A 114,682-nucleotide genomic window follows, 5' to 3' on the forward strand; every position below is an offset into this window, starting at 1 on the left:
GCCTGTTCGTTACGGCCCTGGTGGAAGGGCATCGACTCGGCCTCTTCGACCAGCGCCTGGCCGATCCCGGCGACGTTCCCGTGGCCGAAGACGCCCCAGGTGGCGGCGATCAGCCGCTGCCGGGCCCCGTCGCGCTCCGTGTACTGGGCGGCGAGGAAGCGGACGAGCGCCTGGGCGACGGTCAGCCGGATGGTCATGCGTATCCCTCCGTGTGGTCCGGGTGGAAGGAGATCTTCCACTCCCGCTCCGCTCCGGGGCCCGCCATGACGTTGAGGTAGTAGAGGTCGTGACCCGGCTGGGCGATCGACGGCCCGTGCCAGCCGTCCGGTACGAGGACGGCGTCGCCGTCCCTGACCTCGGCGAGGAGCTCGGCGCCGCCGGGTCTGGAGGGCGAGATCCGCTGGTAGGCGAGGCCGTGCGGGCCGGCGATCTCGTAGTAGTAGATCTCCTCCAGGACGGATTCGGCGCCCGGGCGGTGCTCGTCGTGCTTGTGCGGCGGGTAGGAGGACCAGTTGCCGCCGGGGGTGACGACCTCGACGGCGATCAGCCGGTCGCAGTCGAAGCCGTGTCCGTCATCGCCTCCGGCGGGGGCGGCCGCGGCGAAGTTCCGCACCTGGCGGGTGCGGTTGCCGCTGCCCCGTGTCTCGACGGGAACCTCCGGCGCGGGGCCGTAGCGGGCGGGGAGTCGTCGCTCGCACTTCGCTCCTGCCAAAGCGAAGCGGCCTCCCGCGCCGGAGGCGATCTGGGCGTGGGTGTCGCGCGGTACGTAGGCGAAGTCGGTCACTCCCGCGAACACGCTGTCGCGGCCCAGGAGTTCGATTACTTCGCCGTCGACGCGCACGCTACAGGCACCGGCGAGGGGAAGCACGACCCATTCGGAATCCCCGCTCTCGAAGAGGTGGATCTCGCCCGGTCCGAGGGCGAGGACCCGGAGGGCGGAATGCTCCCAGCCGGCCGTGCCGGGGTCGATGCGGAGCGCGTAGGGCCCCCGGGCGGTGGACCCGGCGGGCAGGTGGAGACGCTCGGGGCGAGCGAGGGCGGGGTTCATGACCGGATCCCTACCCCTTCTCCGGGATCGTTCCCGTGCCCGCCGCGAGCGCCTCGGCGATCTCCTCCGCGTACGGCATGGAGGACGAGCAGGCGAGGCGGCCCGCGACGATCGCGCCGGCGGCGTTGGCGTGGCGCAGGGTCCGTTCCAGGTCGTGGCCGGCGAGGAGGCCGTGGACGAGCGCCCCGCCGAACGCGTCGCCCGCGCCCAGCCCGTTGACGACCTCCACCGGCAGCGGCGGCACCTCGACGGCGGTGCCGTCGGCGGCGAGCGCGAGGACGCCCTCGGGGCCCCGCTTGACGACGGCCAGCCGGACCGCGCCGGTGGCGAGCAGGGCGCGGGCGGCGGCGTACGGCTCGCGCTCCCCCGTCGCGACCTCGCACTCGTCGAGGTTGCCGACGGCGACGGTCGCGTGGCGCAGGGCCTCGGCGTAGTACGGGCGGGCCTCGGCCGGGTCCGTCCAGAACGCGGGCCGCCAGTCCAGATCGAGGACGGTCACCTCCCGGCCGGCCCGGGCGCGCAGCGCCTCCAGGGTGGCGGAGCGGCTCGGTTCGGCGCACAGGCCGGTGCCGGTCACCCAGAGGACCCGGGCGGCGCGGATCGCGTCGAGGTCGAGCTCGTGGGGGTGGATCTCCAGGTCGGGGGCCTTGGGGCGGCGGTAGAAGTAGAGCGGGAAGTCGTCGGGCGGGAAGAGCTCGCAGAAGGTGACGGGGGTCGGGTAGGCGGCGACCTCGGTCACCCAGCGGTCGTCCACGCCGAAGCCCTTGAGGTCGCGGTGGAGGGCGGCGCCGAAGGGGTCGGCCCCGGTGCGGGAGACGAGCGCGGTACGGCGGCCGAGGCGGGCTGCGGCGACGGCGACGTTGGCCGGGGAGCCGCCCAGGAACCTGCGATACGTCTCGACGTGGTCGAGCCCGACGCCGCTCTGGAGCGGGTACAGGTCCACGCCGAGGCGCCCCATGGTGATCAGGTCGTACGGCTCCGTCTCCACGCGCCACCTTTCGCCTCCGGCCCCGCTCCCAGGTCTAGTCGTCCGCCCGAAGGCGTGTCAACGACATGTCCGGACATTCGGACGCCCCGCCCGCTTGACGCTGCTCTCGGGCCCCGGCCAAGGTGGCTGGCATGACGAAGCCGCCGAAGCCGTCGTTGTCGTTGCCGTCGTTGCCCCCGCCGCCGTCGCGTCCGTCCCGTATCCGTATCGGCTCCGCCCCGGACTCCTGGGGGGTGTGGTTCCCCGACGATCCCCGGCAGGTGCCGTGGCAGCGCTTCCTCGACGAGGTGTCCGGCGCGGGGTACGAGTGGATCGAGCTGGGACCGTACGGCTATCTGCCCACGGATCCCGCGGTCCTCGCGGAGGAGACCGCGCGGCGCGGGCTGCGGGTCTCGGCGGGGACGGTCTTCACCGGGCTGCACCACGGTCCTGCCGTCTGGGACCGCACCTGGGCGCATGTCGCCGAGAACGCGGCGCTCGCCCAGGCCGTGGGCGCCGGCCATCTCGTCGTCATCCCGTCCTTCTGGCGGGACGACAAGACGGGCGAGGTCCTGGAGGAGCGCACGCTGACCGCCGGGCAGTGGCGGGATCTGACCCGTCTGACGGAGCGCCTGGGGCGGGAGGTGCGGGAGCGGTACGGGCTGCGGCTCGTCGTGCATCCGCACGCCGACACCCATCTCGACGGCGAGGAGAGCGTGACGCGCTTCCTCGACGCCACCGACCCGGAGGCCGTCGCGCTCTGCCTGGACACCGGGCACTACGCGTACGCGGGAGGGGACAGCGTCAAGCTGATCGAGAGCTACGGGGAGCGGATCGGCTACCTCCACCTCAAGCAGGTCGACCCGGAGGTGCTGGCCCGGGTGGTGGCCGAGGAGGTGCCGTTCGGCCCGGCGGTGGCGCGGGGCGTGATGTGCGAGCCGCCGTCCGGGGTGCCGGCCCTGGAGCCGGTGCTCGCCGCGGCGCAGGCCCTGGACGTGGACCTGTTCGCGATCGTCGAGCAGGACATGTACCCGTGCGAGCCGGACACTCCGTACCCGATCGCGCTGCGCACCCGGCGCTTCCTGCGTTCCTGCGGCGTGTGACCGGCGCATACCTGTCTGACCAGGGGTGACGCACGCGGACACACCGCCGTCCTTGCGCGTGTGTGTGCGTCACTTCCGTCACACAAGTCCCCTTGGCGTCACGCATGTCTCCGTTACGCGGGTTTTCCGTCACAGGCGCTCGACAGCCGTTCTCCTCCTGTCGGCGGGGGTCGTTCACCGGGCAGAGGCTCAGTGATCACCATCGCCCGCCCGCAGCGCCCCCGAACGGCACCCCCTGCCGCCGCTGCGCGGTGCGCAGGGAGGTACCAGGCATGACGGACCGAAGGCTCTGGTCGTACAAGGACATCGCCGCGCACATCCGGGTCCAGCCGGACACGGTGCGCTCCTACCGGAAGCACGGCCTCCTGCCTCCGCCCGACCAGGTCGAGTCGGGCAAGCCCTACTGGTACGCGGACACGATCCGCGTCTGGGTCGCCGGCCGCCCCGGCAACCGGGCCCGCCGCGACTGACCGTCGCCCGCGCTCCCCCGTCGGACGAGGACGCCGGGCCCCGGAACACTCCGGGGCCCGGCGTCCTGGCGTACGGGGTCGGGGTTCACGTACGGGCGGGGGTACTCTCCCGCCGCTCCTCGGCCGCCTCGGTGGCGGCCTCGGTGGCCGGCTCCGTGCCGACCGGGGACGGCAGCGGCCCCGGCCCGTCCGACTCGCTGACGCCGAAGCGGTCGTGGAAGCGGCGCAGCGGCGCCGGCGCCCACCAGGTGAGGCGGCCGGTCAGCTTCATCACGGAGGGGACGAGGAGGCTGCGGACCACCATCGCGTCCATGAGGACGGCGAGGGCGACGCCGAGGCCGAGCATCTTGGTGTTGGTGACCCGGGAGGTGCCGATGGCGACCATGACGACGGCGAGGATCACGGCGGCCGCGGTGATCAGGCCGCCGGTCCTGCGCAGGCCGAAGCGGACGGAGTGCTCGTGGTCCCCGGTGGCGTCGTACTCCTCCTTGACGCGGGAGAGCAGGAAGACGCCGTAGTCCATGGAGAGTCCGAAGGCCACGCAGAACATGAGCACGGGCAGGGTGGTCTCGATGTCCCCGGTGGCGGTGAAGCCGAGGAGTCCGGCGAGGTGGCCCTCCTGGAAGACCCAGACGACCGCGCCGAACATCGCCGTGAGGCTGAGGGCGTTGAGGACGACGGCCTGGACGGGGATGATCACGCTGCCGGTGAGCAGGAAGACGAGGAGCAGGGTGGCGAGGACGACGATCGCCGCCGCCCAGGGCAGTCGCTCGCCTAGGGCGTCCTTGGAGTCGACGAGGACGGCGGCCTGTCCGGTGACGGAGGTATCGAAGGGGGCGGGTGCGGCCCGCAGTTCGCCCACGACCCGCTGGGCGCCGGCGCCGACGGTCTCCCCTTCGGGTACGACGGTGAAGTAGGCGTGGCCGGCCGCCGCGCCCGCGGTCACGGGGCCGTCGGCGCGTTCGACGCCGTCGAGGGCCGCGATCCGCTCGCGGTAGGCCGCGTACTGGGAGGGGGTGGCGGGGCCCTCGGCGAGGACGGTGAGCCCGCCGCCGGGGTTGCCGGGGAAGCCCTCGCGCAGCTGGTCCTGGACGACCCGGGAGGAGGCGGTGACGGGGAGCTGGCGGTCGTCGGCGGTGCCGAACTTGACGCCGAGGAAGGGCAGTCCGAGGAGGACGAGCCCGGCCGCGGTGGCGACGGCGAAGACCGGCGCCCTGCGCATCACGAGGTCGGCGGCCCTGGCCCAGCCGGCCCCGGAGGTGTCCTCGCGGGCCGGGCGGCCGCGCCGGAGGAGGCGCCGCAGGTCCAGGGCGTTGACCCGGTCGCCGAGCAGCACGAGGGCCGCCGGGAGCAGGGTGAGCGCGGCGGTCGCGGCGAGGACGACGACCGCGATGCCGGCGTAGGCGAAGGAGCGCAGGAAGTACTGCGGGAAGACGAGCATCGCGGAGAGCGAGACGGCGACGGTCAGCGCGGAGAACAGCACGGTCCGCCCCGCCGTGCGCAGGGTCGTACGGACGGCGGTGTACGTGTCGGCGCCGGCCGCGAGCTCCTCGCGGTACCGGCGGACGACGAACAGGGCGTAGTCGATGGCGAGTCCGAGGCCGAGCGCGGTCGTCAGGTTCTGCGCGAAGACCGAGACGTCCGTGAACTCCGTGATGCCCCGCAGGACGGCGTTGGTGCCGAGGATGGCGACGATGCCGACGCCGAGCGGCAGCAGGGCGGCGACGGCGCTGCCGAAGACCATGACGAGCAGCACGAGGGTGAGGGGCAGGGCGATGAGCTCGGCCCGCAGCAGGTCCTCCTGGATGACCACCTGCATCTCGTGGCGTACGGCGAGGCCGCCGCCGAGGGTGACCTCGACGGGGCCGTGCGTGCCCCGGTACTCGGGGGCGATCCGGTCGAGGATGGCGGCGGCGTCCTTCTCCTCGCCGGCGATCCGGGCGGCGATCACCGCCTGGCGGCCGTCCTCGGAGCGGAGGGCGGGCGAGCCGGTGGACCAGTAGGAGCCGACTCCGTCGACGCCCGGCTCGGCGTCGAGCCGCTCGGCGAGCTTCCGGGCCTCGGCGGCGGCGGCCGGGGCGTCGACCCCGGCGGCTCCGGCGGCTCCGGCGTCGACGAGCAGGAGCAGGTTGGGCTGGGAGCCGGGGAACTCCCGGGCCAGTGCCTCGGTCGCGTACGTGGACTCGGCGGCCGGGTCCTCCCAGCCGCCGCTGCCCATCCGGTCGGCCACCCCGCCGCCCGCCAGGACGGCGAGGGCGGTGATCACGAGCGCCACGAGGAGCGTGAGACGCGGCCGGGCGGTGACGAACCGCGTCCACCCGCCGCCCGTACCCCCGGAGGGCCGACCCCCGGAGACCCGGCCGCCGGACGCCCGGCCCCCGTCCGGCGTTGATTTCTTGACTTCGGCCATGACCCGGTGTCCCCTTCACCTGACCCCTGTGCACGCTTCCCGGCAGGTCACAGGGGTCGCCCATTGCCATAGAATGACAAACACGAGTGATCACTCGCGTTACCCAAGAATGCGAGCGACCTCTCGTGTTTGTCAATCGCGTCGAGGAGGGCCGGGCTCAGTCATGTCCGAGGAACCGAAGCCGCGCCGCCGCCAGGCGCGGGGCGAGCGTCGTATCGCGCAGCTGCTCCAGGCGGCCGCGAACGTCTTCTGCGCGAACGGATACACGGCGGCCAGCACCAACGCGATCGCCCGCGAGGCGCACGTCTCGCCCGGCACGCTCTACCAGTACTTCCCGAACAAGGAGGCGATCGCCGTCGAGCTCGGCGGCCGTCTCATGCACGAGATGCGCGAGGCCCACGGCCAGGCCTTCACTCCGGAGAACCTCGCCCTGCCGCTGCCCGAGCTGCTCGACGCGGTCGTCGACCCGCTGATCGAGTTCAACTGCGCCAACCCGGCCTTCCTCGCCCTGATGCACGGCTCCGAGGTCCCCGGCCGGATAGCCGAGGAGCACGACGCGCTGCACGCCTCGCTGATCGACCGCGTCCGGCTCCTGATCTCCCACTACCTCCCGGACAGCCCGCCCGAGGAGTGCGTCCGGGTCGCCGACATGACCTTCGCGATCTTCAAGAGCGGCCTCACGCTGATCCTCGCCGCCCCCGAGGGTGCCGAGCGGGCCGCCGTGATCGTCGAGCTGAAGCGGGCCCTCCTGCGCTATCTCGACCCCGTCATCGGCACCGGCACCTGCGTCGGCCCCGGCCCCCACTCCGCGCTCACCACGCCTCGGACCCCCTGACCGCCTCGGACGGCAGCGCCTTCTCCCCCGCCCGCGCCCGCAGTTTCAGCGCGAGCAGCGGGAAGACGAGGACCGACACCATGCCGGCCCCGACGAGCGCCGCCGCGTCGCCCGCCGTCAGCTCGTGGTCGTCCACGCCGATGGTCGTGATCGCGACGACGAGCGGCAGCGCCGTGGAGCCGTAGAGGACGAGCCCGCCCCGGTCCTTGCGGTCGAGGTCGCGCGGGGCGAGGAACCAGATCGGCCCGCCGCGCACGACCAGGAACAGCGCCAGGAAGACCGGCAGCAGGATCAGGGTCCGGCCGCCGGAGAGCAGCGAGTCCAGGTCGAACTCGATCCCGGTGACGACGAAGAACACCGGGACGAGGAAGCCGAATCCGACGCCCTCGACCTTCTCCAGGATCTCCGGGCCCGCCTGGGGCGCGGCCCCGGTCAGCACGAGCCGGGTGATGAGCCCGGCCGCGAAGGCGCCGAGCAGCACGTCGAGGCCGAGGGCCTGCGAGGCCCCCAGCATGAGGGCGAGCAGCAGGAAGACGAACCGGACGGCGAACTGGCCGCTGCTGTGCAGGGTCTTGGCGATGATCCGGGAGAACCACGGCGGGCGCGGGCGCAGCGCCCAGAAGACGGCGGCGGCCGTGAGCGCGGCGAAGACGGCGAGGAGCACGGTCGACTCGGCCGCGGCGCGTCCGCTGAGCAGCAGCGCCATCGCGATGATGGGGCCGAACTCGCCCACCGCGCCGAAGGCCATGACGACGGAGCCGAACCGGCCGTGGAGCTCGCCCGCGTCCCGCAGGACGGGCAGCACGGTGCCGAGCGCGGTGCTGGTCAGCGCCACTCCGATGAAGACGCCCTTGGCATAGCCGCCGCCCAGCAGGATCCCGGTGCCGAGGCCGAGGGCGAGGGCGGCGACCCAGGCCCAGACCGCGCGCTTGAGGGTGTCGCCACGGACCTTGCCGAACTCGATCTCGTACCCCGCGAGGAAGATCAGCATGGTGAGCCCGAGCTCCGAGAGCGCGTCGATGACCTCGTCGGGGTGGGCCCAGCCCAGGACGTCGGGGCCGATGACGATGCCGAGCAGGATCTCGAAGATGACGAGGGGGACGGGGAGCTTGCGCCCCACCGCATAGGCGAGCAGCGGCGCCAGGACGGCGATCACCATGATCAGGATGAGCGTGCTCCCCGAATGCGACATAAGGGGTATTTACCATAAGCTCCGCTCAGATGTCCGCCCCGTGCAGGGACTTGGAGGTCTCCGTCGTGCACGAGTACCCACCCACCACACAGACACCTCCGCCCCCCTCGGCCCCGCCGACCCCGCAGCCGCGCCCCGGATTGTGGAAGCGCTGCCTGTGGGGCGGCCTGGCGCTGTGGGTCCTGACGGCGGTCGTCACGTACGCCACCGAGAACACCACCCTGCTCCCCACCCTCATCCTGCTCGGCAGCTTCCTCGTCCCCGCGGTCTTCGTGCTCTGGGCGTACGAGCGGCACGGCCAGGACTTCGGTGTGCCGGTGATCCTGGGGTGCTTCCTCACCGGCGGCATCCTCGGCGTGCTCGGGGCCTCGGTCATGGAGTACTACCTGCTCCACCCCTCCCTGTGGATGTTCCTGGGCGTCGGACTGATCGAGGAGGCGGTGAAGCTGGCGGCGCTGATGTTCGTCGTGCGCCGCTACCCGCAGCTGCGGGGCATCCGCGCCGGACTCGTCCTCGGCGGCTCGGTCGGCTTCGGCTTCGCCGCCTTCGAGAGCGCCGGGTACGCCTTCAACGCCGCCGTCACGATGGACGGCATCGACCTGCGCTCGCTCCTGGAGACCGAGATCCTGCGCGGGATCCTCGCCCCCTTCGGGCACGGCCTGTGGACGGCGATCGCCGGCGCGGTCCTGCTCGCCTTCCGCCGCCCCGACGGCCGGTTCCGCTTCGCCGGGCCCGTCATCGGCACCTACCTCGGCGTCGCGGTACTGCACGCGCTGTGGGACTCGATGCACGGCATCGCGCTCTGGCTGGTGGTCCGGATGACCGCCACCGACCTCGACCGTTCACTCTTCGCCCAGGGGTACCTCCCGGAACCCACCTCCCAGCAGGAGCACCTCTTCACCCTCTTCTCGGTGGGCGGGCTCGTCCTGGTGACCCTGGCCGGCCTCGCCTGGCTGCGCTCGCTCGCGCGGCGCGAGCCCCCCGGTGGTGGAATTCATACCCCCTAGGGGTATAAGCTCGGTTCTGTACGACTCTGAACCCCCGAAGGAGAACGCCATGACCGCTGAGACGAAGACCGAACTCACCACCGTCTACCAGGTCAAGGGCATGACCTGCGGCCACTGCGAAGGTGCCGTCTCCAGCGAGATCTCCGAGCTCCCCGGCGTCTCCTCCGTCACGGCCGTCGCCTCCACCGGCCAGGTCACCGTCGTCTCCGACGCCCCGCTCGACGAGGCCGCCGTGCGCGCCGCCGTGGACGAGGCCGGCTACGAGCTGGTCTGACCCACCCCCGCAGCCGACGTCTCGCAGGGCCGTACCGTTACCGGGGTACGGCCCTGCTCCCCTTTGGAACCGCACATGACCTCCACGCCCACCGACGCCCCCGCCCTCGCCTCCGGGGCTCCCGTCACCGTCACCGAGCTGACGATCGGCGGGATGACCTGCGCCTCCTGCGCGGCCCGCGTCGAGAAGAAGCTCAACCGCATGGACGGCGTGACGGCCACCGTCAACTACGCCACCGAGAAGGCGCGGATCGAGCACCCGCCGGAGGTCGGGGCCGACGCGCTGATCGCCACCGTGGTGAAGACCGGCTACACCGCCGAGGAACCCCCGCCACCGGAGCCCGAACCGAGCCCCGCGCACGAGGCGCCGGAGGACCCCGAGCTCGCCTCCCTCCGGCAGCGGCTGACCGTCTCCGCCGTCCTCGCCGCGCCCGTGATCCTGCTCGCCATGGTCCCGGCGCTCCAGTTCGACAACTGGCAGTGGCTCTCGCTCACCCTGGCCTCCCCCGTCGTCGTCTGGGGCGGACTCCCCTTCCACCGGGCCGCCTGGACCAACCTCCGGCACGGCGCCGCCACCATGGACACCCTCGTCTCGGTCGGCACCCTCGCCGCCTACGGCTGGTCGCTCTGGGCACTCTTCCTCGGCGACGCGGGCATGCCCGGGATGCGCCACGACTTCGACCTCACCGTGGACCGCGCCCACGGCACCTCCACCATCTACCTGGAGGTCGCGGCCGGAGTCGTCACCTTCATCCTCCTCGGCCGCTACCTGGAGGCCCGCGCCAAGCGGAAGGCGGGCGCCGCGCTACGGGCCCTGATGGAGCTCGGCGCCAAGGACGTGGCCGTCCTGCGCGGGACCACGGAGGTACGGATCCCGGTCGCGGAGCTGCGGGCCGGCGACCTCTTCGTCGTACGCCCCGGGGAGAAGATCGCCACCGACGGCACCGTCACCGAGGGCGCGTCCGCCGTCGACGCCTCCCTGCTCACCGGCGAGTCGATGCCGCTGGACGTCACCGAGGGCTCCGAGGTGACCGGCGGCTGCGTCAACGTCTCCGGCCGGCTCCTCGTCCGGGCCGGTTCCGTCGGCGCCGACACCCGGCTCGCCCGGATGGCGAAGCTCGTCGAGGACGCCCAGAACGGCAAGGCCGAGGTGCAGCGGCTCGCCGACCGGATCTCCGCCGTCTTCGTCCCCGTGGTGCTCCTCATCGCCCTCGGCACCCTCGTCACCTGGCTCCTGCTGACGGACGACCCGACCGCCTCGTTCACCGCCGCCGTCGCCGTCCTGATCATCGCCTGCCCCTGCGCCCTGGGCCTCGCGACGCCGACCGCGCTCATGGTCGGCACCGGCCGCGGCGCCCAGCTCGGCATCCTGATCAAGGGCCCCGAGGTCCTGGAGTCCACCCGCCGCGTCGACACCGTCGTCCTCGACAAGACGGGGACGGTGACCACGGGCCGGATGCGGCTGACCGGCGTCCGCGTGTACGGAGGCAGGTACGGCACCGAGGCCACCGACGAGACCGAGCTGCTGCGGCTCGCGGGCGCCCTGGAGCACTCCTCCGAGCACCCGGTCGCCCGCGCGGTCGCGGCGGCCGCCGCCGAGCGGTGCGGAGAGCTCCCCGTACCGAAGGCCTTCGAGAACGTCCCCGGGCTCGGGGTGCGCGGCTCCGTCGACGGCCGGCTGGTCCTCGTCGGACGCGCCGCCCTCCTCGCCGCGGAGGGCGTCGAGGTGCCCGGGGCCCCCGAGCCCGGCGCCGTCCACGTCGCCTGGGACGGAGTCGCCCGGGGCACCCTCACCGTCGCCGACACCGTCAAGGACACCAGCGCCGAGGCGGTCGCCCTGCTGCGCGGCCTGGGCCTGCGGCCGGTACTGCTCACCGGGGACCACCGGGCGGTCGCCGAGGCCGTGGCGGCGGAGGTCGGCATCGACGAGGTCGTCGCCGACGTGCTGCCCGAGGAGAAGGCCGGGGTGATCCGGCGGCTCCAGGAGGAGGGCCGGACGGTCGCGATGGTCGGCGACGGGGTCAACGACGCCGCCGCCCTGGCCACGGCGGACCTCGGCCTGGCGATGGGCACGGGCACGGACGCGGCGATCGAAGCGAGCGATCTGACCCTGGTACGGGGGGACCTGCGGGTCGCGGCGGACGCCATCCGGCTCTCCCGCCGGACCCTCGCGACGATCAAGGGCAACCTCGCCTGGGCCTTCGGCTACAACGTGGCGGCGCTGCCGCTGGCCGCGGCCGGACTCCTCAACCCGATGATCGCCGGCCTCGCGATGGCCTTTTCGTCCGTCTTCGTCGTATCCAACAGTCTGCGGCTGCGCCGGTTCACGTGAATTCACCTCCACGTGACGCACAGGACCTTCACAAAGAGATCCAGATCACAGATATTGGGGGGTAACCATCTGGGCTGTTCGCGAGTCTAAGTGGGCGATGCCGAGAACGTCTTGGGGGACGTTCATGGGATGTCTTGGGGGACGTCCCTAGGCAAGCGTTGGCCGGGGGACGTGCACCGGGGAGCTTTGAGCGGCCCTCCCGTACGGACCCCGGCAGACCGCCGCTCTGCCCGACCCGCGCAGCGACTGCTGACGCAGGCAGACGCCCGGCCCGGATCCCGTGGGGGGAATCCGCACCGGGAAAACGGGAAGCGCCCCGACCGTCGACCCGTGGGGGGATCGGCGGCGGGGCGCTTCTCTGTACTTCTTGAGGCTCGGTTCGCCTCCGGGGCGCTCCAGTCGGTGTCGAGAGGGCGATCGTGCTCGGCCCTCCTACGTCGGGCCCTCCGCGCTCCCCCAAGCTCTCGACTTCGCTCGAGCAGGGAGGTACCCCCCTGCCCTCTCGACACCGACGCGCCCCTTCGGCTCACTCGCCGAGGTCACGTCAGGTCCGGCGAAGGACTAGCGGGCCTCGACCGGGACGAAGTCGCGGAGGACCTCGCCCGTGTAGATCTGGCGCGGGCGGCCGATGCGGGAACCCGGCTCCTTGATCATCTCGTGCCACTGGGCGATCCAGCCCGGCAGACGGCCGATCGCGAAGAGCACGGTGAACATCTCGGTCGGGAAGCCCATGGCGCGGTAGATCAGGCCCGTGTAGAAGTCCACGTTCGGGTAGAGGTTGCGCGAGACGAAGTACTCGTCGGAGAGCGCGTGCTCCTCCAGCTTGAGCGCGATGTCCAGCAGCGCGTCGTCCTTGCCGAGCGCCGAGAGGACATCGTGCGCCGCCGCCTTGATGATCTTGGCGCGGGGGTCGAAGGACTTGTACACCCGGTGGCCGAAGCCCATCAGGCGGACGCCGTCCTCCTTGTTCTTCACCTTGCGGATGAAGGCGTCGACATCGCCACCGTTGGCCTGGATGCCTTCCAGCATCTCCAGGACCGACTGGTTGGCGCCACCGTGCAGCGGGCCCCACAGGGCCGAGATGCCGGCGGAGATCGAGGCGAACATGTTCGCCTGCGAGGAGCCGACCAGACGCACGGTGGAGGTCGAACAGTTCTGCTCGTGGTCCGCGTGCAGGATCAGCAACTTGTCGAGCGCGGCGACGACGACCGGGTCGAGGTCGTACTCCTGCGCCGGGACCGAGAAGGTCATGCGCAGGAAGTTCTCGACGTAGCCGAGGTCGTTGCGCGGGTAGACGAAGGGGTGGCCGATCGACTTCTTGTACGCGTACGCCGCGATCGTCGGCAGCTTGGCGAGCAGCCGGATCGTGGAGAGGTGGCGCTGCTTCTCGTCGAACGGGTTGTGGCTGTCCTGGTAGAAGGTGGACAGCGCGGAGACCACCGACGACAGCATCGCCATCGGGTGGGCGTCCCGCGGGAAACCGCGGAAGAAGTTCTTGACGTCCTCGTGGACCAGCGTGTGCTGCGTGATCTCGTTCTTGAAGGTCGACAGCTCGTCGACCTTGGGAAGCTCACCGTTGATCAGCAGGTACGCCACCTCAAGGAAGGTGGAGCGCTCGGCCAGCTGCTCGATGGGGTAGCCGCGGTACCGCAGAATCCCCTGCTCACCATCGAGGTAGGTGATCGCGGATTTATAGGCGGCGGTGTTGCCGTATCCGCTGTCCAGGGTGACCAGACCGGTCTGGGCTCGGAGTTTCCCGATGTCGAAGCCCATGTCGCCGACGGTGCTCTCGACCACCGGGTAGGTGTATTCACCGTCCGCGTACCGCAGTACTACAGAGTTGTCGCTCACGTCATCCCTCACCGACGTAGTGCCTCTTCTTCGAGGTGCCCTGACTGTCTCTACCATCCCCCATTTGGCTCAGGAGAGTGCACTCGGGGTCGACCATTGGGCCAATCGGCGGCACTCAGTGCCGCCAACCTTCATATCCTGCCCCCTTCGCCCCGGTTCCGGTAGTCCTCCGTGATCTTTCACACGAGGGCGCCACCTGTGAGCCGATGGGCCAGTGCGGTAAAGCGCCTGCCCGCCGAGACCGTACGGACCGCCTGGGCGATCGCCCGACGGGAGCCGACCAGGACGACGAGCTTCTTGGCGCGGGTCACCGCCGTGTACAGCAGGTTCCTCTGCAGCATCATCCAGGCACTCATCGTGACCGGGATCACCACCGCCGGATACTCACTGCCCTGCGAACGGTGGATGGTGACCGCGTACGCGTGGGCGAGTTCGTCCAGCTCGTCGAAGTCGTACGGCACCTCCTCATCCTCGTCCGTCCGCACCGTGAGCCGCTGCTCGACGGCGTCCAAGGCGGTGACGACGCCGACCGTGCCGTTGAAGACCCCGTTGGTTCCCTTGTCGTAGTTGTTGCGGATCTGGGTGACCTTGTCGCCGACCCGGAAGACCCGGCCGCCGAACCGCTTCTCCGGCAGGTCGGGGCGGGCCGGGGTGATCGCCTGCTGGAGCAGTCCGTTGAGCGAGCCGGCACCCGCCGGACCCCGGTGCATGGGGGCCAGGACCTGGACGTCCCGGCGCGGGTCGAGGCCGAACTTGGCCGGAATCCGCCGGGCCGCGACGTCCACGGCGACCCGGGCGGCGTCCTCCGTCTCCTCCTCGACGAAGAGGAAGAAGTCCGGCAGGCCCTGCGTGAGGGGCGGGGTCCCGGCGTTGATCCGGTGCGCGTTGGTGACCACCCCGGACTGCTGGGCCTGACGGAAGATCCGGGTCAGCCGCACGGCGGGTACGGGGCTGCCGGGGGCCAGCAGATCGCCGAGGACCTCGCCGGCGCCGACCGAGGGAAGCTGGTCCACGTCCCCCACGAGGAGCAGATGGGCACCGGGTGCCACCGCCTTGACCAGCTTGTTCGCCAGGAGCAGGTCGAGCATGGAGGCCTCGTCGACCACGACCAGGTCGGCGTCGAGCGGCCGGTCCCGGTCGTAGGCCGCGTCCCCGCCCGGCTTGAGCTCCAGGAGCCGGTGGACGGTGGAGGCCTCGGCGCCGGTCAGCTCGGCGAGCCGCTTGGCGGCCCGCCCGGTGGGCGCGGCGAGCACCACCTTGGCCCGCTTGGCGCGGGCCAGCTCCACGATCGAGCGGACCGTGAAGGACTTGCCGCAGCCCGGGCCGCCCGTCAGGACCGCGACCTTGCGGGTCAGGGCGAGCCGCACCGCCTCCTCCTGCTCCGGCGCGAGGGTGGCCCCGGTGCGATCGGCGAGCCAGGCCAGCGCCTTGTCCCAGGCCACGTCCCGGAAGGCGGGCATCCGGTCCTCGTCGGTCCGCAGCAGCCGGCCGAGCTGCCCGGCCAGCGACAGCTCGGCACGGTGGAAGGGGACCAGGTAGACAGCGGTGACCGGCGCGCCCTCGGGGCCGGGCACCGACTCCCGTACGACCCCCTCGGGGTCCTCCGCGAGCTCGGCCAGGCACTCGATGACGAGCCCCGTGTCGACCTGGAGGAGCTTGACCGCGTCGGCGATCAGCCGCTCCTCGGGCAGGAAGCAGTGGCCCTGGTCGGTGGACTGCGACAGGGCGTACTGGAGGCCGGCCTTCACCCGGTCCGGGCTGTCGTGCGGGATGCCGACGGCCTGGGCGATGCGGTCGGCGGTGAGGAAGCCGATGCCCCAGACGTCGGCGGCGAGCCGGTAGGGCTGGTTCCGCACGACGGAGATGGAGGCGTCCCCGTACTTCTTGTAGATGCGCACGGCGATGGAGGTGGAGACGCCGACGCCCTGGAGGAAGACCATCACCTCCTTGATCGCCTTCTGCTCCTCCCAGGCCGCCGTGATGTTCCCGGTGCGCTTGGGGCCCAGGCCCGGGACCTCGATCAGCCGCGCGGGGGACTCTTCGAGGATGTCGAGGGTGTCCAGGCCGAAGTGCTGCGTGATGCGGTCGGCGAAGACGGGGCCGATGCCCTTGACCAGGCCGGAGCCGAGATAGCGGCGGATGCCCTGGATCGTGGCGGGCAGGACCGTCGTGTAGTTGTCGACGGTGAACTGTTTGCCGTACTGCGGGTGGGAGCCCCAGCGCCCCTCCATCCGCAGCGACTCCCCCGGCTGCGCGCCGAGCAGCGAACCGACCACGGTGAGCAGGTCCCCGGCCCCGCGCCCGGTGTCGACCCGGGCGACCGTGTACCCGCTCTCCTCGTTGGCATAGGTGATCCGCTCCAGGACCCCAGTCACTTCACAAACACCCTGGCGGCTGCCTTGCTGCGACTCAACTCCCCTACCGGGCATGCCCCACCTGGCTTCCTACGTCTCCGATGCCAGGGAGGCTATCGCCCGCCACCGACAGAGGAGATCCTGTTCCGTGAGCGCTCGCCCTGTGAGTAGGGTCCGCCCATGCCTGCCAACCAAGAGCTCATCCACGGCCGCACGGTCGTCACCCAAGAGGTCCGCTACATGACTTCCGAGCAGATGAGGCTCGGCGGCATCTCCACACGTGATGTGCTGCAAATGGGCTGGCACATGATCGACCCGTTCCAGACCGACCCGCCCGCCTGTGACATCAAGGGCTGCACCTACGTGGACCCTGAGACAGCCTCGTTCCACAAAGGGCTGGCATGGGCCACACACCGGGTGTCCACCTCACGGGGACTGTTCAGGAAGCGGAAGGCCTACCTCTCGTGCCCCGACCATGTCGACACGGTCAAAGCCGCGCTCGTCTTCGGGCACAGCGGCGACCCCGCCTGAACCCTTGAGTGGTCCAGATCACATTGATTTGGTGAGGTGGGGTCCGCTCCAGAACCCCTTCGAGCACTGCCGACCCCGGCCCGCGATCTTCGTTGGACATGCCCCGAAGGTAGCGAAGACCTCGGACAGTTCGGACACCGCCTGTGGAAACCCTTCAGGATTCCCGCTGTTCCAGCCGTGCCCCACGGCTGTCCGCGACCCGCTTCACGTCCCGCAGGGACTCGCTGAGCCGACTGGCGAGGTAGTGCAGCTCGCTCTCGGTCACCCGCCGGTCCGCGAGCAGCTCGGCGGCATGGCCGAGGAGTCCGCCGGCCATTCCGAGCTGGATGCCCTCGATGTCGTCGGCGAGCCGTGACACCCGGCCCGACCCGTCGCCCAGCAGATAACAGGGACGGCCTCCCTCCCCGGTCCAGGGCAGCAGCCGTCCGGCGGTCACGACGCCGCCCCGACGGGGAGGGCCGGCAGCGTACGGATGTCCACGCTCGGTCCCACGATCCGCAAGGCGCGCCGGGCGACCGTCCGCCGCTCGTCGGCGAGGAGGTACGGACGCACCAGCGGGCTGTCCTCGCCTCGCGGCGGACGGCTTCCGATGTGGTGCGCGGTCGGTCCTCCGACGTAGGCGCAGGAGTACGGGTACGTGGGGCGGTACGCGGCCTGCCGCGAGCGCGGGTTCCGCCGCCACCGGGAGGGGAGGAACCACGCGAACGCCCCTCGGAGACGGGAGAGATGAGATGTCATGACAACCTGCCTTCTTTCGTCGCGCTATGTGGCGATCTCCTCACAGAGTGGGGTCGGGGCTGGCTACGCTTCCAGTACCGGGAGCTTGACAGGACACTCGTCAGGTTGGGGAGTTGGCCGCATGGAGCAGCGTCGAAAGCCGCGCACACCGCGCCAGAAGTACGGGGAGGAGTTGAGGCTGCGGCGGATCGCGGCCGGCCTCACTCAGGAGGAGCTGGGCGACCAAGTCGTGTGTTCGCCCACGCTGATCAGCCACTTCGAGGCCGGGAGACGGCTTCCGAAACCCGATGACGCGCGGCGGATCGACCGGGCGCTGGGGACGGGCGGGTTCTTCGAACGGTGGCTGGAGGACCTGGAGTCCAAGTACGCCGACCACTTCGCGGCTGCCGCCGAGCTGGAACTACAGGCCACGACGATCGAGCAGTTCGCCCTGTCGCTGGTTCCCGGCGTGCTCCAGACCCCTGAGTACGCGCGCGCTCTGTTCCGGGCGTACCGGCCGAACCACACGGCGGAGGAACTTGACGAGGCCGTTGTCATCCGAACAAGGCGTGCCCGACTTCTCGACGGGCCGACGCATCCTGTCGTCTGGACACTGCTCGACGAGGCCGTGCTTCGGCGCGAGGTCGGGGGACGGCAGGTGATGGCTGAACAGCTTCACAGGATCGCCGACTTGGCCGAGGCGGGACGGATCCGACTGCACGTGCTGCCGAACAGCGCCGGTGCTCACGCGCTCCAGCAGAGTCTGCTCACCCTCATGAGCTTCGAGGACGCCGCCCCGGTCGCCTACGTAGAAGCATTCCTCACGGGCAACCTGATGGATGATCCCTCCCTGGTGAACGTCAGTCGCACGGCCTACGCTCTGGCTCTGAGCGATGCGCTGTCGCGACAGGAGTCACTGGCCCTCGTGAGGGCAGCAGCAGAGGAATACGCACATGGTCCACAGTGAGCACACCGTGTCCGACTCGTCCTCCCTCACCGGGTGGTACAAGTCCAGCTACAGCGGCGGCGATCAGGGCGAGTGCCTTGAGCTGGCCCGTGGTCACGTCGGCGTGCCCGTCCGCGACAGCAAGGCCGTGACCGGCCCCGCTGTCGTCTTCTCGGCCGACGGTTGGTCCGCCTTTGTCGCCGCCGTCAAGGACGGCCGCTTCTCCGGCTGACCCCTTCCGGGTCCCCGGCCCGGAAGGCAGCGGTGAGAGGGTCACGCCCGGCTCAAGAACCCTTCCCGTAGCTCCGGGTCGCGCAGGAGGGTCAGTACGTCCTCCTCACCCGCGAAGAGCGCCTCGGCTGCAGCGTGCTCGGACTGGTGGAACATCGCGACGATCACGTCGACGAGCGGGCGGTCCCAGGAGACCCGGACGATCTCCCGTGCCTTGTCGTGCTGCCCCTTGTCCGTGACGTGACGCCAGTGCAACAGGGCTCCGTGCGCCGTCACGTACGCGTCCACCCGTCCCTTGACCAGGACGGGTCTGCTGTTCAGCCCGAACACATCGATGCACGCCTGGCCCTGAGGCGTCCTCGCCTGGTACTCCCCGAGGGGCAGAACGAGGCGCAGGTGGTCCAGCGGGTCCAGCAGGGTCGGGTCGACGAGAAGCGGGGCGCCGTCGGCGTCGAGGGGGAACCGACTCCCCTTCCGGCCGCTGTTGCAGTACGAGCAGGAGAGGAGATGGTTGAGCCAGTCGAAGGTACGCAGCGGGGTGCGGTGCTTCGGATCGAAGTGGTCGATGTCGGTGCCCTCGCTGTCCCCGCAGTACATGCAGCGTGCGTGGCCGGGCGCCATCTCGGTGAGGGCGGCGAGGAGCGCGGGGCGGACGGTCCGCCGGCCGGCCCAGAGGTTCTTGGCCTTGTCTTTCCGGGCCTGCTCCGTCGCCTGTGCCGCTATCTCCTTGGTGTACTTCCCCAGCAGCGTCGTCGTCTCCTGTGGCAGATCGACGCGCGAAAGCCGGATCATTCCGCCCCACCGGCCTCGAACTCCTGCGAAATTCGCCGGAGTCGGGCCGACATCTCGTCGAGACGGGCCGACGGCGAGCTCGTGAGCAGACTCTTCAGCTCCTTGTAGCGGGCGAGGGTGTCCTGCGACGCGTCGCCGTCGTACACGCGCCCCTCAATCTCCACGAACTCGGCGCGGAGCAGCTCGGCCCGTTCGGAATACGGGGTGTCCAGGCCGAACAGCTCCGAGAGGACGGCGTCGTCGCCGCTGCCGAAGACCACCCGCTCGTACAGGTCCTTCGACACGACCTCCGGGGCGGCGTCCTCGTCGACGCCGGGGAGGCGGATCAGGCCGCCGGGGTCGGCGGCCTGGCAGATGTACGGGCTGTGCGTGGTGACGATGAACTGGATGTTCGGGAAGTGCGAGGTCAGCCACGGGCCGATGCGGCGCTGCCAGGTGATGTGAAGGTGGGCGTCGATCTCGTCGATGATCACGACTCCGGGCACGCGGAGCAGCCGAGGCCCCTCGTCGTCCTTGACGAACACCGCGTCACCGAACGCGTCGTGGATCTGCTTGAGCAGGTCGACGACGAGGGAGGCGACGGTACGGAAGCCGTCGCTCATCTCCCGCAGGGGGAAGCGCTGTCCGTCGCGGGTGACCCAGAGCCCTTCGGAGTCCACGTCGTCCACGCGGTATCCGTCCGGCAGGAGTCCGTCGCCCAGGACGGACAGGGCCGCGCGCTTCAGGGCCTCGGCGCCTTCCTTGCCCTCCAGCGCGCGCAGGTGCTGCTCGATCAGCCAGGCGACGCCCTCGGCGAGGGAGGCGTCCTCGTGGAAGAGGCTGGCCTGGCGTGCGACCGGGCCGGAGGCCAGCATCAGTCGCTGCACGTCTCCGGAACCGCCCGCCATGCGCCGGAACGGCCCGTACGCGGCACAGAACCAGCCCGCCGGGTTGTCTGCCCAGGGGCCGCGCCTGGCCGGACTGGCACTGGTCGCCCGCGCCTTTCCGTATCGGATCTCGTCCAATGCGGGCTGCGCGCCCCGGCGGTGGCCGCTCGCCTCGCCCGGAGCGGTCCACCTGACTCCCGTCCAGAACTCGTCAACGGTCCTTCCGCCGGCGCTGAACCTGTCGAAGGTCCTGTCGCGCACGACCTCGGCCTCGGCGCTGCCGAACTCAGTGCCCCGCGCGATCCAGTTCTCGAAGCCCTGGACGAGTCCGCGCGCCGCCACCGGCCCGCTCAGCGCCAGCGCGAGCGCGCGCAGCAACGTCGTCTTGCCCGATCCGTTGCGGCCCGCGAGCACCGTCCAGCCGGCATGACCGCCGTCGGGCCGGGTCAGCGTCAGATCGACCGTGCGGGGACCGTGGAACGACTTGATGTTCTCGATGTGGATCCTGCTGACGTACATGGGAGTCGTTGTCCGTTCGCTCGGTCCTGAGGGCGGAACCAGGGCAGGGGACGACCTGCCGACCCGGATGGCCGATTCTACGGAAGGCGGTACGGCCTACCTGTACCCGTGCGTCCGCGTCGGGTGCGGGTGCCGTCCCGCCCGGAGTCGCTCACGTTCTCGACATGCCGACGCACAACGGCCGTCATAGCGTTGTCCGCATGAGTGACGGATCTTTCCAGGACGACGTGCTGAGCGAGCTCGGGGACGACCGGCTCCAGGAGATCGCCGGGCTGGTCGGCACCGACGACACCGGGGCGCGGGAGCTCGTGGGCAGTTCGGTCGCGGAGCTCTCCGGGGAGCTGCGGCAGGCGGCGGCCGAGCCGAGCAGCGCGGACGAGGTGCGGGCCGCCGTCGACGAGGTGGCCTCGGCCGAGCCGCCGCTCCAGGGCGTCGCCACGCTCGGCGGTCTGGCCGCCGGTGGCCTGATGGCCGGCGTGCTCGCCAAGCTGGCCCGGCCGGCGGCGAACGCGGTCGCCAAGCGCACCGGTCTCCCGCCGGCCACGGTCGACCGCGCCGTCGACATCCTGGTCCCGGTGGTCATCGCCGCCCTCACCAAGCGCGCCGCCACGAAGAAGGGCGGCGGCCTGGGCGACCTCCTGGGCGGCGGTACGCAGCCGAAGAAGTAACCCCACCGGGCCGGGGCCCCGCGCCCCGCGGGGACCACGGCCGCCCGGCCCCGCACGGCCGGGCGGCCTCGCCGCGGCCCCGCCGCACCGGGGCCGGGCAGCTTCTCAGACCGCCAGGAAGCGTTCCAGGGTCTCCTCCAGGACCTCCACGCCGTCCCGCGCCCACAGCTCGTCGTTGAAGAGCTCCACCTCGACCGGGCCGGTGTAGCCGGCCTTCTCGACCAGGTCCGCCCAGGCCCGGAGGTCGATCACGCCCGTGCCCAGCTGGCCCCGGCCGTTGAGGACGCCGGCCGGGAGCGGGGTGGTCCAGTCGGCGAGCTGGAAGGAGTGGATCCGCCCTGCCGCGCCCGCGCGTTCCACCGCCGCCGGGGCGCGGTCGTCCCACCAGAGGTGGTACGTGTCGACCGTGACGCCCACCTGGTCGGCCGGGAACCGCTCCGCGATGTCCAGGGCCTGGTCGAGGGTGGAGACGGCGCAGCGGTCGGAGGCGTACATCGGGTGCAGCGGCTCGATGGCGAGCCGGACGCCCCGCTCCCCCGCGTACGGGGCGAGGGCGCCGATGGCCTCGGCGATGCGGGCCCGGGCGGAGGGCAGGTCGGGGCAGGCGGGGGTGAGGCCGCCGGAGACCAGGACGAGGGTGTCGGTGCCGAGCGTGACGGCCTCGTCGATCGCCGCGCGGTTGTCCTCCTCCCATCCGTCGGCGGTGAAGAAGCCGCCCCGGCAGAGGGTGGTGACGGTCAGGCCCGCGTCCCGTACGAGGTCGGCGGCGGCCTCGGTTCCGTACTCCTGGACGGGGGCGCGCCACAGGCCCACGCCGGGGATGCCGAGGCGGACGCAGTGGGAGACCAGTTCGGGCAGGGTCAGCTGCTTGACGGTCATCTGGTTGACGCTGAAGCGGTCGAGGTTCACCGGGGTACTCCGTGGACCGTGAGCAGGGATCGCATCCGGGCCTCGGCGAGGGCCGGGTCGGGGAACAGGCCGAGTCCGTCGGCGAGTTCGTAGGCCCGGGCGAGGTGCGGGAGCGAGCGGGCGGACTGGAGGCCGCCGACCATCGTGAAGTGGTCCTGGTGGCCGGCGAGCCAGGCGAGGAGGACGACGCCCGTCTTGTAGTAGCGCGTCGGGGCCTCGAAGAGGTGCCGGGAGAGCTCGACGGTCGGGTCGAGGATCGCGCGGAAGCCCTCGACGTCGCCGGTGTCGAGGGTCAGGACCGCCTCGGCCGCGAGCGGGGCGAGGGGGTCGAAGATGCCCAGCAGGGCGTGGCTGAAGCCCTGTTCGTCACCCGCGATCAGCTCCGGGTAGTGGAAGTCGTCGCCCGTGTAGCAGCGGACGCCGTCCGGGAGGCGGCGGCGCAGCTCGACCTCGCGGCGGGCGTCGAGGAGGGAGACCTTGATGCCGTCGACCTTGTCGGGGTGGGCGGCGATGACCTCCAGGAAGGTCTCGGTCGCGGCGTCGAGGTCGCTGGAGCCCCAGTACCCGTCGAGTGCCGGGTCGAACATGGGGCCGAGCCAGTGCAGGATCACGGGCTCGCTCGCCTGGCGGAGCAGATGGCCGTACGTGTCGAGGTAGTCGTCCGGGGTCTCGGCCGCCGCGGCGAGGGCCCGGGAGGCCATGAGGATCGCCTGGGAGCCGGTCTCCTCGACGAGGGCGAGCTGCTCCTCGTACGCCTTGCGGACCGTCGCGAGATCGGCGGGGCCGGTGAGCTGGTCGGTGCCGACGCCGCAGGCGATGAGGCCGCCGACGGCCTTCGCCTCGGCGGCGGAGCGGCGGATCAGTTCGGCGGCCCCGTCCCAGTCGAGGCCCATCCCGCGCTGGGCGGTGTCCATGGCCTCGGCGACCCCGAGGCCGTGGGCCCAGAGGTGGCGGCGGAAGGCGAGGGTGGCGTCCCAGTCGACGGCGGCGGGCGAGTCGGGCGAGGTGTCGGCGTACGGGTCGGCGACGACGTGCGCGGCGGAGAAGACCGTACGGGAGGTCGGCGCGGCACCGGCGAGGGGGAGGGCGGCGGGGCGGGGGGCGGTGCGGGGCTCGTACGCCCGGACGCCGCCGCCCGTCTGCGGGAGGCGGATCACAGGGAGACCTCCGGGACGTCGAGGCGACGGCCCTCGGCGGCCGACTTCAGGCCCAGCTCGGCGAGTTGCACGCCGCGCGCGCCCGCGAGCAGGTCCCAGTGGTACGGCTCGCCGAGCGTGACGTGCCGCAGGAAGAGCTCCCACTGCGCCTTGAAGCCGTTGTTGAACTCGGCGTTGTCGGGGACCTCCTGCCACTGGTCGCGGAAGGACTCGGTGACCGGGATGTCGGGGTTCCACACGGGCTTCGGGGTGGCCGAGCGGTGCTGGACGCGGCAGCCGCGCAGTCCGGCGACGGCGGAGCCGTGGGTCCCGTCCACCTGGAACTCGACGAGCTCGTCGCGGTTGACGCGGACCGTCCAGGAGGAGTTGATCTGGGCGATCGCGCCGCCCTCCAGCCGGAAGATGCCGTACGCGGCGTCGTCGGCGGTGGCCTCGTAGGGCTTGCCCTGCTCGTCCCAGCGGCGCGGGACGTGGGTGGCGACGTGCGCGGTGACGGAGGTGACCCGGCCGAAGAGCTCGTGGAGCACGTACTCCCAGTGCGGGAACATGTCGACGACGATGCCGCCGCCGTCCTCCGCGCGGTAGTTCCAGCTCGGGCGCTGGGCGTCCTGCCAGTCGCCCTCGAAGACCCAGTAGCCGAACTCGCCGCGCACGGACAGGATCTCGCCGAAGAAGCCGCCGTCGATGAGCCGCTTGAGCTTGAGCAGGCCCGGCAGGAACAGCTTGTCCTGGACGACGCCGTGCTTGATGCCCTTCTCCGAGGCGAGCCTCGCCAGTTCCAGGGCGCCGGCGAGGTCGGCGGCGGTGGGCTTCTCGGTGTAGATGTGCTTGCCGGCCGCGATGGCCTTGGTGAGCGCGTCGACGCGGGCGGAGGTGACCTGGGCGTCGAAGTAGATGTCGATGCTGTCGTCGGCGAGGACGGCGTCGAGGTCGGTGGACCACTCGGTGAGGCCGTGGCGCTCGGCGAGCGCGCGCAGGGCGGGCTCGCGGCGGCCGACGAGGACGGGCTCGGGCCAGAGGGTCTCGCCGTTGCCCAGGTCGAGGCCGCCCTGTTCGCGCAGGGCGAGGATCGAGCGGACGAGGTGCTGGCGGTAGCCCATGCGCCCCGTGACACCGTTCATGGCGATGCGGACTGTCCTGCGTGTCACGAAATCTTCCTCTCCCCGGCAATTCCGCGCCTCGATAGAAAGCGCTTTCTGTCTGGGAGGAAGCTAACCTGCCGACATCACGCCGGACAAGGGCCTCGGAGGTACGCACACGATGACCGTCACCCTGGCGGACGTGGCCGCCCGCGCCCGGGTCTCCCCCGCGACCGTCTCCCGCGTCCTGAACGGCAACTACCCGGTCGCCGCCTCGACCCGCGAACGGGTGCTGCGGGCCGTGGACGAACTGGACTACGTCCTCAACGGCCCCGCCAGCTCGCTGGCCGCCGCCACGTCCGACCTGGTCGGCGTGCTGGTCAACGACATCGCCGACCCGTTCTTCGGGATCATGGCGAGCGCGGCGCAGAGCGCGATCGGGGAGGGTGCGTCGGGGCGGGCCGGGGGCGAGAAGCTCGCCGTCGTCTGCAACACGGGCGGCTCCCCCGCGCGCGAACTGACCTACCTCACGCTGCTCCAGCGGCAGCGGGCCGCGGCCGTGATCCTCATGGGCGGCTCGCTGGAGGACCCCGGGCACCTGGCGGCGACGGCGGGCAAGCTGGCCAAGCTGGCGGAGGCGGGGACCCGGGTGGTGCTGTGCGGGCGCCCGCCGGTGCCCGGCGACGCGAACACGGCGGCCCTCGTCTTCGACAACCGCACCGGCGCGCGGCGCCTGACCGAGCACCTGCTGGAGCTCGGCCACCGGCGCATCGGGTACGTGGCGGGGCCGGCCGACCGGACGACGACCCGGCACCGGCTCGAAGGCCACCGGGCGGCGCTCGCGGCGGCGGGGATCGCCGAGGGGCCGACGGTCCACGGCCCGTACGACCGCCGGTCCGGCTACGAGGCGACCGCCGAGCTCCTCACCCGCGACCCGGACCTCACGGCGGTCGTCGCCGCCAACGACACGGTCGCGCTCGGCGTCTGCGCGGCACTGCGGGAACGGGGCCTGTCCATCCCCGGCGACGTCTCGGTGGCGGGCTTCGACGACCTGCCCTTCTCGGTCGACGCGGTCCCGGCCCTCACGACCGTACGACTGCCGCTGCACGAGGCGGGGGTCAGGGCGGGCCGCCTGGCGATGGGCGCGGAGGAGCCTCCGGCGGGGGGTTCGGTGACGGTCCCGGGGGAACTGCTGCTCAGGGGATCGACGGCCCGGCCGCGGGGGTAGCGGGGCGCTATCGTGGTGACGAACGGCACACGGAGGATCGCATGGCGACCATACTGATGGACCTTCCCAGCGCCTGGGACGCCCTGGACGGCGTCAACCTGCCTCGCGGCTACCACGTCGAGATCACGGACGGGAAGATCATCATGACGCCGCAGGGCGAGAGCCGGTCGGACATCCTTCTGGAGGCCGCGCCTCAGATCAAGAAGCAGCTCGCCGGGCAGGGCAAGCTGCTGACGGACGTCATGATCGACTTCCCGTCGCACCTCTACGGATACGCCCCTGACCTGACCGTCGTCGCACCCGGCTCCGAGCGGAACAGCCGTGGCCGCTTCGAGTGGCACAGCCTTGAGGCCGTCATCGAGGTCGTCTCGAAGAGCACACGGGACAACGACTTCACGAAGAAGTTCCGGATGTACGCCGAGTGCGCCATCCCGGTCTACGTGATCATCGACCCGTCGGACGACACCTGCACCATCCACAGCAACCCCACCCGCACCGGCGTCTACGTGGACCAGGAGCAGATCGCCTTTGGCGAGGACCTGCTCCTCTCCCTCGAAGGGCGGGAGATCGTCGTGAAGACGGACGGGTTCCCGCGTTCCGAAGGCTGATCTACTTCTCCGGCGTCAGGCCCGTCGCCGTCAGGACCGCGTCCACCGTCTCCTCGACCGTCTGGTGCGCGTTGTCGATCCAGACGCCCTCGCCGGAGAGTTCCTCGCGCATGGCCTCGTCCAGGAAGGCCCAGTTGGTCGTGAGCTTCTTGTGCCGGGCGTTGTTGCGTTCCCAGGCCTTCTCGGGGCCGGGGGCCAGGATCACCACGTGGAGCGGGACCGCCTTGGCCTGGGCGCGGTAGAAGTCCAGGTGGGAGCGGCGTACGACGACGTCGTCGAGGACCGGCAGGAAGCCGGCCGAGGCGAAACTGTCCGCGAGGAGGCAGGCGTTGCGGGCGCGCAGCAGGATCTGGCGGTCGGCCTCCGGGTCTCCGTCCGGGGTGGGCCAGTGGCAGCCCTGGACGATCAGCTCCTGGAGGTCGTCGACCTCGATGTGCGCGGAGCGGGCGAAGCGGGCCGCGAGGGCCGCCGCGACGGTCGACTTGCCGCTGCCGGGGATGCCGGCGAGCAGGACGGCGCCCGAGGCGGGCTCGGGGGCGTCGACGGCGATGTGCTCGAAGGTCATGCCGGCCTTTCCTCGCTGGTGGGACGCGACGACGATACGTTCACGGGCTCGCGGGACGCCAGGGAATTCCCCGGCGGTACGGGCGCGGGAGCCGGACGGCCGCCCGGCGCCAGGGACGTGAGCGCAACTCCCCCGACGAGCAGCGCCGCCGCGCACCAGCGGAGCGGGCTGACGCCCTCGCCGAGGAACAGGGCGGCCGAGGACATGCCGAAGACGGGGACGAGGAGCGAGAAGGGCGCGACGGACGAGGCGGGATAGCGGCGGAGCAGCCATCCCCAGGCGCCGAAGCCGAAGACGGTCGTGATCCAGGCGACGTAGACGATGACGCCGACGCCCGTCCAGTCGAGTCCGCGCAGGGCCGCGAGGTCGCGCTCCGGGCCCTCCAGGAGGAGGGAGAGGGCGAGCAGCGGCAGGACGGGCACGGTGCTGACCCAGACCATGAAGTTGAGGGCGTCGGGCGGGGAGGCCTTGCGGGTCAGGACGTTGGAGACGCCCCAGCAGGCCGCCGCCGCGACCACCAGGGCGAAGCCCGTGAGCGCCCCCGCCGTACCCCCGTCGAACGCACCCTCGTCGACGGCCGCCACGCCGATGCCCGCGAGGGCGACGGCCATGCCCGCCACCTTGCGACGGCCGGGGCGTTCACCGAGGGCGGCGAAGGCGAAGAGGGCGGTGAAGACCGCCTGGATCTGGAGGACGAGGGAGGAGAGCCCGGCCGGGGCGCCGAGGTCCATGCCGGTGAAGAGCAGCCCGAACTTGGCCACGCCCAGGACGAGTCCGACGCCGACGATCCACTTCCAGGCCACGGTGGGGCGGCCCACCAGGAAGACGGCCGGCAGGGCGGCGGCGAGGAACCGGAGGGCGGAGAAGAGCAGCGGCGGGAAGTGGTCGAGGCCGATCTCGATGACGACGAAGTTGACGCCCCAGACGGCCGCGACGAGGGCGGCGAGGGCGAGGTGGGCCGGGGCGATGCGGGTGGCGGCGGAGGGGGCGGGGCTCATGGTGTCGAGCATGCGGCCGGCGATCGTGTAGCACCAGCACGGATTCCTTCATGATGGGATGAAGCAACTCTTCATCCTCCTCGCCCTCGACGGGAGCCCTCCGTGCTGGACCTCGGCCGTCTGCGCGCCCTCCACGCCGTCGCCGTCCACGGCAGTGTCGGCGCCGCCGCCACCGCCCTCGGCTACACCCCGTCCGCGGTCTCGCAGCAGATCGCGAAGCTGGAGCGCGAGACCCGTACGACCCTGCTCGAACGCAGTGGCCGTGGTATCCGGCTCACCGACGAGGCCCTGCAACTCGCGGACACCGCACAGAAGTTGCTGGCCCTCGTGGAGGAGGCGGAGGTACGGATCGAGGAGCGGCGCGGGCTGCCGTCCGGGCGGCTGACCATCGGCTGCTTCGCGAGTGCGGCGCGTGGCCTGATGCCCCGGGCGCTCGCGGAGCTGGCCCGGTGCCACCCCGACCTCGACGCCCGCCTGTCGGAGGTGGACCCGCACCTCTCGATCGATCTGGTCGCGCGGGGCATGATCGATCTGGCCGTGGTGCACGACTGGGACATCGCCCCGCTGGCGACGCCGCCGGGTGTCGAGCGGGCGGCGGTCGGCGACGACCTGTGCGACGTCCTGGTCCACCGGGACCACCCGCTGGCGGTACGGGAGTCGGTGCGCCGGGAGGAGTTGACGGCCGAGCGGTGGATCTCGCAGCCGCCGGGGACGGTCTGCCACACGTGGCTGACCCGGACGCTGCGGGCGACGGGGTCCGAGCCGCTGATCGTCCATCAGGCGGAGGAGAACCACACCCAGGTCGCCCTGGTGGCGGCCGGTCTGGGCATCGCGCTCGCCCCTCGACTCGGCCGCGGAGAGCTGCCGCCGGAGGTGACGCCGGTCCGTCTCGACCCGGTGCCGACACGTCGGCTGCACGCCATGTGGAGGACGGGGGCGGCGCGGCGCCCGGCGATCCGGGAGGCCGTCCGTACGCTCCAGGAGCTCTGGCCCGAGGTCGCTTCCGCAGGTCATTCCTGCGCGGGTCCTTGACCTGGCAGTTACTTTCGGGCTATCCGTGTCCCCTTGGAAGTTTCCTTCAATCTCGCACGGCCGGAAGGAGCATCAGTGCACCACCGCGCCCCCGCCCCGTCCCCCTCCGCGTCCTCCTCCCCCTCCCCCGCCCCGTCCCCCTCCCGACGCACCCTTCTCACGATGACCGCCGCAGCCGCCGCGGCCGCCGTCACGGGGGTCACCGCCCCCGTCGCCCACGCGGAGACCGACGACCGGAAGCTCCAGCGGATCATCGACGGGATGTCCCTGGAGGAGAAGGTCGGCCAGCTCTTCGTCATGCGGGTGTACGGCCACTCCGCGACCGCCCCCGACCAGGCCGACGTCGACGCCAACCTCAAGGAGATCGGCGTCCGCACCGCCGCCGAGCTGGTCGCGCGCTACCGCGTGGGCGGTGTCATCTACTTCTCCTGGGCCCACAACACCCGTGACCCGCACCAGATCGCCGAGCTCTCCAACGGCATCCAGCAGGCCGCTCTCGCCCAGCCGAACCCGATCCCCCTGCTGATCTCCACCGACCAGGAGCACGGCATCGTCTGCCGCGTCGGCGAGCCCGCCACCCTGGTGCCCGGGGCGATGGCCCTCGGCGCGGGCGGTTCGCACGCGGACGCCCGTAAGGCCGCCCAGATCGCGGGCGCCGAGCTCGCCGCCGTCGGCATCCGGCAGAACTACGCCCCGGTCGCGGACGTCAACGTCAACGCCGCCAACCCGGTCATCGGCGTCCGCTCCTTCGGCTCCGACCCGCAGGCGGTCGCCGGCCTGGTCGCCGCGCAGGTCAAGGGGTACCAGCGGGCCGGGGTCGCGGCCACCTCCAAGCACTTCCCGGGGCACGGCGACACCGCCGTCGACAGCCACTACGGGCTGCCGACGATCACCCACACCCGGGCCCAGTGGGCCGAGCTCGACGCCCCGCCCTTCGAGTCGGCGATCGCCGCCGGCATCGACTCGATCATGACCGCGCACATCGTGGTGCCCGCGCTCGACCCCAGCGAGGACCCGGCGACCCTCTCCCGGCCCATCCTCACCGGCATCCTGCGCGAGCGGCTCGGCTACGACGGCGTGGTGGTCACCGACGCCCTCGGCATGGAGGGCGTGCGCACCAAGTACGGCGACGAACGCGTCCCGGTCCTCGCGCTCAAGGCCGGGGTGGACCAGCTCCTCAACCCGCCGAAGCTCGACGTGGCCTGGAACGCGGTCCTGAAGGCGGTCAAGGACGGCGAGCTGACGGAGAGCCGGCTCGACGAATCGATCCTGCGGATCCTGCGGCTCAAGGCGAAGCTGGGGCTCCTCCGGCAGCCGTACGTGACCCGGGCGGGCGTCGACCGGGTGGTCGGCACCGCGGCGCACCTCGCCCACGCCGACCGGATCGCCGAGCGGACCACGACCCTGCTCCTCAACGAGGACGGTTTCCTGCCGCTGAGCCCCACCGGCCACGGCAGGGTCCTCGTCGTCGGCGCCGACCCCGCCTCGCCGTCCGGCACCACCGGGCCGCCCACCACCACCCTCGCGACGGCGCTCGGGGAGCTCGGCTTCACCGCGACCGCGCTCTCCACCGGGATCACCCCGACGGCGGCCAGGATCGAGGAGGCGGTGGCGGCGGCGGCCGGCCAGGACGTGGTCGTCGTGGGCACGTACAACGTCACCGCGACCAGCCCGCAGCGCACGCTCGTCGCGCGGCTCGTCGCGACCGGCGTGCCCGTCGTGACGATCGCGATCCGCAACCCGTACGACATCGCCAGGATCGACGGCCAGCGGGCGACCCTCGCCTCCTACTCCTGGACCGACGTCGAACTCCGGGCCGCCGTCCGGGTCCTGGCCGGCCGCGCCCGTCCGCAGGGGCGGCTGCCCGTCCCGGTGCAGAGCGCGGACGACGCGTCCCTGGTGCTGTACCCGGTCGGGCACGGCCTGTCGTACCGCTAGGGGGACGAGGAGAGGGACGGACACAGGTGTGCCCGGTGGTCCTCGGAGGACCACCGGGCACACCCGCGCGGAACGGCGGAGGTTACGGGCGCAGCCCGTGCTCCCGCGTCACGTCCTCGTCGACCGCCTTGTCGAGGCGGGCGTCGAAGCGGGCCAGCGGCTGCGCCGCCTGGACGGCCGGGGCGGAGACGCCGGCCCAGGCCAGGATGCGGGCGGTGGCGTTCTCACGCTCGGCGTCGACGAGCCCGGCGACGTTCGCGCCGTGGTTCGCGCCCGGCGCCGTGTAGACGTAGCTGTCGCGCGCGCCCTTGCCGAGGTGGAACGGCTCGGCGCCCCACGGGTCGTTGCCGCCGTAGACGAAGAGCATCTGGTTCGCGTTCCGGCGGACCCAGTTGTCGACGTCCCGCATGGCCTGCGGCTGGAACTTCATCGGGATCGAGCTCGGCACGAAGTTACGGGCCGGCTGGTAGCCGTAGCGGCTCAGGCCCGCGAGGTGCGGCTGCTGGATGGTGGGCGAGCCGAGCTGGGTGGCCGCCTGGTAGTAGTACGGCGTGTAGTAGTCCAGGCCCTGGTCGGTGTAGGCGGCCCAGCCGGAGTAGGCGTCGATCGTCTCGTAGACGGTGTCGTCGCTCGCGGTCGCCGCGTCCGGGATCTGGTCGCAGACGTCCTCGCCGTAGTACTGCCAGAAGCCCCAGACGAAGTCGAGGACGACGGCCTCGTAGGCCTTGTCGACGGTGCCGACCGTGTTGAAGGTCGCGCCGTCGGCGTCGGACTTCTCCTTGAACTTCTTCTGCAGCGAGTCGCGGCGGACGAGGGCCTCGCGCTGCATGTTGTTCAGGCGGTCGCGGCACTCCTTGGTGCCGACGTTCGCGAAGAACCGGTCGTAGGCCGAGTCCTCCTTGTTCACGACGTCGTTCGGGGCGACGTACGCGACGACACCGTCCATGTCACGCGGGTAGAAGCGCTCGTAGTAGGTGGCGGTCATGCCGCCCTTCGAGCCGCCGGTGGAGAGCCAGTTCTCGCCGTAGATCTTCTTCAGGGCGGTGAAGATCCGGTGCTGGTCGCTGGCCGCCTGCCAGATGTCGAGCTTGGACCAGTCGGCGGGCTGCGGACGGGACGGCGTGAAGAAGCGGTACTCCATGGAGACCTGGTTGCCGTCGATGATCCGGGTCGGCTCGGCGCGACTGGGGGTGGTGCTCAGCCCGTAGCCGCTGGTGCGGAAGACGGTGGGGCGGCTCGTGTCCTTGTGGAGGACCGAGAGCCGCTGCTTGAAGGTGCCCGCCCACGGGCGGTGGTGGTCGATCGGCTGGACGTACTCCAGGACGAAGTAGCGGTAGCCGGCGTAGGGCTTCTCCTCGATCAGGCTCATCCCGGGGATCGCCAGGATGCGGTCCTTGATATCCGCGCTCTGAGCGTCCGCGCTCTGCGAGTCGGCGACGGACGTGGCGTCGGTCTCCGTGTCCGCGGCGGTAGCCACGCCCGTGGAGCCGACGGTGCCTATGAGCACCGAAAGCGACACCAGCCATCTGAGCGACTTGCGCATTCGTCCTCCCCTTGGTTCACAACGGTGTCGTGAACCTAGCGGGGGGAACGTGTGGACCGCCAGACCCAGTTGCTCCTTACCGTTGGACTTTCCTGTGCATCAGCAGAGGAAGCGGGACGTCAGCACAGGACCCAGCCCGTGGACTTGCCCTGTCCGGCCACCGAACCGTAGGCGCGGACGCAGCGGTTGAGGGCGTGGACGGTGACGGGACCGGCCTGCCGGCCGAACCGGCCGGCCTTCACCGCGGGACGGCCGCCGCGCGGCTGGAGGGAGACGGTCATCGGACGGGCGGCGCCGGGCCGCTTGGCGACGGTGACGGCGCAGGCGTAGTGCCGGGTCCGGTAGAGGCGCAGCTCGCCGGTGGCGAAGCGGTAGGTCTTGGTCGGGCGGCCCTGGCAGACGGAGGCGGCGTCGGCGGTGGCGCCGCCCGGGCCGGGCCAGGGGGTCAGGAGCAGGGCGAGGGCGGCGAGGAACGGGACGAGGGCGCGCGCGAGCAGCCGCCGGTGGCGGCGGCGTGGTGCGTGCGGCGTGTCCGTCGGCATGTCCGTGGCCATGCGGTCCCCTCCCGAGCGAGTCGCCATGCGAACGTACAGGCGTACGGACGTACGGAGATTCATGCGTACGGGCGTACGACGCGCCAGCCGCCGGAATGGTTGCTTCCGGGAGTCTGCGGCGACCTACGCGAACGTCGTGAGGACGAACAGCAGGAAGGCGGCCTCGGCACCGGGCCGGGTCCACAGCGCCGCCCGGCGGACGTCGGCGCGGGAGGTGCTCACACCCGCTCGGGCTCCGCCTCCGCCTCCCCGACGAACGTGTTCCACAGAGACGCGTACCTGCCGCCCAGGGCGAGCAGCTCGTCGTGGGTGCCGTCCTCCACGACCCGGCCGTGGTCCATCACGACCACCCGGTCGGCGCGCGCCGCCGTGGTCAGGCGGTGGGCGACGACGAGGGTCGTCCGGCGGCCCGCGAGCCGGTCGGTGGCCTGGTTGACCTGCGCCTCGGTGGCGAGGTCCAGGGCCGCCGTGGCCTCGTCGAGGAGCAGGACGTCCGGGTCGACGAGCTCGGCGCGGGCGAGCGCGATGAGCTGGCGCTGACCGGCCGACAGGTTCCGCCCGCGCTCGGCGACCTCGTGGAGGTAGCCGCCGTCGAGCGTGGCGATCATGTCGTGCGCGCCGACCGCGCGGGCCGCCGCCTCGACCTCGGCGTCGCTCGCCTCGGGGCGGCCGTACGCGATGGCGTCACGGACCGTCCCGGCGAAGAGGTACGCCTCCTGGGGGACGACCCCGAGCCGGTGGCGGTACGCGGTGAGGTCGAGCTCCCGCAGGTCGGTGCCGTCGGCGGTGACCCGGCCGCCCGTCGGGTCGTAGAACCGCGCGACCAGCTTGACCAGGGTCGACTTGCCCGCGCCGGTCTCGCCGACGAAGGCGACGGTCTGCCCGGCCGGGATGCGCAGGTCGATGCCGCTGAGGGCCGTGTCCTCCCCGTCGCGGACGTCGGCGCCGTACGCGAACGACACGTCCTCGAAGGCGATCTCGCCGCGCAGCGACCGCACGTCCCGGGGCACGTCGGCGGCGGCCGTCGACGTCGGCTCCTGGAGCAGCTCCTGCATCCGCTTCAGCGAGACCGCGGCCTGCTGGTACCCGTCGAAGACCTGGGAGAGCTGCTGCACGGGGGCGAAGAACAGGTCGATGTAGAGGAGGTACGCGACGAGGGCGCCGGTGGTGAGGGTGCCGGCCTCGATGCGGTTCGCGCCGACGATCATGACGGCCGCGGCGGCCACCGAGGAGAGCATGGTGACGAAGGGGAAGTAGATCGAGATCAGCCACTGGCCGCGGACGCGCGCCTCGCGGTACTCGCCACTGCGCTCGGCGAACCGGTCCGCGCCCGAGCGCTCGCGGCGGAAGGCCTGCACGATCCGCAGCCCGGCGACGGACTCCTGGAGGTCGGCGTTGACGACGCTGATCCGCTCGCGCGCCAGCTCGTACGCCTTCACGCTCGACCGGCGGAAGTAGTAGGTGGCGACGGCGAGGACGGGCAGGGTCGCGAAGACCACCAGGGCCAGCTGGAGGTCGAGCACGAGCAGCGCGACCATGATCCCGAAGAAGGTCACGACCGAGACGAAGGCGGTGACGAGACCCGTCTGAAGGAAGGTGGACAGGGCGTCCACGTCCGTGGTCATCCGGGTCATGATCCGGCCGGTGAGCTCGCGCTCGTAGTAGTCCAGGCCGAGCCGCTGGAGCTGGGCGAAGATCTTCAGGCGCAGGGCGTAGAGGACCCGCTCGCCGGTACGGCCCGTCATCCGGGTCTCGGCGGTCTGCGCGACCCACTGGACGAGCACGGTGACCAGGGCCAGCGCGGAGGCCGCCCAGACGGCGCCGATCGCGAGCCGGTTCACGCCCTCGTCGATGCCGTGCCGGATCAGGACCGGCAGCAGCAGGCCTGCGCCCGCGTCGAGCGCGACCAGGCCGAGGCTGATGAGCAGCGGGGCACCGAAGCCGCGGAGCAGACGGCGCAGCCCGTACGTGTCCTCGGGCGAGACCGCGCGGGCCTCGTCGATGCCGGGGGTGTCGTTCGCGGGCGGCAGGGCCTCGACGGCGGCGAGCAGTTCGGGGGTGGCCCCGGGCTCGGGGCTCTCCTCGGCGGCGCTCGCGTCCCGTACCCACAGGGTCGGGGTGATGCCCCGCTCGGCGTCGAACTCGGCGTCGAGCTCGGCCCGCAGCGTCGCGTCCTCGGGGAGCTCGGCCGGGGTCACGTGGCCGGGCGAGACGGCGCCCAGCTCGTCGGGGTCGGTGAGGAGGCGCCGGTAGAGCGCGGAGCGCTCCTCCAGCTCCTCGTGGGTGCCGATGTCGGAGAGCCGCCCGCCGTCGAGGACGGCGATGCGGTCGGCGAGGCCGAGGGTGGAGCGGCGGTGGGCGATGAGCAGGGTCGTACGGCCCGCCATGACCGACTTCAGGGCCTCGTGGATCTCGTGCTCGACCTTGGCGTCGACGGCGGAGGTCGCGTCGTCGAGGAGGAGGAGCCGGGGGTCGGTGAGGATCGCGCGGGCGAGCGCGACGCGCTGGCGCTGGCCGCCGGAGAGGGTGAGGCCGTGCTCGCCGACCTTGGTGTCGTACCCCTCGGGCAGCTCGGCGATGAACCGGTCGGCCTGGGCGGCGCGGGCGGCGGTCTCGATCTGCTCCTGGGTGGCGTCGGGGGCGCCGTACGCGATGTTCGCGCGGACCGTGTCGGAGAAGAGGAAGGAGTCCTCGGGGACGAGCCCGATCGCGGCGCGCAGCGAGTCGAGGGTGAGCTCGCGGACGTCGTGGCCGCCGACGAGGACGGCGCCGTGCGTGACGTCGTAGAAGCGCGGCAGGAGGAGGGAGACGGTCGACTTGCCGGAGCCGGAGGAGCCGACGACGGCGACGGTCTCGCCTGAGCGGATCTCCAGGGAGAAACCGTCGAGGACGGGGCGTCCGTCCTGGTAGGAGAAGCTCACCTCGTCGAACTCGACGGTCGCCGGGGCGTCGGCCGGGAGCTCCTTCGTCCCGTCCTGGATGACCGGCTCGGTGTCGACGAGGTCGAGGACCCGCTCGACGCCCGCGCGGGCCTGCTGGCCGACGGTGAGGACCATCGCGAGCATTCGGACCGGGCCGACGAGGGAGGCCAGGTAGGCGGAGAAGGCGACGAAGGTGCCGAGGGTGATCTGGCCCCGGTAGGCGAGCCAGCCGCCGAGGGCGAGGACCGCGACCTGGCCGAGGGCGGGCACGGCCTGGAGGGCGGGGGTGTACTTCGAGTTCAGCCGGATCGTCCGCAGTCGGCCGGCGAAGAGCTTCCGCCCGGCCTCGCGGATCTTGCCGGTCTCCTGGTCCTCCTGGCCGAAGCCCTTGACGACCCGGACGCCGGTCACGGCCCCGTCGACGACCCCGGCGACGGCGGCGGCCTGCTGCTGCGCGTGCCAGGTGGCCGGGTGGAGACGGGTGCGGCTGCGCTTGGCGATGAACCAGAGGGCGGGGGCGACGGCGAGCGCGACGAGGGTGAGCGGGATCGAGAGCCAGGCCATGACGGCCAGCGAGATGACGAAGAGCAGGATGTTCCCGATCGTCATCGGGAGCATGAAGAGAAGACCTTGGATGAGTTGCAGGTCGCTCGTGGCCCGCCCCACGACCTGCCCGGTGGACAGCTCGTCCTGCCGCCGCCCGTCGAGCCGGGTGATCGTCCCGTACATGTCGTTGCGGAGGTCGTGCTGGACGTCGAGGGCGAGGCGGCCGCCGTAGTAGCGGCGTACGTAGGTGAGGACGTACACGAGGACGGCGGCGCCGATGAGGAGCCCGGTCCAGACGCCGAGGTCCCGGGTCTTCGTCCCGATGACGTCGTCGATGATCACCTTGGTGACGAGCGGCACGAGGGCGAGGACGGCCATGCCGACGAGTGACGACCCGAGCGCGAGCACCACGTTGGTCTTGTACCGCCAGGCGTACCCGGTGAGCCTGCGCGCCCAGCCCTGCTGATTCTCCCCGACCGCCGCCACGAGTGGCCTCCCGTTCGTCCTGCTCTACCGGAAGGCCCAACACGGGCGACGTGCGATTTCATCCCGCCGCAACAATTCCGGCCCGGGGTCACGGGGCGCCGGGCCGGAGAGGGATGGTGGCCGGAAGGGGCCGGAGAGAAGGGAAGGGACTAGAAGGGACCGGACAGGGTCACGGAGATGCCGTTGCCGGTGTCCGTGACGACCACGTTGCTCCACACCAGGGTCATCGGAGGACTGCACTTGGGCTGGAAGTTGGCGGTGACGGTCACGGAGAAGTTGGCCTTGCCGTTCTGGACGGGGAAGGTGCCGCCGCCACCGGTGGCCTGCTTGTTGCCGGCGTCGGGGTTGTTGCCACCGCGGTTGATGCACTGGGCGTCGGCGGTGACGGAGATGTTCACGGACTGCTGGTTCCCCAGGCCGGCCTCCTTGCCCTTGACCGTCAGGCTGCTGCCCGAGGTGGTCACGGTCGGAGTGCCGACGAAGTGCGCGCTCACGGCTCCGGCGCTCGGGGCGAGGAAGCCCACGATGCCGAGTGCCACGGAGGCGGGCACGAGGAGGAAGGAATGGCGTCGCATGAGGTTTCACCTCGGAAAGGTGACGGAATGGAGTCACGTGGAATGCGCCACTTTCCGCGAACTACCACAGATGTCCACAGAATATGCCCGCGCGAGGCGGTCAACAAGGGGCAAAGGGCCACCGTCGGTCACGGTGCGTAGCGGACGGCCGGGTGGCCCCTCCCCCGTCAGAGGTGCGTCGGTTCGAACATCCGCAGGAGGGCCGGGAGGACCACCACCGACGGGCCGGGGGTGGCGAGGGCCTTCGCGAGGTCGGCGGCGAGGGTCTCCGGGGTCGTACCGGTCGCCGGGACGCCGAAGGACTCGGCGAGGGCGACGAAGTCCGGGCGGGTGAGCTCGGTGCCGGTGGTCTCGCCGAAGGCGTCCGTCATGTACTCGCGGAGGATGCCGTAGCCGCCGTCGTCGACGATCAGCCAGGTCACGTCCAGGTCGTACTGCCGCGCCGTGGCCAGCTCCGCGATCGAGTACATCGCGCCGCCGTCGCCGGAGACCGCGAGGACCGGCTGGGACGGGTCCGCGACGGCCGCGCCGAGGGCGGCGGGGAAGGCGTAGCCGAGGCCGCCGGCGCCCTGCGCGGAGTGCATGGTGTTGGGGTGCCGGGCGTCGAAGGCCGACCACGCCCAGTACGCGAGGATCGTCATGTCCCAGAAGCTCGGGGCGCGGTCCGGGAGCGCCTCGCGCACCGCGGCGACGATCCGCTGCTCAAGTCCGAGGTCCTGGGCCGCGATCCGGTCCCGCACCTTGGTGAGGACGGCCGAGACCCGCTCGGGGGCGGTCGTGTCCCGGCGCTCGTCGACCGTCTCCAGGAGCGCCTGCAGGGCGAGGCGGGCGTCCGCGTGGATGCCGAGTGCCGGGTGGTTGGACTCCAGCTTGCCCGCGTCGGCCTCGATCTGGATCACCCGGCCGCGCGGGGCGAACGTGTGGTAGTTCGAGGAGAGTTCGCCGAGGCCCGAGCCGACGACGAGGAGGACGTCGGCGTCCTCCAGGAAGTCGGTGGTGTGCCGGTCCTCCAGCCAGGACTGGAGCGAGAGCGGGTGGGTCCAGGGGAAGGCGCCCTTGCCGCCGAAGGTGGTGACGACGGGCGCGTCGATCCGCTCGGCGAGCGCCCGGAGCTTGCCGGAGGCGTCGGAGCGTACGACTCCGCCGCCCGCGATGATCGCGGGCCGGGCGGCCTTCGCCAGCAGGTCGGCGGCGACCGCGGTGAGTTCGGGGCGCGGGGCGGCCTCCTCGGGCGTCGCGTCCATGGCGGTGACCACCGGCAGGCTCGTCCCGGCGAGGAGCACGTCCTGCGGGATCTCGACCCAGACGGGGCCGTGCGGCGCGGTGAGCGCCGACTCCCAGGCCGCCGCGATCGCGGACGGGATCTGGGACTGCGTACGGGCCGTGTGGACGGACTTCACGACGTCCCGGAAGGAGGCCTGCTGGTCGCGGAGCTCGTGGAGGTAGCCGTGCCGGCCGCCGCCGAGCCCGGCGACGGGGATCTGACTGCCGATCGCGAGGACCGGCGCGGACGCGGCGGCCGCCTCCTGGAGCGCGGCGAGCGACATGAGCGCGCCGGGGCCGGTGGAGAGCAGCAGCGGGGCGGCCTCGCCGGTGATCCGGCCGTACGCGTCGGCGGCGAAGCCCGCGTTGTTCTCGACGCGCAGCCCGACGTACCGCAGGGAGGAACGGCGCAGCGCGTCGAACATGCCGAGGGCGTGCTGGCCGGGCAGGCCGAAGACGGTGGTCGCGCCGAGCCCGGCGAGCGTCTCGACGACGAGGTCGCCACCGATCCGCCCGGGGGGCGGGTTCAGGGCGGCCTCGGTCTGCGCCGGCGTGGGGCGCAGGACCAGGTCGTGGTCGTGGGTCATGAACAGGTCCCCTTGGGCGTGGCTCGGTGGGCGGGTGCGGCCCGGTGGGTGGGTTGTGCCCACCCGTTCCGCCCCGGCGGAACGGGTGGGCACAACCCACCGGGGTCAGTTTGCCGTGCGGCTCGCGGCGATCTGGCGGGACATGATCGTCGTCAGCTCGTACGCCGTGTGCGAGGCGGCGACGGCGGTGATCTCGGCGTGGTCGTAGGCCGGGGCGACCTCGACGACGTCGGCGGAGACCAGGTTGCAGGAGGAGAGGCCGCGCAGGATCTCCAGGAGCTCGCGGGAGGTCATGCCGCCGGCCTCGGGGGTGCCGGTGCCGGGCGCGTGTGCCGGGTCGAGGCAGTCGATGTCGATGGAGATGTACAGCGGGCGGTCGCCGATGCGCTGGCGCAGCTGGTCGGCGACCTCGTCGGCGCCGCGGCGGTAGATGTCGGCCGAGGTGACGATGCCGAAGCCCATCTTCTCGTCGTCGGTCAGGTCCTGCTTGCCGTAGAGCGGGCCGCGGGTGCCGACGTGGGAGAGCGCCTCGGTGTCGAGGATGCCCTCCTCGACGGCCCGGCGGAACGGGGTGCCGTGGGTGTACTCGGCGCCGAAGTACGTGTCCCAGGTGTCGAGGTGCGCGTCGAAGTGGAGCAGGGCGACGGGGCCGTGCTTCTTGGCGACGGAGCGCAGCAGCGGCAGGGCGATGGTGTGGTCGCCGCCGAGGGTCATCATGCGGGCGCCGGAGCCGAGCAGGTCGTCCGCCGCGGCCTCGATCGTCTCGACGGCCTCGTTGATGTTGAACGGGTTGGCGGCGATGTCACCGGCGTCCGCGACCTGGGCGAGGGCGAACGGGGAGGCGTCCTGCGCCGGGTTGTAGGGGCGCAGGAGGCGGGAGGCCTCGCGGATCGCGTTGCCGCCGAAGCGGGCGCCGGGGCGGTAGGAGACGCCGCTGTCGAAGGGGACGCCGACCACGGCGACGTCGGCGGTGCCGACCTCGTCGAGCCGCGGCAGCCGCGCGAACGTCGCGGGACCGGCGTACCGCGGGATGCGGGACGAGTCGATCGGGCCGCGCGGGGTGTTCGTGTCGCTGCTGCTCATGGTCGGGTCCTCCTGAGGTGGATCGGTCGGGGTCCGCCCGTGGCCCCGGTGCTCTCGACAGTAGGTGGCCGGAGACCACCGTTGAAGTGTACGTTTCCTCCACTGTTCGGCACGGGGGTGTACGAAGGGTCCATCGCCGTGTCCGTACCGGAGGCCACCTCCACCCCTCCCGCGCCGCCGGTCCCGCTCGCCGCGCTGCTCGCCCGCAAGGAGCTGGGCCTGCGCCTCCTGGCGGGCCCGGACGACGTCTCCCTCCACTGGGTGCACACCTCGGAGATGGCCGACCCGTACCCGTACCTCCTCGGTGGTGAGCTGCTGATGACGGCGGGCGTCCAGCTCACCGACCCGGCGCGGTACGTCGAGCGGGTGGTGGAGGCGGGGGCGGCGGCGCTCGGCTTCGGCGTGACGCCGGTGTACGACACGGTCCCGGAGGAGCTCGTCGAGGCGTGCGCGCTCCACGGTCTCCCGCTGGTCGAGGTGCCGCCGCGGACCCCGTTCACGGCGGTGGCGCGGGCGCTGTGGCGGCTGATGGCGGAGGCCCGGCTGCACGAGCTGCGCCGGGTGACGGAGGCCCAGCAGGCCCTGGCGACGGCCGCGGCCCGGCCGTCCCCGGTCCCGGCGGTGCTCGGCGCGCTGGCGTCCCGGCTCGGCGGGCGGGCGGTGCTGTTCGGGGCGGACGGTACGGAGTCGGCGGCGGCCGGCCGGGAGGTCCCGGCGGAGGCGGCGCGGGCGCTGCGCGAGCTCGTGGGGGTCCTCGTCCCCGGGGGCCCGGCCTCGGCGAGCGGGGACGGCGGCGGGCGGCGGCTCGCCGCGTACGCGCTGGGCGGCGGGGACGGTCTGGCGCTCGGGGTGGCGACGGAGCGGCGCGGGCCCGGCGACCACACGATCGCGGGCGTCGCGGTGGTCCTGCTCTCGCTCCTGACGGCCCCGCACCGGGGCGCGGACGCGACGGTACGGGACGGGTCCCTGGTCCGGCTGCTCCTGGGCGCGGCCCCTGCGGAGGTCGCGGAGGCGCTGGGCGCGGGCCCGTGGACCGTGGTCCACGCACGCGGCGGCGACGGCACCCCGTTCGCGGCGGCGGCACTGGCGGCGGCGCTCGGCACACCGCTGGTGGACACGGGCGCGGGGACGAGCTCAGGAACGGGCGCGGGGGCGGGCGCGACGGACGCCGGGGCGGCGGCCGCACCCGGGGCCGGCCGGACCGTACGGCTCCTCCTGCCCGCCTCCGCGCCCGCCCCGGAGCCCCGGTCCGGGTGGACGCTCGGGGTCTCCGCCCCCGCCGACGCCCGGGAGCTCGCCGCGGCCGACACCGGCGCGGCCCGGGCCCTGCGGCGCGCGGAGGCGTCCCGTACTCCCCTGGCCCGGCATCGCCCCGCCGGTTTCGCGGGGCTCGTGGACCCGGCGGAGGCCGCCGCGTACGCCCGCACCCTCCTCGCCCCGCTCGCCGAACCGCTCACCGAGACCCTGCGCGTCTGGCTCTCCCTGCACGGCAGCTGGGACCGGACGGCGGCGGCGATGGACATCCACCGCAACACCGTCCGGCAGCGGATCGCCCGCTGCGCCCGGCTCCTGGACCGGGACCTGGACGACCCGGACGTCCGGATGGAGCTGTGGTTCGCCCTCGGCACGGTGTAGCCCGGAACCGGATCCGTGGGCACGACAGCGGCGCGCCCAGGTTCCGGCCTCGCCGCTGCGGAGCCGTGGTCAGCCCTTGGGGGAGCCCCCGGGTCAGTAGAGCTTGTTGACGGCGGTCTTCGTCGTCGTGCGGAAGGCGGTCAGCGGGGCGTCCTTGAAGTCGCCCATCTGACCCCAGCGGACGAGGGTGACGGTGCGGCCGTCGCGGCCGACGGAGAAGAGGTGGATGTCGGTGATGCCGATCTGCGGGTCGGCGGTGTCCAGGCTGTAGACCCAGGCGCCCTCCTCGACGGCGAGCTTCCCGTGGGAGGCGCTGACGGCGTGCAGGCCCGGGTTCTGCCGCTCCAGCAGGGGCCCGCAGCCGGCGAGGGCCTTGCGGAGGGTGTCGACCAGCTTCACGGCGTCGGCCTCGGTGCGGGCGACGGTGGTGATCTGGACGCCGTTGGTGTCGAGCTCGGTGCTGAACTCGCGGTAGCGGGTGTTCTGCGCCGGGATCTTGTACGGGGCGCAGAGGGCGCCGCCGTTCTCCGGGATGCCGGTGAAGACCTGGGTGGCGGTCCACGGCGTCGACGACGGCGGCATCTGGGAGGCGGCGAGGAAGGCGGGCTGGACAGCGGCCTGCGCCGGGGCGGTGGCGAGGGCGGCGAGGCCCAGGGCGGCAGCGGCGGTGGCGGCGCATGCGGTACGGAGCTTGTTCATGGTGGTGGATCCCCCGTCGGGTCGTTCGGTCAGTGCTTCCACCAGCGTCGGGCCCCCGCCCGCCCCGGGCAACGGCGACGCGCCCTCCACCCGTCCCGGAACCATCCCACCCCCGCTGACGTGCAAGGACATGAAGCGTGGGACGCAGGGTCGAGGGGGATGGAATGCCGAAGGACGCCGCCGTCGAGGAGTTCGCGCGGCTCGTGCGCGCGCTGAAGGCGCGGGACGGGCGCAGTTACGAGGCGCTGGGCCGGCGCCTGAGCGTCAGCGCGTCCACCCTCCACCGCTACTGCTCGGGCGCGACCGTCCCGGAGGAGTTCGCCGTGGTCGACCGCCTCGCCCTGCTGTGCGGGGCGGACGAGGAGCAGCGGCGGGCCCTGGAGATGGCCTGGAGCCGCGCGGACCGCACCCGTCGCCCTCCGGTGCCGGAGCCCGACGCGGAGCCCGAGCCCGATGCGGTGCCGGAGCCCGGCCCGGAACCGAAGCCGGCGCCGGAGCCCGAGCCGGCGCCGGAGCCCGAGCCGGCCCCGGAGCCCGCGTCCGAGCCGGCCCCGGAGCCCGCGTCCGAGCCCGAGCTGGAACCCGTGCACGCGCGCGTGCCGGGCCTCCCGTCCGAGCGGCGGAGGCGCCGGTGGGGGTGGGTGGGCGTGGTCGGCGGGGCGCTGGCGGTCGTGGGGACGGTGACGCTCGGAGCCGTACTCCTGCCCGGGAAGACCCGGGAGCGGGCCGCCGAACCACCGGCGCCGCTGACGTGGACGGTCGCCTCGGACCTCTGGAAGAACGGGTGCGGGCACACCTACCTCGTGGAGCGGACGCCCTCTCCCCCGCCGGAGGCGGCCGACGCGCGGAGCTGGGCGGCGGCGCAGGGGGCCGTGGACGGCGGGGAGACGCTGGTGCGGGTGTCGGTGCAGGGGAAGGGCGCGGCGGCGGTGGTACTCCAGGCGCTGCACGTGCGGGTGGTGGAGCGGGGCGCGCCGCTGCCGTGGGCGGCGTACCGGATGGACGACGGGTGCGGCGGGGCGGTGACGCCGCGCCGTTTCGAGGTGGACCTGGACCGGCCGCGGCCGGTGGCGCGGGCGCTGGACGGGTACGACGCCTCCGGGGAGGAGGGCCGGACGCTCCCGGCGGTCTCCTTCCCGTACGCGGTCAGCGCCGCCGAGCCGGAGGAGCTGCTGGTCTCGGCGGGGGCGGCGGGGTGCGACTGCCGCTGGTACCTGGAGCTGGAGTGGAGCTCGGAGGGGCGCCGGGGCACGGTCCGGATCGGGGACGAGGACGGCGTGCCCTTTCGGACGAGCGGGGCGAAGGGGCGGCCCGTGTACGGGTACGACTCCGTGGGGCGGGCCTGGATCACAGGCGAGGAGTCTGGACAGGGTGGGTGACCGGTGGGTAACTTCGTTGAAGACAGACTGAGCAAGCGCTTAGACAACTGGGCCCGCCCGCACACCGGAGGAGACGCACCGTGCGCCGTACCGTATTCAACGAGGACCACGAGGCGTTCCGGGAGACCATCCGCGCCTTCATCGAGGCCGAGGTCGTCCCCGTCTACGACGAGTGGTTCGCGGCGGGCCAGGCGCCCCGCGAGTTCTACGACAAGCTCGGTGAGCTGGGCATCTTCGGCATCAACGTGCCCGAGGAGTTCGGCGGCGCCGGTCTGGACACCCACAAGTTCGAGGCCGTCCTGTACGAGGAGACCTCGCGCGCGGGCGTGGCCTTCGGCGGCTCCGGCGTGCACGTGCTGCTCGCCCTCCCCTACATCAAGATGCTCTCCACCGACGAGCAGAAGAAGCGCTACCTGCCGAAGTTCGTCACCGGCGAGGAGATGTGGGCGCTGGCGATGACCGAGCCGGGCACCGGCTCCGACGTCGCGGGCATGAAGACCACCGCCAAGCTCTCCGAGGACGGCACGCACTACGTCCTCAACGGCTCGAAGACCTTCATCACCGGTGGCGTGCACGCCGACCGCGTGATCGTCTGCGCCCGTACGTCCGCCCCCTCGGCCGAGGACCGCCGCTTCGGCATCTCCCTCTTCGCCGTGGACACCAAGTCCGAGGGCTACTCCATCGGCCGCAAGCTGGACAAGCTGGGCCTGCGCACCTCCGACACGGCCGAGCTGGCCTTCGTCGACGTCAAGGTCCCGGTCGAGGACCTGCTCGGCGAGGAGAACAAGGGCTTCCACTACCTCGGTCAGAACCTGCCGTCCGAGCGCTGGGGCATCGCCTTCGGCGCCTACGCGCAGGCCAAGGCCGCGATCCGGTTCGCCCAGGAGTACGTCACGGACCGCACGGTCTTCGGCAAGACGGTCGCCTCCTTCCAGAACACCAAGTTCGAGCTGGCCGCCTGCCAGGCCGAGGTGGACGCGGCCGAGGCCGTCGCCGACCGCGCCCTGGAGGCCCTGGACGCGGGCGAGCTCTCCCCGGCCGAGGCCGCGAGCGCCAAGCTCTTCTGCACCGAGGTCGCCCACCGCGTGATCGACCGCTGCCTCCAGCTGCACGGCGGCTACGGCTACATGAACGAGTACCCGATCGCCCGCCTGTACGCGGACAACCGCGTCAACCGCATCTACGGCGGCACCAGCGAGGTCATGAAGACGATCATCGCGAAGTCGATGGGCCTGTAGTCCAGGTGCCCGAAACGCACGACCCCCTTGATGCCCTGCTCGATCTGCTCGACCTGGAGCAGATCGAGCGGGACATCTTCCGGGGACAGTCCCGCTCCGCCGTCGTGCCCCGCGTCTTCGGCGGCCAGGTGGCCGCCCAGGCGCTGCTCGCGGCGGGCCGGACCGTACCGGACGACCGGCTCGCACACTCCCTGCACGCGTACTTCCTGCGCCCCGGGGACCCGGGCGCGCCGATCGTCTACACGGTCGACCGGATCCGCGACGGCCGCTCCTTCACCACCCGCCGGGTCGTCGCCGTCCAGCACGGGCAGCCGATCTTCCACCTCTCCGCCTCCTTCCAGGCGTACGAGGAGGGGCTCGACCACCAGGCGGACATGCCGGCCGCGCCGGACCCGGAGTCGCTGCCGACGGCCGCCGAGATGCTCCCCCGGCACCTGCCGGCGGAGGTCGCGAACCGGCTGGTCGAGGCGCGGGCCGCGGTGGACCTGCGGTACGCCGAGACCCCGCCGTGGGGCTCCGTCGGGGAGCCGCGCGAACCGCGCTCGCAGGTGTGGTTCCGTACGAACGGCAAACTGGCCGACGACCCCCTGCTGCACGTCTGCCTGGCGACCTACGTCTCCGACATGACGCTGCTCGACTCCGTCCTGCTCGCGCACGGGCGGGGCGGCTGGGCCGTCGGGGACGTCGTCGGGGCCTCCCTCGACCACGCGATGTGGTTCCACCGGCCCTTCCGGGCCGACGAATGGCTCCTGTACGACCAGGAGTCCCCCTCCGCCTCCGGCGGACGCGGCCTCGGCCAGGCCCGGATCTGGACGCGGGACGGGAAGCTGGCGATCTCCGTCATCCAGGAGGGTGTCGTTCGCGTCCCGCGCTGATGATCGGACATACCGTCCGATCATGGCGGAGAACGGCGAAAGCACCTTCACGGTGATCGTGGCGGCGGCGGCGAACCTCGGGATCGCCGTCGCCAAGGCCGTCGCGGGTGTCATCAGCGGGTCCAGCGCGATGCTGTCGGAGGCCGCGCACTCGGTCGCCGACACCGTCACCGAGGTCATGCTGCTCACCGCGCTCAAACGGAGCGAGAAGCCGGCCGACGAGGACCATCCCGTCGGATACGCGGGCGAGCGGTACGTGTGGGCGATGCTGGCGGCCGTCGCGACCTTCGTCGGCGGTGCGGTCTTCTCGATCTACGACGGCATCCACACCCTCGTCCACGGCGAGGAGCTGGGCGACCCGCTCGTCTCGTACATCGTCCTCGGGGTCTCGTTCCTCCTGGAGGGCTACTCCCTGCGGACCGGCGTCAAGCAGGTCCAGGCCGAGGCGGAACGGATGAAGGCCCCTCTCACCCGCTACCTGCGGTTCACCGCCGACACCACCGTCAAGGCCGTGGTCATGGAGGACTCCGCCGCCCTGGCCGGACTGATGCTGGCGGCCGGCGGCCTCCTCGGCGCCCAGATCACCGGCTCCGGCGTCTGGGACGGCGTCGCCTCGATCCTCATCGGCTTCCTGCTCGTGTACGTGGCCTGGGTGCTCGGCCGCTCCAACGCCGAACTCCTCATCGGCCGCCCCCTGCCCCGGTACATGCGGGACGAGGTCCGCGAGGAGCTGCTCACCGTCCCGCACATCGTGGACGTCATGGACCTCACCACCCTCATCCAGGGCCCCTCGGAGGTCCTGGTCGCCGCGAAGGTCGACTTCCGGGACGTGGCCTCGGCGGAGCAGGTCGAGTGGGCCTGCGAGGACGCCGAGGCCCAGCTCCGCGAGCGCTTCCCGGCGATCCGCCGGGTCTACCTGGACCCGACGCCGGGCCTGGACCAGCACCGGACCCAGCGTCGGGAGAAGCCGCAGGACCCGGCCTAGGCGACGCTGTTGAACTTGGCGCCCTCGCCCGCGTACAGGGTGGTCGCCTGGGCCGCGAACGGGGTCGTCGTCGAACCGGTCGCGCGGTAGACGGCCGCGCCGTTCGGGCCGTAGGCGATCAGGTCCGGGCGGCCGTCGCCGGTGACGTCGCCGCCGCCCACGAGGTGGGTGAAGCCGTTCCAGCCGGCGCCGATCCTGACCCGGGTGGTGAAGTTGCCCGCGCCGTTGCCCTGGTAGAGCCAGAGGACGCCCGCGGCGTCGCGGGCGACGAGGTCGCCGGCCGCGCCGCCGGCGACGTTGCCGACGGCCGTGATCTGGTGGTAGCCCTGCCAGCCGGCGCCGACCCGGGTGCGTCCGGTGAAGGGGGCGGACCAGCTGCCGGTGCCCTTGTAGAGCCACAGGACGCCGGAGGTGTCGGTGGCCAGGAGGTCGGAGCGGCCGTCGCCGGTGACGTCGCTGCCGGCGGCGAGCTTGTTGTAGATCTGCCAGCCGGGGCCGATCCTGATGCGGGTCGCGAAGGTGCCGTCGCCCTTGCCCAGGTACGACCAGAGGACGCCCGCGCCGTCGCGGGCGAGGAGATCGCCCGCCGGGGCGCCCGCGAGGTTCCCCGCGGCCTCGATCTGGTTGTACACCTGCCAGCCGGCGCCGAGCCTCGTCCGCTTGGCGGTGGTGACCTTGCCGCCCGACGGCCAGTCGAAGAGGTCGTCCCGCCACAGCACGCCGGCGGCGTCCCGCGCGAGGACGTCCGTCGAGCCGTTGTCGTTGTAGTCGTGCGGGTTGGCCTGGCGCGAGACCTGGAAGCCGCCCGAGGCGGTCGCCGGGCCGCCGACGCCGTCGGTGGGGGTGGCGGTGACGCTCCAGGTGTAGCCGCCGTTCGGGGCGCTGACGCCGTCCAGCACGCCGTCCCAGGTGAAGGTGAAGGGACTGTCGGCGGAGGCGGGTTGCGGCAGGCTCCGGGTGAGCTTCCTGCCGGTGGCCGCGTGCGTGAGCGTGAGCGCCACGGTGGCGTTCCCCCGGGACAGGGTCCACGCCATCGGGACCGTGCTGCCCGGCTTCTCCAGGCTCACCGCGGTGGGGACGTTCGACGCGGTGATCTCGACGGCCCTGATCAGGCCCGTGTCGGCCACGAGCGTGGCGCTCGGGGCGCCGTCGGCGCCCTCCCGGATCCGGAACAGCCCGTCGGCCGCGGCCGTCGCGCCCCGCACGAGCATGCTGCCGTCCGGCGCGTGGGCCACGCTGGAGTAGTCCTCCAGGAGCTTGTACGGCACGGCGGTGGGGACGCTGAGGTCGAGGGCGTACAGCGGGCTCCGCGACTCGTCGGCCGCCTGGCCCGGAATCCCGTACAGCAGCGTGTCCCCGGTGATGCCGGCGATGACGGCGCCGCTCATGGCGCCGGTCATGGGCAGTCGCCTGGTGAACGGCCCGCTCACGACGAACTCGACGGCCCCGGCCTTGTTCTCGACCCACGCCCTGTAGTCGGCGGTGAGGGCGCCCGAGGAGTCCTGGTTCCACGTGCCGGCGCCCCACCTGCCCTCCCAGTCGATGACCGTGCCGCTGCCGACGCTCGTGAGCGCCCCCCAGGTGTCGGTCCGGGGGCCCGTGTGCGTGTGCACCCGCTCACTGCCCAGGACCAGCAGGTTGCGCCCCGTGGAGGCGACGACCTTGTAGTCCAGGCCGTAGAAGCTGGACGTGAGCTTCGTCTTCTTGGTGATGCCGTTGACCCGGGCGAGCGACCACAGTTCGTGGTAGTCCCCGGTGGTCGGGACGCGTACGTAGAGGTTGTCGGCGACCACGCCGACGAGCTTCGCCCCGGGCTTGAACTCGGACATGATGTCGAAGTACGTGGACCAGGTGGAGCCCGCCTTCATGTCCCGTATGAAGACCGAGCTGCCGCCGTTGCTGGTCACGACGAAGTCCGAGTTGCTGTCGTGGCCCATGGTGCCCGTGTTGATCGGCGTCACCGAGCCGTCGGCGTACGTGTGCCACTCCAGGACGGTGTTGCCGGCGTCGTCCTTCCGGGACGTGAGGTAGCCGGTGTCGCCGGTGCCGGCGATCTCGGCGTCCACGGGCAGGTTCGCCTCGGCGGCCGCGGCGGCGGCCGGCGTGGAGACGGGCGCGGCCACGGCCCCGGGGGAGGCCAGGACGCCGGCACCGGCCGTCACGGCCAGAACGGTGGCGACGGCGGCGACGAGACGGCGACGGGTGGTGCGTGCGGAAGCCAAGGAAGTCCCTCCTGATGCGGCGAGCGGTACGCGCACGGCGACGCGTACCGCTCGATCAGACATGCGAAGAGGGTTGATGGTTGTGCGAGTTGATCGTGTTTCCGCCGAGGGGGACGAGCGTCAGGACAGGCCCGCCGCGTCCAGCGTGTAGGCCGTCATCGGCTCGTAGAAGCGGGGGTCGACGACGTGGTCGTCGAGCGGGATCGTGACCTGCATCGTGCCCTCGGCCTCGCCGATGAAGAGGGCGGGGTCGTTGCAGTCCGCGTACCCGACGGAGTCGATGCCCCGCTGGCCCGCGCGCCCGGCCCAGCCGTGGTCCGCGATCACCAGGTCGGGGCGCCCGTCCTCGCCGAGCGCGTCGAGGATCGCGTTCATCGGCTCCGGGGAGTGGGTGTGCCAGAGGGAGGCGCCGCGCTCGAAGACGGCGACGTCGGCGAACTGCACGACGTACCCCTCGTCGGCGATCAGCCCGCCGGGGATGCGGACGATGTCGCAGCCCTGGGCGCGCAGCGCGGCGGCGACCCGGCTGTGGACGTCGATGAGCGCGCCGGGGTGACCGGTCGCGAAGAGGACCCGCTCCTTGCCGGCGGCGGCCTTGCGCAGCCGGGCGGCCATCCGGTCGAGTCCGTCGACGGTCAGCTCGGGGTCGATGGTGTCCTGGCCGGTCCGGTGGGCCGGGTCGTCGACGACACCGCAGCGCTCGGCCATGACGGCGAGGACGTCCTGCTCGTCGACCCAGCGGTCGCCGAGCTCCAGGCCGAGCCAGTAGTGCCGGTCGCCGTTGGCGAGCTTTCTGTAGTGGGAGAGGTTGTTGTCGCGCGGTGTGGCGACGTCTCCCGCGATCCGGGTGCGGACGAGGTGCTCGACAAGGGCGGGGCGGCTGAGTATCGGCATGGGGGTCATTCTGCCGGGCGCCCGGCAGCACCTCGCGCCCATGTGGGCAAATCGTCCCGCAGGGCCGGGGGTCCCCGGACGAGGTCCGGGGGAGGGTGGGCACCTGGGACGGGACCCCTGCGGGTGCCTCCGCTCCCCTGGCCCGACACCCCGGGGGTCAGCCGCGGAGGGCCCCGAACGCCCCGTGCGCCAAGCGCCGCAGCAGCTCCTCCATGGACTGGCGGCCGAGCTCCGCCAGGTGCGGGGTCGAGTTCAGCAGGCCGAAGACCGCGTGCACCGCCGTCCGCGCCTCTCCCTCGGAGGAGTCCGGGTACAGCTCGCGCACGACCGGCACCCACAGCTCGACGTACTGGCGCTGGAGCTGCCGTACCCGCTTGCGGTCCGCGTCCTTGAGCCGGTCGAGCTCCCGGTCGTGCAGCGTGATCAGCGGCCGGTCGTCGAGGGCGAAGTCGATGTGCCCGTCGACGAGGGAGGCGAGTACGGCCTCGGCGTCGCCGCTGGTCTCGCCGATCCGGATCCGGCCGCCGGTGAGGAGCCGATCGCTGATCCCGACGAGGAGCTCGGCGAGCATCGCGTCCTTGCCGGGGAAGTGACGGTAGAGCCCGGGGCCGCTGATTCCGACGGCCGCTCCTATCTCGTCCACGCCCACCCCGTGGAAGCCGCGCTCGGCGAAGAGACGGGCGGCCTCCTTGAGGATCTGCTCGCGTCGCGTCGGGGCGTCGGTCCTGGCGCTGGTGGTCATGGATTCGATTCTAGACAACCCGGTTAGCGATCGTTAACCTGAACGACATACGTTAACGCTCATTAACCGAGCAAGGGAGCTCGAGGGATGCAGCAGGCACCTGTGCTGACGAGCGCGGCGGACCCCGCGTCCGCGGCCTGGCAGGCCAATGAGGCCGCACACCACGAGCTGGCCGCGACCCTGCGCGCCAAGCTCGCGGCGGCCGCCCTGGGCGGCGGTGAGAAGTCCCGGGCCCGGCACACCGCGCGCGGCAAGCTGCTCCCCCGGGACCGGGTGGACACCCTCCTCGACCCGGGCTCGCCCTTCCTGGAGCTGGCCCCGCTCGCGGCGAACGGGATGTACGGCGACCAGGCCCCGGCGGCCGGCGTCATCGCGGGCATCGGCCGGGTCTCGGGCCGCGAGTGCGTGATCGTCGCCAACGACGCGACGGTCAAGGGCGGCACCTACTACCCGATGACGGTGAAGAAGCACCTGCGGGCGCAGGAGGTGGCACTGGAGAACCGTCTCCCCTGCCTCTACCTGGTCGACTCCGGCGGTGCCTTCCTGCCGATGCAGGACGAGGTCTTCCCGGACCGGGAGCACTTCGGCCGGATCTTCTACAACCAGGCCCGGATGTCCGGCGCGGGCATCCCGCAGATCGCGGCCGTCCTCGGCTCGTGCACGGCCGGTGGCGCGTACGTCCCGGCGATGAGCGACGAGGCCGTGATCGTACGGAACCAGGGCACGATCTTCCTGGGCGGTCCGCCGCTGGTGAAGGCGGCGACCGGCGAGGTCGTCACGGCGGAGGAGCTGGGCGGCGGCGAGGTCCACTCGCGGATCTCCGGCGTCACCGACCACCTGGCCGAGGACGACGCCCACGCGCTGCGGATCGTCCGGAACATCGTCGCCACCCTCCCCGAGCGCGGCCCGCTCCCCTGGTCGGTCGAGCCGGCCGAGGAGCCGAAGGTCGACCCGGCGGGTCTTTACGGCGCGGTGCCGGTGGACTCCCGCACCCCGTACGACGTGCGCGAGGTGATCGCCCGGGTCGTGGACGGCTCCCGCTTCCAGGAGTTCAAGAGCGAGTACGGGCAGACGCTGATCACCGGCTTCGCCCGCATCCACGGCCACCCGGTCGGGATCGTCGCCAACAACGGCATCCTGTTCGCCGAGTCGGCCCAGAAGGGCGCGCACTTCATCGAGCTGTGCGACCAGCGCGGCATCCCGCTCGTCTTCCTGCAGAACATCACCGGCTTCATGGTCGGCAAGGCGTACGAGCACGGCGGCATCGCCAAGCACGGCGCCAAGATGGTCACGGCCGTGGCCACCACCCGCGTCCCGAAGCTGACGGTCGTCGTCGGCGGCTCGTACGGCGCGGGCAACTACTCCATGTGCGGCCGGGCGTACTCGCCCCGCTTCCTGTGGATGTGGCCCAACGCCAAGATCTCGGTCATGGGCGGCGAGCAGGCCGCGTCCGTCCTCGCGACGGTCAAGCGGGACCAGCTCGGCGACGCGTGGAGCGCGGACGACGAGGAGGCCTTCAAGGCCCCGATCCGCGAGCAGTACGAGACCCAGGGCAGTGCCTACTACGCGAGCGCCCGGCTGTGGGACGACGGGGTCATCGACCCGATGGAGACCCGGCAGGTCCTCGGCCTCGCCCTGACCGCCTGTGCCAACGCGCCGCTGGGTGACCCCCAGTTCGGCGTCTTCCGGATGTGAAGGGCCCCAAGGAGATGCACAGCATGTTCGACACCGTGCTCGTGGCCAACCGGGGCGAGATCGCCGTCCGGGTGATCCGTACCCTGCGGGCGCTGGGTGTGCGTTCGGTGGCCGTGTACAGCGACGCGGACGCCGACGCCCGGCACGTACGGGAGGCGGACACGGCGGTACGGATCGGTCCGCCGGCGGCCGCCGAGTCGTACCTGTCCGTCCCGGCCCTCCTCGACGCCGCGGCCCGCACCGGGGCGCAGGCCGTGCACCCCGGCTACGGCTTCCTCGCGGAGAACGCCGGCTTCGCGCAGGCCTGCGCGGACGCGGGCCTGGTCTTCATCGGCCCCACCGCCTCGGCGATCTCCCTCATGGGCGACAAGATCCGGGCGAAGGCGACCGTGAAGGCGGCGGGCGTGCCGGTCGTCCCCGGCGCCGCCGACCCCGAACTGGCCTCCGCCGCCCGCGAGCTGGGCGCTCCCGTCCTGCTCAAGCCGTCCGCCGGCGGCGGCGGCAAGGGCATGCGGCTCGTCCGGGACCTGGCGGTCCTGGACGAGGAGATCGCGGCGGCCCGCCGCGAGGCCCGCTCCTCGTTCGGCGACGACACGCTGCTGGTGGAGCGGTGGATCGACCGCCCCCGGCACATCGAGATCCAGGTCCTCGCCGACACCCACGGGAACGTGGTGCACCTCGGCGAGCGCGAGTGCTCGCTGCAGCGCCGCCACCAGAAGATCATCGAGGAGGCCCCCTCGGTCCTCCTCACCCCGGAGATCCGGGCGTCGATGGGCGCGGCGGCGGTCGAGGCGGCGCGCTCCTGCGGCTATGTGGGCGCGGGCACGGTCGAGTTCATCGTGCCGGGCGGCGACCCGTCGGCGTACTACTTCATGGAGATGAACACCCGTCTCCAGGTCGAGCACCCGGTGACGGAGCTGATCACCGGCGTCGACCTGGTGGAGTGGCAGCTGAGAGTGGCGGCGGGCGAGCCGCTCCCCTTCGCGCAGGACGACATCCGTCTCGACGGCTGGGCGATCGAGGCCCGCATCTGCGCGGAGGACCCCTCGCGGGGCTTCCTCCCGTCGGGCGGCACGGTCCTCGCCCTGAACGAGCCTCAGGGGCCCGGCGTCCGCACGGACTCCGGCCTCCTGCAGGGCACGGAGGTCTCGTCCCTCTACGACCCCATGCTGTCGAAGGTCATCGTCCACGCGAAGGACCGCCCCACGGCCCTGCGCAAGCTGCGCGCCGCCCTCGCCGACACGGTCACCCTCGGCGTCCCGACGAACGCGGGCTTCCTGCGCAGGCTCCTCGCCCACGAGGACGTGGTGGCGGGCGCCCTGGACACGGGCCTGGTGGAACGGGACGCGGAGAGCCTGGTCCCGGAGGGCGTACCGGACGAGGTGTACGCGGCGGCCGCGGCCGTACGGCTCGCGGGTCTCACGCCGGTGACGCGGGACGGCTGGGCCGACCCCTTCTCGGCGCCGAGCGGCTGGCGGCTCGGCGGCCGGCCGGCCCCGCTGCCCTTCCCCGTACGCGTACCGGGACACGAGCCCGTCGTGGTCGAGGCGCCGGGCGGCGCCCGGGTCACGGACACCTCGGTGACGGTCACGGTGGACGGCATCACCCATCACTTCCACCGCAGCGGCAACTGGTTGGGCCGTGACGGCGACTCCTGGCACGTGCTCGACCACGACCCCGTCGAGGCCGCGCTCAGCGGTGCGAAGCACGGGGGGGCCGACACGCTCGCCGCGCCGATGCCCGGCACCGTCACCGTCGTCAAGGTGGCCGTCGGGGACGAGGTCGAGGCCGGGCAGAGCCTGCTCGTCGTCGAGGCCATGAAGATGGAGCACGTCATCTCCGCCCCGCACGCCGGCACCGTCACCGAGCTCGACGTCACGCCCGGCTCCACCGTCGCCATGGACCAGATCCTGGCCGTCGTCGCCCCCCGGGAGGAAGCATGACCGCGGGTCTGCCCATGACCGTCCCCGACCCCACGCTCCCGGCGAGGGTCCGGATCCACGAGGTCGGTCCCCGCGACGGGCTGCAGAACGAGAAGACGGCCGTCCCGACCGCCGTGAAGGCCGAGTTCGTCCGGCGGCTCGCCGACGCCGGCCTGGACACGGTCGAGGCGACCAGCTTCGTGCACCCGAAGTGGGTGCCCCAGCTGGCCGACGCGGAGGAGCTGTTCCCCCTCGTCCGCGACCTGCCGGTCCGTCTCCCCGTCCTCGTGCCGAACGAGCGCGGCCTCGACCGCGCTCTCGCCCTCGGGGCCCGGGAGATCGCGGTCTTCGCCTCCGCCACCGAGTCCTTCGCCAAGGCCAACCTCAACCGGACCGTCGACGAGGCGCTCGAACTCTTCGCCCCGACGGTCATCCGCGCCATAGAGGCGGGACTGAAGGTCCGCGGCTACCTCTCGATGTGCTTCGGCGACCCCTGGGAGGGCGCCGTCCCCGTCGAGCAGGTCGTCCGGGTCACGAAGGCCCTCGCCGAGATGGGCTGCGACGAGCTGAGCCTCGGCGACACCATCGGCGTCGCCACCCCGGGCCACGTCCAGGCGCTCCTGACCGCGCTGAACGAGGCCGGGGTCCCCACCTCCCGTATCGCCGTGCACTTCCACGACACGTACGGGCAGGCCCTGTCCAACACCCTCGCCGCGCTGCGGCACGGGGTGACGACGGTCGACGCCTCCGCCGGCGGCCTCGGCGGCTGCCCGTACGCGAAGAGCGCGACCGGGAACCTCGCCACCGAGGACCTCGTGTGGATGCTCGACGGTCTCGGCATCGAGACCGGCGTCGATCTGGCCGCCCTCACCGCCACGAGCGGGTGGATGGCCGAACAACTGGGCCGACCCAGCCCCTCCCGTACCGTCCGCGCCCTCTCCCACAAGGAGTGACGACAGTCATGTCGCTCGACCACCGGCTCTCCGAAGAGCACCAGGAACTCCGCCGTACCGTCGAGGCCTTCGCGCACGACGTCGTCGCCCCGAAGATCGGCGACTACTACGAGCGGCACGAATTCCCGTACGAGATCGTCCGCGAGATGGGCCGCATGGGCCTGTTCGGGCTGCCGTTCCCCGAGGAGTACGGCGGCATGGGCGGTGACTACCTCGCGCTCGGCATCGCCCTGGAGGAGCTCGCCCGGGTCGACTCCTCCGTCGCGATCACCCTGGAGGCGGGCGTCTCCCTCGGCGCCATGCCGGTCTTCCGCTTCGGCACGGAGGAGCAGAAGCGGGAGTGGCTGCCGCGGCTCTGCTCGGGCGAGATGCTCGGCGCCTTCGGCCTGACCGAGCCGGGCGCGGGCAGCGACGCCGGCGGCACCCGCACGACCGCCGTCCGCGACGGCGACCACTGGGTCATCAACGGCTCGAAGTGCTTCATCACCAACTCCGGTACGGACATCACGGGTCTGGTCACGGTCACGGCGGTCACCGGCCGCAAGCCCGACGGCCGCCCGCTGATCTCCTCGATCATCGTCCCCTCGGGCACGCCGGGCTTCACGGTCGCCGCCCCGTACTCCAAGGTCGGCTGGAACGCCTCGGACACCCGGGAGCTCTCCTTCGACGACGTCCGCGTCCCGGTGGAGAACCTGCTCGGCGAAGAGGGCCGCGGCTACGCGCAGTTCCTGCGGATCCTGGACGAGGGCCGGGTCGCGATCGCGGCGCTGGGGACCGGTCTCGCGCAGGGCTGTGTGGACGAGTCGGTGAAGTACGCGCACGAGCGCCACGCCTTCGGCCGCCCGATCGCCGACAACCAGGCCATCCAGTTCAAGATCGCCGACATGGAGACGAAGGCTCACATGTCCCGGATCGGCTGGCGTGACGCGGCCTCACGGCTGGTCATGGGCGAGCCGTTCAAGAAGGAGGCGGCGATCGCGAAGCTGTACTCCTCCACGGTGGCGGTGGACAACGCCCGTGAGGCGACCCAGATCCACGGCGGCTACGGCTTCATGAACGAGTACCCGGTGGCCCGCATGTGGCGCGACTCGAAGATCCTGGAGATCGGCGAGGGCACCAGCGAGGTCCAGCGGATGCTGATCGCCCGGGAGTTGGGCCTCCCGGCCTGATCCCCCGCGTCCCCTTCGGAGCCCGTCGTCCCCCTCGGGGGCGGCGGGCTCCGGCGTGTGATCCACGCCTCGTGACCCCACCCCTACTGATCGACATTTGGTTAGGCTAACCTACCTTCGACTTACCCCGGCCGACACCGGCTCGTACCGAAAGCGACTCCGCCATGCCCAGCAACGCCCGCGTCACCCGTCTCACCCGTCGCGGCCTGCTGGCCGCGGGCGGCGCACTCGGACTCGGTGCCGCGCTCGCCGCCTGCGGCAGCGACACCAAGAAGGACGGCGGCTCCACCGCCCCCTCCGCCGCGGCGAAGTCCGGCTCCTGGGAGTTCAAGGACGACCGCGGTCTGGCCGTGAAGGCGAAGTCCACCCCGAAGCGGATCGTCGCCTTCACCGGCACGGCCGCCGCCCTGCACGACTTCGGCGTCGAGGTCGTCGGCGTCTTCGGCCCGACCTACGTCGAGGACCCGAAGACCAAGGAGAAGAAGCCGGACGTCCAGGCGGGCGACCTCGACATCACCAAGGTCAAGGTCATCGGCAACGTCTGGGGCGAGTTCAAGATCGAGGAGTACCTCAAGCTCAACCCCGAGGTCCTCATCACGGACATGTGGGAGAAGAACGACCTCTGGTACGTCCCGGCGGAGCAGAAGGACAAGATCCTCAAGATCGCCCCGAGCGTCGCCCTGTGGGCCGCGGACCTGTCGATGCCGGCCGTCCTCCAGCGCCACGCCGACCTCGCCGCCTCGCTCGGCGCCGACGTCCAGACGGCCGCGATCAAGGCCGACAAGACCCGCTTCGAGGCCGCCGCCGAGCGCGTCCGCAAGGCCGCCCAGGGCAAGAAGGACATCAAGGTCCTGATCGGCTCGGGCTCCCCCGACCTGTTCTACGTCTCCACCCCGGTCCGCCCGACCGACACGCTCTTCTTCAAGGAGCTCGGCGTCAACCTGGTCGTCCCGACCAAGCTGGACCAGGGAGGCTGGTTCGAGGGCCTCAGCTGGGAGAACGTCGACAAGTACCAGGCCGACGTCATCATGCTCGACAACCGCACCGGCACCCTCCAGCCGGAGCAGCTGAAGGCCAAGCCGACCTGGGCCGCGCTGCCCGCCGTCAAGGCCGGCCAGGTCATCCCGCGCGTGACCGAGCCCATCTACTCCTACGCCAAGTGCGCCCCGCTCCTGGAGGACCTGGCGAAGGCCCTGGAGAACGCGAAGAAGGTGTCCTGACCCATGACGACCGCCGAGACCGCCCCGTTCCAGTTCTTCTCCCTCCAGGTCGACCGGACGCGGCGGCTCGGCCCGTCCCTGGTCCGCGTCACCTTCGTCGGCGAGGACCTGAAGAGGTTCGCCGCCGGGGGCCGCGACCAGTCGCTCTCCCTCTTCCTGCCGCACCCCGGCCAGGAGGCGCCCGTCCTGCCGCCGCTCGACAACCCGGACATGTACGCGATCCTGGGCGCGTGGCGGGCGATGCCGGACGACGAGCGGGCCGTGATGCGCTCGTACACGGTCCGCGAGCAGCGCACGGAACCCACGCCCGAGGTCGACATCGACTTCGCGATCCACGAGGACGGCGGCCCCGCCTGCCGCTGGGCCGCGCGCGCCGAGCCGGGTGACCGCGTGGTCGTCCTCGGTCCGGCGGTCGCCGCGAACACGGGCGTCCGCTTCCAGCTGCCCGAGGACGCCGACTCCGTACTGATCTGGGCGGACGAGACGGCCCTGCCGGCCGCCTCGGCGATCCTGGAGTGGCTGCCGGCGGAGACCCGCGCGCAGGTGTTCCTCGAAGTGCCGTACTCCGGCGACCGCATGGACCTCGTGACCGAGGCGGACGCCACGGTCACCTGGCTCGTACGGGAGGAGGGGGCGCCGTCCGCCGTCGACGCGGTACGCGGTGCCGAGCTGCCCGGCGAGGCTCCGTACGTCTGGATCGCGGGCGAGTCCGGCGCGGTGAAGGCGCTGCGCCGCCACTTCGTGCGCGAGCGCGCACTCGACCGCCGCCGGGTGACGTTCGTGGGCTACTGGCGCAAGGGTCTTTCGGAGGACGCCCTGCGCGAGGTGCCGGACGAGACGCAGGAAGACGCGTAACTCCGCGCGCAACTCCTCGCCCGGCCCTTCCCTCACCCTTCGCTCGGCCCTTCGCTCCACCGGCTCTTCACGCAATGGCCCCCCAATTCTTCGGAATCGGGGGGCCATTGCACTGCAAAATTAGGTTAGGCTAACCTTACTTCTGCACGCCGTCCTCAGCGTTCCTCCCGAAAGGGCCCCCACATGCGCTCCCACCTGCTCAACGACGCCACGGCGGAGAGCTATCGACGCTCCGTCACCGAAGGAGTCGAGCGGGTGGCGGACAAACTCGCCTCGACGCGCCGCCCGTTCACCGGTGTCACCCCCGCCGAGCTGGCCCCCGTCATCGACGCCGTCGACCTCGACCGGCCGCTCGGCGACTCCTCCGCGGCCCTCGACGAGCTCGAGAACGTCTACCTCCGCGACGCCGTCTACTTCCACCACCCCCGCTACCTGGGCCACCTCAACTGCCCGGTCGTCATCCCCGCCGTCCTCGGCGAGGCCGTCCTCTCGGCCGTCAACTCCTCCCTCGACACCTGGGACCAGAGCGCCGGCGCCACCCTCATCGAGCGGAAGCTCATCGACTGGACGACCGGCCGGATCGGCCTCGGCCCCGCCGCCGACGGCGTGTTCACCAGCGGCGGCACGCAGTCCAACCTCCAGGCGCTGCTCCTCGCCCGCGAGGAGGCCAAGACGGACGACCTGTCCAAGCTCCGCATCTTCTCCTCCGAGTGCAGCCACTTCAGCGTCCAGAAGTCGGCCACCCTCCTCGGTCTCGGCGCCGACGCCGTCGTCTCCATCCCGGTCGACCGGACCAAGCGCCTGCAGTCCGTCGTCCTCGCCGCCGAGCTGGAGGCCTGCCGCGCCGAGGGCCTCGTCCCCATGGCGATCGTCGCCACCGCCGGCACCACCGACTTCGGCTCCATCGACCCGCTGCCCGAGATCGCGGCCCTCGCCGACGAGTACGGCGCCTGGATGCACGTCGACGCGGCCTACGGCTGCGGACTGCTCACCTCCCGCACCCGCCGCCACCTCCTGGACGGCATCGAGCGGGCCGACTCGGTCACCGTCGACTACCACAAGTCCTTCTTCCAGCCGGTGAGTTCCTCCGCCCTCCTGGTCCGCGACGGCGCCACCCTGCGCCACGCGACGTACCACGCGGACTACCTCAACCCCCGTCGCACGGTCGCCGAGCAGATTCCGAACCAGGTCGACAAGTCGCTCCAGACGACTCGCCGCTTCGACGCGCTCAAGCTCTGGATGACCCTGCGCGTGATGGGCGCCGACGGCATCGGCGAGCTCTTCGACGAGGTCTGCGACCTGGCCCGCGAGGGCTTCGCGCTGCTCGCCGCCGACCCGCGCTACGACGTCGTGGTCGAGCCGCAGCTCTCCACCCTCGTCTACCGCTACATCCCCGAGGCCGTCACCTCGCCCGCCGAGATCGACCGGGCCAACCTCTACGCCCGCAAGGCCCTGTTCGCCTCCGGCGAGGCCGTCGTCGCGGGCACCACGGTCGACGGCCGCCAGTACCTGAAGTTCACCCTGCTCAACCCCGAGACGACCGCGGCCGACATCGCCGCCGTCCTCGACCTGATAGCCGGCCACGCCGAGCAGTACCTGGGAGAGACCCTTGTCCACGCCTGAGACGCCCGAGACGTACGACTTCATCGGCATCGGGCTCGGCCCGTTCAACCTCGGACTCGCCTGCCTGGCCGAGCCCATCGACCACCTCGACGGTCTCTTCCTGGAGTCCAAGCCGGACTTCGAGTGGCACTCGGGCATGTTCCTCGAAGGCGCCCACCTGCAGACGCCGTTCATGTCGGACCTGGTCACCATGGCCGACCCGACGTCCGCGTTCTCCTTCCTCAACTACCTGAAGGAGAAGGGCCGGCTCTACTCGTTCTACATCCGCGAGAACTTCTACCCGCTGCGGACCGAGTACAACGACTACTGCCGCTGGGCCGCCGGGAAGCTCACCTCCGTCCGCTGGTCCACGACGGTCGCCTCCGTCGCGTACGACGAGAACACCGAGGTGTACGTCGTCACCACCGAGTCCGGCGAGACCTTCCGCGCCCGCCGGCTCGTCCTCGGCACCGGCACCCCGCCGTACGTCCCCGAGACCTGCCAGGACCTCGGCGGCGACCTGATCCACAACTCGCGCTACCTCCCGAACAAGGAGGAGCTCCAGAAGAAGAAGTCGATCACCCTGGTCGGCAGCGGCCAGAGCGCGGCGGAGATCTACTACGACCTGCTCTCCGAGATCGACGTCCACGGCTACAAGCTCAACTGGGTGACCCGCTCCCCCCGCTTCTTCCCGCTCGAATACACCAAGCTCACCCTGGAGATGACCTCCCCCGAGTACGTGGACTACTTCCACGCGCTCCCCGAGCAGACCCGCTACCGCCTGGAGACCCAGCAGAAGGGCCTCTTCAAGGGCATCGACGGCGAGCTCATCGACGCCATCTTCGACCTGCTCTACCAGAAGAACCTGAACGGCCCCGTCCCCACCCGGCTGCTCACCAACTCCGCGCTCCACGCCGCCGCGTACGACGACACCACCGGCACGTACACGCTCGGCTTCCGCCAGGAGGAGCAGGACAAGGACTTCACCCTGGAGACCGAGGGCCTGATCCTCGCCACCGGCTACAAGTACGCCGTCCCCGCCTTCCTGGAGCCGGTCCGCGACCGCTTCAACTGGGACGCCCAGGGCCGCTTCGACGTGGCCCGCAACTACTCGATCGACACGACGGGCCGCGGGGTCTTCCTGCAGAACGCCTCCGTGCACACCCACTCGATCACCTCGCCCGACCTGGGCATGGGGGCGTATCGCAACGCGTACATCATCGGGGAGATGCTGGGCTCCGAGTACTACCCCGTAGAGAAGACCATCGCTTTCCAGGAGTTCGCCGCATGACCGTCCGCTTCCGCCCGCTCGATCCCCTCAAGGACGCGGAGCTGATCCACCCCTGGGTCACCCACCCCAAGGCCGCCTTCTGGATGATGCAGGACGCGAAACTGGAGGACGTCGAGCGCGAGTACACGGGCTTCGCCGCCAACCCGCACCACCAGGCCTTCATCGGCCTGGTCGACGAGGTCCCCGCCATCCTCATGGAGCGCTACGACCCGTCCCAGCTGGAGCTGGTCGGCCTCTACGACCCGCTCCCCGGCGACGTCGGCATGCACTTCCTCGTGGCCCCGAGCGACACCCCGGTGCACGGCTTCACCCGCCGCGTGATCACCGCCGTGATGGCGGAGCTCTTCGCCGACCCGGCGACCGCCCGCGTGGTCGTCGAGCCCGACGTGGCCAACAAGGCCGTCCACGCGCTCAACGAGGCCGTCGGCTTCGTCCCGGAGCGCGAGATCCGGAAGCCGGAGAAGAAGGCGCTGCTGAGCTTCTGCACCCGGGAGCAGTTCGAGGCGGCCGTGGCGGTGTCGATATGAGCACGACCGACCGTGTCGACCCCGTCGCCCACCTCACCCCCGAGCGCTGGGCCGACGCCAACCGCGCGCTGATCCGCAAGGGCCTCGCCGAGTTCGCCCACGAGCGGCTCCTCGACCCGCAGGAGTTGGGCGAGAGCCGCTACAAGGTCCTCGCCGACGACGGCACGACCGAGTACCGCTTCACGGCGGACCGGTTCGCGCTCGACCACTGGCAGGTCTACCCCGAGTCGATCAGCCGCCACCGCGGTGACGAGCAGCTCCCGCTGGACGCGCTGCAGTTCATCACCGAGCTGCGCGGCGCCCTCGGCCTCAGCGACGAGATCCTGCCGGTCTACCTGGAGGAGATCTCCTCCACCCTCGCCGGTACGGCCTACAAGGCGACCAAGCCGCCCGTCACCTCCGCCGAGCTGGCGCAGGCCGGCTTCCAGGCGATCGAGACCGGGATGACCGAGGGCCACCCCTGCTTCGTCGCCAACAACGGCCGGCTCGGCTTCGGCGTCGACGAGTTCCGTGCGTACGCCCCCGAGGCCGCGAGCGACATCCACCTGATCTGGCTGGCCGCGCACCGCGACCGCGCCGCGTTCACGGCGGGTGCGGACATCGCGTACGAGACGTTCATCCGCGCCGAGCTGGGCGACGCGACGGTGGACGCCTTCGCCGCGACCCTGGCGTCCCGGGGCCTGAACCCGACCGACTACCTCCTCATGCCGTGCCACCCCTGGCAGTGGTGGAACAAGCTGTCCGTCACCTTCGCGGCCGAGGTGGCGCAGCAGCGCCTCGTCTACCTGGGCGAGGGCGACGACACGTACCTGGCGCAGCAGTCGATCCGTACCTTCTTCAACACCTCGGACCCGGCCAAGCACTACGTGAAGACGGCCCTCTCGGTCCTCAACATGGGCTTCATGCGGGGCCTGTCGGCCGCGTACATGGAGGCGACGCCGGCCATCAACGACTGGCTGCACACCCTGATCGAGTCGGACCCGACCTTCAAGGCGGCCGACTTCTCGATCATCCGGGAGCGGGCGGCGGTCGGCTACCGGCACATGGAGTACGAGGCGGCGACCGACCGCTACTCCCCGTACCGCAAGATGCTGGCCGCGCTCTGGCGCGAGTCGCCGGTCCCGACCCTCGCCGAGGGCGAGCGCCTGGCGACGATGGCCTCCCTCCTCCACGTGGACCACGCGGGCGCGTCCTTCGCGGGCGCCCTGATCAAGGAGTCGGGCGTCGAACCGACGGTCTGGCTCCGCCGGTACCTGGACGCCTACCTCCTCCCGGTCCTGCACAGCTTCTACGCCTACGACCTGGCGTTCATGCCGCACGGCGAGAACGTGATCCTCGTCCTCGACGAGCAGGGCGGGGTCTCCCGCGCGATCTTCAAGGACATCGCCGAGGAGATCGTCGTCATGGACCCGACGGCGGTCCTGCCGCCGGCGGTGGAGCGGGTCCGCGCGGAGGTCCCCGAGGACATGAAGCTCCTCTCGGTCTTCACGGACGTCTTCGACTGCTTCTTCCGCTTCCTGGCGGCGACGCTGGCGACGGAGGGCGTCCTGGACGAGGAGGCCTTCTGGCGGACGGTCGCGGAATGCGTCCACGGCTACCAGTCCGCGAAGCCGGAACTGGCGGACCGCTTCGCGCAGTACGACATGTTCGAGGAGACCTTCGCCCTGTCGGCCCTCAACCGCCTCCAGCTCCGCAACAACAAGCAGATGGTCGACCTGGCGGACCCGTCGGCGGCCCTCCAGCTCGTCGGCGACCTGGTGAACCCGATAGCCCGCTTCGCCTGACGCCTCCCCGAACCGATGTGAGCCCCGCCGGAGTACGGTCCTCCGCCGGGGCTCACATCTCATGGGAATGGTTTGCCAGGAGTGACGGGAGGGACAGGCCGCCCTCGCGCGGTCACAGCGGCGCATGTGCCACTTTGCTCGACTGCCCGGGGCGCAGGCCGTGACCGTCACCGGTCAGGGCGTTCCATGCGGTGACCGCGGCACAGGGCAGTGTCACGGCTTCCTCGAAGGACAGGTGCACGTGCACCAGGGCGGTCTCGTCGACCAGGGCGAGCTCGGTGAGCATGCCGTCCAGCGAGCCTCCGAGTTGCGGCAGGTGCCGGAGGCCGAACGGGCCGTCCTGCCAGCTCGGGAAGACGGTACCGGCCACTCGCTCTCCGACCCGCACAGCCGTGACGCCAGGGCCGAGCGCGACCACCTGGCCGGCTCCGTCCGCCACGGGGACGACATCGGGTTCGACCGGAAGGACGTAGTCGCCGCGCAGCACCATCAGGTCGCGGTAACTCAAGGCGGCGGCCCGAATCGCGACCAGGACCCGGCCCGGGCCGGGGACGGGTCCTCGTGCTCGCGGATCGCCAGACCGTCGATCCCGGCGCCACTGTCGACGTGGTAACTACGCATGGAGTTCCACCCCTTCCTCGCGTCCCGCTCCGCCGCCTCTCACTCGCCCCCGCCCGCCTCTGCGGCCAACGGGACTTCACCGGCGGTCTTGCTGTAGCCGAGGGCCTCCACGATCCGGCCCCCCTCGACGCGCATGAGGTTCACGCCGCGCACGGATGCGCTGGGGTCGTCGCCGAAGCGGTAGCGCCAGCGGATCGTCGCCCGGTCGCCCGCGACGGCGACGTCCTCGGTCGTGAACTGGGTGGTGCGGTCTGCTGCGAGCGCCCGCCAGAAGGCGAGACACGCGTCCCGCCCTTCGTAGCGCTCACCGTCCGGCGCCGGCTGGATCGCCTCCATGACACAGCCCTCGCCCACCAGGTCGTCGAGAGCGTCGGGCTCGTGGTGGGCGAACGCGTGGTTGAACCGGTCGATGACAGCGGCGGTCGTGCGAGGCGGCATAGCCACTCCTTCGATAGATAGATAGATAGAACGATCGGTCTATCCGGACCGTATAGACCGATTGATCTACCGGTCAACCCCTGGCAGGCTGGCGCCATGAGCACCAGCACGAAGCCAGGACCACGCGAGCGCCTACTGGAGGCAGCAAAAGAACTGACCTACAGCCATGGCGTCGGAGTGGGCGTGGACGCCTTGCTCAAGAACGCGAACGTGGCCCGCCGGTCCCTCTACGAGCACTTCGGCGGAAAGGACGGCCTGATCACGGAGGTCCTGCGGCGCAGCACCGCCGAAGACGAGGCCGGCTATGAGCAGACCATGCGCGCGGCGGGCGACGATCCGCGCGAACGCCTACTGGCGGTCTTCGACAAGCTCGCCACGATCATCGCCGAGCCGGACTTCCGAGGCTGCCGCTATCTCGCCGCCGACCTCGCCCTGGCCGACCCCGACCATCCGGGACACGCCATCACCCGCCACTACCGTGAGCGCGTGAGCCGACTCCTGGCAGGTGAACTCGCCAGACTCGGCCATCCACGACCCGCCCACGCCGGCGACCAGCTCCTGCTGCTCATCGACGGCGTCATGGCGGCGGGAGCGACCCGTCCCGACACCAACCCTGCCGCATCCGCGCGGGAACTCGCCGAGCAGATCCTCGCGCAGCACGTCACCGAGTGACGGCCACGGCGCGGCGCCTCACCGGGGGCCGGCCACAAGAGCGACGTACTCGACCGTGACGGCAAAGGTGTCGCGCCCCGGCGGCGACGGCGTGCGCCAGGCATTCGACGTTCACGCCCGGGGGTTCAGGCGTCGGCTGCGCCTCCCCTACGCAGCCGCCATCCATGCAGCACGCCGTCGCGACCGCCTCCCCCTGCGGGTGCGGCCCCATCCGACGCGTCACGGCTTCACGATCCTCATCTTCGGCGGGTCGTGCGGGTGGTTACGGATCTCCACCACGCAGTCCACGGCGGCGGATTCGTCGCGCTGCGGCCCCGTACCCATGTAGCGGTCGAACCACCGCACCAGGTACGCGCACGGCGTGCAGTCCGGAACCGGCTCGGGCCGGGGCCGGAGCCCGTGGTCGGCGGAGAGGACGAGGGCGGGAGGTACGGGGGTGGTGAGGGTACGGATGCGCGACCACTCGCCCTCGGTCGGCGCACGCAGGTCCTCGGGCGACGCGGCCCACTCCGCACCGCCGCCCGGCGGGCGCAGGTAGACACTCCCGGCCTGACTGCGCGACACCCTGCCGAGCCGGGTCGTTCCGTTGCCGGTATCGGCCACGTACGCGCCGGCGGCGGGTTGATGCACGGACATGGTCACTCCTCTCCGTAGCGGATCCACTACCAGGGGTCGTCAGCGTGGCGTAGAGTCGAGAACCCTTCAACTGGGCACTTCCGAAGGAAGAGTTGTGGTCAATCGCAAGGAATTACGCCCGGAGGACAGTCCACACGCGGCCTACGGCGCACATCTACGCAGGCTGCGGGAGCGCCGAGGTTGGACCCAGGACGACCTGGCGGCGCAGACGAGCTATTCCAGTCAGCACATCTCGGCGGTGGAAACTGCTCGGAAACCGCCGACCCTTCCGTTCTCGCGGGAGGCCGATCAGGCTCTCGGGACGGCCGGGACGGCCGACTCGCTCGAACGCCTGTGGAACGAGATGCGATACGGCAGCCTGCGGGAGGGCTTCCCGGAGTACGTCGGGTACGAAGGGCGTGCCGTTGAGATCCGGTCGTTCCACATCGGGATCATTCCAGGGCTGTTGCAGACGCCGGAGTACGCGCAGGCGCTCGCCAACGGCGATGTGCGGCGAGGCTCCATCACGCAACAACAGGCCGACGAACGCGTCGCGTTCCTCATGGGACGGCAGGCGGCGTTGGTGCGGGACCGCCCTCCCATGCTGCTCGTGGTGATGGACGAGAGCTGCATCCGCCGCCCGGTCGGTGGATCTGCGGTCATGGAGGCGCAGTTGGATCGGCTGGTCAAGTTCGCCGAGCTTCCGAATAGCGTGCTTCAGGTGACGCCGTACGAGATAGGCGAGCGCCGCCCGTTCGATCTGCCGGTCAATCTACTCACTCTGGCCGACCGTTCGATGGTCGCGTACGCCGAGACGCATATGCGGGGATATGTGGACCGTGAGCGCACCGCCGCGGTGTCCATCCTGACGGCCTACCATCAACTCCAGGCCGAATGCCTCTCTCAGGCAGACTCCGTGGCCTTGATCGTGCAGGCACGAAAGGGCATGTCGTGACGACCTCTTCCCCCCGTTGGTACAAGTCCTCCTACAGCTCCGGCGGCGGCGAGTGCGTCGAGGTCGCCACCAATCTCGTCACCCCCCACGGCATCGTCCCCGTCCGTGACTCCAAGCGGCCCACCGGCCCCACCCTCAACCTGCCCGCCACCGCGTTCGCCGCCTTCGTGGCCGGTGTCAAGGACGGCGGGTTCGGCGGCGCCTGACCTCCCCACGCACACGGAACGCCCGGCCAGGTCTCCCCGGCCGGGCGTTCCGCGCGTGCGGACCGGCTACTCGCCCGGCCAGGGCACCTGCGGTGAGCGGTAGTAGTCGATGCCCAGTGCGGCGAAGCGGGGGGCCTGTTCCGCGAGGCGGACCTTGTACGTGTCCCAGTCGTGGGTGGACGCCGGGGACCAGCCCAGTTCCGCGAGGCCCGGCAGGCGCGGGAAGGCCATCACGTCGAGGTCGTCCGTGGTGGACAGGGTCTCCGTCCACAGCGGTGCCTCGACGCCGCGGACGGCGCTCTCGGGCGCGCCCGGGAGGTAGGTCGCGGGGTCCCAGTCGTACGACCTCCGGACCTCGACGTAGCCGGCCCAGGTGAGGCCGAGCGTGGTGTCGTTCGCGTACTTCATGTCGAGGTAGGCGCGGTCGGCGGGCGAGAGGATCAGGCCGGTGCCGTTCCGTGCGGCGGCGGCGACCCGCTCCTTCTCGGCGGCGGGGGTGCGGTCCAGGCCCCAGTACTGGACGAGGGCGTCCTTCGCGGGCGTGGCGCCGGTCAGCTGGTGCCAGCCGACGACCGTCTTGCCGTACTTGGCGACGACCGGCTGCACCTTGTCCATGAAGGTCACGTAGTCGGCGTGGCTGGTGGAGTGGGCCTCGTCGCCGCCGATGTGGAGGTAGCGGCCGGGGGTGAGCTCGGCGATCTCGCGGATCACGTCGTCGACGAAGTCGTACGTGACGGCCTTGGGTACGCACAGGGAGCTCTTGCCGACCTTGACGCCGGTGTAGAGGGGCGGGGCGATGCCGTCGCAGTTGAGCTCGGGGTAGGAGGAGAGGGCCGCGAAGGTGTGGCCCGGCATGTCGATCTCGGGGATGACCTCCTGGTAGCGGGAGGCCGCGTACCGGACGATCTCCTTGTACTGGGCCTTCGTGTAGAAGCCGCCGGGGGTGCCTCCGACCTCGGTGGAACCGCCGTGGGTGGTGAGCCGGGGCCAGGAGTCGACGGCGATGCGCCAGCCCTGGTCGTCGGAGAGGTGCAGGTGGAGCGTGTTGATCTTGTAGAGGGCGAGCTGGTCGATGTAGCGCTTCACCTCGTCGACGGTGAAGAAGTGACGGGAGACGTCGAGCATCGCGCCCCGGTAGGCGTAGCGCGGGGTGTCGGTGATGGTGCCGCCGGCGATGTTCCAGGGGCCGGGCTGGACGGAGTCGTGCTCGACGGCGGAGGGCAGCTGCTGGCGCAGGGTCTGGACGCCGCGGAAGAGGCCGGCGGGTTCGCGGGCGGTGAGGGTGACGCCTTCGGGTGCGGAGTGGAGCCGGTACCCCTCGTCGCCGAGTGCGCCGTCGTCGGGGTCGAGCCGGAGCCGGACGCCGCCGTCGGCGGCCTCCTCGTCGACGACGGGCAGCGGGAAGCCGGTGGCGGGGCGGAGGAGTCCGGCAAGGTAGCGGCCGACCGCCTTGGACGCGCGGGAGCTCGTGTCGACGCCGATGCGGGTGTCACGGGTGAGGGCGTACGGCTCGCCCTCGGGGGTGACGGAGGCGGGTACGGGCACGATGCGGCCGAGGGGGCGGACCTCGGGTTCGGCGCCGGCGCCGCTGTCGGCGCTGGCCTCGCCGCAGCCCACCCCGGCGGCGGCGACCAGGAGGAGCGATCCGATCAGGTGCGGAATCCTTCGGCGCTGACTCACGGGCATGGTCCCCTTCGGGTCGTCACGGCGTCGTTCTGTCGTTCTGCCGCTCTGCCGTTCTGTATATCCAGTCGACCACCATGCGTACCGCCACCCTTCGGGGTCAAGGTCTGGACCAATCCGCCGGTTTTTCGTGATGATCATGAAGACCTTGCCCGATTTCGGGCAGGATTCTTGCATAGACCCCCGAGTACCCCTCAGTATTCACGGGTGCTCGAACGCCGCCCGTCGCATGACGACCTCGTCGACCATCTGGTCCGCAGCACCGCGCTCCAGCGCGGTGAGGCCGCCCGGGTGGTGCTCGACGTGCTGGCGTACTTCGACGAGACGACCGAGGAGTTCGTCCGCCGCCGCCACCGCGAGCTGCAGTCCGGCGGGGCCGTGAACGCCGAGATCTTCGAGCGGATCTCGGCCGAGCTGCCACACCGGGCCGTGGCGCCACCGGAGCTCTCGCTCCGACAGCTGCGCCGCATCGTCTACGGCTGAGCCCGCGTCGGCGACCGAGAAGCACCATCACAGACCTGGAGGGGTTTCACCTTTATGTGCGGAATTGTCGGTTACATCGGAAAGCGTGACGTCGCCCCGCTGCTGCTGGAAGGCCTGCAGCGGCTCGAGTACCGGGGATACGACTCCGCCGGCATGGTCATCACCAGCCCGAAGGCCTCCGGCCTGAAGATGGTCAAGGCCAAGGGCCGGGTCCGTGACCTGGAGGCCCGCGTCCCCAAGCGCTTCACCGGCACCACCGGCATCGCCCACACCCGCTGGGCCACCCACGGCGTCCCCAGCGACGTGAACTCGCACCCGCACCTGGACCCCGAGAACAAGGTCGCGGTCGTCCACAACGGCATCGTCGACAACGCCCAGGAGCTGCGCGCGAAGCTGGAGGCCGACGGCGTCGTCTTCGCCTCCGAGACGGACACCGAGGTCATCACCCACCTCATCGCCCGCTCCCAGGCCGAGACGCTCGAGGAGAAGGTCCGCGAGGCGCTCAAGGTCATCGAGGGCACCTACGGCATCGCCGTGATGCACGCCGACTTCAACGACCGCATCGTGGTGGCCCGCAACGGCTCCCCGGTCATCCTCGGCATCGGCGAGAAGGAGATGCTCGTCGCCTCCGACGTCGCCGCCCTGATCGCCCACACCCGCCAGGTCGTCACCCTCGACGACGGCGAGATGGCCACGCTCAAGGCCGACGACTTCCGCACCTACACGACCTCCGGGACGACCACCACGGCCACCCCGGAGACCGTGGAGTGGGAGGCCGCCTCCTACGACATGGGCGGCCACGACACGTACATGCACAAGGAGATCTCCGAGCAGCCCGACGCGGTCGACCGCGTGCTGCGCGGCCGGATCGACGACCGCTTCTCCACCGTGCACCTCGGCGGCCTGAACCTCGACGCCCGCGAGGCCCGCACCATCCGCCGGATCAAGATCCTCGGCTGCGGCACCTCGTACCACGCCGGCCTCATCGGCGCCGGGCTCATCGAGTCCCTGGCCCGCATCCCCGCCGACGCCGAGCCGGCCTCGGAGTTCCGCTACCGCAACCCGGTCGTGGACCCCGACACCCTCTACATCGCCGTCTCCCAGTCCGGCGAGACGTACGACGTGCTGGCCGCCGTCCAGGAGCTCAAGCGCAAGGGCGCCCGCGTCCTCGGCGTGGTCAACGTGGTCGGCTCCGCCATCGCCCGTGAGGCCGACGGCGGCGTGTACGTCCACGCCGGCCCCGAGGTCTGCGTCGTCTCCACCAAGTGCTTCACCAACACGGTCACCGCGTTCGCGCTGCTCGCCCTGCACCTGGGCCGTATCCGCGACCTGTCCGTCACCGACGGCAAGCGGATCATCGCGGGCCTGCGCAAGCTGCCCGCGCAGATCAGCGAGATCCTCGAGACCGAGGACGAGATCAAGAAGATCGCCGAGGAGTACGCGGGCGCCCAGTCGATGATGTTCATCGGCCGGGTGCGCGGCTACCCCGTCGCCCTGGAGGCCTCCCTCAAGCTGAAGGAGATCTCCTACATCCACGCCGAGGCCTACCCGGCCTCCGAGCTGAAGCACGGCCCGCTCGCCCTCATCGAGCCGGCCCTGCCGACGGTCGCGATCGTCCCCGACGACGACCTGCTGGAGAAGAACCGCGCCGCCCTCGAGGAGATCAAGGCCCGCAGCGGCCGCATCCTCGCGGTCGCGCACCAGCCGCAGGCGAAGGCCGACCACACCATCATCGTGCCGAAGAACGAGGACGAGCTGGACCCGATCCTCATGGGCATCCCGCTCCAGCTCCTCGCCTACCACACGGCGCTCGCCATGGGTCGCGACATCGACAAGCCGCGCAACCTGGCCAAGTCCGTCACGGTCGAGTAGCAGCCGGTCGGGGCCTGTCCCCCCGACCCGCGCCGCCGGGCCTGTCCCCCGGCGGTTCGACCGGACACGAGAAAGGTCCTTGCCGCACACCCAGGTGCGGCAAGGACCGTTCTCATTTTCGGGGCTCGGTTCGCCTCCGGGGCGCCGGTGCGACCGTCGACGGTCGACCGTGCTCGATCCCTCGTTCCTCGGGACCTCCGCGCGCTCTCCCTCTCGACAGCCGCGCGCCCCTTCGGCTCACTCGCCGGCGCTCGTGGTCACCCCGCGGCCGGCGCGCTCGTGCCCGCCGTACGCCGGAGGGCCATCGGCCAGCCCGCCACCGCGGCCGTGGCGCCGTACCAGGCGACCAGGCCGGCGACGGCGGCCACCCAGCCGCCCGCCTTCGCGAGACCGCCGGTGTCGGTCAGCGCGCCGATGCCGATCAGCAGCAGCGCGACGAACAGCAGCCCGTACACGCCCTGTCCGAACAGACCGCTGCCCGAGGCCGCCATCGTCAGCGTGAGCGCGAGGAGCGCCCACAGGAGCATGAAGAGCCCCACGGCGTCCGCGGAGGCCCCACCGCCGACGGCGGTGCCCCAGGTGAACCAGAAGGCGCCGAGCGCCGTGTACGCCGTGCCCTCACCGGTGCTGCCGCCACGCAGGGCGATCAGTCCGACGAGGAAGAGCGCCACGCCGCCTACCCAGGTGGCGAGGCCCGCGGCATCCGCTGCCGCGACGTTGTCGATGACACCCGTCCCGCCCAGCCCGAAGGCCAGCAGGGTCAGTCCGAGTGCGAGGTTGCCGAGAGTGGAGGTGCTGTTTCCCGCGGCGACTTCGTTGTCCACGGCGGGCTCCCTTCAGGAGTGCAGTCGTGCTGCGTGAGCTGCTGTGATCCGGTGACCCTTATCTACCCTTCACAAGCGCACAATTCACCTGAGGAAGGCCGAATTTATGGCCGGGGAACGCCAGTTGGGGATCGCGAAGCGGGAGCGGGGTCGCCGGATCACCGGCTTCCGGGACGCTTACGGGATGACGATCACGGGCCGCTTGGCGCGGCGCGCGAGGCGGCCGGCCACCGAGCCGAAGATCCGCCCGACGATCCCGTGCGTCGAGCCGACCACGATCGCGTCGGCCGAGTACTCGCGGCCGACCTCCTCCAGCTCGTGGCAGATGTCCCCGCCGCGCTCGACGAGGATCCACGGCACCTCGGCGAGGTGCTCGGCACAGGCGAGCTCGAGGCCGAGGACCTCGGTGCGGTGATCCGGTACGTCGACGAAGACCGGCGGCTCGCAGCCGGCCCACACCGTGGTGGGCAGCCGGTTGGCCACGTGCACGATGATCAGGCCCGACCCGGAGCGGCGGGCCATGCCGATGGCGTACGCGAGGGCTCGCTCACTGGACGTGGAGCCGTCGAAACCGACGACCACCCCGTGCCGGAAGGCCGGGTCGCAGGAGTGGCGTGGCTGTTCGACCGCGAGGGGGTCGACCGTGGAGTCGGCGACGCGCTTGCGGTCCGCGGGTTCGGGGAATTCGTGACCGGCCATCGGTGTCTCGGCGAAGAGAGTCCTCGTGGGAAGGGACGGGGAAAGGAGGGGACGGAACAACGGGTGGCGGCGGAGCTGTGTCCGGGAATCATCTTCCCAAGCCCATACCCCCAAGGGTACGGCGACACTCCTCTCCTGCCCAGAGCCCGCCGTGCCACTCCCGGCGTGCGCGCCGCTCGCGCGGGGCGTTCCAGGGAGCATGCCCGAGCGGTTCGCGATCTGGCAATGCCGGTTGTGCCCTACAGGCGTCCGTAGGGGGGCCAAACGGACGTCGCCCACAGTGACCGGAACGTTCCGCTCCTCGTTGCCACAGGTCCAGCCCACCGTCGTAGGGAGACCGCCCGTGCCCGCACCATCGACCGCCGCCGGTCAGACCTCCGCCGCCCCGGCCCCCGCCCCGGCCCCCGGGCTCGGCGCGCCCCGCGGCCGCCGCCGGGCGCCCGCCCCCTCCCCGACGCTCCTCTCCCCGACGGTCCTCGTGACCCCGGACCGGGAGAGGGGGACCGGAAGGGGAGAGAGGACGGGAGAGGGGACGGGAGGAGGAGCCGGAGGAAGGTCGGAAGCGGGCGACCCGGCCGGTGACGTCGTCCGCTGGGCGGTCTTCTGCTGTGCCCTCGTCCCCGTGGTGCTCGTCGTCTACGGCACCTCGCTCGGCGGGGCGGCCGGCACCGCGCTCGGGCTCGTCTCGGTGACGGCGGCCTGCCGGCTGCTGCTGCGCCGCTCGGAGCGCGGACTACGGGCCGAAACCGTACGAAACAGTCACCGAAACTGACCCGAATTCGGCCCCGCCCCCCTTCGAGTTGACAGGTTCGTACACCCGAGCCCATATGTTTTCAGCCAAGTTCCATCTGTCGGCGAGTCCTTGGCGGAACGGTTGGCCAACCCCGGCACCGAAGGCCCCGAAACCCTTGCGCCAGGGCCTCGCACCCCACGCCCACGGGCACGTTCACGGTGCGGCCCCTTCCCCTCGGGGCCGTCAGGTGGAACGCTTCGCGATCGATCGCTTCGCGCCAAGTGGCCTTGTCGACAATCCGCCGGATGGAGAACTTGTCACGCCGGCGTCACCGAACACAGTAGATTCGATCATGGGTACCGAAGACTGGGGTCTCGTGCAAAACCGAGGGGAAACGTGCAGGAGCGACACGACCAGGGAGACGCGAACACCGAGGGGGGCTTAGCGTCATGAGCCAGGACTCCGCCGCACCGGAGGTCGCACGGAAGCTGTCCGGGCGCCGCCGTCGCGAAGTCGTCGCGGTGCTGCTGTTCAGCGGCGGCCCCATCTTCGAGAGCTCCATCCCGCTCTCCGTTTTCGGCATCGACCGGCAGGACGCCGGCGTGCCCCGATACCGGCTGCTCGTATGCGCCGGTGAGGACGGCCCGCTGCGCACCACCGGCGGGCTCGAACTCACCGCGCCGTACGGCCTGGAGGCGATCAGCCGCGCCGGCACCGTCGTCGTGCCGGCCTGGCGGTCGATCACCTCGCCGCCACCGCCGGAGGCGCTCGAAGCGCTGCGCCGTGCCCACGAGGAGGGCGCCAGGATCGTCGGTCTCTGCACCGGCGCCTTCGTCCTCGCCGCGGCCGGCCTGCTCGACGGCCGCCCGGCGACCACGCACTGGATGTACGCGCCGACGCTCGCCAAGCGCTATCCGTCGGTCCACGTGGACCCGCGGGAGCTCTTCGTCGACGACGGGGACGTCCTCACCTCCGCAGGCACCGCGGCCGGAATCGATCTGTGTCTGCACATCGTGCGGACCGACCACGGCACCGAGGCCGCGGGCGCGCTGGCGCGCCGGCTGGTCGTCCCGCCGCGGCGCAGTGGCGGCCAGGAGCGCTACCTCGACAGGTCTTTACCAGAGGAGATCGGCGCCGACCCGCTGGCCGAGGTCGTCGCCTGGGCGCTGGAGCACCTCCACGAGCAGTTCGACGTGGAGACCCTCGCGGCGCGCGCGTACATGTCACGGCGGACCTTCGACCGCAGGTTCCGCTCGCTGACCGGTTCGGCCCCCCTCCAGTGGCTGATCACCCAGCGGGTGCTGCAGGCGCAGCGGCTGCTCGAGACCTCCGACTACTCGGTCGACGAGGTCGCGGGCCGGTGCGGCTTCCGCTCCCCGGTGGCGCTGCGCGGCCACTTCCGGCGCCAGCTCGGCTCCTCGCCGGCCGCGTACCGGGCGGCGTACCGGGCCAGGCGGCCGCAGGGCGAGACCAGCACGGCGGTGCTCGACCAGATCGTGCCCGCCCAGGTCTCCGCCGGCATCCGCCGCCCGGGCTCCCCACTGGAGCCGGGGAAGCCGCACGCGGACGTCTACGCTCCCGGCCGCCCCTCCCTGCCGGGCCAGCGCAGCGCGCCGTAGGAGTGTCCGGCGGATCAGGGCCTGCCAGGCCCTGACACCGACTCGCGCGGCCACAAGCGGCGCACCGCAGGACCGACGGGCGCTCGGGGACACCTCCCCCGGGCGCCCGTCGGCCGCTTCCCCACGGGGGAGGAACACCCACGCCGCGACCCCGGCCTTGATCCGCCGGACAGGCCCTAAGGTGGACGCATGAACGATCGCATGGTGTGGATCGACTGCGAGATGACCGGGCTCTCGCTGACGGACGACGCACTCATCGAGGTGGCCGCACTGGTCACCGACTCGGAACTGAACGTGCTCGGCGACGGGGTGGACATCGTGATCCGCCCGCCGGACGCGGCCCTGGAGACCATGCCCGAGATCGTGCGCCAGATGCACACGGCCTCGGGACTGCTCGACGAGCTCGCCGGCGGCACCACGCTCGCCGACGCGGAGGCCCAGGTCCTCGCGTACATCCGCGAGCACGTCAAGGAACCCGGCAAGGCGCCGCTGTGCGGGAACTCGGTCTCCACGGACCGCGGCTTCCTCTCACGGGACATGCCTGCCCTGGAGAGCCACCTGCACTACCGGATCGTCGATGTGTCCTCGGTCAAGGAGCTGGCCCGCCGCTGGTACCCGAGGGCGTACTTCAACAGTCCGGAGAAGAACGGCAACCACCGGGCGCTCGCCGACATCCGCGACTCCATCACGGAGCTCCGCTACTACCGCGAGGCGGTCTTCGTCCCGCAGCCCGGACCGGACTCGGAGACCGCGAAGCGGATCGCCGCGCGCCACGCCCTGCCCCCCGAATAGACCCTTCCCAGAGGGCTCGCTCGCGTCCGCCGTCAATGCGGGCGCGAGCACCCCCCGGGACCCTGTAGACTTCTTCTCGGCCGGTCAGGGAAACCTTCGGGAAAACCGCCGGTCATGGTGGGTATAGCTCAGATGGTAGAGCACCTGGTTGTGGTCCAGGATGTCGCGGGTTCGAGTCCCGTTACTCACCCTGAAGGCCGAGGCCCCGGTTCGGAAGAACCGGGGCCTCGGTCGTTTTCGTATGCGCCTGAGAGCAGGCTCCGTATGCGCCTAGGAGCAGGCGGGGGCCGTCGGAGGCGGGTTGGTGCCCGACCAGGTGCCGTTGAAGCCGAAGGCGACCGAGCCGCCCGCGGGGATCGTCGCGTTGTACGAGAGGTGTGTCGCCGTCACCTCCGTGCCGGTCTGGGTCGCCGTGGTGTTCCAGGCCTGGGTGATCCGCTGGCCGGCCGGGTAGGACCAGCGGACGGTCCAGCCGTTCAGCGGGGTCGTACCCGTGTTGCGGAGGGTGACCTGGGCCGTGAAGCCGCCCGTCCACTGGCTCGTGACGGCGTAGGTGACGGAGCACACACCCGGGGCGGGTGGGGTGACCGGGGCGAGCGCCTCGGCGATCCCGGCGCGGGCGGGCTTCGGGGCGAGGTTCTCGTCGTACGGGGTCGCCGCGCCCTGGCCGGGGAAGAAGTCCGGGATCCAGGAGTCGGCGTCGGTGAAGCCCCAGACCGTGACGCCGGCGCAGCGGGTGACGGCCAGGCAGGCGCGCAGGACGGAGCCGTAGTCGGCCTTCTGCTGGGCGAGCTTCGCCTCGGTCGCGGGCAGGGTCATCCGGATGTCGAGCTCGGTGATCGCCACGTCCACGCCGAGCTCGGCGAAGCGGCGCAGGTTGGCCTCCAGGGAGGCCGGGACCTGGCCGAGGACGAGGTGGGCCTGGAAGCCGACGCCGTCGACCGGGACGCCCTGCGCGAGGAGTCGCTTGACCAGGGCGTACATGCCGTCGCTCTTCGCGCCGAGCGCGTCGGTGGAGTAGTCGTTGAGGTAGAGCTTCGCCGCCGGGTCGGCGGCGCGGGCGGCGCGGAAGGCGTCGGCGATGTACGACTCGCCGAGCGTCGCCCCGAAGACGGACTGCCGGAGGGTGCCGTCCTCGTTCAGGGGTTCGTTGACGACGTCCCAGTGGTCGATCCGGCCCTTGTAGCGGCCGGCCTCGGCGGCGATGTGGTCGGTCATCAGGGTGCGGAGCCGGTCGGCGGTCCAGGTGCCGTCGGAGACCCAGCCGGGCAGCTGGCTGTGCCAGACGAGGGTGTGGCCGCGGACCTGCTGGCCGTGGGCCTCGGCGAAGGCGACGACCCGGTCGGCTCCGGTCCAGTCGTACGTGCCCCGGGTGGGTTCGACGGAGCCCCACTTCATCTCGTTGCCGGGGGTGATCGAGTCGAACTGGGCGGCGGCCAGGTCGGCGTATCCGCCCGTGAGTCTTCCGGCGGTGACGGCGGTGCCGAGGTAGCGGCCGTGGGCCTCGGCGAGGTCCCGGAGCGGGGCGTCGGCCGCCGCGGCCGGGGTGGTGGCGAGGGGGGTCAGGGCGGCGGCGAGGACCGCCGCCGCGGCGATCAGGCGACGGAGCACGTCGCACCTCCGAGGGTGAAGGCGGCGGGTACGGGGTTGGTGCCGGTCCAGCTGCCGGTGAAGCCGAAGGAGGCGGAGGCTCCGGCGGCGACGGGGCCGTTCCAGCCCGCGTTCTGGGCGGTGACGGCGGTGCCGGCCTGGGCAGGGGTGGCGTTCCACATCTGGCCGACGCGCTGCCCGGCGGGGTACTCCCAGCCGAGCTTCCAGCCGGTCCAGGCGGTGGTGGAGGTGTTGGTCAGGGTGACGTCGGCCTGGAAGCCGCCCTGCCACTGGTTGGTGACCTTGTAGGTGACCTTGCAGGCGCCGGAGGGCGCGGGCGGGTCGGTGGGGTCCGGCGGGTCGGTGGGGTCGGTGCCGCCGCCGGTCTCCGTGGTGTCGCCGTAGATGATGCCGCGTCCGTTGGTGGAGACGTACACGCGGCCGTAGACCCGGGGGTCGCCGGTGATCGCGGCGCCGGTCCAGCCCCACTGGTGGGCGTCGTCGTTGATCCGGACCCAGCTCGCGCCCGCGTCGGTGGAGCGGAAGACGCCCCGTACGCCGCCGATCTTCGCGCTCGTGTAGAGCGCGGGGTAGGTGGCGCCGGGTGCGGCCTTGCCGAAGCCGACGGTGTCGGCCTGGTCGACGCCGGCGATCCGGGTGAAGGTGGCGCCGCCGTCGGTGGAGTGCCAGAGGCCGTAGGTGGAGTCGGTGGCGCCGCCGGCGAACCAGATGTCGCCCTTCTTGCCGGGGACGGCCTTGAAGCGGGCGGCGCCCTTGGCCGGGAGGCCGGTGGCACGGGCCGTGAAGGTCGCGCCGCCGTCCGTGCTGGCGTAGAAGGTGCCGTCCTTGAAGCCGTAGAAGGTCTTCGGGTCGACGCGGTCGGACTCGACGGTCGCGCCGGCGGGGATGCCGGTGGAGGCGGTCCACGCCGTGCCGTAGCCGGTGGCCGTGTGCACGCCCGCGGTGCCGTCGGGGCTCCAGACGAAGCGGCTGCCGTCGGCGGCCGCGGCGACCGTGCCGCCGCCGGTGACGCCCGAAGGCTCCTGTCCGGCGAACCAGTTGGCGCCGTTGTCGGTGGAGAAGGCGATGCGCGGGCCGCCGTCGAGGTGGCCCGAGCGGACGACGGTGTTCGGGTTGGTCTCGGCGTAGTCGACGCTGGTCGTGGAGGTGAAGTTCGGGGAGGTGAACATCATCGACGGGACCGTGGTGAGGTCGGTGTGGCGGAAGCCGCCGATGTCGCCGAGGGCGCTGATCAGCGGGGCGCCGGAGGGCGGGGAGGCCAGGTCGAGGACGGCGGTCTCCTCAAGCCCCTTCACCATGGGCCTGATCGTGAAGTTCGCGCCCGTGTCCCACTTGGTGAGCTCCTGGGTGCCGTAGACCGTGGCGCCCGTGCCGTACATCATGCGGTTCGAGTCGAAGGGGTCGATCTCCAGGGCCTCGGTCATCCAGCCGAGCTTCGGGGTCTGCTCGGGCGGCGCGGGGCTGGCGCCCCAGGTGAGCCAGGGCACGGAGGAGACGTCCATCGTGTAGCGGTTGGCTCGGTCGGGGTACGAGGTGTAGTCCCAGGCCTTGGTCCAGGTGGAGCCGGAGTCGGTGGAGCGGAAGATCTGGGTGTCGGGGTACCAGGAGCTGTAGCCGGAGACCATGACGGTGCCGGGCTTCCGGCGGTCGACGGTGAGGCCGCTGAAGCCGTAGTAGGTGTCGGCCTCCGCGACGGGGCTGATGTTCTTCCACTCGCCGGTGGCGGTGGCGTACCGCCAGACCTGGCCCTTGCCGCCGTCGTACGGGCCGGCCTTGTCGCTGTACGCGAGGTAGAGGTAGCCGTTCGCCGCGTCGAGGACGCCCTTGTGGGCGAGGTATCCGGTGGGCTGGCCGGGCAGCCGGGTCCAGGTCGCACCCGCGTCGGTGGAGCGGTAGACGGCGTTCTCCTTGTCGCCGACGCCGACGTAGATCGTCTTCGTGGCGTTGCCCGCCGTGCCGGTCGACTCGTCGAAGGTGACCCAGACGATGCCCTGCTCGTCGGAGTTGTAGCCGCTGGTGTCGGTCGGGTCCTGCTGGTAGTTCCCGGGGTTGGTGAAGCCGGCGACCTTCGACCAGGTGACGCCCGAGTCGGTGGAGCGCCAGAGGCCGTTGCCGCTCGGGGCGCCGAGGTAGAGGACGCTGTTCTTGTGCGGGTCGACGGCGAGGCGTTCGCCCATGCCGCGGCCGGGCATGTTGCCGCCGAGCTTGAAGGGGAGGTCGGTGCGCTGCCAGGTGGCGCCCCGGTCCGCGGAGCGGAGGACGGCGCCGTTGCCGGGGTCCCAGTCGTTCGTGTACGTGCCGACCGCCGCGTACAGCCGGTCGGGGTCGACGGTGTCGGAGGCGAGGCCGACGACTCCGGTGTGGCCCCAGTGGTCCCAGTCGACGGAGTCGAGAAGCGGGGTCCAGGAGGAGGCGGCCTGGTTCCAGCGGTAGACACCGCCGATGTCGGTGCGGGCGTAGACGAGGTCCTTCTCGGCCCGGTTGAAGACGATGCCGGGGACGAAGCCGCCGCCGTCGACACGGACGTTCTTCCAGGTGTACGAATCGCTCGTGGTGGCGGGCTCGGCGGAGGCGGGTACGGCGGAGGCGGGTACGGCGGTGACACGGGGTGCCGCTGCCACGAGAAGGCCCGCTGTCAGGGCGAGCCCCGCGAGCAGGTGGCGTGTTCTGCGCATGGATATCCCGTCGAAGATTGAATGGGAGCGCTCCCACTATTGAGTCGGTGTCAGAACACGGTCAAGGTCCGGGAGTCGTCGAAGACGTTCGACGACGCACCCGCCGGGTACGGCCGGGCGGGTGGTGCGGGCGGCGAGTTCCGCGCGGCCCGGCGAGCTGCCCCCCGTCGGCCGGACGGAGCCGCACTACGGTCGGGGCCCATGGGGAGGAGGAGCGGCAGCCGGAAGCGCGGGCCCGTCCGCGGGCTCGCCCTCGCCCTCCTCCTGGGCGCGGCGCTCTCCGGCGGCTGCGCGACCGACCCTCCGGTGCCGCCCGCGACGGGCGTCCCGGCGCGGGAGACGGTGGACGGGAGCGGGCGGCGGATCACGCTCACCGTCGGGGTGTTCGGCACCTTCGGCCTCCAGGAGGCCGGGCTCTACGACACGTACATGCGGCTGAACCCGGACATCGAGGTCCAGCAGACCTCCCTCAGCCGCAACGACGTCTACTACCCGCAGCTGCTCACCCATCTCACCGCCGGCTCCGGCCTCGCCGACGTCCAGGCCGTCGAGGTCGGCAACATCGCCGAGGTCCTCGCCACGCAGGGGAACCGGCTCGACGAGCTCGGCTCGGCGCCCGGCGTCGACCCGGGCGCCTTCCTGCCGTGGAAGTGGGCGCAGGGCACCGCCGCCGACGGGCGCACGCTCGCCCTCGGCACCGACATCGGGCCGCAGGCCGTCTGCTACCGCAAGGACCTCTTCGCCCGGGCCGGCCTCCCCACCGAGCGGGGCGCCGTCGGGCGGCTGTGGGCCGGGGACTGGCGCGCGTACCTGGCGGCCGGGGTCCGCTACCGCGAACGGGTCCCGGAGGGCCCGGCGTTCACGGACTCCGCATCCGGGGTGATGGCGGCGGTGACGGGCAGCGCGCCGCTCCGCTACTACGACGAGCAGGGCGACCTGATCGTGGCGGTCAACCCGGCGGTACGGGAGGCCTGGGACCTCGCGGCCGCGTTCGCCCGGCAGGGGCTGACCGCCCGGCTCCAGCAGTTCACCCCCGGCTGGGACCAGGCCTTCGCGAACGGCGCGTTCGCCACGATCGCCTGCCCCGCCTGGATGCTCGGCTACATCCAGGACAAGGCGGGCCCGGCGGGGCGCGGCCGGTGGGACGTGGCGGCGGCGCCCCGGCCGGGCAGCTGGGGCGGCTCGTTCCTCGTCGTGCCGTCGGCCGGACGGCACCGCGCGGAGGCGGCCCGGCTCGCGGCCTGGCTGACCGCGCCCGCCCAGCAGGCGGTGGTCTTCGAGCGGCGCGGCAGCTTCCCGAGCGCCTCGGCCGCGTACACGCTCCCGGCGGTCGTGTCCGCCCGGCACCCGTACTTCGACGACGCCCCGGTCGGTGCGATCTTCGCGGCAGCGGCCCGGGGCGTCCCCCGGGCCCCGATCGGCCCGAAGGACGCCCTCGTCGCCCAGACCCTGGCGGACGTCGGCATGCTCCAGGTCGACCAGACGGGCCGTTCCCCGGAGTCGGCCTGGAACGCGGCGATGAAGGCGATCGACAACGCGCTGGACCGGTGACCCGGAGATGACCGAGACACGGACGCCGCCGGAGCCCCCGGAGCGGCCGGAGCCTGACGGACGGCCGGAGCCCCCGGAGCGGCCGGAGCCTGACGGAAGGCCGGAGCGGCCGGACCCGGACGGACGGACGGAGCAGTCGGGGCGGTCGGAGCCGTCGACCGCCGGACCCGGTGCCGCCGGCCCCCGGAACGGCCCCCGCACCGGAGCCGGGACCGGAGCCGACACCCGGGCGCGAGGCGCCCGTTCGCCCCGGCGCGGCCGTCACTCCCACCGTCACCGCAGCCGTCACCGCAGCCGTCACCCCCGCCGTACCCCCGTCGGCTCGCGCTGGGCGCCGTACGCCCTCGTCGCGCCGTTCTTCCTCTTCTTCGGCGCCTTCGGGATCTTCCCGCTGCTCGCGACCGCCTGGACCTCGCTCCACCGGGTCGAGCTGACCGCGCCGGCCGAGCAGGAGTGGGTGGGGCTGCACAACTACGCCCGCCTGCTCGACGACACGTTCTTCTGGAACGCCCTCGGGAACACCGTCGTCATCGGCGTCCTCTCCACCGTCCCCCAGTTGCTGCTCGCGCTCGGCGTCGCGCACCTCCTCGACGTCCGGCTGCGGGGCCGCGGCTTCTTCCGGGTCGTGGCGCTCGCCCCGTACGCCACCTCGGTGGCCGCCGCGACCCTGGTCTTCGCGCTGTTCTTCGGGCGGGACCACGGGATGGCCAACTGGGCCCTGGGGACGGTCGGCATCGACCCGGTGGACTGGCAGAACGGCCCGTGGGCGTCGAAGTTCGCGGTGTCGTCGATCGTGATCTGGCGCTGGACCGGCTACAACGCGCTGATCTACCTGGCGGCGATGCAGACGATCCCGCGCGAGCTGTACGAGGCGGCGGCGCTCGACGGGGCGTCCCGGTGGCGGCAGTTCCTGCACGTGACGCTGCCGGGGCTGTGGCCCGCGGTCCTCTTCACCGTGCTGGTCTCGACGATCGGCGCGACCCAGCTCTTCGGAGAGCCGCTGCTCTTCGCCAGCGGCGCGGGGGCCTCGGGGGGCGCGGACCACCAGTTCCAGACGCTGGGTCTCTATCTGTACGAGCAGGGCTGGGTGAACCTCCACCTGGGGCGGGCCGCGGCCATCGCCTGGGCGATGCTCCTGATCCTGGTCGTGGCGTTCGGGGCCGTACGGCTCCTGCGCGGCGGCCTCGCACGCCGGGAGCAGGCCTCATGAGGACGGAACGGCCCGGCTGGGGCACGTACGCGCTGCTCGCGCTCTTCGCGGCCGTCTCCCTCTTCCCGCTGGTGTGGACGGCGGTCGCCGCCTCCCGGACGAGTACGCGACTCGCGGCCACCCCGCCGCCCTTCCGGTTCGGGAGGAACCTGCCCCGGAACCTGGAGATCGCCTGGACCGACGCCCGGCTCGGCGAGGCCCTGGCGAACACCGCGCTGGTCGCCGGGGCGGTCGCGGCGGGGACGGTGCTCTTCTCGACGCTCGCCGGCTTCGCCTTCGCCAGGCTGCGGTTCCGCTTCCGGGGCACGCTGCTCCTGGTCGTGGCCGGGACGATGCTGATCCCGCCTCAGCTGGGGGTCGTCCCGCTCTATCTGCTGATCGCGCGGCTTCGGTGGACGGACGAGCTCCAGGCGGTGATCCTGCCGTCGCTCGTCTCGGCCTTCGGCGTCTTCTTCATGCTCCAGCACCTGACGCGGGCGCTGCCGTACGAGGTGCTGGAGGCCGCCCGGATGGACGGGGCGGGGACGGTGCGGACGGTGTGGCACGTGGTGCTGCCGGCGGCGCGCCCGGCGATGGCGGTCCTCGGGATGCTGTCGTTCGTGGCGGCCTGGAACGATTTCTTCTGGCCGGTCCTCGCGCTGACGCAGACCGGGAACCCGACGGTGCAGGTGGCGCTCACGGGGCTGGGGCGGGGCTCGGTGCCCGACCAGTCGGTGGTCATGGCGGGGGCGCTGCTCGGGACGTTGCCGCTGCTCCTGGTGCTCGCGCTGTTCGGTCGGCACATCGTGGGCGGGGTGATGCGGGGTGCGGTCAAGGGATGAGAACGGCTCACCCGTTCGGGCGAGGCGTTGATCCATTTCGCCCCGACCCACTGTTAACTTCCCTTTATGTCCGAGATTCTCACATTTCCTCCCTCGTGGGCGAGGTGACGGCGCATGGGAGTCCTGCGTGACAACCCCGAACTCGCCCTCTTCCTCTGCCTGTCGGCCGGCTACTTCGTCGGCAAGCTCCGGGTCGGCCCCATCACGCTCGGCGGCATCTGCGGCACCCTGATCGTCTCGCTGCTCCTCGGCGCCTGGGCGAAGGTCACCGTCTCCGACGACGTGAAGACGATCTTCTTCGCACTCTTCATCTTCTCCCTCGGCTACATGGCGGGGCCGCAGTTCTTCTCCAACCTCAACAAGAAGAGCCTGCGCTTCTTCGCCCTCTGCCTCATCGAGGTCGTCTGTGTCGTCGGCATCGCCCTCGGTCTCGCCGAGGCCTTCGACCTCGACGTCGGCACCGCCGCCGGCATCCTCGCCGGCGCCGCCACCGAGTCCGCGGTCGTCGGTACGGCCACCGAGGCCATCGGCAACCTCTCCGACCTGACGCAGGCGCAGATCACCGAGTACCAGGGCCATGTGGCCACCGCGTACACGGTCTGCTACCTCTTCGGCCTCGTCACCATCGTCATCTACACCAGCCAGATCATGCCGATGCTGCTGCGGATCAACCTCCGCGACGCCTCGCGCGAGCTGTGGGAGAAGATGCGCGGTTCCGGCGGCGGTCTGGAGTCCGACGAGCGCGAGGCGCTCCCGGGCATGGTCGGCCGGACGTTCCTGGTGACGCTCGCGGACGGCGCCAAGGTCGGCGAACTGGAGCGGCGGCTCGGCGGGCGGGTCACGTTCGAGGCGGTGAAGCGGGGCAGCAAGATCCTCACCCCTCCCCCGCCCGACTTCGAGCTGACCCTCTCCGACCTGGTGCTCACGGTCGGCCGGCGGGCGAACATCATCGAGGCGGGTCGGGTCATCGGCCCCGAGACCCCGGCCGTCCCCGGCCTGGACACCCCGCTCACCACCACCGAGATCTCGCTGACCGACAAGAGCGTCGTCGACAAGTCCCTGGACACCCTCGCCAAGGAGCACCCGGAGTTCTCCTCGGGCGGGGTGTACGTGACGGACGTGGTGCGCAACGAGCAGCATCTGCCCGCGACCCCGGAGACCGTCGTCAGCCGGGGTGACGTGCTCACCCTGGTCGGCTCCCGCTCGGGCCTCGGGAAGCTGACGTCCAAGATCGGCGCGGTCGTGAAGAACGACGCCACGGACTTCATCTACCTGGGGCTCGGCATCGTCTGCGGCTCCCTCCTCGGGCAGGTCGTGGTCGAGTTCGGCGACGTCCCGCTGTCGCTCGGCACGGGCGGCGGCTGCCTGATCTCCGGCCTGCTCTTCGGCTGGTTCCGCTCGCGCACGCAGACCTTCGGCGCGTTCCCGCCGCAGGCCGCCACCACCCTCAAGGACATGGGCCTCGCGATCTTCATCGCCTGCACGGGCCTGGTCTCCGGCCCGCAGGCCTGGCCCCTCCTCAAGGAGTACGGGGCGCTGCTGCCGTTCGCCGGCATCGCGATGGTCCTGGTACCGGCGACGATCTCGCTGATCGTCGGCCGCAAGCTGCTGAAGATCGAGAAACCACTGCTGATCGGCGCCATCGCGGGCCAGCAGTGCTCGACGCCCGCGATCACCTCCATCACCCAGGTCGCCCAGAGCTCGGTCCCGATGCTCGGCTACACGATCACGTACACGCTCTCCAACTTCCTGCTCCCCCTGACCGGCCCGCTGCTCGTCGGCATCCTCGGAGCGTGAGAGGGACGCCATGATCGACTTCCTCAACCGGAACATCTTCCAGCCCCACCCCGAGCTCCTGATCTTCATCACCGTGGCGCTCGGCTTCCTCTTCGGGAAGCTCCGCTACAAGGCGATCGCGCTCGGCGCCGTCACCGGCTGCCTCGTCGCCGGTCTGCTGCTCGGCGCCCAGTTCAAGGTCACGATCGACGGCACGGTGAAGAACCTCTTCTTCACCATGTTCCTCTTCGCCCTCGGCTACAAGGTCGGCCCGCAGTTCTTCCGGGGCCTGAAGAAGGACGGTCTGCCCCAGGTCCTCAACGCGGTCATCGTCTGTGTGACGGGCCTCCTCGTCTCCTGGGGCTTCGCCGTGATGCTGGGGTACGGCCCCGGGCTCTCGGCCGGCCTCCTCGGCGGCGCGCTCACGCAGTCCGCCGTCATCGGTGTCGCCCAGGACGCCATCGGCAACCTGCCGGGGCTCTCCGCCGACCAGATGAAGAACGAGGAGAACCTGGTCGCGATCGGCTACGCCGTCACGTACCCGCTCGGCACGATCCTCTGCGCGATGCTCCTCGCCAACGTGCTGCCCAAGCTCTACAAGCGGGACCTGGCCGCCGAGTCGGCGCAGCTCGCCAAGGAGCTGGACGCCCCGGGCGACGACCCCGACCTGGCCGAGGGCTACTACGAGGTCGTCCTCCGCGCGTACCGCATCGACCGTCCCGACCTCGTCGGCCGCACGATCGACGACTTCGAGAACCAGCAGCAGGCGCTCGGCCACCGCATCTACCTCACCCGGGTGCGGCGCGACGGGAAGATCCTCGACCACGACCAGGCGACGGTGCTCCGCGAGGGCGACATCGTGGCCGTCAGCGCGCTGCGCGGCTCGCTCGTCGAGTTCGACGCCCGGACCCACATCGGCGCGGAGACCGACGACGTCGAGCTGCTCGGCTACCAGACCGAGTCGCTGCACGTCGTCGCCTCGGACAAGGAGCAGCTCGGCAAGACGGTCGCCGAGCTGCGCCGTGAGCCCTTCATGGTCGGCGTGTACATCGACAAGATCTACCGCTCGGGTACGGAGTTCCCGTACCGGCTCTCCACGACCCTGGAGCGCGGCGACACCGTCATCCTGACCGGCCCGAAGCGGCTCGTGGACCCGGCGGGCAAGGCGATCGGCAAGCCCGTGCCGACCTCCTTCGCCACCGACATGCTCTGGGTGGGCCTCGGCATCTTCCTCGGCGGCTGCATCGGCATCCCGGCGCTGACGGTGTCGGGCGTGCCGATCTCGCTCTCCACCTCCGGCGGCGCGCTGATCATGGGTCTGGTCTTCGGCTGGATCCGCGGCAAGTACCCGACGTACGGCAACGTGCCGCCCGGCGCCCAGTGGTTCATGGACACCCTCGGCCTCTGCCTCTTCGTCGCGGTCGTCGGCATCAACGCCGGACCGAGCTTCACCAGCGGCCTGTCGACGGCCGGCTGGGGGCTGCTGGTCTGGGGCGCGGTGGCGACGGTCGTCCCGCTGATCGTGGGCTTCCTGTACGGCCACTACGTCCAGAAGATCCGCTTCCCGATCCTGATGGGCGTGCTGGCCGGCGGCCAGACGACGACCGCGGCGATCGGTGCGATCAACGAACAGTCCAAGTCCCAGATCCCGACGCTCGGTTACACGATCCCCTACGCGGTGGGCAACGTCCTGCTGACCATCTGGGGTGCCGTGATCGTCATCCTCAACCACTGACGCGAACCCCTCACCCCGTAAGGACGAGTCGTGCCCAAGACCACGTTCACCCGCGAGGAGATCCAGTCCTTCGCGCAGCTCTCGCCGTTCGAGCTGAAGGACAAGTTCATCCAGATCGCGCAGGCCGCCCAGGCCGACAAGCCCGGCCAGAAGGACAAGTCGCAGACGCAGATGCTCAACGCGGGCCGCGGCAACCCGAACTGGGTCGCCACCGGACCCCGCGAGGCGTTCTACGCGCTCGGCTACTTCTCGCTCTCCGAGTCGCGCCGGGTCTGGACCGCCGACAACCTCGGCGGGATGCCCGAACGCGCGGGCGCCGGCGCCCGCTTCGACACCTTCGTGCGGCAGCACCCGGACCTGCCCGGCATCGAGCTGCTCCAGGACTGCGTCGCGTACGCGGTCGACCGCTTCGGCTTCGACAAGGACGCCTTCGTCCACGAGCTGACCGACAGCACGATCGGCGACAACTACCCGGTGCCGGACCGGATGCTGCCCCACGCCGAGCGGATCGTCCGCGGCTACGTCGACGACGAGATGTTCGACAAGCGCCCGCCGGCCGGCACCATGTCGCTCTTCGCGACCGAGGGCGGCACGGCCGCCATGTGCTACATCTTCGACTCGCTCATGAAGAACGGGATCCTGAAGAAGGGCGACAAGATCGCCCTGATGGTGCCGGTCTTCACCCCGTACATCGAGATCCCCGAGCTCGACACGTACGAGTTCGACGTCGTCAACGTCCACGCGAGCCTCTTCGCGGAGACGGGCGTGCGCGAGTGGCGCTACCCGGCCGAGGAGGTCGCCAAGCTGGCGGACCCGGCGGTGAAGATGGTCTGCGTCGTCAACCCGTCCAACCCGCCGTCGCTCGCGCTGAGCCAGCGGGTCGCGGACCAGATCAAGGACATCGTCGCGACGCAGAACCCGAACCTTCTGATCGTCACGGACGACGTGTACGGCACGTTCGTGGAGGGCTTCCGCTCGCTCGCGGCGGACCTCCCGCGCAACACGCTCCTCGTCTACTCGTACTCCAAGCACTACGGCTGCACCGGCCACCGGCTCGGCGTCATCGGCCTCAACGACGACAACGTCCTCGACGAGATGCTCGCGAACCTGCCGCAGGCGGAGAAGGACCGCCTGAACAAGCGGTACGGGACGCTGAGCCTGGAGCCCGAGAAGATCCGGTTCATCGACCGGCTCGTCGCCGACTCCCGGCAGGTCGCCCTCAACCACACCGCCGGGCTCTCGCTCCCCCAGCAGGTGATGATGTCGCTCTTCTCGCTCTTCGACATGCTGGAGGAGGGCCAGGCCTACAAGGCGAGGATCCGGGCGATCGTGCGCCAGCGCCTCGACCTGCTCCTCGAAGGCGCCCAGATGAAGATCGCCGACGACCCGAAGCGGGCCGGGTACTACATCGAGCTCGACCTGCTCGCGGAGGCGGAGCGGGTCCACGGGAAGGACTTCGCGGCCTTCCTGGAGAAGAACTACGAGCCGGTGGACCCGCTGTTCCGGCTGGCCGAGCAGACCAGCGTCGTCCTCCTCAACGGCGGCGGCTTCGACGGCCCCGGATGGTCCGTACGCGTCTCCCTCGCCAACCTCGACGACCTGGACTACCTGAAGATCGGCCACCACCTGCGGGCGATCTTCACGGACTACGCGGAGGAGTGGAAGGTCTCGAAGGCGTAGCGGGTAGCGGGTACGGAGGGAAGTGCGCGCCCCGGCCGGGGTGGGGTGTCTCGGCCGGGGCGCGCGGTGTGGGGGGACGGGGTGGCTCACCGGGGTGGCTCACCGGGGACGGCGGGGGCTCACCGGGGACGGCTCGCCGGGTCGCTGCCTACTTGTAGGCGGCGAAGGCCTTCGTGAAGGCCAGGGGCTGCTGCAGGATCGAGGAGCAGGTGGCGTCCGCCCAGTTCACGGCGCCGGACGCGCACTGCTTGTCACGGGTCGAGGACCACATCGAGAGCCAGCCGATCCCCTTCGACTTCGCGAAGTCGACGAGCTGCGTGGCGTCGTCGACCGTGAAGATCTCGCTGGTGACGTCGTTGACGCCGATCATCGGGGTGACGGCGACGGCCTTCCAGGCGGCCGCGTCGGAGAGCCCGAGGACGCCCTTGACCTGGGCCTGGGTCGCGGTCGCGGCCTGGATCGCGTACGTCCCCATGTCCGCGCTGTACGCCGGGCCGTAGTCCATCGCCATGATGTTGACGGCGTCGACGCGGACCCCGTTCTTCTTCGCGTCGGCGAGCAGGGCCACGCCCGGCTGCGTCAGGCCCTCGGGCATGACCGGCAGCGTGAAGGAGACGTTCAGGCCCGGGTGGGCCTTCTGGAGCTGGGCGATCGCCTGCGAGCGGCGGGTGTTGGCGGCCGTGTCGGGCAGGGCCGCGCCCTCGACGTCGAAGTCGACCTTGGTCAGCTTGTACTGGTCGATGACCTTGCCGTACGCGGCGGCGAGCGCCGAGGAGGTCGAGCAGTTCAGGGCCAGCTCGTGACCTGCGGCGCCGCCGAAGGAGACGCGGACGTCCCCGCCCTTGGCGCGCAGGGCGCCGATCTGGGCCGCGACCTTGTCGTTCGCCAGGTCGGTGACCCCGCCCCAGAGCGGGGCGCAGGCGCCGCCGGAGGTGATGAAGGCGAGGTTGAACTCCTTCACGCCGGTGGCGTCGGCGGTCGCGAGCAGGTCGTACGTGGGGTAGAGCGAGGTGTCGACGTACGGGGCGTACCTGGCGGCGGTGACGGGGGCGCCGGTGGCTGTCGCGGTGGGGGTCGGAGTGGGCGCCGTGGTCGCGGTCGCGGTCGCGGTGGCCGTCGGGGTCGGCTGAACGGTGGCCGTGGCCGTGGCCGAGGGGGACGCCGTGGCCGTCGGCTTCACGGTGGCCGTCGCCGTCGCCGAGGGGGAGGCGGTCGCGGTGGGCTGTTCGGTGGGGCGGCCACTGGGGGTGGGGGCGGGTCCTCCGGCCGAGCAGGCGGCCCCGTTGATGAGGCAGCCGGTCGGGTCGCCGGCCACGCCCGCCGCCGAGGTCACGAAGCCGACGGTGACGGACTGGCCGGGGCCGAGCTGCCTGTTCCAGCTCGCGGGCTTCACGGTGACGTGCCGGCCGGAGACGGTGTGCTCGCCGTTCCAGAGGGAGCCGACGGTCGTCCCGGCCGGGAGGTCGAACTCCAGGGTCCAGTCGGTCTGGGCGGTGGTCGTCTCGTTGGTGACGACGTACTGCCCGGTGTAGCCGCCGGTCCAGGCGCTGGTCCGGGTGTAGGCGGCGCCGACGGCGGCGGCCTGCGCGGTGCCCGTGAGCGCGAAGGCCGTGCCGCCGATGATCGCCGCCGCGACGACGGCTCCGACGACCTTGGTCCTGGTGCTCGCCGTACGCCGGTGCGAACTGGTGCCCATCGCGTGCCTGCCTCTGTGTGCCGGGGGTGGGGGTGGGGTGCGGCAGCACGCTAGCGACTGGGAAACGGACAAATGGTCATGAGCGGGCCGGGGTTGGGATTCTTACGCTCCGCTTAAGGAAGGCATCGGAACCACGAAAGGTTCGACACCGCCCGACCACGGCCACGGCCACGGCTCAGACCACGGCTACGGCCACGACTCAGCCCACGGCCTCGGCCACGGCTCAGGCGGCGGCTCAGGCGTCGGCCTCGGCCTCGGCCACGGCCACGGCCACGGCTCAGGCGTCGGCGGCGCGCCGGGTGCCCGTGCCGCCGCCGCGTCGGCGGCGGGCCGGGCGGTGGCCGCGGCGTCCCGCCGTGGCGCCCGCGCGGCGCCCGTCGAGCCCGATCCAGACACGGACCTCGGTGCCGCCGAGCACGGAGTGCCCGATGGCGACGTCTCCCCCGGTGGCTTCCGCCATCCGCCGCACGATGTCGAGGCCGAGGCCCGTCGAGCCGGGCCGGCCGCCGCTGTTGCCGCGGGCCAGGGCGGCGGCGGGGTCGGCGATGCCGGTGCCCGCGTCGGAGACCAGGACGATGACGGCGTCGTCGCCGTTGTGGACGTCGATGGAGAAGGCGGTGCCCTCGGCGGTGTGCCGGAAGACGTTGCCGAGGAGGGCGTCGAGGGCGGCGACGAGTTCGGGGCGCGCGACCGGGATGCGTACCGGACGCTCGACGCCCGCGACCCGTACCCGCCTGCCCTCGTCCTCCGCGAGGGCCGACCAGAAGTCCATGCGCTCGCGGACCACTTCGGCGGCGTCGCAGCCCGCGCCGGGTCCGGTGGCCTGGGTCTGCGGCTTCGCGTCCCGGGCCGTACGGATGATGATGTCGACCTCGCGTTCCAGCTGCTCGACGGCGGCCCTGGTCTGCTCGGCGGCGGGGCCGGAGCCGAGCGAGGCCGCGTTGAGCCGCAGCACGGTCAGCGGGGTGCGGAGCCGGTGGGAGAGGTCGGCGGCGAGCTCCCGCTCGTTGGCGAGGAGCTGGACGACCTGGTCGGCCATCGAGTTGAAGGCGACGGCCGCCGACTTGAGCTCCGGCGGGCCCTCCTCGGGGACCCTCGCGCCGAGCCTGCCCTCGCCCAGGTCGTGGGCGGCGCCCGCGAGCCGCTGGGCGGGCCGGACCATGCGGACGCCGAGCCGGTCGGCGACGGCGACGGAGCCGACGATCAGCGCGATGCCGACCCCGGCGAGGACGAGCCAGGCGGTGGCGACCCCGTTGGTGACCTCGCCCTCGGGGACGAAGAGTTCGACGACGGCGACCTGGCCGCTGCTGACCGCGGTGGGCTGGAGCAGCGCGAAGCCGCCCGGCACCTCGGCGATGGAGGCCCGGCCGAGCGTGCGGGTGGCGTCGAGGGACTCCTCGGTGGCCCTGCGGGTGCCGATCTCCACCGCCGTCCCGCCCGGTTCGGCGGCCGGCACGTGGACGGCGAGCCGCCCGGCGGCTCCGTCCTCGGTCGTGGCGACGGCCTTGTCCAGCTCCTGGCGGTCGGTGGTGATCGCGAGGACGGGGGCGAGCCCGGCGGCCCGCCGTTCGGCGTTGGAGAAGGCCCGGTCGCGGGCCATCTCCTTGACGACGAGCCCGAGGGGTACGGCGAAGGCGATGACGACCATGGCGGTGACGGCCAGCGACACCTTGACGAGCGCCCACCTCACGGCTGCGGCTCGCGGGGCGGCTCCAGCTTCACGCCCACCCCGCGCAGGGTGTGCAGGTAGCGGGGCCTCGCGGCCGTCTCACCCAGCTTCCGCCGCAGCCACGACAGGTGTACGTCGATGGTCTGGTCGTCGCCGTAGGACTGCTGCCACACCTCGGCGAGCAGCTCCTTGCGCGGGACGACCACGCCCGGGCGCCCGGCGAGGAAGGCCAGCAGGTCGAACTCGCGCCGGGTCAGGTCCAACGGCGCCCCGTCCAGCTCCGCCTGACGGCGCAGCGGGTCGACGGTGAGCCCGCCGACCCGGATGACCCGGGACGGCGGCAGCTCCCCGGCGCCGGCCCGCGCCCGGCGCAGGACGGCGGCCATCCGGGCCGTGAGGTGGTCCACCGAGAAGGGCTTCACGAGGTAGTCGTCCGCCCCGGCGTGCAGGAGCCGTACGATCTCGGCCTCGTCGTCCCGGGCGGTCGCGATGATCACCGGTACGTCGGTGATTCCGCGCAGCATCTTGAGCGCCTCGGACCCGTCGAGATCGGGCAGGCCGAGGTCGAGGATGACCACGTCGAAACGGAAATGAGCGACCTCGCGCAACGCCTCCAGAGCCGTCCCGACGCTCCGTACCGTGTGGGAGGCCTCGGAGAGCTGGCGGATGAGGGCGGAGCGCACGAACTGGTCGTCCTCGACCACGAGCACACTTGCCATGGGCCGCACCGTACGCCATTCGGGGGAATCGGTGAGCGAGGTCCACCCTCCGTCCCCCACCCTCACGGGGTGGTGCACTATGGCCCGGTGCGAAGAGGACTCGTTCACGCCCTGGCCTGGTCGCTCGCCACCGGCGCGGCAGTCACCCTGTCCTGGTGGGGAGTGCACTCGGTGCTGTCCGGGACGGTGTACGACCCTCCGCGGGCGCTGCCCCTCCCGGCCGGCACCACCGCGCTGCCGGTCACGTCCGGCAGCGATCCGCTGACGTCGTCGACGCGCCGGCCCGAGCCCCCCGCGACCTCGCGGCCGTCCCCGAAGTCCACGCCGCCCGAGGAGCGCACGACCGCGCCCTCCTCGACGGCCGCCGCGACCCCCTCCGACCGGCCGGATCCCACGACCGCGGCGCCCGCCACGACCACGGCCGCGCCCGCCACCGCTTCCGCCGCCCCCGTGTCGTCCGTGAAGAGCTACCCGGTCGACGGCGGCCGGGTCACCTTCGACCTCGGCGACACCTCGGCCGAGCTGGTCTCGGCGACGCCCGCCTCCGGCTGGCAGATGCAGGTGTGGAAGCAGCCGACCTGGATCCGGGTCACCTTCACCAAGGACGGCCGCGAGCTCTCGGTCTTCTGCCTGTGGCACGACAGCGCGCCCCGCGTGGAGATCGAGGACCGGCAGAGCTAGGCAGGCCAGGCGGTGTCCTGGCGAGCCCGGCCTGGTCGGCAAGAGCCCCCGGGAGACCTCAGCGGAAGACGGACGCGGGCGGTACGGGCGAGGGCTTGGCGCCGGCGTCGGTGACCGGGGCCGCCCCGCCGGCGAAGTCGGCGAGCTCCCGCCCGTGCTCGACCCGGCCCGGGTGCGGATCGGTGGCGACCCGGCGGGTCAGCTCGGCCACCGGCAGCTCACCGTCGGAGGCGAGCAGCACGGCGTTGCCGAAGCGGCGGCCGCGCAGCACCGTGGGGTCGGCGGTCAGCGCCAGTTCGGGGAAGACGGCGGCGGCCGTGGCGATCTGGCCGCGCAGATGGGTCAGGGGCGGGCCGTCGGCGAGGTTCGCCGCGTAGAAGCCGCCGGGCCGCAGGACCCGCCGCACCTCGCCGAGGAACTCGGTGCTGGTCAGATGGGCCGGGGTACGGGCTCCGCTGAAGACGTCGGCGATGACGAGGTCCGCCCAGCCGTCCTGCACCTTGGCGAGACCGGCCCGGGCGTCGGTGGAGCGGACCCGGATCCGGGCCCCGGCGTCGAGCGGCAGCTCACGGCGGACGAACTGGACCAGAGGTCCGTCGATCTCGACGATCTGCTGCGTGGAGCGGGGCCGGGTCGCGGCGACGTACCGGGCGAGGGTGAAGGCGCCGCCGCCGAGGTGCACGACCTGGAGCGGCCGGTTCGGCGGGGCGGCGAGGTCGGCGATGTGGCCGAGGCGCCGCTGGTACTCGAAGGAGAGGTGGGCCGGGTCGTCCAGGTCCACGTGGGACTGCGGGGCGCCGTCGATGAGCAGTGTCCAGGCGCGCGGGCGTTCCCGGTCGGGTATGAGTTCGGCGAGCCCGCCGTCGACGGTCTCGACGACGGAGGCGGCGGACGCCGCCCGGTCGCGCTGCTTGTTCCTGGCCACGGCCCCATTATCGGGGCACGCGTCACGGAACCGCCCTATGGGCCCGGGGGGGGGGGCGGGCGGTCAGTGGCAGCCGTCGGCCGCTTCGATCAGCCGGGCCGCCTCGCCGAGCGCCTCGCGCAGCACCACCGGGTCGGTGACGGGGTCGGTGTCCCCCGGCGGCAGCAGCCAGCCGGCGGGGCGGGGGGTGTCGCCCGCCGGTTCGGGGAGTTCCGGCAGCTCGGGGAGGCGGAAGCCGCGCCCCGAGGTCCGCGTACACGCGCTGCCCGGCATGTCCCAGGCGGCGGCGGTGCCCGGCGGCACCAGGAAGCCGAGGGTGTCGCAGGCCCCGTCGTGCACCACCGGGCCGACGGCCGGGGTGCTGCCGCGGCGCAGGATGTCGACGGCTTCGAGGCCCTGCCTGACCGGCACGGTCACCAGGTCCCAGGGCTCGGCGGGGGGCTGGGGGGTGCCGCCGTCCGGGGCGGGCGCGTGCCACGTGGCCGACTGCGAAACGATCTCCGACATGGGACCCCTCCTCGCTCCTGAGGAGACACGTTCCGTCTCTCCCTTACGGTTCAACGCCCGTGCGCGTCAACGGCTACGGCGGCATGCCGCTGCAAAGGATGGCAGTTCATGGCAGATCGCAGGCGAGATATCCGATTTGTAGCCAAACTCAGCGTACGCATCCAGTCACAGCAGGTACGTTCTTGCCGCCGGACCACCCGGCAGCACCAGGAGAGGGCTCGGCCATGGCGATGTCACGGGCAGTTCCCAATCTCGTCTTCCGCCGGCTTCGCGGACAGCTCTCACCGGCGGAGTTCGCCGCGGCTGTCCGCCGGGCGGCGCGGGAGATCGGCGAACAGGTCGCGTGCGACGCCCGCTATATCGGGCGCGTGGAGGCGGGCGAGATCCGCTGCCCCAACTACGCGTACGAGCGGGTCTTCCTGCACATGTTCCCCGGCCTCGGCCTCTCCGACCTGGGCTTCTCCGCGCGGGAGACGGTGCGCGGCCGGCGGCAGGCCGCCCCGGCCGGGGTACCGGTTCCCGCCGCCATCTCGACCCGGAACGATGAGGAGAGCGACGTGCTGCGTCGCGCATTCATGACGAGCGGCTCCGCCACCCTGGCGGCCGCCTCGCTGGGACTCGGCGGCCCCGCCGTCGCGATCCCGGCCCCCCGCGGCACCCACAGGATCGGCGAGGCCGAGGTCCGGGCCGTCGAGGAGGCCGTACGGCAGATCCGTCTGCTCGACGACCGGCACGGCGCCGACGGGCTCTACAAGGTCGCCGCACAGCCGCTCCGTACCGCGTACGCGCTGCTCGACACGGGGACCATGACCCGCCGCTCGACCGAGGACCGGCTGCACGCGGGCGCCGGCGAGCTGTCCCTCTCCGTGGGCTGGCTGGCCCACGACTCGGGCCGCCACGAGGACGCGCGCTCGCACTACGCCGAGGCCCTCGCCACCGCGCGGGTCTCGGGGAACGCGGCCCTGGAGGCGCACGCCTTCTGCAACACGTCGTTCCTGGCTCGGGACACCGGCAAGTACCGCGAGGCCGTCCGGGCGGCCCAGGCGGGGCTGCGGGCCGCGCAGCCGCTCGACTCGGCCCGGCTGCTCTCGCTGCTCTCGCTGCGGGAGGCCGGCGCGTGGGCGGGGCTCGGTGACCGGTCCGCCTGCGAGCAGGCCCTCGGCCGCGCCCACGGGCACTTCGACCGGGGGCCGTCCGACGGCGACCCCGAGTGGATGTCGTTCTTCGGCGAGCCGGAGCGTGAGGCCCTGGAGGCCCAGTGCTGGTCGGCCCTCGGCGACTGGGGCCGCGCAGCCCGCCACACCCACCGGGCCACGGTCCTGCAGAATCCGTACTTCGCCCGGAACCTCGCGCTCTACCGCGCCCACCTGGCCAAGGACCTGGCGCACGCCGGGCGTCCGGACGAGGCGGCGGCGGAGGCGAGGCGCGTCGTGGAGTCCCTCGACGGGATCGCCTCGGCCCGGATCCACGGGATGCTCGCCGAGACGAGCCGGGTCCTCGCCTCGTACTGACGGCGGGCCCGGTCCGGCGAGGGACCTACTCCAGGTGCCCGGTGTCGTTCCAGCGCTCGACCGCCGGGGCGCCGTACGCCCAGCCCAGGACCGAGAGGCTCGTCGGGTCGAGGCGGATACGGGAGGCGAAGGAGACGTCCTCGCCGAGCCAGCGCGCGCCGATCGAGCGCAGGATGTGGCCGTGGGCGAAGACCAGGACGTCACGGTCGGCCGAGCGGGCCCACTCCACGACCTCGTCGGCGCGGTCCGAGAGCTGTGCGAGCGACTCGCCCTCCGGGACGCCGTCACGCCAGATCAGCCAGCCGGGGCGGATCGCCTGGATCTGGGCCGGGGTCATTCCCTCGTACGCCCCGTAGTCCCACTCCATCAGCGCGTCCCAGGGCTCGGCCCGGTCGCCGAAGCCGGCGATCTCGCAGGTCTCGCTCGCGCGGACCAGCGGGCTGGTGCGCACCTCCATGCCGGGCAGCCCCTGCCAGGGTCCGCGGTGCAGCCGCTCACCGAGCAGCTTCGCGCCGCGCCGGCCCTCGTCGAGCAGCGGGATGTCGGTCCTGCCGGTGTGCCGGCCGAGAAGTGACCACTCGGTCTGGCCGTGCCGGGCGAGCAGGATGCGCGGTGCCATGGGAAGGACTCTCCAGGGGTTCACGGTGCGGGCGTGCCTCTCCCATCATCGCCCACGCGAATTCGGGGTGACGTCCGGGCGACCTCGGGACGGTTGTCAGTGGTGGATGCGAGACTTCCGCGGGTGAGCGCATCCCTGGACAGCGGTCTGCCGCGACCGTCGCAGACGACATCTCCGACGGGGGCCTCCCCTGCCCGAGCGAACCCGAGAGCGTGGGGAAAGCTCGCCGAACTGCGCGGACCGGGCGTCGCGGCGCGCACCCTGGACGCGCGGGCGCTCGCGGCGCTCGCCGCCAATCCGGGCTGCCGACGGCGCGCGCTGCTCGACGGCGCCGGGGTCGACAAGGGGGCGCTGGCCTCGAAGCTGGGCTCCCCCGCGCCGTTCGGGCAGTCGCAGTTCGCGATCATGCGGGGCAACTCCTTCGAGGCGAAGGTCAAGGCGGACGGCGGCCGTGAGCTGCTGCGCCTGCTCGGCGTCGAGGAGCCCGGCGCGGTCTCCGTGCCCGACCTGACGGCGGCCGGACCCCAGGGGCGGACGGCCCGCACGGCGCTCGCGCTGCGGGAGGCCACCGGGGCCGGGACGTGGACGCTGCTCGACCATCCGCTGCTCGCCCTGGAGGTGGCCGGCTCCCCGGTCCATCTGGAGCCGGACGCGGTGGTGGTCGACCCCGACGGGCGGTGGACGGTCGTCGAGATCAAGTCCTTCCCGATGATCGACGGCGCCGCCGACGCGTCGAAGGTGGGCGCCGCGGCCCGGCAGGCCGCCGTGTACGTGCTCGCGCTCGAACGGACCGCGGCGGTGACGGAGGGCGCGCGGGTCGCGCACTCGGTGCTCCTGGTCTGCCCGAAGGACTTCTCGAACGTGCCGACGGCCTCGGTCGTGGACGTCCGCAAGCAGCGGTCGGTCACCCGGCGGCAGCTGGCCCGGCTGACCCGGATCGACGAGATCGCGGACGCCCTGCCGGAGGGCACCACCTTCGACGTGGAGGGGTGCTCGACGGCGGAGCTGACGGAGGCCGTGGAGTCCGTGCCCCACGCGTACGCGCCGGAGTGCCTGGCCGCCTGTGAGCTGGCCTTCCACTGCCGGGCGCGCGCCCGGGACGCGGGCGCGGTGGAGACCCTGGGCCGTTCGGTACGGGGTGAGCTGGGCGGCCTCACGACGGTCGGCGCGGTCCTGGCGGCGGCGCGCGGCGAGGCCGGGGACCCGGAGGACCCGGCGGTGGTGGCCCTGCGCCGGGCGCGGGCGCTGCGCCAGGAGGCGCTGGCGGCGGCACCCGCGCGCCTCCCGCGGGAGGCGGCCGAGTGAACCCGCCGCCGACCTGGCTTCCGCGTGTCACGGCCGAGGAGGCCCCCGTATGTCGCTGATCTCCGCACTGGCCCGGATGGAGGCCGTCGAGTCGGGCCGCGCCCAGCCGCTGGCCACCGTCCGCCACCGGCGCGTGTCCGCGCGACCGCTCGTCCTCGTCCCACTGACGACCGCCGGCGAGGCGGGTGCGCCGCTCGGCGCGCTCGTCGGCACCGACCGCGAGGAGCCCCGGCTCCTGGTGGTGGCTCAGCCCCGGGACCGGGACCTGCGGTTCTCGTTCCTGGCCGACCTGGCCGAGGAGGTCCTGCCGTACGTCGACTCGTTCACGGACGTCGTCGAGGCGGCGGAGCGGAGCGAGGTCGATCCCGAGACCGGCAAGAAGGTGAAGGTCGAGGTCGAGCTGTGCGCGGACGCGCCGCAGCTGATCGTGCCGAGCCGGGCGGGCATCGAGTACGTACGGCTGATCGGGCGGTCGACGCGGTTCCGGCGGACGGCCGAGCAGGACCCGGAGACGCCGTTCCCGGCGCCGCCGCGCGTACCGCTGCTCGGGCGCTGGCTGACGCACTTCGGCGAGCGGGCGCGGGTGCCCGGTTCCTCGCTGCTGCTCGCCGCGACGGATCTGCTCAACCGGCACTGGGCGACGGGCCAGTCCTCCCTGGAGGACCAGCACCTGGGCGCGCTGCTCGCCTGGATCGACCCGTACGACGGGGAGCCCGGTCCGGCGGGGGCGCTGCGGGCCGAGGTGGAGCGGGACGCGCAGGGCCAGCTGCTCTGCCCGCCGGCCGGTCCGGCCACCGATCCGGCTTTCGACAACCGGCTCCTCGCGCCCGCGATCGAGCGGTACGACCGGGCACGGCAGGCGCTGGGCGCGGCCGAGGACGGCGAGGCGGCCGACAGGGGCCTGGGCGAGCTGCACCGGGCCGAGCGCGAGGTCCGGCGCCTCGTCGCCTCGCAGCTGAAGCCGACCTGGGACGGGATCTGGCAGGCGCTCGACCTGCTGCGGGAGCTGCCGGAGGGCGCGAGGGTCGAGGACCGCTGGACCCGCGACCGCTGGTCGTTCACCGGTCACCGGGACCGGATCACGGCCGGTGAGCCGCCGCAGCCACGCCGGGACGACGCCGTGACGGCGGCCTCGAAGCTCGCGGCCCGTGAGCAGGCGCAGGGCCAGCTGGAGGCGCACGAGGCGCTCGACGACCCGCTGGTCCTGGCGGGGCGGCGGCTCGCGGGCGAGGCGTTCGCGGCGGAGGTGGTCGAGGTGACGATGGCGTGGACGGAGTCGAAGCGGCCTTCGCCGCGCCCGCTCCTCACGGTCCGCACGGAGGACCGGCCGCACCTCGCGGAGAAGGCGAAGGTGTTCCGCTCGCTCGACGGGAAGCCGCAGGCGGCGGAGTTCGTGCGGTACGAGGAGGACGGTTCGATGGTCCTGCGGCTCCTGGACAGGATGGGGCGGTCGAAGGAGCCGGCGGAGGGTTCGGTGCCGGAGAAGGGCGAGCGGATCGCCTGGACGCTGTTCGAGCACGAGCAGCGGGTCGGACCGAAGCTGCCGGACCCGGACGACACGCCCTGGACGCACGGCGGTCCTCCGCGGACGGACGCCGTCGAACTGCCCGACGCCGTGACCCCCGAGGACGTGCTGTGACGACCCCTGAGCCTCGTTTCGATCCGTCCGCCGAGGCCGGCCGGGCGACGGACGGCATCCTCGCGGACACCCTGCACGGCACCTCCCGGGGTGTCGTCGTGGACTCGCCTCCGGGGGCCGGGAAGTCGACCCTGGTGGTCCGGGCCGCCCTCGAACTGGCTGCCGCCGGGCGTTCCCTGATGGTCGTCGCGCAGACGAACGCGCAGGTGGACGACCTGGTGCTGCGGCTCGCCGAGAAGGAGCCCGGCCTGGAGGTGGGCCGGCTGCACTCCAGCGACAGCGACCCGTACGACAAGGCGCTCGACGACCTGGCCAACGTACGGAAGTCGGCGAAGCCCGGGGAGCTGGCCGGGCTGCAGGTCGTCCTCTCCACCTCCGCCAAGTGGGCGCACGTGAAGAACGTCGAGCCGTGGGCGCACGCGATCGTCGACGAGGCGTACCAGATGCGTTCGGACGCGCTCCTCGCCGTGGCGGGTCTCTTCGAGCGGGCGCTGTTCGTGGGCGACCCCGGGCAGCTGGACCCGTTCTCGGTGGTGGGTGCGGAGCAGTGGGCGGGGCTCTCGTACGACCCGTCCGCCTCCGCGGTCTCCACCCTGCTCGCGCACAATCCGGAGCTGCCGCAGCACCGGCTGCCGGTGTCGTGGCGGCTGCCGGCCTCGGCGGCGCCGCTGGTCTCGGACGCCTTCTACCCGTACACGCCGTTCCGCAGCGGCACCGGGCCCGGGGACCGGAAGCTCTCCTTCGGGGTGGCATCGGACGGCTCGGGTCCCGACCGGGTCCTCGACGAGGCGGCGGAGTCGGGCTGGGGGCTGCTCGAACTGCCGGCCCGCACCACCCCGCGCACCGACCCGGAGGCGGTCGGCGCGGTCGCCCTGCTCGTACGCCGTCTGCTGGACCGGGGCGGGGCGGCGGTCTCGGAGCGGTCCGAGCGGCCGGTGCCCCTGACGCCCGACCGGGTCGCGGTCGGCACCGCGCACCGCGACCAGGCGGCGGCGGTCCGGGCGGCGCTCGCGGGTCTCGGCGTGACGGGCGTGACGGTGGACACCGCGAACCGGCTCCAGGGACGCGAGTACGACGTGACGGTCGTCCTCCATCCGCTGTCGGGGCGCCCGGACGCGACCGCCTTCCACCTGGAGACGGGCCGCCTGTGCGTGCTGGCCTCCCGGCACCGGCACGCCTGCGTCGTGGTCTGCCGCGCGGGCGTCGCGGAGCTCCTCGACGAGCACCCGTCGACGGAGCCGGTGCGGCTCGGCGCGGCCGTGTCGTTCCCCGACGGCTGGGAGGCGAACCACGCGGTCCTCTCCCACCTGGCGGAACACCGGGTGGCCTGGGACCCGGGCGCGGCCTGAGCCGGGGACGGCCGGTCAGGGGGGCCTCCGGTCCCAAACCGGGGCTCGGGGGCTGAGCGGGGGCGCTCGGTGGGAGCCTCACGCTCTTGCGCGGCACGGGACAATGGAAAGCGGCCCGGGATTCCGGGCCGTGCCTGTGCGAGGAGGAGAAGAACGATGGCGGAACCCGCGGAGCGGAGTGGGCAGCGACGGCTTCGGCCGGCACCGCTGGTCTTCGAGCCTGCCGAGGCGACCGCCGATCCGGAGCACTTCTTCGACCTGGAGTCGATAGAGGACCCGCGCGAGCTGCTGACCCGGGCGACGGAGCTGACGCTGGCGTTCCGCGCGGCGACGGACCGCGCGACGGAGTTCCAGGCGATCGCGGCGGCGCAGCTGGCGGACCCGCGGCGGTTCGACCGGCTGACGGCGGCGGATGTCGCCGAGCGGGCGGAGTGGACCGAGGACTACGCCGTGAAGATGATCGAGTTCGGTCGCGGTCTGATCCGGTCGAACGGTCGTCCGCCGGAGGAGTAGGGGCTCCGGTGCGTCCCGTGGCATATGCGGGGCGCACGATACTCCCCGCCGACCCCTCCTGTCCGGGATTCCGGCAACCCTCGGAAATCGCGTGGTGACGGCCGGTAGATCTGGTCGTATGACGACCTGGCTGCGCGACGAGACCCCGCACGACATCTTCCGGTTCCTGCGGGAGGGTGACGAGGGGCGGCACCAGACCGCCCACGTGACCGCTGACGGGGCCGCCTGGCTCGCCACCGCCGCCGGGGGCCGCCCGGGGGCCGCCCTCACGCGCTGGGAGGCCGCCCCGGCCTCGCCGGCGGCGCTCCCGTGCGGGACGGTCTTCGACGTCGTCAACGTGGACCCGGTCTTCGGGCGCCGGATGCTGGACCGGCTGTGGGAGGAGGGTCCGGGCTCCGGTCCCGTCGCCGTCCACCGGGGCCGGATGATGCTGTTCGCCGCGCCCGGGACGGCCCAGCGGTTACCGGCCCTGCTCGACTGGGAGGAGTGGGGCGAGGCCGTCCCCCGGCCGCTCTGTCACGGGGTCGGGGACGCGGTGACCGTGCCGCCGCTCACCCCGGCCGACTCCGCCGGGCCCCGCTGGCTGGTGGCCCCCGACACGCGGCACCCCTGGCTGCCCGGCCCCGAGGTCATGCTCTGGGCCTGCGTCCGGGCCGTCCGGGCGGCCTCCACGGCCGACGTGCGGGTATCGATTTTTCCTCCCGCCGATCCGGGTGCTAATGTCTACGACGTCAGCAGGCGCCGCTAGCTCAGTTGGTTAGAGCAGCTGACTCTTAATCAGCGGGTCCGGGGTTCGAGTCCCTGGCGGCGCACAGACGGAAGAAGCCCCTCGCGGAAGCGGGGGGCTTCTTCGTGTCCGGGGCCGAGAGGCCGTTCCCGGCGTCAGTCGACGACGGGCGGGCTGATCTTCACCGTCCAGCCGCCCGTCTCGGTGCGGTCCGCGACCTCGACCCGTACGCCCGTCCCGGGAACGGTGAAGGTCTCGCCCTCCCCCAGTGGCGCGTCCGCGAGCGGCGGGTAGACGGAGCGGTCCTCGCACGCCTGGGTGTCCGGGTGGGCGTCGACGACCTGGACCGGGCCGTCGCCCGAGGCCGCGCCGTTGCGCACCCGGTAGAGGAGCACGCCCTGGGTGCAGGTCTCGGCGTCGTTGCCGGTCGCACCCCGGGCCTCGATCGCCAGGACGCTGTCCGGGCCGGTCCTGACGACGGCCAGCCGCGTGCCGAGAGCACCGCTCTCCGTCGGCGGTGCGTCGGTCGGCTCCAGGCTGACCAGCTGAGCGGGGCCCTGGACGCAGGTCACCTGGGCACGGGAGAGCCAGCCGAGCTTCCACTTGTGCCAGCCGAAGAGGTCCGGCGCGAGCCCGAACTGACTGCCCATGACGTCCCAGTCACCCACATGGGTGTCCCAGTCGCCCTTGCCGTCGGCGGGGCGGTGGTAGAGGTCGGGCAGGTCGAAGACGTGGCCGGTCTCGTGGGCGAGGACGTTGCGGTCGGGCGGGTGCCGCTCGAAGACGGTGACGACCCGCTTGATCTCGGTGCCGTCGGCCTCCAGCGGGTGTTCGAGGTTGACCACCTTGGTCGCGTCGGAGTCCACGCCGGGCGCGTCCGGGTCGGCGACCAGATAGACGATGTCGTACAGCGAGAAGTCGACCCTCGCGTCGACGGCGGCGATCGCGTCGCGCAGGTAGGCCGCGCGCTTCCCGGAGTCCCAGTCCCGCTGTATGTCGTACGCGCCCGACTCCCGCGGCATCGGGGTCCAGTCGGACCGGGCGTGCGGGCGCAGCTCGAAGCGCCCGTAGGAGGCCCGGTCGAAGTACTCACTGGTGGCCGGGAAGTGGTCGGCGGCGAGTTCGGCGGGGGTGGTGAGCGGTTCGGAGTCCGGGAAGGACAGGAAGATCATGACCGCGTCGAGGGCGCGGGTGGGGCGCGGGTAGGAGCCGTTCCAGGCGTCGAGGCCGAGCGAGTGATGGGCTCCGGTACGGGGCAGGGTGCAGGGACTCGCCGAGGGCGCGCCGACGGCGGGGCCCGCGACGAGCCCGGTGGCGGCGAGCGCCGCGAACGCGGTGAAGGCCGCCGCGCCGGTGCGCAGGCGTGGGCGTTCCACTCCCCCGGGTGGCTGCTGACCCCTCACGTGGACCTCCGGATCGCTAGAGCGGGACACCACACCCACCTTGTGACGATTTGCGGCGTTTCGCATGTTTCCACTGCCCCGGTCGGGTGAGGGAGCGCCATGGGGTCGACGCGACACGAGCGGGCATCAGCTCACGGAAAGTCACATTCGGTCAGGTCATCACCGACCCGTGTCAGACCCGCGCAGAAACGATCGGGCGGAGGGTCGCGGTGGGGAGCCTCACAGGGCCCGGAGCCGTCCACGGGCGCCTCGGAGCTGGAACGGGCGCCCGGCCTGGCTCTATGATCGGCTCACTTTCCCTGGCCGACCATCCCGACCACATGTGAACGGCCCGACTGCACTACGGGAGCGAGCGGTGAGCGGAACCCCCGAAGGACCGGTGCATCCAGAGCCGCCGGAGACACCCCCGAACGACCCTGCAGTCACGGAGCGTCACGCCGAGCCCTACGCCCTGCACCCCGCCGGCCTCCACACCGGCCGCGCAGGCGGGCCCGACCCCGGCCCCGGCCCCGCAGGCGGCCCCGACCTCGGACCAGGACCGGGCCTCGGTCTCGGCCTCCACCTCGGACCAGGACCCGCACCTGGCCCCGCACCCGGCCTCGCCCCCGACCGCCGGGCAGCCGAACTCCGCGACTACCAGGCCGCCTTCGGGGCCGCCCAGCTCGCGATGGCCGTCGTCGACCAGGACGGCGTCGTCGTCACGGCCAACGACTCCTTCGGTGCCCTCCTCGGGACCGAGGCGGGGGCGCTCCGCGAGCAGGCCGCCGCCGACCTCGTCGACCTCGCCTCCGACGGCCGCACCTGGCACGCGTACCGCGAGGTGCTCCGCGGCCGCCGCTCCCGCTTCCGCTGCACCCGCCGCCTCAAGCACCCCGATGGGCGCTCCCTCTGGGCCGAGGTCACCGTCTCCCCCGTACCGGACAGCCGACGCGTCCTGCTGTCGATCGCGGACGTCAGCGACCGACGGGAACTCCAGGCGCGGCTGCGCCACCTCCAGATGCACGACCCCGTGACCCGACTGCCCAACCGGGCCCTGTTCTTCGAGCGGCTCTCGGCGGCCCTGGAAGCCGCGGCCCAGGACGCCGGGAACGCCGGCGCTCCCGGTGACTCCGGCGGCTCCGGCGGCTCCGGCGCGGAGGGTGAGCCGGTCGGTTCTTCGCACGAGTCACACCAGTCGCATGAGTCACATGAGTCGTACGGGTATGGCAGAACAGGGCGGATCGGCCTCTGCTACCTCGATCTCGACGGTTTCAAGGCCGTCAACGACACCCTCGGCCACCGCATCGGCGACCGGCTCCTCGCCGCCGTCGCCGCCCGGTTGACCGAGTGCGCCGACCGCGACGGCTACACCCGCAGCGGCGGCCACCTCGTGGCGCGGCTCGGCGGTGACGAGTTCGCGATCCTGATCGAGGACTCCACCGGTACGGAACAACTGGCCGACCTGGCGCGCTCGGTGCTGTGCGCGCTCCAGCAGCCCTTCGACCTGGCGAGCCAGCGACTCTCGGTCTCCGCCTCGATCGGCGTCGTCGAGCGCACCGCGCGCGGAACGACGGCGACCGCCCTGATGCAGGCCGCGGACACCACGCTGTACTGGGCCAAGGCCGACGGCAAGGCCCGCTGGACCCTCTTCGACCCGGAGCGCAACGCGCACCGGATGACCCGGCAGGCGCTCTCCTCCACACTGCGCCCGGCCGTGGAACGCGGTGAGTTCGGCCTGGAGTACCAGCCGCTCGTCGACCTGACGGACGGTGCGGTGCGCGGGGTGGAGGCGCTGGTGCGCTGGAACCACCCGCAGTTCGGATCGCTCCCGCCGAATCGGTTCATCGGCATCGCCGAGGAGGACGGCTCGATCGTCGAGCTCGGGCGGTGGGTGCTGCGGACGTCCTGCCGGCAGGCCCGGCAGTGGCAGAAGGACCATCCGCGCGAGCGCCCGATCTTCGTCAGCGTCAACGTGGCGGTCCGTCAGGTCTGGGACTCCGACCTGGTCGCGGACGTGGCCGGGATCCTTGCCGAGACCGGGCTCGCCCCGCACCTGCTCCAGCTGGAACTGACCGAGTCCGCCGTGATGGGCTCGGCCGGGCGGCCGCTCCAGGCGCTCCAGGCGCTCAGCGACATGGGGGTGCGGATCGCGATCGACGACTTCGGCACCGGCTACTCGAACCTGGCCTATCTGAGCCGGCTCCCGGTCTCGGTGCTCAAGCTGGACGGCTCCTTCGTCCGCGGCTTCCAGGACGAGGAGCACCCCAACCCGGCGGACGAGCTGATCGTCGAGGCGCTCGTCCAGCTCGCGCACCGGCTCGGGCTCACGGTGACCGCCGAGTGCGTCGAGACCGCGGGGCAGGCCGCCCGGCTGCGCCGGATCGGCTGCGACACGGGGCAGGGCTGGCTGTACTCGCGGGCGGTGGCCCCGGACCGGATCGCCGAGCTGATCGGCGTGGAGCCGCTGCGGGTCTGAGACGGTCCCGCGGGTCCGAGACGGTCCGCGGGTCCGAGACGGTCCCGCCCGGGTGCGGGCATGGGACTGCCCCCGGCCGGAGGGACATTCCGGGCGGGGGCAGTGGTTCATGAGGTGGTGCGGGAGATCAGCGGGTCAGGGCCTCAGCAGGCGCCCAGGTCCTTCCAGACACCCCACTCGCCGGTCGTGCCCGGCGTCTCGTTCTGGGTCCACCACTGGGCCTTGTACTTGCGGCCGTTGTGGGAGACCTCGTTGCCCGCGGTGTAGACCGTGCCGGCCACGTACGCCGGGAGCGAGCCGCAGCCCGTGGGCGGCGTCGTCGTCGGAGGCGTGGTCGGCTCCGTGGTGGGCGGGGTGGTGGGCGGCGTCGTCGGCGGGGTGGTCGGCGGCGTCGTGGTGGGCGGGGTGGTGGTGGCGCCCAGCGCGGTGTTGATCTGGGTCAGCAGGGTGGCGTTGTCGTCCAGGCCGAGGAGCGAGTACATCATCGCGCCGGCCAGGCCGCGCTGCTTGGAGTAGTCCACCCGGGCCTGGATGGACTTCTGGTTCAGACCGGTGAAGAACTCGCCGTCCTTGTAGAAGTACGAGGACTTCGACTGGTCGTCCCAGAAGGTGGTCGACGCGTTGTCGACGATGCCGCCGAGCTCCTTGTAGTGCGCGATGCCGGCCTGCTGGCTGAGCGGACGGACGTTGGAGCCGCCGGTGGCGGTCTGGGCGAGGCCGTTGGTGGTGCCGGCCGGGACGCCCTTCCAGCCGCGGTAGTAGAACTCGTAGCCCAGGGTCAGCTTGTTGGCGGGGAAGCCGCCCGCGATGCCGTACGTCGGGTTGCCGTCGATCCACGAGTCGATGGCCGAGTCGATGCTGTACTTCTCGGTGCCCGGCGCGATCGCGTCGGTCGGGTCGTTCGGCGAGGGGTACAGCGGGGACTGGTGGTACGTCGGCCCGTCGCCGTCCCAGGCGCCGTGCATGTCGTACGTCATGATGTTGGCGTAGTCCAAGTACTGACCGATCTTGTCGGTCTCGATGTACTTGATCTTGTCCTGGCCGGCCGGGAGGGCCGAGGTCAGCAGGTACTTCTTGCCGCCGTTGGCCGCGCCGTACTCGTCGAGCTGCTTGCGGAACTCGGCGAGGAGGAGGGTGAAGTTCTGCTTGTCCTCGGGGGCGTAGTGGTTGCCCAGGTGGCCGCCGGAGGAGCCGGGGTACTCCCAGTCGATGTCGATGCCGTCGAAGATGCCGGCCGCCGTGCCCGCGCCGCCGAAGCCGCCCTCGACGGGCAGGTTGCCCTTGATGTACTGGTCGATGCAGGAGGTGACGAGCTTCTTGCGGCTCGCGTCCGTCTTCGCCGCGTCGCTGAAGTACTTGGAGTAGGTCCAGCCGCCGAGCGAGATGTTGATCTTCAGGTGGGGGTACTTCGCCTTCAGTTCCTTGAACTGGTTGAAGACGCCCACGATCGGCTGGTTCCACGTGTCGGCGACGCCGTCGACGCTGTCCGCCGCACTGAAGGACTTCTGGTAGTCGGCGTACGAGTCGCCCGCACCGTCACCCGCGTTGGGGTTGTTGTCGTCACCGGCGGCCTTGTTGGCCTCGAAACAGGTGAGGTTGGTGGGGTGGATGTTGCCGAACGAGTAGTTGATGACGTCCAGCTTGCTCGCGATGCCCCGGGTGTCGAGGTGCTTGGGGTAGAACGCGTTGCCGTAGACGCTCCACTGGTCGTAGTACGCGATGCGCACGTTGCCCGCAGAGGCAGTGGTCGACGAGTCGGCCGCCTGGGCGGAGCCGAGGCCGACCGTCGCGGCAAGCGCGCCGGCGGCGAGGGCCGAGCTGAGGAGCGCGGCGATCAAGGGCTTACGGGGGTGCACGTGCGGCCTCCGAAGGGGGGGGAGAACTGGGTGGTGCCGTACAGGAGCTGAGGAAGTGATAACCGGCGCATGAACAGCACGTCAATGGTCTGAACCAGATTGAGGACTAGACCAATTCGCACGAGAAAGCCCTTGTCAGGGAGGTGCAGCACAAAGCGGAACCGCCCGCCACCATGTGTGACGAGCGGTTTAAGGTTCACTTATGGGTGCCGTGGAGGTGGTTCGGGGCTGAACCAACCGGCCACGGGAACGCGGGATTTTTACCCGGCCGTCTCCGGCTCGGAACCCTGCCCGGGGAGCTCGGGGAGCTCCGGAAGCTCGTACGCGTCGGCGATCAGCTCGTAGCTCCGCAACCGGGCCTCCCCGCCGTGCCCGTTGGCCGTGATCATCAGCTCGTCCGCGCCCGTGCGCTTCCTGAGGTCGTCCAGGCCCGTGCGGACCTCGTCCGGGGTGCCGTACACGACGTTCGCCAGCCAGCCCTCCACGAACTCCCGCTCGGCGGGGCTGAAACCGTACGCCTCCGCCTCCTCCGGCGTCGGCACCAGACCCGGCCGGCCGGTGCGCAGCCGCAGCATCGCGAGGGCTCCGGCGAGGACCTGACGGCGGGCCTGCGGCGCCTCGTCGGCGGCGAGCGCCGAGACGCCGATCATCGCGTACGGGGCGTCGAGGATCCCCGAGGGCCGGAAGGAGTCACGGTAGAGGTCGAGCGCCGGGATCGTGTTCCGGGCGGAGAAGTGGTGCGCGAAGGCGAAGGGCAGCCCGAGCAGGCCGGCGAGGCGGGCGCTGAAGCCGGAGGAGCCGAGCAGCCAGACGGGCGGCCGGCCCTTGGGGCCCTGCACGGGTCCGGGCACGGCGTGGATCCGGGCGTACGGGTGCCCGTCCGGGAAGTCGTCGTCCAGGAAGCGGGTCAGCTCGGCGAGCTGCTCGGGAAAGTCTTCCCCAAGCTCTCGGCTTCGCTCGAGCAGGGGAGACCCCAATGCGCCCTCGTTCAGGGTGTCGGTGCGCCGCAGGGCGGCCGCCGTGGCGCCGTCGGTGCCGGGCGCGCGGCCGAGTCCGAGGTCGATCCGGCCGGGGGCGAAGGCCTCCAGGGTGCCGAACTGCTCGGCGATGACGAGCGGGGCGTGGTTGGGCAGCATGACCCCGCCCGAGCCGAGCCGGATGCGGCGGGTGTGGGCGGCGAGGTGGGCGAGGATCACCGCCGGGGAGGAGGAGGCGACCCCGGGCATCGAGTGGTGCTCGGCCACCCAGTGGCGGTGGAAGCCGCGCCGCTCGGCGAGCCGGCTCAGCTCGACGCTGGTGGCCAGCGCCTGGGTCGCGGTCCGCCCGCTGCCGACGGTCACCAGGTCCAGCACGGACAGCGGTACGGGCGCGGTCCCCCGCGCCTCTCCTCGAATTGCGTCGGTCACCGTCGGGACCCTCCTCGGCGCACCCGCGGACGGGTGCGTGTTGCGGACACTGCGGACTGCTGCGGGCGCCCTCGCGGCTTCCGCAGGGCACATCAGGACGACAACTGGAGGGTGTCTCCGTTTATTCCGTCCGTTCTCGGCCACCCAGGAGGCCGGGGGCGGGTCCGCTTCCCCGTAAAAAATCTCCCGGCCCTCACCACCCGAACGCGCGCACGAACGAGGCCCCGCACGGCCCTGACCTGAGGATCTATGAAGGAGTCATGACAGGGGCATATGCCAGGGTGGCGCGCCGCAGCGTACGGCCGGGGTCCTCCGCATCATTCTCGCCAACAGCCGCCCCTTAAAGGGCCCTTGGCGGCTATCGTGGTACGAAAGCTTGCGGTCACAACCTGGTAGGGGGAAACCGTGGCGCTGAAGCCCGAGCCCACCGCGCCGTTCCACTCGGTGCAATACGCCCTGCGCGTCCTCGAGACGGTGTCACGGCACGGGGGCGGAGTGACGGACGTCCAGATCGCCCGCGAGACCGGCCTGCCCGTCGCGCACCTCTCGTCCCTGCTCCTCATGCTCCGCCGTGAGGGGTACGTGGAGCAGGTCGCCGACGGCGCGTACGTCATCGGGGACTCCCTGGTCCTCCTCGGTTCCGGCCTGACCCGCCGCGAAGCGCTGGAGGCCAAGCTCCAGGAGACCCTGACCGAACTGCGCGACTCCGTCGGTGCCGCGGTCTACATCAGCCGGTACATCGACGGCGAGGTGAAGATCACCCAGTTCGCCGACGGGCCGCGCACGCCCAAGGTCAACGAGTGGGTGGACTTCCGCTCGGCGGCGCACGCGAGTGCGGTCGGCAAGTGCCTGCTCACCCAGCTCGACCAGAACGGGCGGCGGGACCACCTCGCCCGCCACAAGATCGCCCGGCTGACCTCCCGGACGATCACCAACGAGCGGATCCTCTTCTCGAAGCTCGACAGCCAGCCGGCGACCGTCCCCGTGCTCGACCTCCAGGAGTACGCGGTCGGCACGGTCTGCGCGGCCGTACCGCTGACGGCGGGCTCGGCCGTGGGCTGCCTCGCGCTCTCCCTGCCGATCGAGCACGCGCACCGACTGCGCGCGGCGGCCGACACGCTCAACCGGCGGGCCGCGCCGGTGGTGCTCTCGCTGGCGATCTGAGCGCGGATCGAGGGCGCATTCGGGGCGGTCCGCGGGCGGATTTCCCGGGGGTCGCGACCCCGCCGGGCGACGCCCCGGCGGGGCGGTCACGAGCACCCCGGAGGACCAGGTAGTATTTTCTCTGTCAGCAGGCGCCGCTAGCTCAGTTGGTTAGAGCAGCTGACTCTTAATCAGCGGGTCCGGGGTTCGAGTCCCTGGCGGCGCACAGACAAGGAAAGCCCCTCGCTTCGGCGGGGGGCTTTCCTGTCGTTCCCGCTCAGGCCCTGAGGTACGTGAGGACGGCGAGGACGCGCCGGTGGGTGTCCTCGGCCTGCGGCAGGCCGAGCTTGGCCAGGATGTTCCCGATGTGCTTGCCGACGGCGGCCTCGGTCACCACCAGACGGCGGGCGATCTCCCCGTTGGAGTGCCCCTCCGCGACCAGGCCGAGGACCTCGCGCTCGCGCGGGGTCAGCGCCTCCAGCGGGTCCCGGTGGCGGCGCAGCAGCTGCCGTACGACCTCGGGGTCGACGACCGTGCCGCCGTCCGCGACCTGGGTGAGGGCCTCGACGAACTCCTCGACCTGCCCCACCCGGTCCTTCAGGAGGTAGCCGACGCCGGTGCCGTCGCCCGAATCGAGCAGGTCGGCGGCGTAGCTGCGCTGCACGTACTGGCTGAGGACGAGGACCGGCAGGCCGGGCCGCTCGGCGCGGAGCGCGACGGCGGCGCGCAGCCCCTCGTCCTGGAAGCCGGGCGGCATCCGGACGTCGGTGACGACGATGTCCGGGTCGTGGGCGGCGACCGCCTCGCGCAGGCCGTCGGCGTCACCGACGGCGGCGACGACCTCGTGGCCGAACCGGGTCAGGAACCCGATCAGTCCCTCGCGGAGGAGGACGCTGTCCTCGGCGAGGACGACGCGGAGCCTTCTGGAATCGATCGGCACGGGATCTCCACTCGGAGGAGGGTCGGCCCGCCCGGCGGGCTCATGATCGTCAGTGTGCCATCGAGGACGGCGATCCTGTCGGCGAGTCCGGTGAGCCCGCTGCCCCGGGACGGGTCTGCGGCGCCCCGCCCGTCGTCCTCGACGTCGATCCGCAGGACGCCGTCCTCGTACCGGGCGGTGAGCCTCGCCCGGTCGGCACCGCTGTGCTTGCCGACGTTGGCGAGGGCCTCGCAGCCGGCGAAGTAGCCGGCGCTCTCGACGGAGGCGGGCAGCCGGGGCAGCTCGACGTCGGTGTCGACGGGGACGGCCGAGCGGTCGGCGGCGTCGGTGAGGGCCGCACCGAGGCCGTAGTCGGCCAGGACCTGCGGGTGGATGCCGTGGATCAGCTCCCGCAGCTCCGTCAGGACCTGGCCGGCCTCCGCGTGGGCCTTGGCGAGCTGGTCGGCGAGCGGTCCCGGCGGGGCGTCGAGCCGGGCGAGGCCGAGGGTCATGGTGAGGGCGACGAGCCGCTGCTGGGCCCCGTCGTGGAGGTCGCGCTCGATGCGCCGCCGCTCGGCCTCGAAGGCGTCGACGAGCCGGGCGCGGGAGGCGATGACCTCACCGATCGCGCCGTCCCGCGCCTCGGCGTCGCGCGGGGCGAGCAGGGCCCGGGCGAGGGCCGCGCGGGCACCGGCGACGGCGGCGAGCGGGTAGGCGAGGGCGACGAGGAGGAGGGCGCCGAGGAGGGCGGCGGCGAAGGCCTCGGGATAGGAGGTGACCAGGTACGCCTTGACGACCTTGGCCTCGTGGCCGTCCACCGCCAGCTGGAGCGGGGCGCCGAGGAGGGCCAGGGGCAGGCCGAGGCCGACGGCGAGCGCGACGAGGTCGAGCGGCCACAGGACGGTGGCGAGCAGGAGGGCGTACCCGAGTTCCCGCCAGGTCGCCTGCTCCCCCACCCGGAGCCGGAGCCAGGCGACGAGGCCGGGCGCGGTGGGGACGCGGTGCGGGTCGGGGGCGGGGTCCAGGTCGACGAGCCGGAGCCGGAACCGCTCGACGCCGCCGACGGCGGGCCCGGAGAGGAGCAGCAGCGGCAGCCCGACGAGGAACAGCGAGAACACCCCGAGCACGAGGAACACGAGGCAGGTGAGCCCCCCGACGATCCCCCCGGTCGCGAGGTATCCGACGCCCCGCCAGGGCCAGGAGCCGAGCGGGAAGCGGGACCGGGTGAGCGCCTGCCAGGGGTTACGGGGTTCCATGAGCGCCCACGGTAGGCGGCGGCCCGGGGGCGGGGCCATGGGCCTGGGGGGTGGGTCGGGGGTAGGGCCGGGCCTACCCCCGAGGGGGTGTCCCGCCGACGCGGCGAGCGTGCGTGCGTGCCGGACACCGCGAGCCCGGCCTGATCGGCACGACACCGCCTAGGCCGGGGCGCGGCCCTGCCGGGCGTACTCCTCCTGGAGTGTGGTGGTCGCCTCCGGGGTCAGGGGCTCGTACGGAGCGGTCGGGGTCGGGCGCCACCAGACGGGGTCCTGGCAGAGGAAGGAGGCCTGGCGGAGGGCCACGCGGTGGATCTTGTTGGTGGCCGTGAGGGGCAGCTCCCGCATGACGCGGACGAAGCGCGGCGGCATCTTCGTGCCCAGGTCCGGCTGCGCGGCGAGGAAGGCCGCGAACTCCGCCGGGTCGAAGACGGCGCCCGCGCGGAGGGCGAGTGCCGCCATGACCCGGTCGCCGGCCACCGGGTCGGGTATCGCGTAGACCGCCACCCCGGCGGCCCGGTCCCAGCGGGCGAGGATGTTCTCGATCATCGCCGCCGCCAGGTTCTCGCTGTCGACCCGCAGCCGGTCGTCCGTACGGCCCGCGAAGTAGAGGAAGCCGGCCGCGTCCCGGTAGAAGAGGTCGCCCGTCCAGTACCAGCCCCCGCGCAGCCGGACCGCCTCCGCCTCGGGGTTGCGCCAGTACCCCTCGAAGGGGCTGCGGCCGCGGTTGACGAGTTCGCCGACCGCCTCGGCCGCGTTGAGGAGCCGTCCCGTGGGCGAGAAGCGGGCCGGTGCGCACTCCTTGCCGGTCTCCGCGTCGAGGACGGCCAGGTCGTCGCCCGGCGCGGCCCGCCCGATCGCACCGGTCGGGGTGTCCGGGGTCCGCTGGATCGCCGCGCCGCCCTCGGAGGAGCCGTACCCCTCCACGAGCGGGACGCCGAAGCGCTCCCGGAAGCGGGCCGCGTCCACCGCCCCCGCCTCCGTGCCGAAGCCGAGGCGGAGCGCGTGGGCGCGGTCGTCCGCGCCGGGCGGGGTGGCGAGCAGGTACTGCACGGCCCGGCCCACGTAGGTGAAGTACGTGGCGCCGAAGCGGCGTACGTCGGGCAGGAAGCGGGAGGCCGAGAAACGGGCCCGCAGGGCCACGCCCGCGCCGGCGGAGAGCGCGGGCGCCCAGTCCGCGATCACCGCGTTGCCGTGGAACATCGGCATGCAGACGTAGTGGACGTCGTCGGCCCGTACGCCGAA

98 protein-coding genes and 3 tRNA genes (2 of these 101 running past the window's edge) are annotated in these 114,682 nt (G+C 72.0%); 55 read left to right on the plus strand and 46 right to left on the minus strand.

Annotated elements, in window-relative coordinates:
- The 3 genes in view from iolD to iolC are tightly spaced (at most 10 nt apart) and all read right to left on the minus strand, a layout consistent with a single transcriptional unit that may run on beyond the window.
- Nucleotides 1-197, minus strand: the 5' end (the start) of a protein-coding gene (iolD, locus tag OG580_RS12280; RefSeq protein ID WP_267043700.1) for a 3D-(3,5/4)-trihydroxycyclohexane-1,2-dione acylhydrolase (decyclizing). The gene continues 1,675 nt to the left of window position 1, outside the view; only the first 197 of its 1,872 coding nucleotides appear in the window; its start codon is at nt 195-197; its stop codon lies beyond the left edge, outside the window.
- Complete coding sequence (gene iolB, locus OG580_RS12285) at nt 194-1,048, minus strand: 5-deoxy-glucuronate isomerase (RefSeq protein WP_267043701.1); 855 nt, start codon at nt 1,046-1,048, stop codon at nt 194-196. Before iolB ends, iolD begins: the two co-directional genes overlap by 4 nt.
- Before the next feature lie 10 nt (nt 1,049-1,058).
- On the minus strand, nt 1,059-2,006 hold the full coding sequence (gene iolC, locus OG580_RS12290) for a 5-dehydro-2-deoxygluconokinase (protein ID WP_267047980.1): 948 nt from the start codon (nt 2,004-2,006) through the stop codon (nt 1,059-1,061).
- Between the two features lie 161 nt (nt 2,007-2,167).
- Between iolC and OG580_RS12295 the strand changes: the two genes are divergently transcribed.
- Nucleotides 2,168-3,118, plus strand: coding sequence for a sugar phosphate isomerase/epimerase (locus OG580_RS12295; protein ID WP_267043702.1), 951 nt, complete (start codon nt 2,168-2,170; stop codon nt 3,116-3,118).
- A 272-nt stretch (nt 3,119-3,390) separates the two neighbouring features.
- A complete protein-coding gene (locus OG580_RS12300; protein ID WP_267043703.1) occupies nt 3,391-3,588 on the plus strand; it encodes an AlpA family transcriptional regulator in 198 nt (65 codons plus the stop codon).
- A gap of 85 nt (nt 3,589-3,673) precedes the next feature.
- Here OG580_RS12300 and OG580_RS12305 read toward each other — a convergent pair whose 3' ends face one another.
- On the minus strand, nt 3,674-5,998 hold the full coding sequence (locus OG580_RS12305; protein WP_267043704.1) for an MMPL family transporter: 2,325 nt from the start codon (nt 5,996-5,998) through the stop codon (nt 3,674-3,676).
- A 163-nt stretch (nt 5,999-6,161) separates the two neighbouring features.
- On the opposite strand from OG580_RS12305, the gene OG580_RS12310 reads away from it, so the two are divergent.
- Complete coding sequence (locus OG580_RS12310) at nt 6,162-6,833, plus strand: TetR/AcrR family transcriptional regulator (RefSeq protein ID WP_267043705.1); 672 nt, start codon at nt 6,162-6,164, stop codon at nt 6,831-6,833.
- Here the strand turns inward: OG580_RS12310 and OG580_RS12315 are convergent.
- On the minus strand, nt 6,811-8,025 hold the full coding sequence (locus OG580_RS12315) for a cation:proton antiporter (RefSeq protein ID WP_267043706.1): 1,215 nt from the start codon (nt 8,023-8,025) through the stop codon (nt 6,811-6,813). The genes OG580_RS12310 and OG580_RS12315 overlap by 23 nt on opposite strands.
- Before the next feature lie 65 nt (nt 8,026-8,090).
- On the opposite strand from OG580_RS12315, the gene OG580_RS12320 reads away from it, so the two are divergent.
- The 3 genes from OG580_RS12320 to OG580_RS12330 all read left to right on the plus strand — a co-directional run bounded on the left by OG580_RS12320 (nt 8,091) and on the right by OG580_RS12330 (nt 11,637).
- On the plus strand, nt 8,091-9,032 hold the full coding sequence (locus OG580_RS12320) for a PrsW family intramembrane metalloprotease (protein WP_267043707.1): 942 nt from the start codon (nt 8,091-8,093) through the stop codon (nt 9,030-9,032).
- A gap of 49 nt (nt 9,033-9,081) precedes the next feature.
- Nucleotides 9,082-9,306, plus strand: a complete 225-nt coding sequence (locus OG580_RS12325; RefSeq protein ID WP_267043708.1) for a heavy-metal-associated domain-containing protein — start codon at nt 9,082-9,084, stop codon at nt 9,304-9,306.
- A 75-nt stretch (nt 9,307-9,381) separates the two neighbouring features.
- Entirely contained in the window at nt 9,382-11,637 is a 2,256-nt protein-coding gene (locus tag OG580_RS12330) for a cation-translocating P-type ATPase (protein ID WP_267043709.1), read from the plus strand.
- Between the two features lie 561 nt (nt 11,638-12,198).
- Here the strand turns inward: OG580_RS12330 and OG580_RS12335 are convergent.
- Nucleotides 12,199-13,488, minus strand: a complete 1,290-nt coding sequence (locus tag OG580_RS12335) for a citrate synthase (protein ID WP_267043710.1) — start codon at nt 13,486-13,488, stop codon at nt 12,199-12,201.
- Between the two features lie 179 nt (nt 13,489-13,667).
- The gene (locus OG580_RS12340) at nt 13,668-15,863 is read right to left on the minus strand and encodes an ATP-dependent RecD-like DNA helicase (RefSeq protein ID WP_267043711.1); all 2,196 of its coding nucleotides are present in this window, start codon (nt 15,861-15,863) and stop codon (nt 13,668-13,670) included.
- Between the two features lie 159 nt (nt 15,864-16,022).
- Here OG580_RS12340 and OG580_RS12345 point away from each other — a divergent pair, with 159 nt between their 5' ends.
- On the plus strand, nt 16,023-16,373 hold the full coding sequence (locus OG580_RS12345; RefSeq protein ID WP_267043712.1) for a hypothetical protein: 351 nt from the start codon (nt 16,023-16,025) through the stop codon (nt 16,371-16,373).
- Nucleotides 16,374-16,527: 154 nt separating this feature from the next.
- Here OG580_RS12345 and OG580_RS12350 read toward each other — a convergent pair whose 3' ends face one another.
- Both OG580_RS12350 and OG580_RS12355 read right to left on the minus strand, forming a co-directional pair.
- The gene (locus OG580_RS12350; RefSeq protein WP_267043713.1) at nt 16,528-16,809 is read right to left on the minus strand and encodes a hypothetical protein; all 282 of its coding nucleotides are present in this window, start codon (nt 16,807-16,809) and stop codon (nt 16,528-16,530) included.
- Nucleotides 16,806-17,111, minus strand: coding sequence for a hypothetical protein (locus OG580_RS12355; RefSeq protein ID WP_267043714.1), 306 nt, complete (start codon nt 17,109-17,111; stop codon nt 16,806-16,808). The genes OG580_RS12350 and OG580_RS12355 overlap by 4 nt, the downstream gene beginning before the upstream one ends.
- Before the next feature lie 121 nt (nt 17,112-17,232).
- Here OG580_RS12355 and OG580_RS12360 point away from each other — a divergent pair, with 121 nt between their 5' ends.
- Nucleotides 17,233-18,057 (plus strand): helix-turn-helix transcriptional regulator, encoded by an 825-nt coding sequence (locus OG580_RS12360; protein WP_267043715.1) that lies wholly within the window; start codon nt 17,233-17,235, stop codon nt 18,055-18,057.
- Nucleotides 18,044-18,268: a DUF397 domain-containing protein gene (locus OG580_RS12365; protein ID WP_267043716.1), complete on the plus strand. Its 225-nt coding sequence runs from the start codon at nt 18,044-18,046 to the stop codon at nt 18,266-18,268. The genes OG580_RS12360 and OG580_RS12365 overlap by 14 nt, the downstream gene beginning before the upstream one ends.
- Before the next feature lie 41 nt (nt 18,269-18,309).
- Here the strand turns inward: OG580_RS12365 and OG580_RS12370 are convergent, their stop codons facing one another.
- Both OG580_RS12370 and OG580_RS12375 read right to left on the minus strand, forming a co-directional pair.
- On the minus strand, nt 18,310-19,059 hold the full coding sequence (locus OG580_RS12370; protein ID WP_267043717.1) for an HNH endonuclease: 750 nt from the start codon (nt 19,057-19,059) through the stop codon (nt 18,310-18,312).
- Nucleotides 19,056-20,444, minus strand: a complete 1,389-nt coding sequence (locus tag OG580_RS12375) for an AAA family ATPase (RefSeq protein ID WP_267043718.1) — start codon at nt 20,442-20,444, stop codon at nt 19,056-19,058. Before OG580_RS12375 ends, OG580_RS12370 begins: the two co-directional genes overlap by 4 nt.
- A gap of 200 nt (nt 20,445-20,644) precedes the next feature.
- Here OG580_RS12375 and OG580_RS12380 point away from each other — a divergent pair, with 200 nt between their 5' ends.
- A complete protein-coding gene (locus OG580_RS12380; RefSeq protein WP_267043719.1) occupies nt 20,645-21,112 on the plus strand; it encodes a DUF937 domain-containing protein in 468 nt (155 codons plus the stop codon).
- Nucleotides 21,113-21,217: 105 nt separating this feature from the next.
- Here OG580_RS12380 and OG580_RS12385 read toward each other — a convergent pair whose 3' ends face one another.
- From OG580_RS12385 to OG580_RS12395, 3 genes are read right to left on the minus strand one after another with little or no spacing between them, the layout of a single operon-like run.
- Entirely contained in the window at nt 21,218-22,021 is an 804-nt protein-coding gene (locus OG580_RS12385; RefSeq protein ID WP_267043720.1) for a sugar phosphate isomerase/epimerase, read from the minus strand.
- A complete protein-coding gene (locus tag OG580_RS12390; RefSeq protein ID WP_267043721.1) occupies nt 22,018-23,178 on the minus strand; it encodes a dihydrodipicolinate synthase family protein in 1,161 nt (386 codons plus the stop codon). Before OG580_RS12390 ends, OG580_RS12385 begins: the two co-directional genes overlap by 4 nt.
- On the minus strand, nt 23,175-24,326 hold the full coding sequence (locus OG580_RS12395) for a Gfo/Idh/MocA family protein (RefSeq protein ID WP_267043722.1): 1,152 nt from the start codon (nt 24,324-24,326) through the stop codon (nt 23,175-23,177). The genes OG580_RS12390 and OG580_RS12395 overlap by 4 nt, the downstream gene beginning before the upstream one ends.
- 112 nt (nt 24,327-24,438) lie before the next feature.
- On the opposite strand from OG580_RS12395, the gene OG580_RS12400 reads away from it, so the two are divergent.
- Both OG580_RS12400 and OG580_RS12405 read left to right on the plus strand, forming a co-directional pair.
- Entirely contained in the window at nt 24,439-25,485 is a 1,047-nt protein-coding gene (locus tag OG580_RS12400; protein WP_267043723.1) for a LacI family DNA-binding transcriptional regulator, read from the plus strand.
- 41 nt (nt 25,486-25,526) lie between these two features.
- Nucleotides 25,527-26,093 (plus strand): Uma2 family endonuclease, encoded by a 567-nt coding sequence (locus OG580_RS12405; RefSeq protein WP_267043724.1) that lies wholly within the window; start codon nt 25,527-25,529, stop codon nt 26,091-26,093.
- A 1-nt stretch (nt 26,094) separates the two neighbouring features.
- On the opposite strand, the gene OG580_RS12410 is transcribed toward OG580_RS12405, so the two are convergent.
- Both OG580_RS12410 and OG580_RS12415 read right to left on the minus strand, forming a co-directional pair.
- Nucleotides 26,095-26,658: an AAA family ATPase gene (locus tag OG580_RS12410; protein WP_267043725.1), complete on the minus strand. Its 564-nt coding sequence runs from the start codon at nt 26,656-26,658 to the stop codon at nt 26,095-26,097.
- Entirely contained in the window at nt 26,655-27,626 is a 972-nt protein-coding gene (locus OG580_RS12415) for an EamA family transporter (protein WP_267047981.1), read from the minus strand. Before OG580_RS12415 ends, OG580_RS12410 begins: the two co-directional genes overlap by 4 nt.
- Nucleotides 27,627-27,758: 132 nt before the next feature.
- Here OG580_RS12415 and OG580_RS12420 point away from each other — a divergent pair, with 132 nt between their 5' ends.
- Nucleotides 27,759-28,688 (plus strand): LysR family transcriptional regulator, encoded by a 930-nt coding sequence (locus OG580_RS12420; protein ID WP_267043726.1) that lies wholly within the window; start codon nt 27,759-27,761, stop codon nt 28,686-28,688.
- 162 nt (nt 28,689-28,850) lie between these two features.
- Nucleotides 28,851-30,626, plus strand: coding sequence for a glycoside hydrolase family 3 protein (locus OG580_RS12425; protein ID WP_267043727.1), 1,776 nt, complete (start codon nt 28,851-28,853; stop codon nt 30,624-30,626).
- Nucleotides 30,627-30,708: 82 nt separating this feature from the next.
- On the opposite strand, the gene OG580_RS12430 is transcribed toward OG580_RS12425, so the two are convergent.
- From OG580_RS12430 to speB, 6 genes are all read right to left on the minus strand, one after another.
- Complete coding sequence (locus OG580_RS12430) at nt 30,709-32,169, minus strand: S28 family serine protease (RefSeq protein WP_267043728.1); 1,461 nt, start codon at nt 32,167-32,169, stop codon at nt 30,709-30,711.
- Between the two features lie 119 nt (nt 32,170-32,288).
- Complete coding sequence (locus tag OG580_RS12435; protein WP_267043729.1) at nt 32,289-32,723, minus strand: hypothetical protein; 435 nt, start codon at nt 32,721-32,723, stop codon at nt 32,289-32,291.
- Nucleotides 32,724-32,941: 218 nt separating this feature from the next.
- Nucleotides 32,942-36,676, minus strand: coding sequence for an ABC transporter ATP-binding protein (locus OG580_RS12440; RefSeq protein WP_267043730.1), 3,735 nt, complete (start codon nt 36,674-36,676; stop codon nt 32,942-32,944).
- 149 nt (nt 36,677-36,825) lie between these two features.
- Nucleotides 36,826-37,251 (minus strand): hypothetical protein, encoded by a 426-nt coding sequence (locus OG580_RS12445; protein ID WP_267043731.1) that lies wholly within the window; start codon nt 37,249-37,251, stop codon nt 36,826-36,828.
- A 167-nt stretch (nt 37,252-37,418) separates the two neighbouring features.
- Nucleotides 37,419-39,101, minus strand: a complete 1,683-nt coding sequence (locus tag OG580_RS12450) for a thiamine pyrophosphate-binding protein (RefSeq protein WP_267043732.1) — start codon at nt 39,099-39,101, stop codon at nt 37,419-37,421.
- Between the two features lie 105 nt (nt 39,102-39,206).
- Nucleotides 39,207-40,184 carry an agmatinase gene (gene speB / locus OG580_RS12455; RefSeq protein WP_267043733.1) on the minus strand — a complete coding sequence of 326 codons (978 nt, stop codon included), beginning with the start codon at nt 40,182-40,184 and terminating at the stop codon, nt 39,207-39,209.
- Nucleotides 40,185-40,322: 138 nt separating this feature from the next.
- Here speB and OG580_RS12460 point away from each other — a divergent pair, with 138 nt between their 5' ends.
- A complete protein-coding gene (locus tag OG580_RS12460; protein ID WP_267043734.1) occupies nt 40,323-41,819 on the plus strand; it encodes a PucR family transcriptional regulator in 1,497 nt (498 codons plus the stop codon).
- A gap of 93 nt (nt 41,820-41,912) precedes the next feature.
- Here the strand turns inward: OG580_RS12460 and OG580_RS12465 are convergent, their stop codons facing one another.
- Nucleotides 41,913-42,518, minus strand: coding sequence for a hypothetical protein (locus OG580_RS12465; RefSeq protein ID WP_267043735.1), 606 nt, complete (start codon nt 42,516-42,518; stop codon nt 41,913-41,915).
- A gap of 164 nt (nt 42,519-42,682) precedes the next feature.
- Between OG580_RS12465 and OG580_RS12470 the strand changes: the two genes are divergently transcribed.
- The 4 genes from OG580_RS12470 (at nt 42,683) to OG580_RS12485 (ending at nt 46,995) form a co-directional block, all read left to right on the plus strand.
- Complete coding sequence (locus OG580_RS12470; RefSeq protein WP_267043736.1) at nt 42,683-43,897, plus strand: helix-turn-helix transcriptional regulator; 1,215 nt, start codon at nt 42,683-42,685, stop codon at nt 43,895-43,897.
- Nucleotides 43,898-43,977: 80 nt separating this feature from the next.
- The gene (locus OG580_RS12475) at nt 43,978-45,135 is read left to right on the plus strand and encodes an acyl-CoA dehydrogenase family protein (protein WP_267043737.1); all 1,158 of its coding nucleotides are present in this window, start codon (nt 43,978-43,980) and stop codon (nt 45,133-45,135) included.
- Nucleotides 45,136-45,140: 5 nt separating this feature from the next.
- Entirely contained in the window at nt 45,141-46,010 is an 870-nt protein-coding gene (gene tesB / locus OG580_RS12480; RefSeq protein ID WP_267043738.1) for an acyl-CoA thioesterase II, read from the plus strand.
- 22 nt (nt 46,011-46,032) lie between these two features.
- The gene (locus tag OG580_RS12485) at nt 46,033-46,995 is read left to right on the plus strand and encodes a cation diffusion facilitator family transporter (protein WP_267043739.1); all 963 of its coding nucleotides are present in this window, start codon (nt 46,033-46,035) and stop codon (nt 46,993-46,995) included.
- On the opposite strand, the gene OG580_RS12490 is transcribed toward OG580_RS12485, so the two are convergent.
- The 3 genes from OG580_RS12490 to OG580_RS12500 form a co-directional block, all read right to left on the minus strand.
- Nucleotides 46,992-49,217, minus strand: coding sequence for an FG-GAP-like repeat-containing protein (locus tag OG580_RS12490; RefSeq protein ID WP_267043740.1), 2,226 nt, complete (start codon nt 49,215-49,217; stop codon nt 46,992-46,994). The two genes, OG580_RS12485 and OG580_RS12490, sit on opposite strands and share 4 nt — an antisense overlap.
- A 120-nt stretch (nt 49,218-49,337) precedes the next feature.
- Nucleotides 49,338-50,111 carry a phosphatase gene (locus OG580_RS12495; protein WP_267043741.1) on the minus strand — a complete coding sequence of 258 codons (774 nt, stop codon included), beginning with the start codon at nt 50,109-50,111 and terminating at the stop codon, nt 49,338-49,340.
- A gap of 157 nt (nt 50,112-50,268) precedes the next feature.
- On the minus strand, nt 50,269-50,853 hold the full coding sequence (locus tag OG580_RS12500; RefSeq protein WP_267043742.1) for a TetR/AcrR family transcriptional regulator: 585 nt from the start codon (nt 50,851-50,853) through the stop codon (nt 50,269-50,271).
- Nucleotides 50,854-50,940: 87 nt separating this feature from the next.
- On the opposite strand from OG580_RS12500, the gene OG580_RS12505 reads away from it, so the two are divergent.
- The 10 genes from OG580_RS12505 (at nt 50,941) to OG580_RS12550 (ending at nt 63,871) form a co-directional block, all read left to right on the plus strand.
- Entirely contained in the window at nt 50,941-52,548 is a 1,608-nt protein-coding gene (locus OG580_RS12505) for a carboxyl transferase domain-containing protein (protein WP_267043743.1), read from the plus strand.
- A 14-nt stretch (nt 52,549-52,562) separates the two neighbouring features.
- Nucleotides 52,563-54,491 carry an acetyl/propionyl/methylcrotonyl-CoA carboxylase subunit alpha gene (locus OG580_RS12510; protein WP_267043744.1) on the plus strand — a complete coding sequence of 643 codons (1,929 nt, stop codon included), beginning with the start codon at nt 52,563-52,565 and terminating at the stop codon, nt 54,489-54,491.
- Complete coding sequence (locus tag OG580_RS12515) at nt 54,488-55,423, plus strand: hydroxymethylglutaryl-CoA lyase (RefSeq protein WP_267043745.1); 936 nt, start codon at nt 54,488-54,490, stop codon at nt 55,421-55,423. Before OG580_RS12510 ends, OG580_RS12515 begins: the two co-directional genes overlap by 4 nt.
- A gap of 8 nt (nt 55,424-55,431) precedes the next feature.
- Nucleotides 55,432-56,592 (plus strand): acyl-CoA dehydrogenase family protein, encoded by a 1,161-nt coding sequence (locus OG580_RS12520; RefSeq protein WP_267043746.1) that lies wholly within the window; start codon nt 55,432-55,434, stop codon nt 56,590-56,592.
- Nucleotides 56,593-56,756: 164 nt separating this feature from the next.
- On the plus strand, nt 56,757-57,812 hold the full coding sequence (locus tag OG580_RS12525; protein WP_267043747.1) for an ABC transporter substrate-binding protein: 1,056 nt from the start codon (nt 56,757-56,759) through the stop codon (nt 57,810-57,812).
- A gap of 3 nt (nt 57,813-57,815) precedes the next feature.
- Nucleotides 57,816-58,667 (plus strand): siderophore-interacting protein, encoded by an 852-nt coding sequence (locus OG580_RS12530; RefSeq protein ID WP_267043748.1) that lies wholly within the window; start codon nt 57,816-57,818, stop codon nt 58,665-58,667.
- 183 nt (nt 58,668-58,850) lie between these two features.
- On the plus strand, nt 58,851-60,290 hold the full coding sequence (locus OG580_RS12535; protein ID WP_267043749.1) for an aspartate aminotransferase family protein: 1,440 nt from the start codon (nt 58,851-58,853) through the stop codon (nt 60,288-60,290).
- Nucleotides 60,277-61,560, plus strand: coding sequence for a lysine N(6)-hydroxylase/L-ornithine N(5)-oxygenase family protein (locus OG580_RS12540; protein WP_267043750.1), 1,284 nt, complete (start codon nt 60,277-60,279; stop codon nt 61,558-61,560). Before OG580_RS12535 ends, OG580_RS12540 begins: the two co-directional genes overlap by 14 nt.
- Nucleotides 61,557-62,087 carry a GNAT family N-acetyltransferase gene (locus OG580_RS12545; protein ID WP_267043751.1) on the plus strand — a complete coding sequence of 177 codons (531 nt, stop codon included), beginning with the start codon at nt 61,557-61,559 and terminating at the stop codon, nt 62,085-62,087. Before OG580_RS12540 ends, OG580_RS12545 begins: the two co-directional genes overlap by 4 nt.
- On the plus strand, nt 62,084-63,871 hold the full coding sequence (locus OG580_RS12550; RefSeq protein WP_267043752.1) for an IucA/IucC family siderophore biosynthesis protein: 1,788 nt from the start codon (nt 62,084-62,086) through the stop codon (nt 63,869-63,871). Before OG580_RS12545 ends, OG580_RS12550 begins: the two co-directional genes overlap by 4 nt.
- A 112-nt stretch (nt 63,872-63,983) precedes the next feature.
- Here the strand turns inward: OG580_RS12550 and OG580_RS12555 are convergent, their stop codons facing one another.
- Both OG580_RS12555 and OG580_RS12560 read right to left on the minus strand, forming a co-directional pair.
- Entirely contained in the window at nt 63,984-64,379 is a 396-nt protein-coding gene (locus OG580_RS12555; protein WP_267043753.1) for an alcohol dehydrogenase catalytic domain-containing protein, read from the minus strand.
- 152 nt (nt 64,380-64,531) lie between these two features.
- A complete protein-coding gene (locus tag OG580_RS12560; protein ID WP_267043754.1) occupies nt 64,532-64,930 on the minus strand; it encodes a nuclear transport factor 2 family protein in 399 nt (132 codons plus the stop codon).
- Between the two features lie 96 nt (nt 64,931-65,026).
- Here OG580_RS12560 and OG580_RS12565 point away from each other — a divergent pair, with 96 nt between their 5' ends.
- Complete coding sequence (locus tag OG580_RS12565) at nt 65,027-65,602, plus strand: TetR/AcrR family transcriptional regulator (RefSeq protein ID WP_267043755.1); 576 nt, start codon at nt 65,027-65,029, stop codon at nt 65,600-65,602.
- A gap of 219 nt (nt 65,603-65,821) precedes the next feature.
- Here OG580_RS12565 and OG580_RS12570 read toward each other — a convergent pair whose 3' ends face one another.
- A complete protein-coding gene (locus tag OG580_RS12570) occupies nt 65,822-66,238 on the minus strand; it encodes a hypothetical protein (protein ID WP_267043756.1) in 417 nt (138 codons plus the stop codon).
- A 94-nt stretch (nt 66,239-66,332) separates the two neighbouring features.
- On the opposite strand from OG580_RS12570, the gene OG580_RS12575 reads away from it, so the two are divergent.
- Entirely contained in the window at nt 66,333-67,172 is an 840-nt protein-coding gene (locus tag OG580_RS12575) for a helix-turn-helix transcriptional regulator (RefSeq protein WP_267043757.1), read from the plus strand.
- Complete coding sequence (locus OG580_RS12580) at nt 67,169-67,378, plus strand: DUF397 domain-containing protein (protein ID WP_267043758.1); 210 nt, start codon at nt 67,169-67,171, stop codon at nt 67,376-67,378. Before OG580_RS12575 ends, OG580_RS12580 begins: the two co-directional genes overlap by 4 nt.
- A gap of 66 nt (nt 67,379-67,444) precedes the next feature.
- On the opposite strand, the gene OG580_RS12585 is transcribed toward OG580_RS12580, so the two are convergent.
- A complete protein-coding gene (locus OG580_RS12585) occupies nt 67,445-69,058 on the minus strand; it encodes a beta-N-acetylhexosaminidase (protein WP_267043759.1) in 1,614 nt (537 codons plus the stop codon).
- 210 nt (nt 69,059-69,268) lie between these two features.
- Between OG580_RS12585 and OG580_RS12590 the strand changes: the two genes are divergently transcribed.
- Nucleotides 69,269-69,544: a hypothetical protein gene (locus OG580_RS12590; RefSeq protein ID WP_267043760.1), complete on the plus strand. Its 276-nt coding sequence runs from the start codon at nt 69,269-69,271 to the stop codon at nt 69,542-69,544.
- A 54-nt stretch (nt 69,545-69,598) separates the two neighbouring features.
- Complete coding sequence (gene glmS / locus OG580_RS12595) at nt 69,599-71,416, plus strand: glutamine--fructose-6-phosphate transaminase (isomerizing) (protein WP_267043761.1); 1,818 nt, start codon at nt 69,599-69,601, stop codon at nt 71,414-71,416.
- Nucleotides 71,417-71,673: 257 nt separating this feature from the next.
- Here the strand turns inward: glmS and OG580_RS12600 are convergent, their stop codons facing one another.
- Both OG580_RS12600 and OG580_RS12605 read right to left on the minus strand, forming a co-directional pair.
- Entirely contained in the window at nt 71,674-72,240 is a 567-nt protein-coding gene (locus OG580_RS12600; RefSeq protein WP_267043762.1) for a GPR1/FUN34/YaaH family transporter, read from the minus strand.
- A gap of 177 nt (nt 72,241-72,417) precedes the next feature.
- On the minus strand, nt 72,418-72,939 hold the full coding sequence (locus tag OG580_RS12605) for a universal stress protein (protein ID WP_267043763.1): 522 nt from the start codon (nt 72,937-72,939) through the stop codon (nt 72,418-72,420).
- A 343-nt stretch (nt 72,940-73,282) separates the two neighbouring features.
- Here OG580_RS12605 and OG580_RS12610 point away from each other — a divergent pair, with 343 nt between their 5' ends.
- From OG580_RS12610 to OG580_RS12625, 4 genes are all read left to right on the plus strand, one after another.
- Complete coding sequence (locus OG580_RS12610) at nt 73,283-73,711, plus strand: hypothetical protein (RefSeq protein ID WP_267043764.1); 429 nt, start codon at nt 73,283-73,285, stop codon at nt 73,709-73,711.
- Nucleotides 73,712-74,121: 410 nt separating this feature from the next.
- Nucleotides 74,122-75,291, plus strand: coding sequence for a helix-turn-helix domain-containing protein (locus tag OG580_RS12615; RefSeq protein WP_267043765.1), 1,170 nt, complete (start codon nt 74,122-74,124; stop codon nt 75,289-75,291).
- A 189-nt stretch (nt 75,292-75,480) separates the two neighbouring features.
- Entirely contained in the window at nt 75,481-76,083 is a 603-nt protein-coding gene (gene orn, locus OG580_RS12620) for an oligoribonuclease (RefSeq protein WP_267043766.1), read from the plus strand.
- A 117-nt stretch (nt 76,084-76,200) separates the two neighbouring features.
- Nucleotides 76,201-76,273, plus strand: a tRNA-His gene (locus tag OG580_RS12625).
- 80 nt (nt 76,274-76,353) lie between these two features.
- Here OG580_RS12625 and OG580_RS12630 read toward each other — a convergent pair.
- Nucleotides 76,354-77,694: an endo-1,4-beta-xylanase gene (locus tag OG580_RS12630; RefSeq protein WP_267043767.1), complete on the minus strand. Its 1,341-nt coding sequence runs from the start codon at nt 77,692-77,694 to the stop codon at nt 76,354-76,356.
- On the minus strand, nt 77,679-80,369 hold the full coding sequence (locus OG580_RS12635; protein WP_267043768.1) for a cellulose binding domain-containing protein: 2,691 nt from the start codon (nt 80,367-80,369) through the stop codon (nt 77,679-77,681). The genes OG580_RS12630 and OG580_RS12635 overlap by 16 nt, the downstream gene beginning before the upstream one ends.
- A 201-nt stretch (nt 80,370-80,570) precedes the next feature.
- On the opposite strand from OG580_RS12635, the gene OG580_RS12640 reads away from it, so the two are divergent.
- From OG580_RS12640 to OG580_RS12665, 6 genes are all read left to right on the plus strand, one after another.
- Nucleotides 80,571-81,920, plus strand: coding sequence for an ABC transporter substrate-binding protein (locus OG580_RS12640; protein ID WP_267043769.1), 1,350 nt, complete (start codon nt 80,571-80,573; stop codon nt 81,918-81,920).
- 7 nt (nt 81,921-81,927) lie between these two features.
- Complete coding sequence (locus tag OG580_RS12645; RefSeq protein ID WP_267043770.1) at nt 81,928-83,130, plus strand: carbohydrate ABC transporter permease; 1,203 nt, start codon at nt 81,928-81,930, stop codon at nt 83,128-83,130.
- Complete coding sequence (locus OG580_RS12650) at nt 83,127-83,951, plus strand: carbohydrate ABC transporter permease (RefSeq protein ID WP_267043771.1); 825 nt, start codon at nt 83,127-83,129, stop codon at nt 83,949-83,951. Before OG580_RS12645 ends, OG580_RS12650 begins: the two co-directional genes overlap by 4 nt.
- 114 nt (nt 83,952-84,065) lie before the next feature.
- A complete protein-coding gene (gene aspT / locus OG580_RS12655; RefSeq protein WP_267043772.1) occupies nt 84,066-85,748 on the plus strand; it encodes an aspartate-alanine antiporter in 1,683 nt (560 codons plus the stop codon).
- A gap of 10 nt (nt 85,749-85,758) precedes the next feature.
- Complete coding sequence (aspT, locus tag OG580_RS12660; protein WP_267043773.1) at nt 85,759-87,462, plus strand: aspartate-alanine antiporter; 1,704 nt, start codon at nt 85,759-85,761, stop codon at nt 87,460-87,462.
- Nucleotides 87,463-87,492: 30 nt separating this feature from the next.
- Entirely contained in the window at nt 87,493-89,142 is a 1,650-nt protein-coding gene (locus OG580_RS12665) for a bifunctional aspartate transaminase/aspartate 4-decarboxylase (protein WP_267043774.1), read from the plus strand.
- 148 nt (nt 89,143-89,290) lie between these two features.
- Here OG580_RS12665 and OG580_RS12670 read toward each other — a convergent pair whose 3' ends face one another.
- From OG580_RS12670 to OG580_RS12680, 3 genes are all read right to left on the minus strand, one after another.
- On the minus strand, nt 89,291-90,838 hold the full coding sequence (locus OG580_RS12670; protein WP_267043775.1) for a cellulose binding domain-containing protein: 1,548 nt from the start codon (nt 90,836-90,838) through the stop codon (nt 89,291-89,293).
- Nucleotides 90,839-91,115: 277 nt separating this feature from the next.
- Entirely contained in the window at nt 91,116-92,528 is a 1,413-nt protein-coding gene (locus tag OG580_RS12675) for a HAMP domain-containing sensor histidine kinase (protein ID WP_267043776.1), read from the minus strand.
- Nucleotides 92,525-93,226 (minus strand): response regulator transcription factor, encoded by a 702-nt coding sequence (locus OG580_RS12680; protein WP_267043777.1) that lies wholly within the window; start codon nt 93,224-93,226, stop codon nt 92,525-92,527. Before OG580_RS12680 ends, OG580_RS12675 begins: the two co-directional genes overlap by 4 nt.
- Before the next feature lie 87 nt (nt 93,227-93,313).
- On the opposite strand from OG580_RS12680, the gene OG580_RS12685 reads away from it, so the two are divergent.
- Nucleotides 93,314-93,907 (plus strand): hypothetical protein, encoded by a 594-nt coding sequence (locus tag OG580_RS12685; protein ID WP_267043778.1) that lies wholly within the window; start codon nt 93,314-93,316, stop codon nt 93,905-93,907.
- 58 nt (nt 93,908-93,965) lie between these two features.
- Here OG580_RS12685 and OG580_RS12690 read toward each other — a convergent pair whose 3' ends face one another.
- Both OG580_RS12690 and OG580_RS12695 read right to left on the minus strand, forming a co-directional pair.
- Nucleotides 93,966-94,832: a spermidine synthase gene (locus OG580_RS12690; RefSeq protein ID WP_267043779.1), complete on the minus strand. Its 867-nt coding sequence runs from the start codon at nt 94,830-94,832 to the stop codon at nt 93,966-93,968.
- 63 nt (nt 94,833-94,895) lie between these two features.
- Nucleotides 94,896-95,339 carry a hypothetical protein gene (locus tag OG580_RS12695; RefSeq protein ID WP_267043780.1) on the minus strand — a complete coding sequence of 148 codons (444 nt, stop codon included), beginning with the start codon at nt 95,337-95,339 and terminating at the stop codon, nt 94,896-94,898.
- Between the two features lie 224 nt (nt 95,340-95,563).
- Here OG580_RS12695 and OG580_RS12700 point away from each other — a divergent pair, with 224 nt between their 5' ends.
- Entirely contained in the window at nt 95,564-96,850 is a 1,287-nt protein-coding gene (locus OG580_RS12700) for a tetratricopeptide repeat protein (RefSeq protein ID WP_267043781.1), read from the plus strand.
- Nucleotides 96,851-96,875: 25 nt separating this feature from the next.
- Here the strand turns inward: OG580_RS12700 and OG580_RS12705 are convergent, their stop codons facing one another.
- The gene (locus OG580_RS12705; protein WP_267043782.1) at nt 96,876-97,469 is read right to left on the minus strand and encodes a histidine phosphatase family protein; all 594 of its coding nucleotides are present in this window, start codon (nt 97,467-97,469) and stop codon (nt 96,876-96,878) included.
- Nucleotides 97,470-97,592: 123 nt separating this feature from the next.
- On the opposite strand from OG580_RS12705, the gene OG580_RS12710 reads away from it, so the two are divergent.
- The 6 genes from OG580_RS12710 (at nt 97,593) to OG580_RS12735 (ending at nt 103,087) form a co-directional block, all read left to right on the plus strand.
- Nucleotides 97,593-98,774: a hypothetical protein gene (locus OG580_RS12710; RefSeq protein WP_267043783.1), complete on the plus strand. Its 1,182-nt coding sequence runs from the start codon at nt 97,593-97,595 to the stop codon at nt 98,772-98,774.
- 49 nt (nt 98,775-98,823) lie between these two features.
- Complete coding sequence (locus tag OG580_RS12715; RefSeq protein ID WP_267043784.1) at nt 98,824-100,413, plus strand: hypothetical protein; 1,590 nt, start codon at nt 98,824-98,826, stop codon at nt 100,411-100,413.
- Entirely contained in the window at nt 100,410-101,762 is a 1,353-nt protein-coding gene (locus OG580_RS12720; protein ID WP_267043785.1) for an AAA family ATPase, read from the plus strand. Before OG580_RS12715 ends, OG580_RS12720 begins: the two co-directional genes overlap by 4 nt.
- A gap of 156 nt (nt 101,763-101,918) precedes the next feature.
- Nucleotides 101,919-102,275 (plus strand): hypothetical protein, encoded by a 357-nt coding sequence (locus OG580_RS12725; protein WP_267043786.1) that lies wholly within the window; start codon nt 101,919-101,921, stop codon nt 102,273-102,275.
- 118 nt (nt 102,276-102,393) lie between these two features.
- Entirely contained in the window at nt 102,394-103,023 is a 630-nt protein-coding gene (locus OG580_RS12730) for a hypothetical protein (protein ID WP_267043787.1), read from the plus strand.
- Nucleotides 103,014-103,087, plus strand: a tRNA-Lys gene (locus tag OG580_RS12735). The genes OG580_RS12730 and OG580_RS12735 overlap by 10 nt, the downstream gene beginning before the upstream one ends.
- A 70-nt stretch (nt 103,088-103,157) precedes the next feature.
- On the opposite strand, the gene OG580_RS12740 is transcribed toward OG580_RS12735, so the two are convergent.
- Entirely contained in the window at nt 103,158-104,405 is a 1,248-nt protein-coding gene (locus tag OG580_RS12740; RefSeq protein ID WP_267043788.1) for a M6 family metalloprotease domain-containing protein, read from the minus strand.
- A 667-nt stretch (nt 104,406-105,072) separates the two neighbouring features.
- Here OG580_RS12740 and OG580_RS12745 point away from each other — a divergent pair.
- Nucleotides 105,073-106,860, plus strand: a complete 1,788-nt coding sequence (locus OG580_RS12745) for a bifunctional diguanylate cyclase/phosphodiesterase (RefSeq protein WP_267047982.1) — start codon at nt 105,073-105,075, stop codon at nt 106,858-106,860.
- Between the two features lie 143 nt (nt 106,861-107,003).
- Here OG580_RS12745 and OG580_RS12750 read toward each other — a convergent pair whose 3' ends face one another.
- Together OG580_RS12750 and OG580_RS12755 are read right to left on the minus strand one after the other, a co-directional pair.
- A complete protein-coding gene (locus tag OG580_RS12750) occupies nt 107,004-108,716 on the minus strand; it encodes a glycosyl hydrolase family 18 protein (RefSeq protein WP_267043789.1) in 1,713 nt (570 codons plus the stop codon).
- A gap of 260 nt (nt 108,717-108,976) precedes the next feature.
- Nucleotides 108,977-110,122: an LLM class flavin-dependent oxidoreductase gene (locus OG580_RS12755; protein WP_267043790.1), complete on the minus strand. Its 1,146-nt coding sequence runs from the start codon at nt 110,120-110,122 to the stop codon at nt 108,977-108,979.
- 405 nt (nt 110,123-110,527) lie between these two features.
- On the opposite strand from OG580_RS12755, the gene OG580_RS12760 reads away from it, so the two are divergent.
- Together OG580_RS12760 and OG580_RS12765 are read left to right on the plus strand one after the other, a co-directional pair.
- Nucleotides 110,528-111,286, plus strand: a complete 759-nt coding sequence (locus OG580_RS12760) for an IclR family transcriptional regulator (RefSeq protein ID WP_024758909.1) — start codon at nt 110,528-110,530, stop codon at nt 111,284-111,286.
- A 131-nt stretch (nt 111,287-111,417) separates the two neighbouring features.
- A tRNA-Lys gene (locus OG580_RS12765) sits at nt 111,418-111,491 on the plus strand.
- Nucleotides 111,492-111,542: 51 nt separating this feature from the next.
- On the opposite strand, the gene OG580_RS12770 is transcribed toward OG580_RS12765, so the two are convergent.
- From OG580_RS12770 to OG580_RS12780, 3 genes are all read right to left on the minus strand, one after another.
- Nucleotides 111,543-112,205, minus strand: a complete 663-nt coding sequence (locus tag OG580_RS12770) for a response regulator transcription factor (RefSeq protein WP_267043791.1) — start codon at nt 112,203-112,205, stop codon at nt 111,543-111,545.
- Nucleotides 112,136-113,440 (minus strand): sensor domain-containing protein, encoded by a 1,305-nt coding sequence (locus OG580_RS12775; protein ID WP_267043792.1) that lies wholly within the window; start codon nt 113,438-113,440, stop codon nt 112,136-112,138. Before OG580_RS12775 ends, OG580_RS12770 begins: the two co-directional genes overlap by 70 nt.
- Nucleotides 113,441-113,599: 159 nt before the next feature.
- Nucleotides 113,600-114,682, minus strand: partial view of an AMP-binding protein gene (locus OG580_RS12780; RefSeq protein WP_267043793.1) — the 3' portion only. The gene runs 579 nt beyond the window's last position; only the last 1,083 of its 1,662 coding nucleotides appear in the window; the start codon falls outside the window, past its right edge; its stop codon occupies nt 113,600-113,602.

This window comes from Streptomyces sp. NBC_00094, from assembly GCF_026343125.1.
Taxonomy (GTDB): domain Bacteria; phylum Actinomycetota; class Actinomycetes; order Streptomycetales; family Streptomycetaceae; genus Streptomyces.

What these genes read in the sequence shown, in the direction of transcription:
- OG580_RS12435 (WP_267043729.1), bottom strand. Translation starts at nt 32,723, where the DNA reads ATGGCCACGGACATGCCGACGGACACGCCGCACGCACCACGCCGCCGC.
- OG580_RS12515 (WP_267043745.1), top strand. Translation starts at nt 54,488, where the DNA reads ATGACCGCGGGTCTGCCCATGACCGTCCCCGACCCCACGCTCCCGGCG.
- OG580_RS12730 (WP_267043787.1), top strand. Translation starts at nt 102,394, where the DNA reads ATGACGACCTGGCTGCGCGACGAGACCCCGCACGACATCTTCCGGTTC.
- iolC (WP_267047980.1), bottom strand. Translation starts at nt 2,006, where the DNA reads ATGGGGCGCCTCGGCGTGGACCTGTACCCGCTCCAGAGCGGCGTCGGG.
- OG580_RS12485 (WP_267043739.1), top strand. Translation starts at nt 46,033, where the DNA reads ATGGCGGAGAACGGCGAAAGCACCTTCACGGTGATCGTGGCGGCGGCG.
- OG580_RS12725 (WP_267043786.1), top strand. Translation starts at nt 101,919, where the DNA reads ATGGCGGAACCCGCGGAGCGGAGTGGGCAGCGACGGCTTCGGCCGGCA.
- aspT (WP_267043772.1), top strand. Translation starts at nt 84,066, where the DNA reads ATGGGAGTCCTGCGTGACAACCCCGAACTCGCCCTCTTCCTCTGCCTG.
- OG580_RS12700 (WP_267043781.1), top strand. Translation starts at nt 95,564, where the DNA reads ATGGCGATGTCACGGGCAGTTCCCAATCTCGTCTTCCGCCGGCTTCGC.
- OG580_RS12635 (WP_267043768.1), bottom strand. Translation starts at nt 80,369, where the DNA reads ATGCGCAGAACACGCCACCTGCTCGCGGGGCTCGCCCTGACAGCGGGC.
- OG580_RS12695 (WP_267043780.1), bottom strand. Translation starts at nt 95,339, where the DNA reads ATGTCGGAGATCGTTTCGCAGTCGGCCACGTGGCACGCGCCCGCCCCG.
- OG580_RS12300 (WP_267043703.1), top strand. Translation starts at nt 3,391, where the DNA reads ATGACGGACCGAAGGCTCTGGTCGTACAAGGACATCGCCGCGCACATC.
- OG580_RS12400 (WP_267043723.1), top strand. Translation starts at nt 24,439, where the DNA reads ATGACCGTCACCCTGGCGGACGTGGCCGCCCGCGCCCGGGTCTCCCCC.
- OG580_RS12705 (WP_267043782.1), bottom strand. Translation starts at nt 97,469, where the DNA reads ATGGCACCGCGCATCCTGCTCGCCCGGCACGGCCAGACCGAGTGGTCA.
- OG580_RS12410 (WP_267043725.1), bottom strand. Translation starts at nt 26,658, where the DNA reads ATGACCTTCGAGCACATCGCCGTCGACGCCCCCGAGCCCGCCTCGGGC.
- OG580_RS12680 (WP_267043777.1), bottom strand. Translation starts at nt 93,226, where the DNA reads ATGGCAAGTGTGCTCGTGGTCGAGGACGACCAGTTCGTGCGCTCCGCC.
- OG580_RS12670 (WP_267043775.1), bottom strand. Translation starts at nt 90,838, where the DNA reads ATGGGCACCAGTTCGCACCGGCGTACGGCGAGCACCAGGACCAAGGTC.
- OG580_RS12745 (WP_267047982.1), top strand. Translation starts at nt 105,073, where the DNA reads ATGGCCGTCGTCGACCAGGACGGCGTCGTCGTCACGGCCAACGACTCC.
- OG580_RS12520 (WP_267043746.1), top strand. Translation starts at nt 55,432, where the DNA reads ATGTCGCTCGACCACCGGCTCTCCGAAGAGCACCAGGAACTCCGCCGT.
- OG580_RS12640 (WP_267043769.1), top strand. Translation starts at nt 80,571, where the DNA reads ATGGGGAGGAGGAGCGGCAGCCGGAAGCGCGGGCCCGTCCGCGGGCTC.
- OG580_RS12470 (WP_267043736.1), top strand. Translation starts at nt 42,683, where the DNA reads ATGCCGAAGGACGCCGCCGTCGAGGAGTTCGCGCGGCTCGTGCGCGCG.
- glmS (WP_267043761.1), top strand. Translation starts at nt 69,599, where the DNA reads ATGTGCGGAATTGTCGGTTACATCGGAAAGCGTGACGTCGCCCCGCTG.
- OG580_RS12650 (WP_267043771.1), top strand. Translation starts at nt 83,127, where the DNA reads ATGAGGACGGAACGGCCCGGCTGGGGCACGTACGCGCTGCTCGCGCTC.
- OG580_RS12430 (WP_267043728.1), bottom strand. Translation starts at nt 32,169, where the DNA reads ATGCGCAAGTCGCTCAGATGGCTGGTGTCGCTTTCGGTGCTCATAGGC.
- OG580_RS12615 (WP_267043765.1), top strand. Translation starts at nt 74,122, where the DNA reads ATGAGCCAGGACTCCGCCGCACCGGAGGTCGCACGGAAGCTGTCCGGG.
- OG580_RS12365 (WP_267043716.1), top strand. Translation starts at nt 18,044, where the DNA reads ATGGTCCACAGTGAGCACACCGTGTCCGACTCGTCCTCCCTCACCGGG.
- OG580_RS12645 (WP_267043770.1), top strand. Translation starts at nt 81,928, where the DNA reads ATGACCGAGACACGGACGCCGCCGGAGCCCCCGGAGCGGCCGGAGCCT.
- OG580_RS12570 (WP_267043756.1), bottom strand. Translation starts at nt 66,238, where the DNA reads ATGTCCGTGCATCAACCCGCCGCCGGCGCGTACGTGGCCGATACCGGC.
- OG580_RS12405 (WP_267043724.1), top strand. Translation starts at nt 25,527, where the DNA reads ATGGCGACCATACTGATGGACCTTCCCAGCGCCTGGGACGCCCTGGAC.
- OG580_RS12530 (WP_267043748.1), top strand. Translation starts at nt 57,816, where the DNA reads ATGACGACCGCCGAGACCGCCCCGTTCCAGTTCTTCTCCCTCCAGGTC.
- OG580_RS12355 (WP_267043714.1), bottom strand. Translation starts at nt 17,111, where the DNA reads ATGACATCTCATCTCTCCCGTCTCCGAGGGGCGTTCGCGTGGTTCCTC.
- OG580_RS12775 (WP_267043792.1), bottom strand. Translation starts at nt 113,440, where the DNA reads ATGGAACCCCGTAACCCCTGGCAGGCGCTCACCCGGTCCCGCTTCCCG.
- OG580_RS12560 (WP_267043754.1), bottom strand. Translation starts at nt 64,930, where the DNA reads ATGCCGCCTCGCACGACCGCCGCTGTCATCGACCGGTTCAACCACGCG.
- OG580_RS12345 (WP_267043712.1), top strand. Translation starts at nt 16,023, where the DNA reads ATGCCTGCCAACCAAGAGCTCATCCACGGCCGCACGGTCGTCACCCAA.
- OG580_RS12535 (WP_267043749.1), top strand. Translation starts at nt 58,851, where the DNA reads ATGCGCTCCCACCTGCTCAACGACGCCACGGCGGAGAGCTATCGACGC.
- OG580_RS12375 (WP_267043718.1), bottom strand. Translation starts at nt 20,444, where the DNA reads ATGTACGTCAGCAGGATCCACATCGAGAACATCAAGTCGTTCCACGGT.
- OG580_RS12360 (WP_267043715.1), top strand. Translation starts at nt 17,233, where the DNA reads ATGGAGCAGCGTCGAAAGCCGCGCACACCGCGCCAGAAGTACGGGGAG.
- aspT (WP_267043773.1), top strand. Translation starts at nt 85,759, where the DNA reads ATGATCGACTTCCTCAACCGGAACATCTTCCAGCCCCACCCCGAGCTC.
- OG580_RS12565 (WP_267043755.1), top strand. Translation starts at nt 65,027, where the DNA reads ATGAGCACCAGCACGAAGCCAGGACCACGCGAGCGCCTACTGGAGGCA.
- OG580_RS12495 (WP_267043741.1), bottom strand. Translation starts at nt 50,111, where the DNA reads ATGCCGATACTCAGCCGCCCCGCCCTTGTCGAGCACCTCGTCCGCACC.
- OG580_RS12465 (WP_267043735.1), bottom strand. Translation starts at nt 42,518, where the DNA reads ATGAACAAGCTCCGTACCGCATGCGCCGCCACCGCCGCTGCCGCCCTG.
- OG580_RS12505 (WP_267043743.1), top strand. Translation starts at nt 50,941, where the DNA reads ATGCAGCAGGCACCTGTGCTGACGAGCGCGGCGGACCCCGCGTCCGCG.
- orn (WP_267043766.1), top strand. Translation starts at nt 75,481, where the DNA reads ATGAACGATCGCATGGTGTGGATCGACTGCGAGATGACCGGGCTCTCG.
- OG580_RS12605 (WP_267043763.1), bottom strand. Translation starts at nt 72,939, where the DNA reads ATGGCCGGTCACGAATTCCCCGAACCCGCGGACCGCAAGCGCGTCGCC.
- OG580_RS12445 (WP_267043731.1), bottom strand. Translation starts at nt 37,251, where the DNA reads ATGCGACGCCATTCCTTCCTCCTCGTGCCCGCCTCCGTGGCACTCGGC.
- OG580_RS12330 (WP_267043709.1), top strand. Translation starts at nt 9,382, where the DNA reads ATGACCTCCACGCCCACCGACGCCCCCGCCCTCGCCTCCGGGGCTCCC.
- OG580_RS12325 (WP_267043708.1), top strand. Translation starts at nt 9,082, where the DNA reads ATGACCGCTGAGACGAAGACCGAACTCACCACCGTCTACCAGGTCAAG.
- OG580_RS12450 (WP_267043732.1), bottom strand. Translation starts at nt 39,101, where the DNA reads ATGACCCACGACCACGACCTGGTCCTGCGCCCCACGCCGGCGCAGACC.
- OG580_RS12425 (WP_267043727.1), top strand. Translation starts at nt 28,851, where the DNA reads ATGACCGCCGCAGCCGCCGCGGCCGCCGTCACGGGGGTCACCGCCCCC.
- OG580_RS12715 (WP_267043784.1), top strand. Translation starts at nt 98,824, where the DNA reads ATGTCGCTGATCTCCGCACTGGCCCGGATGGAGGCCGTCGAGTCGGGC.
- OG580_RS12500 (WP_267043742.1), bottom strand. Translation starts at nt 50,853, where the DNA reads ATGACCACCAGCGCCAGGACCGACGCCCCGACGCGACGCGAGCAGATC.
- OG580_RS12510 (WP_267043744.1), top strand. Translation starts at nt 52,563, where the DNA reads ATGCACAGCATGTTCGACACCGTGCTCGTGGCCAACCGGGGCGAGATC.
- OG580_RS12315 (WP_267043706.1), bottom strand. Translation starts at nt 8,025, where the DNA reads ATGTCGCATTCGGGGAGCACGCTCATCCTGATCATGGTGATCGCCGTC.
- OG580_RS12550 (WP_267043752.1), top strand. Translation starts at nt 62,084, where the DNA reads ATGAGCACGACCGACCGTGTCGACCCCGTCGCCCACCTCACCCCCGAG.
- OG580_RS12370 (WP_267043717.1), bottom strand. Translation starts at nt 19,059, where the DNA reads ATGATCCGGCTTTCGCGCGTCGATCTGCCACAGGAGACGACGACGCTG.
- OG580_RS12305 (WP_267043704.1), bottom strand. Translation starts at nt 5,998, where the DNA reads ATGGCCGAAGTCAAGAAATCAACGCCGGACGGGGGCCGGGCGTCCGGC.
- OG580_RS12295 (WP_267043702.1), top strand. Translation starts at nt 2,168, where the DNA reads ATGACGAAGCCGCCGAAGCCGTCGTTGTCGTTGCCGTCGTTGCCCCCG.
- OG580_RS12310 (WP_267043705.1), top strand. Translation starts at nt 6,162, where the DNA reads ATGTCCGAGGAACCGAAGCCGCGCCGCCGCCAGGCGCGGGGCGAGCGT.
- iolB (WP_267043701.1), bottom strand. Translation starts at nt 1,048, where the DNA reads ATGAACCCCGCCCTCGCTCGCCCCGAGCGTCTCCACCTGCCCGCCGGG.
- OG580_RS12380 (WP_267043719.1), top strand. Translation starts at nt 20,645, where the DNA reads ATGAGTGACGGATCTTTCCAGGACGACGTGCTGAGCGAGCTCGGGGAC.
- speB (WP_267043733.1), bottom strand. Translation starts at nt 40,184, where the DNA reads ATGAGCAGCAGCGACACGAACACCCCGCGCGGCCCGATCGACTCGTCC.
- OG580_RS12545 (WP_267043751.1), top strand. Translation starts at nt 61,557, where the DNA reads ATGACCGTCCGCTTCCGCCCGCTCGATCCCCTCAAGGACGCGGAGCTG.
- OG580_RS12525 (WP_267043747.1), top strand. Translation starts at nt 56,757, where the DNA reads ATGCCCAGCAACGCCCGCGTCACCCGTCTCACCCGTCGCGGCCTGCTG.